Origin of the sequence: Lactobacillus sp. B4015 (assembly GCF_026536055.1) — a bacterium.
Taxonomy (GTDB): domain Bacteria; phylum Bacillota; class Bacilli; order Lactobacillales; family Lactobacillaceae; genus Lactobacillus; species Lactobacillus panisapium.
The window spans coordinates 115,343-230,304 of the sequence record NZ_JAFNOY010000004.1; the positions used below are offsets into that span (position 1 = coordinate 115,343).

The 114,962-nt window shown below is 36.7% G+C and carries 113 protein-coding genes, 1 other RNA gene and 1 pseudogene (1 of these 115 cut by a window edge); 92 read left to right on the plus strand and 23 right to left on the minus strand.

Features of this window, described 5'->3' with window-relative positions; all coding sequences use genetic code 11:
- The 8 genes from recA to J3U71_RS05290 all read left to right on the plus strand — a co-directional run.
- Positions 1-209, plus strand: partial view of a recombinase RecA gene (gene recA / locus J3U71_RS05255; RefSeq protein WP_220269369.1) — the end only. Its footprint begins 904 nt before the window's first position; the window shows 209 of its 1,113 coding nt (coding positions 905-1,113); the start codon falls outside the window, past its left edge; the stop codon is at positions 207-209.
- 132 nt (positions 210-341) lie between these two features.
- Positions 342-1,973, plus strand: a complete 1,632-nt coding sequence (gene rny / locus J3U71_RS05260) for a ribonuclease Y (RefSeq protein WP_103752102.1) — start codon at positions 342-344, stop codon at positions 1,971-1,973.
- A gap of 156 nt (positions 1,974-2,129) precedes the next feature.
- Positions 2,130-3,125 (plus strand): helix-turn-helix transcriptional regulator, encoded by a 996-nt coding sequence (locus tag J3U71_RS05265; RefSeq protein WP_220269370.1) that lies wholly within the window; start codon positions 2,130-2,132, stop codon positions 3,123-3,125.
- A 23-nt stretch (positions 3,126-3,148) separates the two neighbouring features.
- Entirely contained in the window at positions 3,149-4,963 is a 1,815-nt protein-coding gene (locus J3U71_RS05270; RefSeq protein WP_267392860.1) for an FAD-dependent oxidoreductase, read from the plus strand.
- Positions 4,964-4,981: 18 nt separating this feature from the next.
- Positions 4,982-6,778 (plus strand): FAD-dependent oxidoreductase, encoded by a 1,797-nt coding sequence (locus J3U71_RS05275; RefSeq protein WP_267392859.1) that lies wholly within the window; start codon positions 4,982-4,984, stop codon positions 6,776-6,778.
- Positions 6,779-7,082: 304 nt separating this feature from the next.
- On the plus strand, positions 7,083-8,060 hold the full coding sequence (locus tag J3U71_RS05280) for a helix-turn-helix transcriptional regulator (RefSeq protein ID WP_267392858.1): 978 nt from the start codon (positions 7,083-7,085) through the stop codon (positions 8,058-8,060).
- A gap of 53 nt (positions 8,061-8,113) precedes the next feature.
- Positions 8,114-9,913: an FAD-dependent oxidoreductase gene (locus tag J3U71_RS05285; protein WP_267392857.1), complete on the plus strand. Its 1,800-nt coding sequence runs from the start codon at positions 8,114-8,116 to the stop codon at positions 9,911-9,913.
- Between the two features lie 149 nt (positions 9,914-10,062).
- Positions 10,063-11,220, plus strand: coding sequence for a glycosyltransferase family 4 protein (locus J3U71_RS05290; RefSeq protein WP_103752106.1), 1,158 nt, complete (start codon positions 10,063-10,065; stop codon positions 11,218-11,220).
- Positions 11,221-11,232: 12 nt separating this feature from the next.
- Here J3U71_RS05290 and J3U71_RS05295 read toward each other — a convergent pair whose 3' ends face one another.
- Entirely contained in the window at positions 11,233-11,895 is a 663-nt protein-coding gene (locus J3U71_RS05295) for a YigZ family protein (protein ID WP_267392856.1), read from the minus strand.
- 47 nt (positions 11,896-11,942) lie between these two features.
- Between J3U71_RS05295 and J3U71_RS05300 the strand changes: the two genes are divergently transcribed.
- The 17 genes from J3U71_RS05300 to whiA all read left to right on the plus strand — a co-directional run bounded on the left by J3U71_RS05300 (position 11,943) and on the right by whiA (position 32,796).
- Positions 11,943-13,226, plus strand: coding sequence for a helicase-related protein (locus J3U71_RS05300; protein ID WP_267392855.1), 1,284 nt, complete (start codon positions 11,943-11,945; stop codon positions 13,224-13,226).
- Entirely contained in the window at positions 13,223-13,912 is a 690-nt protein-coding gene (locus tag J3U71_RS05305; RefSeq protein ID WP_220269377.1) for a ComF family protein, read from the plus strand. Before J3U71_RS05300 ends, J3U71_RS05305 begins: the two co-directional genes overlap by 4 nt.
- A gap of 83 nt (positions 13,913-13,995) precedes the next feature.
- Positions 13,996-14,544 (plus strand): ribosome hibernation-promoting factor, HPF/YfiA family, encoded by a 549-nt coding sequence (hpf, locus tag J3U71_RS05310; protein WP_103752110.1) that lies wholly within the window; start codon positions 13,996-13,998, stop codon positions 14,542-14,544.
- 129 nt (positions 14,545-14,673) lie between these two features.
- The gene (secA, locus tag J3U71_RS05315) at positions 14,674-17,073 is read left to right on the plus strand and encodes a preprotein translocase subunit SecA (protein ID WP_220269379.1); all 2,400 of its coding nucleotides are present in this window, start codon (positions 14,674-14,676) and stop codon (positions 17,071-17,073) included.
- Between the two features lie 73 nt (positions 17,074-17,146).
- Positions 17,147-18,263, plus strand: a protein-coding gene (gene prfB / locus J3U71_RS05320) for a peptide chain release factor 2 (protein WP_220269380.1) whose coding sequence is annotated in 2 segments (ribosomal slippage) — positions 17,147-17,218 and positions 17,220-18,263 — 1,116 coding nt in all. Because the reading frame shifts where the segments join, the coding sequence is not laid out codon by codon here.
- A gap of 8 nt (positions 18,264-18,271) precedes the next feature.
- Positions 18,272-18,550 carry a hypothetical protein gene (locus J3U71_RS05325; RefSeq protein WP_267392851.1) on the plus strand — a complete coding sequence of 93 codons (279 nt, stop codon included), beginning with the start codon at positions 18,272-18,274 and terminating at the stop codon, positions 18,548-18,550.
- A gap of 17 nt (positions 18,551-18,567) precedes the next feature.
- Entirely contained in the window at positions 18,568-19,539 is a 972-nt protein-coding gene (gene hprK, locus J3U71_RS05330) for an HPr(Ser) kinase/phosphatase (protein WP_103752114.1), read from the plus strand.
- Complete coding sequence (gene lgt, locus J3U71_RS05335; RefSeq protein ID WP_267392848.1) at positions 19,536-20,372, plus strand: prolipoprotein diacylglyceryl transferase; 837 nt, start codon at positions 19,536-19,538, stop codon at positions 20,370-20,372. The genes hprK and lgt overlap by 4 nt, the downstream gene beginning before the upstream one ends.
- Positions 20,373-20,406: 34 nt before the next feature.
- Positions 20,407-21,426, plus strand: coding sequence for an NAD(P)H-dependent glycerol-3-phosphate dehydrogenase (locus J3U71_RS05340; protein WP_267392846.1), 1,020 nt, complete (start codon positions 20,407-20,409; stop codon positions 21,424-21,426).
- A gap of 53 nt (positions 21,427-21,479) precedes the next feature.
- Positions 21,480-22,406, plus strand: coding sequence for a thioredoxin-disulfide reductase (gene trxB, locus J3U71_RS05345; RefSeq protein WP_220269384.1), 927 nt, complete (start codon positions 21,480-21,482; stop codon positions 22,404-22,406).
- 135 nt (positions 22,407-22,541) lie between these two features.
- Positions 22,542-24,266, plus strand: a complete 1,725-nt coding sequence (locus J3U71_RS05350; RefSeq protein ID WP_267392844.1) for a phospho-sugar mutase — start codon at positions 22,542-22,544, stop codon at positions 24,264-24,266.
- Between the two features lie 98 nt (positions 24,267-24,364).
- Positions 24,365-26,407: an excinuclease ABC subunit UvrB gene (gene uvrB / locus J3U71_RS05355; protein ID WP_220269386.1), complete on the plus strand. Its 2,043-nt coding sequence runs from the start codon at positions 24,365-24,367 to the stop codon at positions 26,405-26,407.
- Complete coding sequence (uvrA, locus tag J3U71_RS05360) at positions 26,397-29,249, plus strand: excinuclease ABC subunit UvrA (RefSeq protein ID WP_267392840.1); 2,853 nt, start codon at positions 26,397-26,399, stop codon at positions 29,247-29,249. Before uvrB ends, uvrA begins: the two co-directional genes overlap by 11 nt.
- Positions 29,250-29,299: 50 nt before the next feature.
- Positions 29,300-29,842 (plus strand): HdeD family acid-resistance protein, encoded by a 543-nt coding sequence (locus J3U71_RS05365; RefSeq protein WP_220220971.1) that lies wholly within the window; start codon positions 29,300-29,302, stop codon positions 29,840-29,842.
- 97 nt (positions 29,843-29,939) lie between these two features.
- A complete protein-coding gene (rapZ, locus tag J3U71_RS05370) occupies positions 29,940-30,818 on the plus strand; it encodes an RNase adapter RapZ (RefSeq protein WP_220269388.1) in 879 nt (292 codons plus the stop codon).
- A gap of 4 nt (positions 30,819-30,822) precedes the next feature.
- A complete protein-coding gene (locus J3U71_RS05375) occupies positions 30,823-31,857 on the plus strand; it encodes a gluconeogenesis factor YvcK family protein (RefSeq protein WP_220269389.1) in 1,035 nt (344 codons plus the stop codon).
- A 3-nt stretch (positions 31,858-31,860) separates the two neighbouring features.
- A complete protein-coding gene (gene whiA / locus J3U71_RS05380; protein WP_267392838.1) occupies positions 31,861-32,796 on the plus strand; it encodes a DNA-binding protein WhiA in 936 nt (311 codons plus the stop codon).
- Positions 32,797-32,920: 124 nt separating this feature from the next.
- Here whiA and J3U71_RS05385 read toward each other — a convergent pair whose 3' ends face one another.
- Positions 32,921-33,697 (minus strand): DeoR/GlpR family DNA-binding transcription regulator, encoded by a 777-nt coding sequence (locus J3U71_RS05385; protein WP_220269391.1) that lies wholly within the window; start codon positions 33,695-33,697, stop codon positions 32,921-32,923.
- A gap of 329 nt (positions 33,698-34,026) precedes the next feature.
- On the opposite strand from J3U71_RS05385, the gene J3U71_RS05390 reads away from it, so the two are divergent.
- Genes J3U71_RS05390 through J3U71_RS05410 form a run of 5 tightly spaced genes read left to right on the plus strand, consistent with a single transcriptional unit; the run spans position 34,027 to position 37,425 of the window.
- Complete coding sequence (locus J3U71_RS05390; protein ID WP_220269392.1) at positions 34,027-34,494, plus strand: PTS sugar transporter subunit IIA; 468 nt, start codon at positions 34,027-34,029, stop codon at positions 34,492-34,494.
- Positions 34,495-34,505: 11 nt separating this feature from the next.
- The gene (locus tag J3U71_RS05395) at positions 34,506-34,823 is read left to right on the plus strand and encodes a PTS galactitol transporter subunit IIB (RefSeq protein ID WP_220269393.1); all 318 of its coding nucleotides are present in this window, start codon (positions 34,506-34,508) and stop codon (positions 34,821-34,823) included.
- Between the two features lie 20 nt (positions 34,824-34,843).
- Positions 34,844-36,391 (plus strand): PTS galactitol transporter subunit IIC, encoded by a 1,548-nt coding sequence (locus J3U71_RS05400; RefSeq protein WP_267392837.1) that lies wholly within the window; start codon positions 34,844-34,846, stop codon positions 36,389-36,391.
- Positions 36,392-36,403: 12 nt separating this feature from the next.
- Positions 36,404-36,676 carry a hypothetical protein gene (locus tag J3U71_RS05405; protein ID WP_220269395.1) on the plus strand — a complete coding sequence of 91 codons (273 nt, stop codon included), beginning with the start codon at positions 36,404-36,406 and terminating at the stop codon, positions 36,674-36,676.
- Complete coding sequence (locus J3U71_RS05410; protein WP_220269396.1) at positions 36,673-37,425, plus strand: class II aldolase/adducin family protein; 753 nt, start codon at positions 36,673-36,675, stop codon at positions 37,423-37,425. The genes J3U71_RS05405 and J3U71_RS05410 overlap by 4 nt, the downstream gene beginning before the upstream one ends.
- A 407-nt stretch (positions 37,426-37,832) precedes the next feature.
- Here the strand turns inward: J3U71_RS05410 and clpP are convergent, their stop codons facing one another.
- Positions 37,833-38,417, minus strand: coding sequence for an ATP-dependent Clp endopeptidase proteolytic subunit ClpP (clpP, locus tag J3U71_RS05415; RefSeq protein ID WP_220269397.1), 585 nt, complete (start codon positions 38,415-38,417; stop codon positions 37,833-37,835).
- A gap of 172 nt (positions 38,418-38,589) precedes the next feature.
- Between clpP and J3U71_RS05420 the strand changes: the two genes are divergently transcribed.
- Complete coding sequence (locus J3U71_RS05420; RefSeq protein WP_258562426.1) at positions 38,590-40,356, plus strand: SH3-like domain-containing protein; 1,767 nt, start codon at positions 38,590-38,592, stop codon at positions 40,354-40,356.
- A 27-nt stretch (positions 40,357-40,383) separates the two neighbouring features.
- On the opposite strand, the gene J3U71_RS05425 is transcribed toward J3U71_RS05420, so the two are convergent.
- Positions 40,384-40,836 (minus strand): Fur family transcriptional regulator, encoded by a 453-nt coding sequence (locus tag J3U71_RS05425; protein WP_267392836.1) that lies wholly within the window; start codon positions 40,834-40,836, stop codon positions 40,384-40,386.
- Between the two features lie 246 nt (positions 40,837-41,082).
- Here J3U71_RS05425 and J3U71_RS05430 point away from each other — a divergent pair, with 246 nt between their 5' ends.
- Positions 41,083-42,612 carry an SH3-like domain-containing protein gene (locus tag J3U71_RS05430; protein WP_267392835.1) on the plus strand — a complete coding sequence of 510 codons (1,530 nt, stop codon included), beginning with the start codon at positions 41,083-41,085 and terminating at the stop codon, positions 42,610-42,612.
- 170 nt (positions 42,613-42,782) lie between these two features.
- Here the strand turns inward: J3U71_RS05430 and J3U71_RS05435 are convergent, their stop codons facing one another.
- Positions 42,783-44,219, minus strand: a complete 1,437-nt coding sequence (locus J3U71_RS05435) for an APC family permease (protein ID WP_220269400.1) — start codon at positions 44,217-44,219, stop codon at positions 42,783-42,785.
- A gap of 175 nt (positions 44,220-44,394) precedes the next feature.
- On the opposite strand from J3U71_RS05435, the gene J3U71_RS05440 reads away from it, so the two are divergent.
- The 5 genes from J3U71_RS05440 (at position 44,395) to argF (ending at position 49,456) form a co-directional block, all read left to right on the plus strand.
- A complete protein-coding gene (locus tag J3U71_RS05440) occupies positions 44,395-45,921 on the plus strand; it encodes an SH3-like domain-containing protein (RefSeq protein WP_416381422.1) in 1,527 nt (508 codons plus the stop codon).
- 147 nt (positions 45,922-46,068) lie between these two features.
- On the plus strand, positions 46,069-46,773 hold the full coding sequence (locus tag J3U71_RS05445; RefSeq protein WP_323848335.1) for a lantibiotic protection ABC transporter ATP-binding subunit: 705 nt from the start codon (positions 46,069-46,071) through the stop codon (positions 46,771-46,773).
- Positions 46,766-47,497 (plus strand): hypothetical protein, encoded by a 732-nt coding sequence (locus tag J3U71_RS05450; RefSeq protein ID WP_267392834.1) that lies wholly within the window; start codon positions 46,766-46,768, stop codon positions 47,495-47,497. The genes J3U71_RS05445 and J3U71_RS05450 overlap by 8 nt, the downstream gene beginning before the upstream one ends.
- Entirely contained in the window at positions 47,490-48,230 is a 741-nt protein-coding gene (locus J3U71_RS05455) for a lantibiotic immunity ABC transporter MutG family permease subunit (protein WP_267392833.1), read from the plus strand. The genes J3U71_RS05450 and J3U71_RS05455 overlap by 8 nt, the downstream gene beginning before the upstream one ends.
- Positions 48,231-48,430: 200 nt before the next feature.
- Positions 48,431-49,456, plus strand: coding sequence for an ornithine carbamoyltransferase (gene argF / locus J3U71_RS05460; protein ID WP_267392832.1), 1,026 nt, complete (start codon positions 48,431-48,433; stop codon positions 49,454-49,456).
- A gap of 211 nt (positions 49,457-49,667) precedes the next feature.
- Here argF and J3U71_RS05465 read toward each other — a convergent pair whose 3' ends face one another.
- Positions 49,668-50,423 carry an IclR family transcriptional regulator gene (locus J3U71_RS05465; protein WP_267392831.1) on the minus strand — a complete coding sequence of 252 codons (756 nt, stop codon included), beginning with the start codon at positions 50,421-50,423 and terminating at the stop codon, positions 49,668-49,670.
- Positions 50,424-50,571: 148 nt separating this feature from the next.
- Here J3U71_RS05465 and kduD point away from each other — a divergent pair, with 148 nt between their 5' ends.
- The 11 genes from kduD (at position 50,572) to J3U71_RS05520 (ending at position 60,859) form a co-directional block, all read left to right on the plus strand.
- Positions 50,572-51,399: a 2-dehydro-3-deoxy-D-gluconate 5-dehydrogenase KduD gene (gene kduD / locus J3U71_RS05470; protein WP_267392830.1), complete on the plus strand. Its 828-nt coding sequence runs from the start codon at positions 50,572-50,574 to the stop codon at positions 51,397-51,399.
- Between the two features lie 33 nt (positions 51,400-51,432).
- Positions 51,433-52,770 carry a PTS galactitol transporter subunit IIC gene (locus tag J3U71_RS05475; RefSeq protein ID WP_267392829.1) on the plus strand — a complete coding sequence of 446 codons (1,338 nt, stop codon included), beginning with the start codon at positions 51,433-51,435 and terminating at the stop codon, positions 52,768-52,770.
- 973 nt (positions 52,771-53,743) lie between these two features.
- A complete protein-coding gene (locus tag J3U71_RS05480) occupies positions 53,744-54,775 on the plus strand; it encodes a sugar-binding transcriptional regulator (protein ID WP_267393016.1) in 1,032 nt (343 codons plus the stop codon).
- Positions 54,776-54,827: 52 nt separating this feature from the next.
- Positions 54,828-55,844: a type I glyceraldehyde-3-phosphate dehydrogenase gene (gene gap / locus J3U71_RS05485; RefSeq protein WP_103752134.1), complete on the plus strand. Its 1,017-nt coding sequence runs from the start codon at positions 54,828-54,830 to the stop codon at positions 55,842-55,844.
- Between the two features lie 103 nt (positions 55,845-55,947).
- Complete coding sequence (locus J3U71_RS05490) at positions 55,948-57,159, plus strand: phosphoglycerate kinase (protein ID WP_103752135.1); 1,212 nt, start codon at positions 55,948-55,950, stop codon at positions 57,157-57,159.
- A 24-nt stretch (positions 57,160-57,183) separates the two neighbouring features.
- On the plus strand, positions 57,184-57,939 hold the full coding sequence (gene tpiA, locus J3U71_RS05495) for a triose-phosphate isomerase (RefSeq protein WP_267392828.1): 756 nt from the start codon (positions 57,184-57,186) through the stop codon (positions 57,937-57,939).
- Positions 57,940-58,116: 177 nt separating this feature from the next.
- Complete coding sequence (locus tag J3U71_RS05500) at positions 58,117-58,734, plus strand: hypothetical protein (RefSeq protein WP_267392827.1); 618 nt, start codon at positions 58,117-58,119, stop codon at positions 58,732-58,734.
- A gap of 109 nt (positions 58,735-58,843) precedes the next feature.
- A complete protein-coding gene (locus J3U71_RS05505; RefSeq protein WP_267392826.1) occupies positions 58,844-59,035 on the plus strand; it encodes a hypothetical protein in 192 nt (63 codons plus the stop codon).
- A gap of 35 nt (positions 59,036-59,070) precedes the next feature.
- A complete protein-coding gene (locus J3U71_RS05510; protein WP_267395709.1) occupies positions 59,071-59,409 on the plus strand; it encodes a hypothetical protein in 339 nt (112 codons plus the stop codon).
- 208 nt (positions 59,410-59,617) lie between these two features.
- Positions 59,618-60,229 carry a hypothetical protein gene (locus J3U71_RS05515; RefSeq protein ID WP_267392824.1) on the plus strand — a complete coding sequence of 204 codons (612 nt, stop codon included), beginning with the start codon at positions 59,618-59,620 and terminating at the stop codon, positions 60,227-60,229.
- Between the two features lie 60 nt (positions 60,230-60,289).
- Positions 60,290-60,859: a GDSL-type esterase/lipase family protein gene (locus J3U71_RS05520; RefSeq protein WP_267392823.1), complete on the plus strand. Its 570-nt coding sequence runs from the start codon at positions 60,290-60,292 to the stop codon at positions 60,857-60,859.
- A 26-nt stretch (positions 60,860-60,885) separates the two neighbouring features.
- On the opposite strand, the gene J3U71_RS05525 is transcribed toward J3U71_RS05520, so the two are convergent.
- Together J3U71_RS05525 and J3U71_RS05530 are read right to left on the minus strand one after the other, a co-directional pair.
- Positions 60,886-61,407, minus strand: coding sequence for a hypothetical protein (locus J3U71_RS05525; protein ID WP_164715366.1), 522 nt, complete (start codon positions 61,405-61,407; stop codon positions 60,886-60,888).
- A 10-nt stretch (positions 61,408-61,417) separates the two neighbouring features.
- Positions 61,418-62,293 (minus strand): Cof-type HAD-IIB family hydrolase, encoded by an 876-nt coding sequence (locus J3U71_RS05530; RefSeq protein WP_267392822.1) that lies wholly within the window; start codon positions 62,291-62,293, stop codon positions 61,418-61,420.
- A gap of 204 nt (positions 62,294-62,497) precedes the next feature.
- On the opposite strand from J3U71_RS05530, the gene J3U71_RS05535 reads away from it, so the two are divergent.
- The 3 genes from J3U71_RS05535 to tsaE are packed head-to-tail and all read left to right on the plus strand — an operon-like array spanning position 62,498 to position 64,677.
- Positions 62,498-63,193 carry a uracil-DNA glycosylase gene (locus tag J3U71_RS05535; protein WP_267392821.1) on the plus strand — a complete coding sequence of 232 codons (696 nt, stop codon included), beginning with the start codon at positions 62,498-62,500 and terminating at the stop codon, positions 63,191-63,193.
- A 12-nt stretch (positions 63,194-63,205) separates the two neighbouring features.
- Entirely contained in the window at positions 63,206-64,192 is a 987-nt protein-coding gene (gene pta, locus J3U71_RS05540) for a phosphate acetyltransferase (protein WP_220269423.1), read from the plus strand.
- Between the two features lie 2 nt (positions 64,193-64,194).
- Positions 64,195-64,677 (plus strand): tRNA (adenosine(37)-N6)-threonylcarbamoyltransferase complex ATPase subunit type 1 TsaE, encoded by a 483-nt coding sequence (gene tsaE / locus J3U71_RS05545; protein ID WP_220269424.1) that lies wholly within the window; start codon positions 64,195-64,197, stop codon positions 64,675-64,677.
- 31 nt (positions 64,678-64,708) lie between these two features.
- On the opposite strand, the gene J3U71_RS05550 is transcribed toward tsaE, so the two are convergent.
- Positions 64,709-65,242: a 3'-5' exonuclease gene (locus J3U71_RS05550; protein ID WP_267392820.1), complete on the minus strand. Its 534-nt coding sequence runs from the start codon at positions 65,240-65,242 to the stop codon at positions 64,709-64,711.
- A gap of 99 nt (positions 65,243-65,341) precedes the next feature.
- Here J3U71_RS05550 and murB point away from each other — a divergent pair, with 99 nt between their 5' ends.
- The 11 genes from murB to J3U71_RS05605 all read left to right on the plus strand — a co-directional run bounded on the left by murB (position 65,342) and on the right by J3U71_RS05605 (position 77,689).
- Positions 65,342-66,241 carry a UDP-N-acetylmuramate dehydrogenase gene (gene murB, locus J3U71_RS05555; protein WP_267392819.1) on the plus strand — a complete coding sequence of 300 codons (900 nt, stop codon included), beginning with the start codon at positions 65,342-65,344 and terminating at the stop codon, positions 66,239-66,241.
- Positions 66,242-66,272: 31 nt separating this feature from the next.
- Entirely contained in the window at positions 66,273-67,118 is an 846-nt protein-coding gene (gene cdaA, locus J3U71_RS05560; protein WP_220269426.1) for a diadenylate cyclase CdaA, read from the plus strand.
- Complete coding sequence (locus J3U71_RS05565) at positions 67,115-68,089, plus strand: YbbR-like domain-containing protein (protein WP_220269427.1); 975 nt, start codon at positions 67,115-67,117, stop codon at positions 68,087-68,089. The genes cdaA and J3U71_RS05565 overlap by 4 nt, the downstream gene beginning before the upstream one ends.
- A gap of 31 nt (positions 68,090-68,120) precedes the next feature.
- Positions 68,121-69,473 carry a phosphoglucosamine mutase gene (glmM, locus tag J3U71_RS05570; protein ID WP_267392818.1) on the plus strand — a complete coding sequence of 451 codons (1,353 nt, stop codon included), beginning with the start codon at positions 68,121-68,123 and terminating at the stop codon, positions 69,471-69,473.
- A gap of 202 nt (positions 69,474-69,675) precedes the next feature.
- Complete coding sequence (glmS, locus tag J3U71_RS05575) at positions 69,676-71,487, plus strand: glutamine--fructose-6-phosphate transaminase (isomerizing) (RefSeq protein ID WP_267392817.1); 1,812 nt, start codon at positions 69,676-69,678, stop codon at positions 71,485-71,487.
- Positions 71,488-71,603: 116 nt separating this feature from the next.
- Entirely contained in the window at positions 71,604-72,419 is an 816-nt protein-coding gene (locus tag J3U71_RS05580; RefSeq protein ID WP_267392816.1) for a Cof-type HAD-IIB family hydrolase, read from the plus strand.
- A gap of 24 nt (positions 72,420-72,443) precedes the next feature.
- Positions 72,444-72,881, plus strand: a complete 438-nt coding sequence (locus tag J3U71_RS05585; RefSeq protein WP_220269430.1) for a CopY/TcrY family copper transport repressor — start codon at positions 72,444-72,446, stop codon at positions 72,879-72,881.
- 34 nt (positions 72,882-72,915) lie between these two features.
- Positions 72,916-73,629 (plus strand): hypothetical protein, encoded by a 714-nt coding sequence (locus tag J3U71_RS05590; protein ID WP_220269431.1) that lies wholly within the window; start codon positions 72,916-72,918, stop codon positions 73,627-73,629.
- A gap of 547 nt (positions 73,630-74,176) precedes the next feature.
- Positions 74,177-75,700 (plus strand): glycosyltransferase, encoded by a 1,524-nt coding sequence (locus tag J3U71_RS05595; protein WP_220269432.1) that lies wholly within the window; start codon positions 74,177-74,179, stop codon positions 75,698-75,700.
- 154 nt (positions 75,701-75,854) lie between these two features.
- Positions 75,855-77,252, plus strand: a complete 1,398-nt coding sequence (locus J3U71_RS05600) for a DHA2 family efflux MFS transporter permease subunit (protein ID WP_220269433.1) — start codon at positions 75,855-75,857, stop codon at positions 77,250-77,252.
- Between the two features lie 2 nt (positions 77,253-77,254).
- On the plus strand, positions 77,255-77,689 hold the full coding sequence (locus tag J3U71_RS05605) for a MarR family winged helix-turn-helix transcriptional regulator (protein WP_220269434.1): 435 nt from the start codon (positions 77,255-77,257) through the stop codon (positions 77,687-77,689).
- A 64-nt stretch (positions 77,690-77,753) separates the two neighbouring features.
- Here J3U71_RS05605 and guaB read toward each other — a convergent pair whose 3' ends face one another.
- Entirely contained in the window at positions 77,754-78,899 is a 1,146-nt protein-coding gene (gene guaB, locus J3U71_RS05610; RefSeq protein ID WP_220220998.1) for an IMP dehydrogenase, read from the minus strand.
- A 384-nt stretch (positions 78,900-79,283) separates the two neighbouring features.
- Between guaB and add the strand changes: the two genes are divergently transcribed.
- The 6 genes from add (at position 79,284) to J3U71_RS05640 (ending at position 85,889) form a co-directional block, all read left to right on the plus strand.
- A complete protein-coding gene (gene add, locus J3U71_RS05615; protein ID WP_220269435.1) occupies positions 79,284-80,303 on the plus strand; it encodes an adenosine deaminase in 1,020 nt (339 codons plus the stop codon).
- Positions 80,304-80,567: 264 nt separating this feature from the next.
- Entirely contained in the window at positions 80,568-81,554 is a 987-nt protein-coding gene (locus tag J3U71_RS05620) for an ABC transporter ATP-binding protein (protein ID WP_267392815.1), read from the plus strand.
- Complete coding sequence (locus J3U71_RS05625) at positions 81,548-82,345, plus strand: ABC transporter permease (RefSeq protein ID WP_220269437.1); 798 nt, start codon at positions 81,548-81,550, stop codon at positions 82,343-82,345. The genes J3U71_RS05620 and J3U71_RS05625 overlap by 7 nt, the downstream gene beginning before the upstream one ends.
- A gap of 2 nt (positions 82,346-82,347) precedes the next feature.
- Positions 82,348-83,130, plus strand: coding sequence for an ABC transporter permease (locus J3U71_RS05630; RefSeq protein WP_220269438.1), 783 nt, complete (start codon positions 82,348-82,350; stop codon positions 83,128-83,130).
- A gap of 461 nt (positions 83,131-83,591) precedes the next feature.
- A complete protein-coding gene (locus J3U71_RS05635; protein ID WP_267392814.1) occupies positions 83,592-83,963 on the plus strand; it encodes a cupredoxin domain-containing protein in 372 nt (123 codons plus the stop codon).
- Between the two features lie 21 nt (positions 83,964-83,984).
- Positions 83,985-85,889 carry a copper-translocating P-type ATPase gene (locus J3U71_RS05640; protein WP_267392813.1) on the plus strand — a complete coding sequence of 635 codons (1,905 nt, stop codon included), beginning with the start codon at positions 83,985-83,987 and terminating at the stop codon, positions 85,887-85,889.
- 59 nt (positions 85,890-85,948) lie between these two features.
- Here the strand turns inward: J3U71_RS05640 and J3U71_RS05645 are convergent, their stop codons facing one another.
- The 7 genes from J3U71_RS05645 to J3U71_RS05675 form a co-directional block, all read right to left on the minus strand.
- Positions 85,949-86,668, minus strand: a complete 720-nt coding sequence (locus tag J3U71_RS05645; RefSeq protein WP_258562429.1) for an antibiotic transporter permease — start codon at positions 86,666-86,668, stop codon at positions 85,949-85,951.
- Positions 86,665-87,396: a multidrug ABC transporter permease gene (locus J3U71_RS05650; protein ID WP_220269441.1), complete on the minus strand. Its 732-nt coding sequence runs from the start codon at positions 87,394-87,396 to the stop codon at positions 86,665-86,667. Before J3U71_RS05650 ends, J3U71_RS05645 begins: the two co-directional genes overlap by 4 nt.
- Position 87,397: 1 nt before the next feature.
- Positions 87,398-88,162: an ABC transporter ATP-binding protein gene (locus tag J3U71_RS05655; protein ID WP_267392812.1), complete on the minus strand. Its 765-nt coding sequence runs from the start codon at positions 88,160-88,162 to the stop codon at positions 87,398-87,400.
- Between the two features lie 481 nt (positions 88,163-88,643).
- Positions 88,644-91,418 carry an FtsX-like permease family protein gene (locus tag J3U71_RS05660; protein WP_267392811.1) on the minus strand — a complete coding sequence of 925 codons (2,775 nt, stop codon included), beginning with the start codon at positions 91,416-91,418 and terminating at the stop codon, positions 88,644-88,646.
- A 12-nt stretch (positions 91,419-91,430) separates the two neighbouring features.
- Complete coding sequence (locus tag J3U71_RS05665; protein ID WP_220269444.1) at positions 91,431-92,132, minus strand: ABC transporter ATP-binding protein; 702 nt, start codon at positions 92,130-92,132, stop codon at positions 91,431-91,433.
- Between the two features lie 44 nt (positions 92,133-92,176).
- The gene (locus tag J3U71_RS05670) at positions 92,177-93,001 is read right to left on the minus strand and encodes a Cof-type HAD-IIB family hydrolase (RefSeq protein ID WP_267392810.1); all 825 of its coding nucleotides are present in this window, start codon (positions 92,999-93,001) and stop codon (positions 92,177-92,179) included.
- A 122-nt stretch (positions 93,002-93,123) separates the two neighbouring features.
- The gene (locus J3U71_RS05675) at positions 93,124-94,731 is read right to left on the minus strand and encodes an APC family permease (protein WP_416381425.1); all 1,608 of its coding nucleotides are present in this window, start codon (positions 94,729-94,731) and stop codon (positions 93,124-93,126) included.
- 275 nt (positions 94,732-95,006) lie between these two features.
- Here J3U71_RS05675 and J3U71_RS05680 point away from each other — a divergent pair, with 275 nt between their 5' ends.
- Positions 95,007-95,735 (plus strand): YebC/PmpR family DNA-binding transcriptional regulator, encoded by a 729-nt coding sequence (locus J3U71_RS05680; protein ID WP_220269445.1) that lies wholly within the window; start codon positions 95,007-95,009, stop codon positions 95,733-95,735.
- Between the two features lie 453 nt (positions 95,736-96,188).
- Here the strand turns inward: J3U71_RS05680 and J3U71_RS05685 are convergent, their stop codons facing one another.
- On the minus strand, positions 96,189-96,530 hold the full coding sequence (locus tag J3U71_RS05685) for a helix-turn-helix domain-containing protein (RefSeq protein ID WP_267392808.1): 342 nt from the start codon (positions 96,528-96,530) through the stop codon (positions 96,189-96,191).
- 992 nt (positions 96,531-97,522) lie between these two features.
- On the opposite strand from J3U71_RS05685, the gene comGA reads away from it, so the two are divergent.
- From comGA to ssrA, 10 genes and pseudogenes are all read left to right on the plus strand, one after another.
- Positions 97,523-98,497, plus strand: a complete 975-nt coding sequence (gene comGA, locus J3U71_RS05690) for a competence type IV pilus ATPase ComGA (RefSeq protein ID WP_267392807.1) — start codon at positions 97,523-97,525, stop codon at positions 98,495-98,497.
- On the plus strand, positions 98,475-99,467 hold the full coding sequence (locus J3U71_RS05695; protein WP_267393014.1) for a type II secretion system F family protein: 993 nt from the start codon (positions 98,475-98,477) through the stop codon (positions 99,465-99,467). Before comGA ends, J3U71_RS05695 begins: the two co-directional genes overlap by 23 nt.
- An 11-nt stretch (positions 99,468-99,478) precedes the next feature.
- On the plus strand, positions 99,479-99,817 hold the full coding sequence (comGC, locus tag J3U71_RS05700) for a competence type IV pilus major pilin ComGC (RefSeq protein WP_267392806.1): 339 nt from the start codon (positions 99,479-99,481) through the stop codon (positions 99,815-99,817).
- A complete protein-coding gene (locus J3U71_RS05705; protein ID WP_267392805.1) occupies positions 99,792-100,232 on the plus strand; it encodes a type II secretion system protein in 441 nt (146 codons plus the stop codon). The genes comGC and J3U71_RS05705 overlap by 26 nt, the downstream gene beginning before the upstream one ends.
- The gene (locus J3U71_RS05710) at positions 100,219-100,974 is read left to right on the plus strand and encodes a ComGF family competence protein (RefSeq protein WP_267392804.1); all 756 of its coding nucleotides are present in this window, start codon (positions 100,219-100,221) and stop codon (positions 100,972-100,974) included. The genes J3U71_RS05705 and J3U71_RS05710 overlap by 14 nt, the downstream gene beginning before the upstream one ends.
- Before the next feature lie 192 nt (positions 100,975-101,166).
- Positions 101,167-102,168 (plus strand): class I SAM-dependent methyltransferase, encoded by a 1,002-nt coding sequence (locus J3U71_RS05715; protein ID WP_267392803.1) that lies wholly within the window; start codon positions 101,167-101,169, stop codon positions 102,166-102,168.
- 43 nt (positions 102,169-102,211) lie between these two features.
- Positions 102,212-103,396, plus strand: coding sequence for an acetate/propionate family kinase (locus tag J3U71_RS05720; RefSeq protein WP_267392802.1), 1,185 nt, complete (start codon positions 102,212-102,214; stop codon positions 103,394-103,396).
- A gap of 88 nt (positions 103,397-103,484) precedes the next feature.
- Positions 103,485-103,955 (plus strand): annotated as a pseudogene (locus J3U71_RS05725) (HIT family protein).
- A complete protein-coding gene (locus J3U71_RS05730; protein ID WP_267392801.1) occupies positions 103,948-104,754 on the plus strand; it encodes a Cof-type HAD-IIB family hydrolase in 807 nt (268 codons plus the stop codon). The pseudogene J3U71_RS05725 and the gene J3U71_RS05730 overlap by 8 nt, the downstream one beginning before the upstream one ends.
- Before the next feature lie 74 nt (positions 104,755-104,828).
- Positions 104,829-105,194: a transfer-messenger RNA gene (ssrA, locus tag J3U71_RS05735) on the plus strand.
- An 88-nt stretch (positions 105,195-105,282) separates the two neighbouring features.
- Here ssrA and J3U71_RS05740 read toward each other — a convergent pair.
- From J3U71_RS05740 to J3U71_RS05755, 4 genes are all read right to left on the minus strand, one after another.
- On the minus strand, positions 105,283-106,404 hold the full coding sequence (locus J3U71_RS05740; protein ID WP_267392800.1) for a tyrosine-type recombinase/integrase: 1,122 nt from the start codon (positions 106,402-106,404) through the stop codon (positions 105,283-105,285).
- A gap of 129 nt (positions 106,405-106,533) precedes the next feature.
- The gene (locus J3U71_RS05745; protein WP_267392799.1) at positions 106,534-107,184 is read right to left on the minus strand and encodes a hypothetical protein; all 651 of its coding nucleotides are present in this window, start codon (positions 107,182-107,184) and stop codon (positions 106,534-106,536) included.
- Between the two features lie 312 nt (positions 107,185-107,496).
- Positions 107,497-107,697, minus strand: coding sequence for a hypothetical protein (locus J3U71_RS05750; RefSeq protein ID WP_267392798.1), 201 nt, complete (start codon positions 107,695-107,697; stop codon positions 107,497-107,499).
- Positions 107,698-107,770: 73 nt separating this feature from the next.
- Complete coding sequence (locus J3U71_RS05755) at positions 107,771-108,433, minus strand: LexA family protein (RefSeq protein WP_220269455.1); 663 nt, start codon at positions 108,431-108,433, stop codon at positions 107,771-107,773.
- Between the two features lie 142 nt (positions 108,434-108,575).
- On the opposite strand from J3U71_RS05755, the gene J3U71_RS05760 reads away from it, so the two are divergent.
- From J3U71_RS05760 to J3U71_RS05775, 4 genes are all read left to right on the plus strand, one after another.
- On the plus strand, positions 108,576-108,827 hold the full coding sequence (locus J3U71_RS05760) for a helix-turn-helix transcriptional regulator (RefSeq protein ID WP_267392797.1): 252 nt from the start codon (positions 108,576-108,578) through the stop codon (positions 108,825-108,827).
- 79 nt (positions 108,828-108,906) lie between these two features.
- Positions 108,907-109,170 (plus strand): helix-turn-helix domain-containing protein, encoded by a 264-nt coding sequence (locus tag J3U71_RS05765; protein WP_267392796.1) that lies wholly within the window; start codon positions 108,907-108,909, stop codon positions 109,168-109,170.
- A gap of 13 nt (positions 109,171-109,183) precedes the next feature.
- Positions 109,184-109,519, plus strand: a complete 336-nt coding sequence (locus tag J3U71_RS05770; RefSeq protein ID WP_267392795.1) for a hypothetical protein — start codon at positions 109,184-109,186, stop codon at positions 109,517-109,519.
- Between the two features lie 30 nt (positions 109,520-109,549).
- Positions 109,550-109,783, plus strand: coding sequence for a hypothetical protein (locus J3U71_RS05775; protein ID WP_267392794.1), 234 nt, complete (start codon positions 109,550-109,552; stop codon positions 109,781-109,783).
- Here J3U71_RS05775 and J3U71_RS05780 read toward each other — a convergent pair.
- Entirely contained in the window at positions 109,758-110,138 is a 381-nt protein-coding gene (locus J3U71_RS05780) for a DUF2513 domain-containing protein (protein WP_267392793.1), read from the minus strand. The genes J3U71_RS05775 and J3U71_RS05780 overlap by 26 nt on opposite strands.
- A gap of 62 nt (positions 110,139-110,200) precedes the next feature.
- On the opposite strand from J3U71_RS05780, the gene J3U71_RS05785 reads away from it, so the two are divergent.
- From J3U71_RS05785 to J3U71_RS05825, 9 genes are read left to right on the plus strand one after another with little or no spacing between them, the layout of a single operon-like run.
- Positions 110,201-110,440 (plus strand): hypothetical protein, encoded by a 240-nt coding sequence (locus J3U71_RS05785; RefSeq protein WP_267392792.1) that lies wholly within the window; start codon positions 110,201-110,203, stop codon positions 110,438-110,440.
- 35 nt (positions 110,441-110,475) lie between these two features.
- Positions 110,476-111,375, plus strand: coding sequence for a DUF1351 domain-containing protein (locus J3U71_RS05790; RefSeq protein ID WP_267392791.1), 900 nt, complete (start codon positions 110,476-110,478; stop codon positions 111,373-111,375).
- The gene (locus tag J3U71_RS05795; protein WP_267392790.1) at positions 111,375-112,085 is read left to right on the plus strand and encodes an ERF family protein; all 711 of its coding nucleotides are present in this window, start codon (positions 111,375-111,377) and stop codon (positions 112,083-112,085) included. The genes J3U71_RS05790 and J3U71_RS05795 overlap by 1 nt, the downstream gene beginning before the upstream one ends.
- Before the next feature lie 11 nt (positions 112,086-112,096).
- Positions 112,097-112,933, plus strand: coding sequence for a conserved phage C-terminal domain-containing protein (locus J3U71_RS05800; protein ID WP_267392789.1), 837 nt, complete (start codon positions 112,097-112,099; stop codon positions 112,931-112,933).
- 15 nt (positions 112,934-112,948) lie between these two features.
- Complete coding sequence (locus J3U71_RS05805) at positions 112,949-113,758, plus strand: DnaA ATPase domain-containing protein (RefSeq protein WP_267392788.1); 810 nt, start codon at positions 112,949-112,951, stop codon at positions 113,756-113,758.
- Between the two features lie 2 nt (positions 113,759-113,760).
- Entirely contained in the window at positions 113,761-114,060 is a 300-nt protein-coding gene (locus J3U71_RS05810) for a hypothetical protein (protein WP_267392787.1), read from the plus strand.
- Positions 114,053-114,274 carry a hypothetical protein gene (locus J3U71_RS05815; protein WP_267392786.1) on the plus strand — a complete coding sequence of 74 codons (222 nt, stop codon included), beginning with the start codon at positions 114,053-114,055 and terminating at the stop codon, positions 114,272-114,274. The genes J3U71_RS05810 and J3U71_RS05815 overlap by 8 nt, the downstream gene beginning before the upstream one ends.
- Before the next feature lie 14 nt (positions 114,275-114,288).
- Positions 114,289-114,522: a hypothetical protein gene (locus J3U71_RS05820; RefSeq protein WP_267392785.1), complete on the plus strand. Its 234-nt coding sequence runs from the start codon at positions 114,289-114,291 to the stop codon at positions 114,520-114,522.
- Positions 114,523-114,531: 9 nt separating this feature from the next.
- On the plus strand, positions 114,532-114,753 hold the full coding sequence (locus J3U71_RS05825) for a hypothetical protein (protein WP_267392784.1): 222 nt from the start codon (positions 114,532-114,534) through the stop codon (positions 114,751-114,753).
- The last annotated feature ends 209 nt before the right edge of the window (positions 114,754-114,962 follow it).

Here is a 114,962-nt window from a genome sequence, read left to right on the forward strand (position 1 = left end):
GACGTGAAAACGCCAAGAAATACCTTGAAGACCACCCAGATATTTATGATGAAGTCCAACAAAAGGTACGTCAGGCATATGGCATTGATGAAGAATCTGTTGCTGAACGCGAAGATCCTGAAAAAATCAAAGCTAAGAAAACAAAAGAGACTGAGAGTAAAGAAAAGGAAGCTTCTGATAAAAGAGAAGCAGATAGCAAAAGTAACTAAAGTCGAAGAGATTAACCTTGACCTGTAAAATAGGTCAAGGTTTTTTTCTACTTAATTGACATCACCACCACGGTTCATTATTATTAATACTGTGTGAATAATCTTAAAAAAATAAAAAAGGCGATAGTAATCATGACAAATACAATTTTGATTCCCGTCGCAGTTGCTATTATTTCAATTTTATTGGGAACAGGTATTGGATATGCTATTCGCAAGAATGGCTGGGAAAAAAGAGCGCAAAATGCTCAAAACGATGCCGACCATATATTAACCGAGGCAAAAGCACAAGTAGATGCTGCAAAAGCTGAAGTCAACGCACAAAAGCAAGCAGCAGATGCTTTAAAGCAAAGTGCACAAAACACGAAAAAAGAAAAAATTCTTGAAGCTCAAGAAAAGATTCAAGAATATCGACAAAAAGTTGAGGATGAGTTAAACGTCAAGCGCGATGCGATTGCACGTGATAATAACCGTTTACAGCAAAGAGAAGATACTCTTAATCACAAGAATTCTTTGATGGTAGAAAGGGAGGATGAACTCAAGGAAAAGGAAAAGCAGCTAGCTAAAGAGCAAACTGATCTAGATCAAAAAGTTCAGGAAGCTGATGAACTAGTTGAAAAGAGCCAGCAAAAGCTCTATGAAATTGCTCATTTAGATAAGGAGCAGGGTAAGAAACTGGTGCTGAGTCAATTATCAGATGAGTTAGTCAAAGAACGAGCAGAAATGATTAGAAATAGTAATGAAGAAGTTCAAGCTAAAGCTGATCATTATGCACACAAAGTTATTATTGACGCAATTCAAAGCAGTTCTGCCGATACTGTGGCAGAAACAACGGTATCGGTTGTAGATTTGCCAAATGAAGAAATGAAAGGACGAATTATTGGTCGTGAGGGCCGTAATATTCGCTCCTTTGAGGCACTTACTGGAATCGATTTAATAATTGATGATACACCGAAAGTTGTTACTCTAAGCGGTTTTGATGCAATCAGACGAGAAATTGCCAAACGAGCAATGGAACGTTTGATCAAGGATGGCCGGATTCACCCAGCTCGAATTGAAGAGATGGTTGATAAGGCACGTAAAGAAGTTAATGATGATATTTATGAAGCTGGAGAGAGCGCTTTAATGGAATTAGGAATTCATAAAATGAATCCTGAGCTTGTTAAAATACTTGGTCGGCTAAAATATCGGACTTCTTACGGTCAAAATGTTCTTGGCCATTCGATTGAAGTTGCAAAACTAGCCGGTACAATGGCGGCTGAACTAGGTTTAAATGAGAAATTAGCGGTTCGCGCGGGATTATTACACGATATTGGAAAAGCCATCGATCATGATATTGAAGGGTCACACGTTGAAATTGGTGTAGAATTGACAAGAAAGTATCATGAACCAGATGTTGTTGTTAACGCAATTGCAGCGCATCACGGGGATGTGCCGAAGTTATCGTTTATTGCTGAATTAGTTGTTGCAGCAGATACGATTTCATCGGCTCGTCCAGGTGCTAGGAGTGAAAGTTTAGAAAATTATATTAGAAGATTGACTGAACTGGAAAAGATTGCTAATAGATATGATGGGGTTAAGCAGGCATATGCCATTCAGGCTGGACGTGAAGTTCGGGTAATGGTTGAACCAGAAAAAATTTCTGATGATCGCATCACGGTATTGGCACGTGATATCCGAAATCAAGTTGAAAAAGAGCTTGATTATCCTGGTAATATTAAAATTACAGTTATTCGAGAAAAACGAGTAGTTGCAGTTGCAAAATAAATAAAAGGTTGAACTTTTATAGTTCAACCTTTTTTGTTTGTTCTAAAATAAAACTAAAAGCATAATTGTTGGCGCGTTTAAGCATAAAATTGCACCAAAAAGCATATTTTTAAAAAATGAAAGGGTATACAATACGAATTAGATAGGAGGACAATGATGGATCAAGCAGTCGCTAAAGATCTAAAAGGCTTTTTGCAAGAACTAGGATATCCGTTTGATTCTATTTCAGCTTTGCTAGATTCTGGAAATATGACGCGTTATTTTAATTCAAAGTGGCTAAAAAGTTCACATTCATTTGCCATATTAGATCAAAAAGCAACTGATGAGCAGCTGTTAGCTTGTAGTGATGTAAGCAATATTTACCAATTTGTTCCTCCTTATTTTGCCGCGCTATCTAGTAAAAACGGGTTGCAGGCAATCGAACGGCTTTCATCATACGAGCAATTAATTGGGCCAATTGAGATTGGTACTTTCAAAGAGGGGGAAAAGCTAAGAGTTCATATAAGCTATTTAGATGATTCGCGGAAAAATTCTAGGTTTAGTCTATTGGTGGATCAAATCTCATTGATTAGTTTGCTTAGGACTGGGACCGGTAAGCTAATTAAGCCATTATCAATTGGCAGTAAATTTAATTATGGTAAGAAAATAACTGAATACTTAGGACTTAGTGCCCAAAGCTGCCATGATAATTACTTGGTTTTTAGTAAAAGCGATCTGTTAAAACCATTTTTAACCCAAAATGATATTATGTGGAATTTTATGGAACCAGGATTAAAAAAATATATCAGTGACTTAAAGGTTGATCCACCATTCAAGGCAATAGTGCAGAATACCTTGTTTAAACTAATTGCTGGCGGGAATTTTCAATTAAAAGATGTTGCTAATGCGCTAGGAATATCACCGCGAACTGTTCAGCGATGGTTAAAAAATGAGGGAACAAGTTATAAAGAGCAAGTTAATGAAGTCCAAAAAATTTTGGCACTTAATTTGTTACAGGATGCGACACTAAATACAGCTGAAGTCAGTTTTTTAGTCGGTTTTAACAATGTGACTACTTTTTACAAAGCATTTAAAAGGTGGACAGGGAAAACTGTCCTGAAATACCGACACCAAATGATTATTAATAAAAATAGTATTAATGCCGCTAGCTAATTATGCAAAAAGAGGATAGAAAAATGTTTTTGCAAGATAATGATTCATGGAATGCAGTTTATGATGTAGTTGTAGTTGGTTTTGGTGGTGCTGGGGCAACAGCAGCTCGGTTTGCAGCGGATAACGGGGCCAATGTTCTTTTAGTCGATAGCGCACCTGAAGGACATGAAGGTGGTAATACTCGTTATTGTGGTCAAATTGTTCAGGCAGGATATGATTATGATCAATTGAAAAAGTATTACCAACAATTAACTGCCCCGCTTGATTTGGATGAAAAAGTTTTAGATACCTTTATTAAAGGGATGGTGAATTTACCGGCTTATTTTAAAAAATATTTAGGCGGAAAAGCCTTTAGTGTTCGCAAAAATCCGGGAAATAAGAACGTAGCGCTTTTGGCATATATGATTGCTGAATACCCCGAATTTGAAGGTGCGGAGACAAATGATGATCTCTTAATTCATGACCGAATTTTTGATGCGGCATTGTGGAAGAAACTACGGCAAAATGTACTAGACCGCAGTGATCAGATTTCAGTTTTATATTCAACGCCAGCCAAACACTTAATTCAAAATGAAGCTAAAACAATTATTGGTGTTCAAATTGAAAATAATGGTCATTTGTTCAATGTTAAGGCTAAAAATGGTGTGGTTCTGGCATTAGGCGGCTTTGAAAACAATGACCAGATGATTCAAGATTATTTGGGAGAAACGAAACTTTTGCCATACGGCACTCTATATAACAAGGGCGACGGAATCAAAATGGCTATAGAAGTTGGTGCTGATTTGTGGCACATGAATAATTATGAACCAGGCGGTGCCGTTAATATTGCAGCGCCAAAAGGCGAACGTGCTCATAATATCATGGGCTGGAAAGCTTTGTTTGAGGGTTCACTAATTACGGTTGGTGATGACGGTACCCGCTATATTCCTGAAGATGATCCAACCCGTCATGGTCATCGCTATAACCATGGTTTATGGCGGATTCCCCTTGCTCAAATTCATCCGCATTTAATTTTTGATCAAAAGAAATATGACGAATTTTTGGCTGAAGATTTAGATAATTTCCAGCGCGAAGTTTTAAATAAAGTAGTTAAGTCTGACACAATTGCTGATTTAGCAAACGAAATTGGCGTTAAAGAAGAAACCTTACAAAACACACTTAAAACATATAATTTCTTTGTTGACCAAGGTGTTGATTATCAATGTGGTAGAAAGCCAGAAACGATGGCTAAACTTTCCTTGTCTGGCCCATTTTATTCTTTGAAACAGCAGCACACGATGCTTAATACTCAAGGTGGACCAAGACGAAATGAAAAGGCGGAAGTACTTGATACAGACCAGCAGGTATTACCACATTTGTACGCTGCGGGTGAGCTAGGTCATATTGGCGCTAACCAATATAACGGCGGCGGAGATATTGCCGATTGCTTGATTTTTGGCAAGATTGCCGGTGAAAATGCTGCTAAACCAAAGGAAAACGATACTGTGACTGGGGCAAGCGCGCAAGTAAACGAGCAGGTCGATTCGACATCGTTTCCAGTTCCTCTTGCAGCTGAAAAAGATTATCCAACCAGTAAAAACCAATATATTGGCAAATCAAGTAGCGGAATGGGTAATGAAATAGTTGTCCGGGTAACCGTTGATGAGCAACAAAAACCGGCTAAAATTGAGGTCCTCAAGGAAAGTGAGTCACCTGATTATGGCGGTCAAGCAATTAAGCAGCTTCAAAAACAAATGGTAAAAGATAAGACTGCAAACGTTGATGTTGTATCTGGTGCTACTTCAACAAGTCGGGCATTTAAGGAAGCCGTCAGTGCTGCTTTAAAGCAGGCTAAATAAAATTAAAAGAGGCAAAAAATGGCTAATTTAAAAGACGGAATTTATCATGGCAGCGGTTCTGGCAATCGTGGCGAAGTCAAGGTATCCGTAACTGTAAAAGATAACCAGATTAAGGCAGTTCATGTTGATGATCAAAATGAAACCGAAGGTATTAGCACAGACGCACTTAAAAAGGCTCCGGAATTGATAGTGGCTAAGCAGTCTTACAATATTGATGCCGTAACTGGTGCTACGATTAGCTTTCAGGCTGTCGAAAAAGCTGTCAAGGACGCTTTGCTTAAAGCGGGAGATCCTAGCGGGCTTGATCAGAAGGTTGATTTACGAACAGCTAAAAAAGAAGATAATGAAGATTATCGCTATCTTGATCCAGACAAAATCCACTTTGAAAAAGAAACTGAGGTATTAATAATTGGTGCAGGCGCTGCTGGTCTTGCAGCCGCAATTTCTGCTCGGCAAAAGGGCAAGGCGGTTATTTGCCTTGAGTATGCATCAAGCTACATGTTGTCAGATATGACCTTATCAGGCGGTTATTATAATGCAGGTGGCGGTACAAGCTTGCAAAAGGCCCAAGGAATTACGGATTCAAAGGAAAATTGGAATAATTACTTAAAGGCAGTTGGTCAAGGGTATGAAGATCCCGATATGCGTGAAGTAATCGTTGAACACGGTGCTGAAGATTATGAGTGGTTGGCTAATGATGTCGGAGTTAACTTTCAGGAAGTTCAGCAAATCGGTAATGAAGAAGCAATGAAAAAGTATGCTGTTCCGGCAGCCCGCTCACACTTGACTGTTGAAAAAAGTGGCTACGGTCTTTCCAAACCTTTATTCAAGCGTGCTCAAAAATTAGGTACTGAGTTTATTTTTAATATAACAGCAGAAAGTTTAATTACCAATCAAAGTAACCAAGTTATTGGCGTGCATACCAATAAAGGCAATTACCGCGCTCAAAGCGTGATTGTTGCTACTGCTGGTTTTTCGCGTAATAAGGAAATGCTCAAAAGTTTTGCCCCGGATTTTGCAGTAGGAGAATCATATGGCTCAATTAGGCAAATGGGCGATGGAATTCGAATGGGTGCACAAATAGGTGCCAAGCTAAAAGATATGTGGATGCCGATTGCCAATTCAATTGGAACACAATCTGGTGATAATGTTTGTATTGGACCTTTATGTACTGCTTGGACCAAGCCTTATATTTGGGTTGGTACTGATGCTAAAAGACATTTTCGGGAAGACATGTATTTTGAATTTGCTTCTAAAAAAATTGCCAGTCTGGATCAAGGTTTTGTGTGGTTACTTTTTGATGAGGGAATGGCAAATGAAATGCCGACAGCCTTTTCTGCCCCGGCCGCTTCGCCACATTTGAAACGAGAAGTTGAAGATGGCTATTTTAAAAAGGCAGAAACCATTAAGGCTTTAGCTGAACAAATTGGGTTAGATTCTACCGTTTTGCAGGCAACGATTACTAAGTGGAATAATGATGTTCTTAAAGGGCAAGATACGGAATTTGGTCGTGAAAAAGACCTGACGGCTTTTAAACCACCATATTATGCTGCCAAATTAGCTCCTTCAACTCCAGATATGGCAGGAGGCTTAAGCATCAATCGGAGAGCTGAAGTTTTGGATAATCAAGATAGGCCAATCGCTAATCTATACGCGGCTGGCAGTACTACTGGTGGTTGGCGGGGCATGACTTATCCTGGCTGCGGCATGGGCATTACCAACGCAATTGTTTTTGGTCGTATTGCTGGTGTTAGTGCGGCGAATAATGCAACTAAGAAAGTCGATGCCAGCTCTGGTGCCTCGCAGCACGACTAATAATAAAGAGACTGGGAAAACCTATTCTTTTAAACTATCAGAAAACTTGATCTAGCATGGTGAGAATCCCAAAATTAGGTTAGTTTAATAAATTTCAACAGAGGACTAATTCTTGATATTTAATCTAAGGGTTAGCCCTTTAGTTTGGCTTTAATTTTTTCAGTTAGGGAGAGGGACTTTCACTAGCCACTTTTGCTAATGAATAATTAACTTTTGATGACGCTGTTTGCCATAAAGTGACGCAAAATAACATATTTAAATATAATGAAAGGGTATACAATACAAACCAGGCGGAGGATAAGAGATGGATTTAACGGTATCTCGAAAGTTAAAAAATGTATTACAAAATTTGGGTTATCCATTCAATTCAACTTCAGGGGCATTGAACACTAATATAATTGATAAAAATCTGAATACTAAGTGGACTAAAGATTCGCTTTCTTATGATGTTCTAGATAAGGAAGCAACCGATAAGCAGCTTTTGACTTGCTGTGATGTCAGTATTTTTTATCAATTCGTTCCTCCTTATTTTGCCGCACTTTCTAGTAAAAATGGCTTGCAGGCAATTGATCGGCTTTCGTTATATGAACAGCTTATAGGTCCTATAAAAATGGGTGTTTTTCGGGAAGGTGATAATTTTCGTATTCATATTAGTTATTTAGAAGAATATTGTAAAAATTCGAGGTTTAGTTTATTAGTTGATCAGATATCTCTAATAAGGTTGATAAGAACAGGTACTAATAAAGAAATTAGACCTGTTTCAATCGGGAGTCAGTATTCATATGGAACAGAAATCACAAAATATTTAGGAATAAAGCCGCAAAAGAGTTATGACAATTATTTAGTTTTTAGAAAAAATGATTTGGTGAAACCATTTTCTACTCAGAATGATATTATCTGGGATTTAATAAAGCCCGGTCTCAAGCAACATATTGAAGATCTTGATATTAACCATACTTTTTCTGCTACAGTTCAAAATATCTTATTTAAGTTAATTGCTGGCGGTAATTTTCAGTTAAAAGATGTAGCGGATAAAGTTGGAATTTCATCACGAACAGCCCAACGCTGGCTGAGAAAAGAAGGTACAAGTTTTGAAGAGCAACTAACAACTGTTCGAAAAGTTTTAGCACTCAATCTTCTACAGGATATTACATTAAGTACCGCAGAAGTGAGCTTTTTAGTTGGTTTTAAAGATGTAACTTCATTTTATAAAGCTTTTAAAAAGTGGACTGGAATGACAGCGTTAAATTATCGTCATCAGATGATGCTAAAGAACAAATGATTTAATTTGAAAACTGTATTTCATCAAAAATAAGGAAAGCAGGGGAAAATACAATGGCTAATTTAAAAGACGGTGTGTTTCAAGGCACTGGAACAGGCAATCGTGGATCAATCCAGGTTTCCGTAACGGTAGAAAATAATAAGATTAAAAATGTTAAAATTGACCATCAAAATGAGACAGTTGGTATTAGCACAGCTGCCCTTGAAAAGGCACCTAAATTAATCGTTGAAAATCAATCGTATAACATTGATGCAGTTACCGGTGCAACCATCAGTTTTCAAGCAGTAGAAAAGGCTGTAAAAGATGCTCTGTCTAAAGCTGGGGATGCAACCGGACTAGATAAAAAAGTTGATCTAAGAAAAGTTGCTAAAAAGACTGACAAACAAGATTACCGCTATTTGGATCCGGAAACTTTAAGATTTGAAGAAAAGACAGATGTTTTGATTATTGGTGCTGGAGCCGCGGGATTGTCAGCTGCGATTACGGCTCGGCAAAAGGGTGCAGCGGTAATTTGTCTTGAATATACCTCTAGCTACATGCTGTCTGATGCTACACTTTCTGGTGGCTATTATAATGCTGGCGGCGGAACTAGCTTGCAAAAGGCACAGGGAATAGAAGATACAAAAGAAAACTGGAATGATTATTTAAAAGCTGTTGGCCAAGGGTATGAAGATTCTGACATGCGAGAGACGATCGTAGAACATGGCGCTGAGGATTACGAATGGCTTGTTGAAGATATCGGGGTTCACTTTGAAGAAGTTCAAGAAATAGGTAATGAGGAAGCCATGAAAGCCTATGCCAAGCCAGCTGCAAGGTCACACGTTACAGTAGAAAAAAGTGGTTATGGCATTACGACGCCTTTATTCAATAAAGCTAAAGAATTAGGTACTAAGTTTATTTTTAATATAACCGCCAAAAACCTAATCACTGATAAAAGTAATCATGTTATCGGGGTACATACAAACAAAGGCAACTTCTGTGCTAAAAGCACCATAGTAGCAACAGCCGGTTTCTCACGAAATAAAGAAATGCTTAAAAGCTTTGCCCCGGACTTTGCAGTAGGGGAATCATATGGCTCAATTAGGCAAATGGGCGATGGCATCACCATGGGAGCACAAATTGGAGCTAAATTAAGAGATATGTGGATGCCAATAGCTACTTGGGTTGCAATTAAATCCGGAGATAATGTTAGTATTGGGCCATTGTGCCCATCATGGACAGACCCATATATTTGGGTAGGAACGGATGCTAAACGACATTTAAGTGAAGATACCTATTTTGAATTTGCAGCTAAAAAAATTGCCACTTTAGACCAGAGCTTTGTTTGGATAGTCTTTGACCAGGATATTGTAGACAAAATGCCAACCGCTTTTTCAGCACCAGCGCCATCCCCACATTTAAAACGAGAAATTGAAGATGGGTATATTAAGAAGGCAAGTACTATTGAGAAACTGGCTGAATTGACTAATTTAGATCCGACGACATTAAAAGAAACAATTAATAAATGGAATAATGATGTTGAAAAAGGTGAAGATACTGAATTTGGTCGTAAAGTTGATCTGACAAAACTAAAAACCCCACTTTATGCTGCTAAAATGTCGCCAGCAACTCCAGATATGGCCGGTGGTTTGACTATTAATAAGAAAACAGAAGTTTTGGATAATCAGAATAATTCAATTACTAATCTATACGCTGCTGGCAGTACTACAGGTGGCTGGCGTGGCATGGTTTATCCTGGATGCGGAATTGGCATCTCTAACGCAATTATCTTCGGTAGAATTGCTGGCCAAAGTGCAGCAGAGAATGCACAAATTGCAACAGATACTAGTTCTGGTGCCTCGCAGCACGACTAATAATAAAAGTGGATTCGTCAAGAATCCACTTTTAAGTTAATCATTAATATTTAGTCGGTAAGCTTTTAATCAGCTTTGGTGGGAGTGATTTGTACATTTTTGATCAAGTCTGTATAATTAAAGCAACTAATTTATGAAAGTAGCCGACTATGTATAAAATTATCGTTGAATTATTTTTCTTAGTGATCATTCAAGCAGCAATCACGCCATTTATTCGTAGACTTGCCTTTGTTTTAGGGGCTGTTGATGTTCCTAATAAGCGGCGGGTTAATAAAAAGCCGATGCCCACTCTTGGTGGACTAGGCATTTTTGTTACTTTTAATATCGGGGCGTTTATTTTGCTGCGAGAGCAATTCCCTACACATGAGGCTTTTAGTGTCCTTTTGGGCTCAAGTGTTATTGTGTTGACAGGGATAATTGATGATATTCTCGAACTTAAACCGCGCCAAAAAATGTTTGGTATTTTTATTGGCGCCCTGATTATCTATTTCTTGGCCGGAATTAAGATGAACGTTCTCAATCTCCCGTTTGTAAATAAGCAGATTGATTTAGGCTGGTGGAGTTTACCAATCACGATTTTTTGGATTCTGGCCTTAACGAACGCCGTCGATTTAATTGATGGTCTTGATGGCCTGGCTGATGGCGTATCAATGATTTCGCTTATTACGATGGGGATTGTCGGCTACTTTTTCCTGCATACCAACCAGCTGTATATTCCAATTGGCTGTTTCATGTTAGCTGCCTGTTTGCTGGGCTTTTTGCCGTATAACTTTCATCCTGCCAAGATGTTCTTGGGTGATACTGGGGCACTGTATATTGGTTTTATGATTGCTGTTTTTTCACTTAAAGGGTTAAAAAACGTAACTTTTATCTCAATGCTAGTGCCAGTCACGATTTTAGGTGTACCAATTACTGATACTATTTATGCAATGATTAGGCGTAAACTTAATAATCAACCAGTTTCGCAGGCAGATAAGCACCACTTGCATCACCAACTGATGAAAATGGGGTTAACGCACCGGCAGGCCGTTTTAGCAATCTATGCGATTTCGTTAATTTTTTCATTTATTTCCCTGCTGTTTTTATTGTCACCCGTATGGGGAATGTGGCTACTGATAGCAGGATTAGCTTTAGCACTTGAACTATTCGTTGAGTCAATAGGTTTACTGGGAGAAAAATATAAACCTCTGCTAACATTGATACAAAAAATTATCAGTTCCCGCAGTAAGAAAGATCCAACTGTTGAAGTATGGCATCTGGGGCAGGCTAAACCAGAACAATTAAAGAAGAAAAATAAAAAGGACTAATTTAGTCCTTTTTTAGTGCTCATGATAATGATGGTCGGTAATTTCGATTTCGTTATACCGCTTTTCACCCTTAGTAAAAGTTACTTCGCCCGCAAGTAAGTTGCTTAACTTTTCTTCTAACTCAGCTTGCTCTTGTTCATTAATAAAAAGATGAATTACAACATCTACGCCATAAGTGATTTTTTCAACGTAAATTTGCTCGTTTGTCAAAAAATGATTTACTTCATCAAAGCGATTATAGGCTACATGAAAACTAAGTTCTTGCTGCAATACGCGCTTGACAACGCCGATCGCCTCGGCTCCCTTAGTAACACTGTTAGAGTATGCGCGAATTAATCCACCTGCACCCAGCTTGATGCCACCAAAATAGCGGGTAACTACTACCGTGACATTTTTGAGTTTCATGAGCTGCAATGCTTTTAATTCTGGGACGCCGGCTGTTCCTGATGGCTCACCATTATCACTGGCTTTCACATGATCGTCGTTTAGTCCGATAGTATATGCAAATGTGTTATGAGTTGCATCGTGGTATTTTTTGCTGACCGCCGCAATCACTTTTTCTGCGTCCTCAACTGTTTCAGTGCGGGCTAATGTTGCGATAAAGCGACTTTTCTTAATCACTATTTCATGCCAACCATTTTCTTTGATGGTTAAGTAATTTTCTTCTTTAGTCAAAAAATTTTGCCCCCTTTTTGCGTACTTAATAGCGGAGGAGAAAAATAATGGAAAATTTATCAAATCTCGCTGGCCGCCAATGGATTAGCAGTCACAAGGATTTTAGCATAATTGCGGGATTAACCAAAACCAGTGCAATCAGTGCTGGTCACTGTAACCGTTGTGGAGCAAAAATTTACGCCCATTTGCCTAATAAAAAACGATATTGCCGTGAATGCATTGGAATTGGGCGAATAGTCGAAGGAGATTTTTTAATACATTATCAAAATGAAGTGAGTTTTCCGACAAGAAAAAATGGTGGCTTAACCTGGACTGGTAGATTAACTGGTGCACAAGCAAAAATTGCGCATAACTTAGTAACAAATTTTCGGTCAAAACAGGACACCTTAGTTCATGCAGTTACAGGGGCAGGAAAAACCGAAATGCTTTTTCCGGTAATTGCTGAATGTATTGCGCAGGGAAAGCGCTGCTGTATCGCAACACCACGCATTGATGTTGTCAATGAGCTCTTTCCACGTTTTCAGGCGGCTTTTAGCGAAATTGAGATTGGCAAATATCATGGTCGAGAATTTAAGCAGCCTGGACTGGAGCAATTGACAATTTGTACTACGCATCAACTGCTTAAGTTTTATCATGCTTTTGCTTTATTAGTGATTGATGAGGCAGACTCCTTTCCCTACGTTGAAAATCGCCAGCTTCATTTTGCTGCTAAAAATGCTGTTAAGAACAACGGCGTGCGTGTTTATTTGACGGCAACGCCAACTGCTGACTTGTTAAGTGAAGCAAAAGCCGGCAAGATTGACATATTGCGTTTAAACAGGCGATTTCATGGTGGCCTTTTACCCGTCCCAAGAGAACAGTTATTTTTAAAGCCGTTTTTAGCACATGGCAAAATTCATCCCAAACTGTTAAAAGCAATTATTACTGCGCTTAAAAAGGGCCATCCTTTATTATTATTTGTTCCGCGAATTGACCAGATACCCGATTACATAGCCGCCCTGAAAAAAGTAAAAATAATTAATCAGGTAAAGATGGCGGGCGTCTGGGCCCAAGATAAGAATCGCTTGCGTAAAGTGCAGATGTTTCGAGACGGCGAATTACAACTGCTCGTGACGACAACGATTTTGGAAAGAGGCGTAACGTTTAAACATGTCTGGGTAATTATTGTTCAGGCTGACGATCAAATTTTTACTGCGGCTAGTTTGGTTCAAATCGCAGGTCGAGTTGGTCGGGCGCATGATGATACTACTGGGTTAGTTTTGTTTTGCTATCGCAAATATACCAAAAATATTCGGGAAGCTAAGAACCAAATTGAGGCGATGAATAAATGAGAAGATGTCTGCTTTGTGGGCAAAAGTTTGCCGCCCAGCTTTCTTTGCGTGAGCTTTTCCTATTATCCAAAAAGCCTGAGCAAGTTATTTGCTTTCATTGCCGGAGCAAGTTTGTGCAGCTAAAAAGTTTGCGTTGTCAAATTTGCTCCAAAGAATTAGATTCAGGTCAAATCTGCTCAGATTGCGAAGCCTGGAAGAGAAAATACACAGGAAACTTGCTTAGAAATTATGCCGTTTTTAAGTATAATGATGCCTTTCACGAGTTGATGGTGAATTATAAACGTTATGGCGATTATATTTTAAGAAAGGTCTTACAAGAATTATGTTGGCAGGAATTGGGAAAGCACCGAGCAGATTTTTACGTACCAATTCCGACGGCACCAGAACATATACAACAGCGGCAATTTGATACAATCAGTGCAATTTTTGCCGATTTAGTTCCATTGACAACAGTTTTAGGTAAAAAAAGTGGAGTAAAGGCTCAGGGGGAAAAGACGCGTAAGGAGCGCTTATTGAGTAAACAGAGTTTTTTTGTACTAGAAAATACTAATATTAATTTTAATTTTAAAAAAGTTTTACTTTTAGATGATATTTACACAACTGGCAGGACGCTTTATCATGCTCGAAATGCTCTTTTAACGGCTTTCCCTCAAGCTAAAATAGCAAGCTTTTCGATTTGCAGGTAGAATAATGTTGTTCAGCGCTTTCAAGTTTTGTTATAATGTAAATAAGAAAAGACTGCACGGTGCAGTTGAAAGGAGAATCTCATATGTTAAAGTATAATGTTCGTGGTGAAAATATTGAGGTAACTGATGCTTTAAGAAGTTACGTTGAAAAACGCCTGAAGAAATTAGAAAAGTATTTCGACTTGAATCAAGATATAATCGCCCATGTAAACCTGAAGGTTTATCGTGATCGGACTGCTAAAGTTGAAGTTACTATTCCACTTCCATACTTAGTATTGAGAGCAGAAGAAACAACTGATGATATGTACCGCAGTATCGACTTTGTTTCTGAAAAATTAGAAAGACAAATAAGAAAATATAAGACCCGGGTTAACCGCAAGAGTCGTGAAAAAGGAATTAGTGATTTCTTTGTTGAAAGTTCTGAAGAAGAAACTAAAGATAAAGAAACAAGTGAATTCACGATTGTTCGTAACAAGCAAATTGGTTTGAAACCAATGAGTCCTGAAGAAGCTATTTTACAAATGAACATGCTAGAGCATGATTTCTTCGTATTTCAGGATGCTGAAACAAATGGTACTAGTGTTGTCTATCGCAGAAATGATGGTCGTTACGGCTTAATTGAAACAAAATAAATAACTGCTATTTAAGTGAGGACCTCACATTTAGTGTGAGGTCTTTGTTTTGTTTATTTTTAATTTAGGGTCAATCATGGTAAAATTATCATGTGTTTTTATACTTAAGTACATATAAGGATCGATTAAATGGTAAACATTTTAAAGAAACTATACAATAACGATAAAAGAGAACTAAAAAAATTCGAAAAGATTGCTAATAAGGTAGAAAGTCATGCTGACGAATATGCCGAACTTTCTGATGAAGACTTGCAGGCAAAGACACCTGAATTTCGTGAACGCCTTGAAAAAGGTGAATCATTAGATTCATTAATACCTGAAGCTTTTGCCGTTGCACGTGAAGGAGCAAAACGAGTACTGGGCTTATACCCATTTCACGTTCAAGTTTTAGGTGGAATTGCCTTACACTTTGGTGATATTGCTGAAATGATGACCGGTGAGGGTAAAACTTTAACTGCAACAATGCCCGTTTATTTAAATGCCTTAACTGGTAAAGGTGTCCACGTTGTAACTGTTAATGAATACTTGTCTAGCCGTGATGAAGAAGAAATGGGTCAGTTATATCGCTGGCTTGGTTTAACAGTCGGATTAAACCTCAATGCTATGTCACCTGATGAAAAACGAGAAGCCTATCAATGTGATATTACCTATTCGACTAACTCCGAATTAGGCTTTGATTATTTGCGTGACAATATGGTTGTTTATAAAGAACAAATGGTTCAACGTGAACTTAATTACGCTATTATCGATGAGGTTGATTCGATTTTAATTGATGAGGCCAGAACGCCTTTAATTATTTCTGGTGAAGCTGAACAGGCAAATGGTGATTACATTAGAGCAGACCGATTTGTAAAGACACTTCATGAAGATAAAAGTGATGATGATGTCGAAGATGAAGAAGATCATGGCGATTACAAGATTGATTGGCCGACGAAAACTATTTCTTTGACTAGAACTGGAATTCAAAAAGCTTGTGATCATTTTGGCTTAAGGAACCTTTATGATGTGGAAAACCAAAAATTGGTTCATCATATTGATCAGGCTTTGCGGGCTAATTACATCATGCTTAAAGATATTGATTATGTTGTCCAAGACGGTGAAGTATTGATCGTTGACTCATTTACCGGACGGGTGATGAAGGGACGTCGTTATTCTGATGGACTTCACCAAGCAATTGAAGCAAAAGAAAATGTAAAAATTCAGGAAGAATCAAAGACACAGGCAACAATTACTTACCAGAACCTCTTTAGAATGTATAAAAAGCTTGCCGGAATGACCGGTACCGCTAAGACTGAAGAAGAAGAATTTCGTGAAATCTACAATATGCAGGTAATTACGATTCCAACTAACCGTCCTGTAATCAGAAAGGACCGTTCGGATATTTTATATCCAACTTTATCTTCAAAATTTGCAGCAGTTGTAGATGAAATTAGAGAACGTCATGCAAAAGGCCAACCTGTTTTAGTTGGTACTGTTGCCGTCGAAAGTTCAGAACGTCTAAGTAATCTCTTGGATAAAGAAGGCATTCCACATGCAGTTCTTAATGCCAAAAACCATGCTAAAGAAGCTCAAATTATTATGAATGCCGGACAACGTGGTGCGGTCACAATCGCAACTAACATGGCTGGTCGTGGTACTGATATTAAATTGGGGCCTGGAGTTAAAGAACTGGGTGGACTTGCAGTAATTGGAACTGAAAGACATGAATCGCGAAGAATTGATAATCAATTGCGTGGCCGGTCCGGTCGACAAGGTGATCCGGGTGAAACAAGATTTTACCTGTCACTTGAAGATGATTTGATGAAACGCTTTGGTGGCGAGCGTGTAAAAGATTTCTTGGACCGCTTATCGGATAATGATGATGATAAAGTGATCGAGAGTCGTTTAATTACTCGTCAGGTTGAGTCTGCTCAAAAACGGGTTGAAGGTAATAACTATGATACGCGTAAGCAAACTTTACAATATGACGATGTTATGCGTATTCAGCGTGAGATTATTTATGGTGAACGGATGCAAGTAATCGAAGAGGGAAACTCGCTTAAAGATGTTCTGATTCCAATGATTCGTCGCACGATTAATAGTCAAGTGGACATGTTTACTCAAGGTGACCGTAGTAAGTGGCGCCTAGACTCATTGCGTGACTTTATTAGTTCAAGTATTCTTTCTGAAGAGCAAACAGAGAAAATTGATTTTAAGACAATCACTGTCCCCGAATTAAAAGAAAACTTGTACAATGAAGTCGAAGCTAATTATCAGGAAAAGGCCGATGTTTTGGCAGATCCATCGCAAATGTTGGAATTTGAAAAGGTAGTTATCCTTCGGGTAGTTGATGAACGCTGGACTGATCATATTGACGCAATGGATCAATTACGGCAATCGATTAGTTTGCGTGGATATGGTCAACTTAATCCTCTAGTTGAATATCAAGATTCTGGCTACAATATGTTTGAAGAAATGGTATCCAACATTGAGTTTGATGTAACTCGGTTATTCATGAAAGCTGAAATCAGACAAAATCTTAGTCGTTAACAGGTAAGGTTGAAGAGAAAGCAGCTGCTTTCTCTTTTTTACTTTTTAATTAATTGGGAGAGATTTAAAATAAATGGAAATTAGTGAAATTCAAAACCAATTGGATGAATTAAAAAAGCGGTTAGACCACTTTAGGGGGTCGCTTTGACTTAGATTCGATTGACGAAACAATTGCTGTCAATGAAAGCAAGATGCAGGAGCCTTCTTTTTGGGATGATCAGGACAAGGCGCAGCAGTTAATCAGCGCAACCAACTTATTAAAAGAAAAGCGTGATTCATTTTTAAACTTGCAAGAAAACTATCAAAATGAAATTACCGCCTTGGAATTATTGCGTGAAGAACCTGATTCTGAATTGCAAAAAGAAGTTGAAACTGACTTAGAATCTTTACAAAAAGATTTTCATAATTACGAAATGGATCTTCTTTTGGCAGGAAAATATGATGGTCATAATGCACTGCTTGAAATTCACCCAGGAGCAGGTGGAACAGAAGCAATGGACTGGGGCCAAATGCTATTACGAATGTATCAACGTTATGCGGATAGCAGGGGATTTAAATTTGAAATTAATAACTATGAGCCTGGTGAAGAAGCCGGCCTTAAAAGTGTTAGTGTCAGAATCAGTGGTAAGAATGCCTATGGCTTGCTAAAATCTGAAAACGGGGTTCATCGGCTAGTTCGTATTTCGCCGTTTGATTCTGCTAAGAGAAGACATACGTCTTTTGCATCTGTCGAAGTTATTCCGGAAATTGACGATAGTATTAAAATTGATATTAATCCTAAAGATTTAAGGATTGATGTTTATCGTTCTAGTGGCGCGGGTGGTCAACACATCAATAAAACTTCCAGTGCGGTTCGAATAACACACCTGCCGACCGGATTTGTAACGACTTCGCAAGCTCAGCGTTCACAAATTCAAAACCGTGAGACGGCAATGAATGAACTTCGCGCAAAGTTGTTTCATTTAGAAGAAGAGAAAAAGCGGCAACATAAGCAAGAACTTAAGGGTGACCAAAAGGAGATTGGCTGGGGCTCACAAATTAGATCCTATGTTTTTCATCCTTATAATTTGGTTAAAGATTTACGAACAGGCTATGAAACTTCGGATACAAGTGGTGTAATGGATGGGAAATTGCAACCATTTGTTTATGCATACTTGCAATGGTTGCTTAGTCAAGATAACCCAGAGTAGGTGAAAAAATGAGTTTTTGGGGAATTGTTGGTATTGTCTTAGTGGCAGTGATAATTCTATGCGTGATTTTTGCTTTCTTTCATCTTTTATTTATCCTTTTGCCTGCAATTATAGTTATTGCGGGAATATTTTGGCTGATTAATTATTTTACGAAAAAAGATGATGACCAGCCTCATGGTCCCGACTTTGATAACTGGAATGATTGGTCTGGCAATTCTCAGCAACCAAGTGACCGGCCTAAAAGAAAAAAGGTTCGCAATGCGCATACAAAAGATGTTGATAAATAAGCTAAGAGGAATGCAAAATGGCTAATGCAGTTAAGTTAAAGAATTTAATTCGCGATAATAAAATTGCGTATGTTGTTAAAGGAAGTCAATATATTGATGACCGTGCAATTATGGTTTCTGATATTTATCGGCCAGGACTAGAACTGACGGGATATTTTGATTTTTATCCTAAAGAAAGAATCCAACTTTTGGGCCGAACTGAAATTTCATATGCTGCAAGGCTTGATCATGAAAGTTTAGTTAATGTCTTTAAGCGGCTATGTACTCCCGAGACGCCGTGTTTCTTTATTTCACGTTCTCTTCCAATTCCGAAAGAATTAATTGAAGCAGCTGATAATGCGGGAATTCCCATTTTATCTTCGACGGAATCAACCACTTATGTTTCAAGTGTGTTAACTGAATATTTGCGTGAGCGGTTGGCAGTTAGGGACACAATTCATGGTGTCTTGGTTGAAGTAAAAGGATTAGGCGTTTTACTGACTGGCGATTCAGGTGTTGGAAAGTCCGAAACGGCTTTAGGTTTAATTCACCGCGGGCATCGCCTAATTGCAGATGACCGGGTAGATGTTTATCAAAAGGATGTGGAAACAGTCGTTGGTGAAGCACCCCAAATTTTAAAGCATTTAATGGAAATTCGGGGGATCGGAATTATTGATGTCATGGATTTATTCGGTGTTGGCGCAGTTAAAAATCGTGAAACTATCCAGTTAGTTATCAAGCTCGTTAATTGGGACAATAAGGTCAATTATGATCGTCTTGGCTTTGAAGAAAGCAAACGCGAGATCTGTAATGTTGAGGTACCACAAATTACGATTCCAGTTAAAGTTGGTCGGAATATGGAAGACATAATTGAAATTGCTACTATGAACTTTCGTGCTAAACGGATTGGCTACAATGCAACAACAACTTTTGACAATAATTTAACTGCTTTGATTGCTCAGAATTCAAAAGATAATTCAACCAAAAAAGCAAAGGATGCGGATAAATGATCGGAACAATCAGCCCGATAGCCTTTAACTTGGGCGGTTTAAGTGTAAAATGGTACGGTGTAATCATGGCAGCAGCGATAATTTTAGCTGTTTCGATGGCCATGATAGAAGGAAAAAAACGGCAGATTGAAAGTGACGATTTCTTAGACCTGCTTTTATGGGCCGTTCCACTTGGCTATGTTGGTGCCCGTTTGTATTACGTAATTTTTGAATGGGGTTATTATGCTAAACACCCTGATCAAATTATTGCCATTTGGAATGGTGGTGTTGCAATTTATGGCGGCTTGCTGGCAGGTTTGTTAGTTTTACTAGTTTTTTGCTATAAAAGAATGTTGCCACCTTTCTTAATGCTTGATGTTATTACCCCTGGCGTGATGGCAGCCCAAATTTTAGGTCGCTGGGGTAACTTTTTTAATCAGGAGGCTCATGGTGGTCCAACAACCTTTCATTTCTTGCAAAGCCTGCATTTACCTAGCTTTATTATTGAACAAATGAAAATTGGTGGAGTTTATTATCAGCCTACCTTTTTATACGAATCGTTTTTCAATTTAATTGGGTTAATCTTGATTTTAGCTTTACGACATAGAAAGCATTTGTTCAAGCAGGGTGAAGTTTTTATGCTTTACCTAGGTTGGTACTCAGTTGTGCGCTTTTTTGTTGAAGGGCTAAGGACAGACAGCCTTTACCTGACGGCGGGAATCAGAGTTTCACAATTGCTTAGTTTGATTTTGCTAATCGTGATTGTTGCACTTTTTATTTACCGCCGCAAAGTTGTTAAGCCAAAGTGGTATCTTGATGGTAGTGGATTGAAATTTCCATATTCAAGAGATTAATAAAAATATATTTAAAAGAAAGTCTGGAAGAAAAATGACAAAAATTACAGTTTTAGGTGCTGGTTCATGGGGCACGGTTTTAGGTTCAATGCTAGCTGACAAGGGCAATGATGTAATTCTTTATGGCAACAACGAAGCTGTTAATCAAGAAATTAATGAGCATCATACTAACGAGCACTACATGAAAGACTGGGAGGTCAATGAAACCGTTACTGCTACAGAAGATTTGAATAAAGCCTTAGAAAATGCAGAAGTGATTCTTTTCGTTTTGCCAACGCAAGCGGTTCGAATCGTGGCTAAACAGGCAGGTCAGATTTTAGCTAAAGGGGGACGTAAGCCACTTATCGTAACTGCTACTAAAGGAATTGAACCAGGCTCTAAAAAATTGATTTCGGAAATTCTAACTGAAGAAATATATCCTGAAGATGAAGACCTTATCGTTGCTATTTCAGGTCCAAGCCATGCTGAAAGCGTAGCCCAAAAAGACTTAACGGCAATTTCATGTGCTTCAACAAGTAAGAAAAACGCTGAAAAAGTTCAAGAAATGTTGTCAAATGATTATTTCCGTTTGTACACTAATAGCGATTTGATTGGTGTTGAAGTTGCTGGGGCAGTTAAGAACGTTATTGCAATCGCTGCTGGAATTTTAGTTGGTAAAAAATACGGTGACGATGCTAAAGCAGCTTTAATGACTAGAGGCTTGGCAGAAATTACGCGTTTAGGAGTTAATTATTTTGGTGCTGATCCGATGACTTTTAGTGGGTTATCCGGAATTGGCGACTTGATTGTTACTTGTACATCTGTTAATTCACGTAACTGGCGCTGCGGTAAGCAATTGGGTGAGGGCAAGTCACTTGATTATGTCTTGCAAAATATGGGACAAGTAGTTGAAGGTGCAACGACCGTTAAGGCAGTTCACGAACTTTGTGAAGAAAAACAGATTGATATGCCAATTAGTGAAGCTATTTACCGTGTTTTATATGAAAATTCCAATGTTGATGATGAAATTAAGCAAATGATGGGTAGAAGTCCAAAACAGGAAATTAGACTTTAGTCTATTTCCATTGTAAGATTTACTTACGAAAAATAAGTTTTTAAGGTGGAAATATGACAAAGAAATATGATGTAATTGTTATTGGAGCAGGTCCTGGCGGATTAACAGCAGCTTTATACGCTTCACGGGCTAATTTATCGGTCTTAATTTTAGATCGCGGCCTTTATGGTGGTCAGATGAATAATACTGACGCGATTGATAATTATCCCGGTTTTAGCGAGGTTAAGGGTCCTGAATTAGGCGAAAAAATGTATAATTCGACGATGAAATTTGGCGCTGAATTTGAATACGGTGATGTTCAATCTGTTACTCTTGAAGGCAATGAAAAGATTGTTAAGACAGATACAGCTGAATATTCAACGCAGGCTTTAATTATTGCTACCGGTGCTGATCATCGTCACCTAAACGTTCCCGGGGAAGAGGAATATTCTGGTAAAGGTGTTTCCTATTGTGCCGTTTGTGATGCCGCCTTTTTCAAAAATGAGGACATTGCAGTTATTGGTGGTGGTGATTCCGCGATTGAAGAGGGAATTTATCTTGCCCAGAGCGCAAAATCTGTTACAGTTATTCATCGTAGAGATCAATTGCGTGCACAACCGACTTTGCAGAAACGGGCTTTTGCCAACGATAAAATTCATTTCATTTGGAATGGCATTACGGAATCGATCGATGGTGATGGCAACCGCGTAACTGGTATAACTTATCGTGATAAGATTTCAGGCGAAGAAAAGAAACTAGCTACTCGCGGCGTTTTCATTTACGTTGGCGTTATTCCCCAAACAGCACCATTTAAAGATTTGGGCGTAACTGATCAAAATGGTTGGATTCCAACAGATGAACATATGAGAACCAAGGTTGCCGGCATTTTTGCATTAGGTGATGTTAGGGCAAAAGACTTGCGCCAAATCGCTAATGCTGTTGGTGATGGTAGTGTTGCTGGTCAAGAAGCATACAATTATTTACAGAGCTTAGATGATTAATAATTAAAAAGAAGAATTCAGTTAGTTGGATTCTTTTTTATTTTATGCAGAAAGCATAATTGATAAATGCTAGAATATAAATTATAAAACCGAATTATTAAATCAGATAACTTAAAAAAGAGGTCTATATTTTAAATGAACGCTGAGAAAATTTTTCAAAGCTGGCAAGAGGCTACTAATATGCCTGACTACTTAAAAGAACAATTGGCAGAATTAGGCCAAGATTCAAAGTGGATTGATGATGCTTTTGGTCAAGACATTAATTTTGGAACCGCAGGGATGCGTGGCCGCCTTGAACCTGGAACTAATCGAATTAACCTTTTCACTGTTTCGCGGGTGACGGAAGGTCTTGCTCGCTTAATTGATGAAAATGGCGTGAAGGCCCAAAAAAGAGGCGTTGTGATTTCGTTTGATTCACGCTATCACTCGCGAGAATTTGCAGAGCACGCTGCCCGTATTCTAGGGACTCATGGCATTCATGTTTATCTTTTTGATGATTTGCGCCCCACGCCCGAGCTGTCTTACGCTGTCCGACACCTCAACACGTTTGCCGGAATCAATATAACCGCTTCGCACAACGCCAAGCAATATAACGGTTATAAGGTTTATGGCGAAGATGGTGCTCAAATGGGTCCAGAAGACGCTGATCGGGTTTTCCATTATGCTCAAAGTGTAAAAGATCTTTTTCAAATTAAAGCACAGCAAGTGGAAGTATTGCGCGCCAAGGGCTTGATAGAACTAATTGGGGAAAATATTGATGAAGATTATTTGGCTGAATTAAAGAGGGTCAACGTTAACCGCAAGTTAATTAAGGATAATGCGCCAAAATTATCTATTATCTATACCCCTTTACATGGGACCGGTAAGATGCTTTATGAACGAGCATTTCGGCAAAATGGCTTTACGAATGTTTTTCCAGTTGAAAGCCAATCAATTATTGATCCGGAATTTCCAACTACCAAAAAGCCTAATCCCGAATACCGAGATGTTTTTGATCCTGGAATTAAGTTGGCAAATGAAAAAAAGGCCGATTTGATTATTGCAACTGATCCTGATGCTGATCGAATGGGAGCATGTGTTAGAACCAAAAACGGTGATTTCCAAGTTTTGACGGGGAATCAAATTGCAACATTAATGATCTATTACCTTTTAGTAAATATGAAAGATAATAATCAATTAGCGTCAGACTACGAACTAGTTACTTCAATTGTTTCGAGCAGTATGCCGGGCAAAATTGCGCAAGATTTTGGCATCCGAACTAAGGAAGTTTTAACCGGATTTAAATTTATTGGTGAAGAAATAGACCGCATGAAACGTGAACATGATGGTAGATTCTTAATGGGCTTTGAAGAAAGCTATGGCTATTTATTTAAGCCATTTGCCCGTGATAAGGATGCCATGCAGGGTGCAATAATGTTTGCTGAAGTTGCATCTTATTATGCTTCACGTGATATGACAGTTTTGGATGGCTTAACTGAAATTTGGCAAAAATACGGAACTTCTTTTGAAATTACTCGTGCAATTGAAATGCCAGGAATTGGTGGTCAAAAGAAAATGGCACAATTAATGACCAAACTAAGGCAAGAGCGTCTGACAGAAATAGCTGGAATTAAGGTAAAAAAAATTCAGGACTTTTTAGAACAAAAGGAATTTAGTGCTGGACAGGTAAAAGAGTTAGCTGATCTGCCAAAATCAAATGTTCTTAAATATTATTTGTCAGATCAAACTTGGCTGGCTTTACGTCCTTCAGGAACAGAGCCGGTTATTAAGGCTTATGTGGGTGTAAACAAGCCAACTATTGCTTTAGCAGAAAAAGCAGCAGAAAATTATCAAGCAACATTATCACAGTTATTGAAATAAGACAAAAGACGTGCGAAAGTACGTTCGATGTAGTAAAATAGAATACGCAAAATAAAAGTTGGGCTATTTTGTCCAACTTTTTTACGAGGAGCTTTTCTATGATTAAACGACAAGATAACCGTAAATTTGAACTTGTCTCCAAATTTAAGCCGGCTGGTGATCAAGAGCAGGCGATTGATAAACTGACAAGTGGTTTTAAAAAGGGATATGAAGAACAAATTCTTGAAGGTGCTACTGGTACCGGTAAGACGTTTACAATGGCGAATATAATTGCCAATTTAAATAAACCTACTTTGGTTATTTCACATAATAAGACTTTAGTGGGACAGTTGTATGGCGAATTTAAGGAATTCTTTCCTCATAATGCCGTCGACTATTTTGTTTCATACTACGATTATTACCAACCGGAGGCTTACGTTCCGCAATCTGATACTTATATTGAAAAGGATTCATCAATTAATGATGAAATTGACCAACTGCGCCACCAAGCAACTAGTGATTTGATGGAACGAAACGATGTTATTGTAGTTGCCTCAGTTTCATGTATTTACGGGTTGGGTGATCCTAAAGAGTATTCGGCCAGTGTGATTACGGTGCATGAGGGTGATGACTATGGCAGAAATACTTTGCTGCGTAATTTAGTTAACATTCAATATGATCGTAATGATATTGACTTTCAGCGTGGTCGCTTTCGTGTGCGTGGGGATGTAGTTGAAGTCTTTCCAGCCGGCAATTCTAATCATGCTTACCGAATTGAATTTTTTGGTGATGAAATTGATCGAATTGTCGAAATTGATTCTTTAACTGGTGAAATAATTGGTGAACGCGAAAGTATCTCCTTATTTCCGGCCACGCACTTTATGACTAACGAAGAACAGATGCGTCGGGCTCTCAAAGCAATCTCTAAAGAAATGAAACTCCAAGTAAAAGATTTTGAAGGTAAAGGCAAGCTTTTAGAGGCTGAACGAATTAAGCAGCGGACTACCTTTGATATGGAAATGATGGGAGAAGTTGGTTACACAAGCGGTATTGAAAACTATTCTCGTCATATGGAAGGGCGTAAAGAAGGCGAACCGCCTTATACTCTGCTTGACTTCTTTCCTGATGATTTTCTAATTTTAATTGACGAGTCTCATGCCACTATGCCTGAAATTCGGGCAATGTATAACGGTGACCGTAACCGGAAAAAGACTTTGATTGATTATGGTTTTCGTTTACCATCAGCTTTAGATAACCGGCCCTTAAAAATTGATGAATTTGAAAAGCACGTTAATCAAATCCTCTATGTTTCAGCTACTCCCGGTGATTATGAGCTAGAACGTACTGATCACAAAGTCGAACAAATTATCCGGCCAACGGGCTTGCTTGATCCTAAAATTGAAGTTAAACCGGTTGAAGGTCAAATTGATGATCTTGTAGGCGAAATTAACAAACGGATTGACCGCAATGAACGGGTTTTTGTAACCACTCTAACTAAAAAAATGGCAGAAGATTTGACAGACTACTTAAAGGATCTAGGTATTAAAGTTCAATACCTGCACTCGGATGTTAAAACGCTAGAGCGGATGCAAATATTGCGTGATTTACGGTTAGGTAAATATGATGTATTAATCGGGATAAACTTGCTTCGCGAAGGAATTGATGTGCCAGAGGTGTCTTTGGTGGCAATTCTTGATGCGGACAAGGAAGGCTTTCTTCGGGCATACCGGCCATTGGTTCAGACTATGGGACGTGCATCACGAAATTCAGATGGTGAAGTAATAATGTATGCTGATACTATTACTGATTCCATGCGCGAAGCCATTGATGCTACGCAAAGAAGACGTAAGCTGCAAATTAAGTTTAACCAAGATCACGGTATAACACCTAAGACTATCGTTAAGCCAATTCGTGATGTTATCTCTGCAACTAAGGTGGCTGATGAAGTTAGCGATAGTGACAGCTTTGCTGACTTGAATTTTGATGAACTAACAGCTAAGCAAAAGAAGACTATGATTAAGGATCTGCGCAAGCAGATGCAAGAAGCTGCGAAGAAACTCGACTTCGAGGGAGCGGCAACCTTAAGGGATGCAATCATGGAGCTTGAAAGTTCCACTAGGAAACCAGTTACTAAAAAGGGAAATAAAATAAATGGCAAGTGATAAGATTGTAATTCGCGGGGCACGCGAGCACAATTTAAAAGATATAAATCTATCGATTCCAAAGGATAAAATGGTTGTAATTACTGGCTTGTCGGGTTCAGGTAAGAGTTCACTTGCTTTTGACACCCTCTACGCTGAAGGTCGGCGCCGTTATGTTCAATCATTATCCAGTTATGCTCGCCAATTTTTAGGGCAAATGGATAAACCAGATGTTGATTCAATTGATGGCTTGAATCCAGCTATTTCAATTGATCAGAAAACGACATCGCATAATCCACGTTCCACGGTTGGAACCGTAACTGAAATTAACGATTACTTGCGTCTGTTATGGGCACGTGTTGGTCAACCAATTTGTCCGAATGACGGGACAGTAATTGAACGGCAATCAGTTGAGCAGATGGTTAATCGCATCATGGCTTTGCCAGAACGAACACGAATTCAGCTTTTGGCACCGGTAATCAGATCTAAGCGCGGAGCACATAAGGAAGTGTTCAAACGTGTACAACGAGCTGGTTATGTCCGTGTAATTATTGATGGTGAAATGCATGAAATTGGTGAAGACTTTGACTTGGATAAGAACAAGCGTCACTCAATTGATATTGTGGTTGACCGGTTAATTGTAAAAGAGGGCATTCGCTCACGCCTTTTTGATTCAGTTGAGGCCACTTTGCGCCTATCTGAAGGTTATATGAGCGTTGACATAATCGGAGGAGATACGCTTAACTTTTCTGAATATTATGCTTGTCCAAAATGTGGCTTTACGGTCGGCGAAATGGAACCGCGGTTATTCTCATTCAACGCACCATTTGGTGCCTGCCCAGACTGTGATGGGTTAGGTGTTAAGCGTTCAGTTGATGAAGACCTAGTTGTTCCTGATAAAAGTAAAACGCTGGCTGAGGGAGCAATTGTACCGTGGAAAAACTCCAAATATTATGGGGGCATGCTTGAACAAGCTTGTCAAGGCTTAAAGATTCCAATGGATAAGCCATATAATAAACTCACTAAAAAGCAAAAAGAAATGCTGATGCATGGTTCTAAAAAAGAAATTGCTTTTCATTTATCTGGTGAATTTGGCGTTAAAGATACAAAAGCACCCTTTGAAGGCGTAATGGAAAATGTTGAACGTCGTTATGTCAACCCGATGTCTAAGTTCATGCGTGACATTATGGGAAAATACATGACGGAAATGACTTGTGGAACTTGTCACGGAAAAAGGTTGAACCAGAAGGCCTTAGCCGTAAAAGTAATGGGTAAAGATATCGCTGAGGCGTCGGAACTTTCGATCAATAAAGCACTAGACTTTTTTAACAATATTGAGCTTAATGAGCAAAAAAGCATTATTGCTAAACCAATCCTAAAAGAGGTTCGCGATCGGTTATCATTTTTGAACAGTGTTGGCCTTGATTATCTGACTTTATCAAGATCAGCTAATACTTTATCTGGTGGTGAGGCACAAAGAATTCGTTTGGCAACGCAGATTGGATCGAACTTATCAGGTGTTATGTACGTGCTTGATGAGCCGTCAATTGGTCTGCATCAGCGCGATAATGATCGTCTCATTGCTGCTCTAAAGAGAATGCGTGACCTTGGTAATTCGTTAATTGTTGTCGAACATGATGATGAGACAATGAGGCAAGCCGATTACTTAATTGATATGGGACCAGGAGCAGGGTCATATGGCGGTGAAGTAATGGCTGCCGGTACACCAGAAGAAGTTGAAAAGAATCCTAAATCGCTCACTGGTCAATACCTAGCAGGTAAAAAGTTTGTGCCAGTTCCCCTTAAAAGACGTAAGGGCAATGGTAAGAAGATTACCATTACTGGTGCAGCAGAAAATAATCTGAAAAATCTTAAGGTTGACTTTCCCTTAGGTAAGTTGATTGTTGTTACTGGTGTTTCAGGTTCTGGAAAATCAACTTTAGTCAATATGATTCTTAAACGTGCTCTAGCACAAAAATTAAATCGTAATCAAACTAAGCCGGGAAAATATCGCAGCATTGCTGGTTACAAAAATATTGAAAAAATAATTGATATTGATCAAAGTCCAATTGGACGAACACCTCGTAGTAATCCAGCTACTTATACTAGTGTGTTTGATGATATTAGAGCTTTATTTGCGCAAACAAATGAATCTAAGCTTCGTGGTTATACAAAAGCGAGATTTTCTTTCAACGTTAAGGGCGGTCGCTGTGAGGCATGTCGTGGTGACGGTATTATTAAGATCGAAATGAACTTTTTACCAGATGTTTATGTACCTTGTGAAGTTTGCCACGGCAACCGCTATAACTCCGAAACCTTGGAGGTAACTTACCGGAAAAAGAATATTGCACAAGTTCTCGATATGACAATTAGTGAAGCATGCGACTTTTTCAAAAATATTCCTAAAATTGCGCGGAAATTGCAGACAATAGTTGATGTTGGTTTAGGCTACGTCAAATTAGGGCAATCGGCTACGACTTTATCTGGCGGTGAAGCCCAAAGAATGAAATTAGCTGCTGAACTACAAAAGATTTCAACAGGTAAGAATTTCTATATTTTGGATGAACCAACAACGGGATTACATACAGATGACATTAAGCGTCTTCTTGATGTCATGCAGCGTTTAGTTGGTCAAGGTAACACCGTCTTAATTATTGAACATAATCTTGATGTAATTAAGAATGCTGATTGGTTAATTGATCTAGGCCCAGAAGGTGGCGAAGGCGGTGGCAATATAGTTGCTACAGGTACGCCAGAACAACTGGCAAAAGTTAAGGAAAGCTTTACCGGACAATATCTTGCTCCCGTGCTTAAACGCGATACGGCATTAACTAAGCAGACCGTTAAAAAAGATAATAAATAGTATTTATTCTTATTCAAAAAGTGTAAAATAACGGTCAGGGAGGAAGAAAGATGGATAATTTTTCAAATTACAGGGAAAACCGTGGCTTTAACTGGGCCGCACTAATCTCTGGTATTTTAATGATCATAGCAGGGCTATTTTTAATCCGTCATCCAGGCAAGGCATTACATGCATTTGTATTGTTGTTTGCAATTGTATCGATTGTACAAGGATTTGTTTGGTTGGCATTTTATAGCCGTTTTCGCTATTTTGTTTCATTTAGCTGGCTCTCAATTGTTTCTGGGGTATTGGATATCATTATCGGTGTTCTATTCCTCTATTCATACGATGCTGCTGGACTAACAATTGCATATTTATTTGCATTTTGGTTCCTATTTGATTCAATTTCTGGAATTATTTTTTCGTGGCATTTACGAGATATTTCGGGTTTTTACTTTTGGATTAATATTATTTTGAATATTTTCGGATTATTAATCGCAATTAGTTTAATGTTTAACCCAGCATTGTCAGCTTTAACGTTAATCTGGTTAGTTTCATTATGGCTATTGATTTTCGGAATAGGTGAAGTAATTGCGGCATTTGCCCGTAGATAAAAAAGACAAAGAAAAAGTTCCTAGCGGACTTTTTTTTTGCCCAGAAAAGTTATGAAACACCCGGTATGTTATAATTATATCAATAGGGGGATAGCATATGTCTGTCAATAAAAAGCAATTATTAATCGTTACAGGTATGAGTGGTGCTGGTAAAACGGTGGCTTCGCATGCTCTTGAAGATATGGGCTATTTCGTTGTAGATAATTTACCACCAACGCTTCTTTCCAGTTTTTGGGATTTAATCGTTAATTCAGATGACTTTAAAAAGGTGGCAGTTGTCGTTGATCTTAGAATTAAAAATTTTTACAAGGATTTGTTAAACGAAGTAAACTCACTTGAAGATAATAGTAGCGTTCAAACAAGGATTGTTTTTTTAGATGCTTCAGATAATACCCTTGTTGCCCGCTATAAAGAAACAAGAAGAGTTCCACCACTAGCTCGAAGTGGTAGACTTCTTGATGCAATTATCGAGGAGCGTCGAATATTAACGGGAATAAAAAATCGGGCCAATGATATTATTGACACTTCTAATTTGAAGCCCAAAGAGCTTGAGCAGAAACTTTTTGATGAGTTTAGTGGTAAGGCAAAACAACCATTTTCGATTGAAGTCCTGTCCTTTGGTTTTAAGTATGGTATGCCAATCGATGCGGATATCGTTATGGATGTTCGTTTTTTGCCCAATCCGTTTTATATTCCTGAATTGCGACCGTTTACTGGTTTAGATAAGCGTGTTGCCAAATATGTAATGGAAAAAAGCGAAACAAAAGTCTTTTACAAGAAGTTATTAGATTTACTGGAAACGGCTGTGCCCGGATATATTAAAGAAGGCAAGGGTAAATTAACAATTGCGATTGGTTGTACTGGTGGTCAGCATCGGAGCGTCGCAATTGCCCAGCAGCTTGCTCATGATTTATCCCAAAATTATTCAGTTGATATTACGCACCGCGAAATTAGTCGCTACACTAGAAAAAGGTGAAAAAATGACCTATGAAGATTCTAAAATAATTAGAGTTACTAAAAGCAGAAGACCACAAATCGTTGTTATTGGTGGCGGTACTGGCTTACCAGTAGTTTTAAACGCCTTAAAGGATCAAAATGCGCAGATTACTGCCATCGTTACTGTATCGGATGATGGTGGCTCGTCTGGTTCGATTAGAAACTTTATTAACGTTGTTCCACCTGGCGATATTAGAAATGTCTTAGTTTCATTAAGTGATATTCCTCAGGAAGAAAAAGATATTTTTCAATATCGGTTTGATTCATCAGATTCATTTTTCTCCGGGCACGCGATTGGTAATTTAATTATCGCAGCGTTAAATGAAATGCATGGCAATATTTTTGATGCCGTGCAATCTTTATCACGTATGATGCGAGTGGATGGTCATGTTTTTCCAGCTTCAAATGAACCCCTGACACTAAATGCTGAATTTATTGATGGCACAGTTCAAGCAGGGGAAAAGGAGATAACTAATAAAGATAAACGGATTAAGCGTGTTTGGGTAACAGATACAAATTCTACTTCTGAGCCAGAAGCCGTTTCGCCCGTTTTAGATGCCATAATGCAGGCTGATGCCGTAGTTTTGGGACCGGGAAGTTTGTTTACTTCAATTTTGCCGAACCTAATGATTCCCAATTTAGGTGAGGCTGTTAAGAAGACGCAAGCTGAAGTTATTTATATTTGTAATATTATGACTCAGCTTGGTGAAACAGATCATTTCTCTGATTGTGACCATGTATCTGTAATTAATAATCATCTTGGTGGTCATTATATCAATACAACATTGGTTAATGGGGCCAAGATTGATATGTCAAAATTTGACCCGGATGATTACGATGCTTATATCGAGCCAGTTAAAAATGATTATGCTGGCTTACGGCAACAAGGGTGCCGCGTCATTACCGATGATTTTATTGATCAGCGAAGTGGCCTTGTTTTTCACGATGGGCAAAAAGTGGCTAAAGAAATTATTAATCGGGCGTTTGCGGCAATGTCCCGCAGAAAGAGAACGGATTAGTTAATGGCAAGCTATGCGAGCAAGGTAAAGAAGGAGTTAACGTCGCTACCAATTCATCCTGAGCATGCAAAAGCTGAGTTAGCGGCATTCTTGCGAATGAACGGCGTGTTAAACTTTCATGATCACATATTTAGCCTTGATATTACGACCGAAAACCCGGCAATTGCGCGTCGCATTTTTTCTTTAGTTAAAACCGCATATAAGGTCGAACCATTATTAATAGTTTCACGAAGAATGAAGCTTAAGAAAAACAATCAGTACTTGGTTCGGCTGCAAAATCACGTTAAGGAAATTCTGACAAATTTGGAAATTTTAACTCCCGAGGCAGGATTAATTACCCGTATTCCCAAAAGAATTATTAATTCGCGTGAAGGTGCTATGTCTTATTTGCGAGGTGCTTTTTTGGCCAGTGGCAGCGTTAATAACCCTGAAACAAGTCGTTACCACCTTGAAATATATTCTGCTTATGAGGATCATAATAATGATCTGCTTAAGCTAATGAATCATTATTTTAATCTTAATGCGAAAACAACTAAGCGGCGACGGGGTTATATCGTCTACTTAAAAGAAGCTGAAAAAATTGGTGATTTTTTACATATAACTGGTGCAATCAATGCCATGCTTTCTTTTGAGGATCTCAGAATAATGCGTGATATGCGCAATTCAGTTAATCGATTAGTAAATTGCGATACTGCTAATTTAAAGAAAACAGCTAACGCCGCTGCCAAACAAGTTGAAGACATCGAGCTGATTGATAATAAAATTGGCTTAGGAAACATTCCCGAAAAGTTACAGGGAATAGCACGTCTGCGATTACAGAACCCGGAACTCTCTTTAAAAGAAGTAGCCGAAAAAGTACCGGATGGACCAATTTCGAAGTCGGGTGCTAACCACCGGTTTGCCAAACTGCATGAGATTGCTGAAACATTAAATGAGTAACAAAAAGAGGTAGAGAAATTTTCTCTCCTCCTTTTTGTTTGCTTTAAAAGTGTTTCATAATCCTTTTAAAAATACAGGCTGAAGAAAACCAAAAATAGATTGTGCTATTAAATTGTCATTTTGATTAATTAGCTACAATCAAATCAATTCCATTTTTAGCAATGCTGTTTGAAATATATTTAGGTGGCATTTTGTCAGTAATTATAGTCTGAATATTATCTGAATTAAAATCCGACAGTAGAATATAATCGCTTTTACCAAACTTAGTATGGTCAACCAGTAAGATGGTCCTTTGGGCGCAATTAATTGCTGCCTTTTTCATAAAAGTTTGTTCTTCGTCCTTCATATAAATACCTTTGTTATCAATTGAACTACAAGATAAAAAGGCTAAATTTGGTCGATAATTTTGATTAAGATCGGCTATGGCCTTTGGGCCCAAGATTGCATTTGATCGATATGAAATTTGTCCACCTAAAACGGAAATACCAATATTTCTCAGCTGTGAAACCTCATCAGCAATATTAATATTATTAGTAATAACTTGTAAATTAATTTTTCCGGCAAAATATTTTGGTAAAAAAGTTAAAGTTGAGGAACCATCTAAAAAAATTGCTGAACCATCTGTAATTATATCAGCAGCATACTTGCAAAGCTTGTTTTTGATAATTACATTTTCACTTTTACGAGTGGCATAAGCAATTTCAACGTTTGAATTTTCAAGCAAACTAACATAGCCATGAGTCCAATTAATTGTATTTGTTGCTTGTAAACTAATTAAATCTCGCCGTAGGGTTGATGTACTAATGTCCATTTCATGCTGTAATTTTTTGGTACTTAATTTTTTAGTTGTTGCTAAGATTTCAACTATTTTCTGTAACCGATCTGCTTTTGATAAGTTCAATCTTGTTCCTCCTATTAATTATTGAGCTTCGTGGCTAAATTTATATTACATTAATGTAAATATTTATCGTAAAAAGTAATTAAGATACTTTTTATTTTTAGAAATATTATAACGTTTCGATTCGCTTAATAAGTTTAAATTAGTTTACAGATTTAAACCACTATCTTTTTGTTATGAAGGTAGTACTTTATTTATGAATAAAGTTGAACAAATATTTTTGGATAATATTTATGAAATACTGTTGAATTAATGCTGAAAGCGTTTTATAATTTTAATCAGCCGGCTATAAAAACCAAAAATATTCGAACATTTGAACAAAGGAGGATAAAATGGATAGTTATTCTGATTTATTCGACAAGAAATTAATTTTTTGGAATGTTGAAGCAAAGGACCGAGAAAGTTTATACTTTCAAATTGCTCAAAAACTTAATAATTATGGCATTGTTAAAGATAGCTATTTTAATGCTCTTTCTAAACGAGAGGACGAATTCCCAACAGGACTTAAGACTAATTTTTTACCAATAGCCTTGCCTCATGCCAATCCAGAAAATGTTAATCAAGCATTTATTGCAGTTGTTAAAACTTTAAAAAATATACCGATGAAGCAAATGGGAACTGATGAAGTAATGTCAGTTAAGAATTTTTTCTTTTTGGGAATTACTAGTGAAGAGCAAGATTTACAAGTTAAGCTATTGCAACGATTCATGCAATTAATGAATGATCAAACTTTTGTTAATAGTTTTAAGATGCTTGAAGATCCTAGTGACGTATATCAATTTTTAGTTGAACGATTTTGAGGGAGAGAATTATGTTAAAGATTGTTGTTGCCTGTGGGAGTGGGATTGCCACTAGTGAAACAGTTGTTGGTACAGTAAAGTCATTTTTAGAAGAGCATGCTGTAAAAGGGGTTGAAGTAGAGGCTACAGATTTTAAACAGTTAGCTAGCGTTCTACCAAATTATGATATCTATGTTTGGCTAGCAAAACCAACACCGGAGATTCATGCTATTTGCAAGAAAGAAGGGATACCTGAAGTAAATGGTGTTGATATTTTAACTGGCTCAAAGGGAAGTCAAACTTACCAAGAGTTAGTTAATGCGATGATGAATTTGAAAAGCAAGTCGTAATCAAAGGAGGTGTATTGTAAATGGAAATACTAAAAAACATAGTTAACTACGTTCTTAACTTAGGTGCTGCAGTCTTTGTCCCGTTAATCATGTTTATTATTTCTATGATAGCTAGATTGAAACTTAGTAAAGCAGTTAAAGCTTCTTTGACTTTAGGTGTTGCTTTTAGTGGAATGACTCTGGTTGTTAACTACATGACAGATTCGATTTCACCAGCTGCACAATCTATGTCAAAAATGATGCACTTAAGCCTAAATGCTATTGACCAAGGCTGGCCAGGTGTAGCTGCCATTACTTGGTCGTATAAAACTGCGTTCTTATTTTTTCCACTATTATTATTAATTAACTTTGTCATGCTGACATTTAATTGGACAAAAACATTAAACGTTGATATGTGGAACGTTTGGAATAAAATCTTTACCTATGTTGTTGTATTGTACTTTACTAATAACGCGTTTTACGGCTTCTTGGTAGCTAGTATTCAGATCGTTCTTGAATTAAAAGCTGGAGATATGTGGCAGCGGCACATTGAAGACTTGACAGGGATTCCCGGAGTTACTGTTCCACACTTTGTTACTTTATTTGCGGTTATACTGATGCCACTTAATAAACTTCTTGACTTTATTCCAATAATGAATAGGCCAGCAGATGCTAATGCTATTCAAAAGAAGATTGGTATATTCGCAGATAACTCGGTAATGGGGGCAATCATAGGTGTTCTATTAGGATTTGGAGCTGGTTATTCATTATCTGGCTCATTAAAGCTTGCAATTGAGGCTGCTGCAGCTATGACGATGTTTCCAATGATCTCTAAATTATTCATGGAGGCTCTTAATCCAATTGCAAGTGCAATGAATGATATGATGAAAAAGCATTTTAAAGGACGGAAAGTTTTCATTGGTCTAGATTGGCCAATTCTGGCAGGAAGAAATGAACTCTGGGTTACGGTTATCATTTTAGTTCCAGTAATGCTAATAATGGCAATGGTACTACCAGGAAATACGGTTTTACCGTTTGCAGGAATTATTAATCTATCTTTTGTTGTTGCTGCACTACTTTTAACGGGTGCTAATTTATGGCGGATGCTCACTCTTGGAGTCATTACTACACCAATTTTCCTTTATGGAGCTACTTATTTTGCTCCAGTGATTACTAATTTAGCTAAGTCAACCGGTGCTGTTCATGTAAAAGCAGGACAACAGCTTTCATGGTCTACGTTTGAAGGACCTGACTTTCGTTTGCTTTTTGCTCAGGCATTTAACGGTAAATGGTGGGCAATATTAGGAGCTATTGCTTGGTTAATTATTTTCATTTGGCTTTATAAAGATCAAATGAAAATTGCGCTACCAAGCAAACGTTATGCTTTTAGTCTTAATAATATTGAAAGCAACGAAAGCACTCCTACTTCTTCAGAAAACTTAAATGAAGATAGTAACTGGAATATTGATAGTATTGATGGTGTTGATTTTGCTAATGCTCATAAAAGTAAAATTTCTGTCTATCGAAAACCAGATTTTCAAATAAAAGATATAAATCAAGCTGATTTTAGTAATTATTGTCGAAAGTAAGGTGCATAATTAATGAACAATAAGGCTACTTCCGATAAAAAAATAATAGCCAGAATTGGGTGGTATTTAGCATTATTTGTCAACATACTTTTAACTGTTCAGGCAATACTTACACATAATACTCCAGGATGTATAGCTGTTATTTTGTTTGGAATCTACATTGCAAAATTTGGTGATCCAATTATTTTTGAAAAATATAATAGCAAACGAGAAAAACAATACCAACAGGCATATAAAAAACGTGAACGATATAGAGCTATGAAAGAAAAGAGCAAAGTAGAATGATTGAAAACTATGATATAACTAAGGAACGTCTTCCATTTGAAAATGAGAGAAAAGATGTTGCAGAAGTTGCTAGAGAAATGTTTAATAGAAAAATGACTAATGTGGCTGGGGGAAACATTTCGGTAAAAATTACTCCCGATGAGACTTTTTCATATGATGATCAGACCTACTATTCTGGTCATGACTATCTCCTTATGACACCTACATTTATGTCAGAAGCTTGGTTTTCGAAGTTGAATGCATCACAAGTTTTAGTCGTAGATCTAGCGACTGGTAAGAAATTAGCCGGAGAAGGTCGATTAACACGAGAAATTAATATGCATATTGGAGCATATGAGGCAAATAAGGAAATTAGAGTTGTTTATCATTCACATGCACCAAAAAGCATGTTTTGGGCCACTTTAGGACAAGATATGCCTAATTTAACCGAAATCACGTCCTTCAATGTCCCATTAGGTAAAATTAAATGTTTACCATATCGAGAAGCATGTAGCAAAGAACTTGCAGATTTAGTTCATAACGAATTAGTAAAGTTGGGTAAAGACGCAAAAGAGAACATTTTTTTGTTAAACAGTCACGGGGTTTTGATTACTGAAACAGATTTGCATGCTGCGACAGAAGTTTTAGAAACAGTGGAATGGAACGCAGAAATTGCTTACAAACAAACAATTTTTAAAAAGCTTGGAATTATTGATCACTATCACTCTCGCGGTAAGAACACCGATGGTATGACCGAATTAAATAATTAATAACAGATATTTTTAATAGTTTCGTCGTAAAAGTACTTCTTAATAATTAAATAAAAATATAGTTATTAAAGTACTTTTTATAGCAAGTTATGTAAAAAGTAGTTACATTTATAGCTTAAATGACACTAGGTAAAAGAAAAATATTAGTAAGAATCAAGAAGGCAAGAACATTATTACTAACAATAATGAGCTGTTTTTTCAAGATAATGTATAGCTTAAATGATCTTTTTTAGCTGTCCGATTTAAAGTAACTTGCAGGAACTAATTTAGTTAAAATAAATAATTAGTTTTAACTGTATACTTTGATTAAAAGTGTAAAAGAAAGTAAAACTAAAAAGAAGGTAAATCACCATGTAGTGAGTTACCTTCTTTTGTTAAAGTTTAAACTAGTTTTTAAAACTATTGTACTATTTTTTTTGATTAACCATAATTTCGTCAATTAAACCGTAATCTTTTGCTTCTTGTGCAGTCAGGTAATTATCACGTTCGGTATCCTTTTGGATTTTTTCTAGTGGCTGACCAGTTGTTTCGTGTAAAATCTTATTAATCTTTTCACGACTCTTTAAAATTTCATTGGCTGCAATTTGAATATCGGTTTGCTGACCTTGTGCACCGCCCAAAGGCTGATGAATCAAGACAGTTGAGTTTGGTAAAGCAAAGCGCTTACCTTTAGCTCCACTTGTCAAAAGAATTGATGCCATTGATGCGGCCATACCAATAGCAATAGTTGAAACATCTGATTTGATAAAGTTCATGGTATCCATGATTGCCAAACCAGATGTAATTACACCGCCAGGTGAATTAATGTATAATGAAATGTCCTTCGTATTGTCTTGGGCATCAAGGAATAATAATTGTGCAATAATTGAATTGGCCATATCATCATTAATCTCACCACTAAGCATAATAATTCGATCTTTTAACAAGCGTGAGTATATGTCATAAGCACGCTCGCCACGGGCAGTTTGTTCAATAACTGTAGGTACAAGCATTTTTTTACCTCCTGAATTAAAATTCATATCTATTAGCACTCTAATAAGTACAGTGCTAATTAAATCACTTACATCAAACCCTGTCAATGAAAGTGTATTAATTTTGTATTCTAAGTTACAACATTCTTATTATATAATACGAAGAGTAAACTAAATTTTTGGAGGAATAATTTTGAAGCTTATTAAAAAAATAGCAACAATGACGACAGCATTGATAGTCTGCTTACCAGCAACGACTGGATTGTGTGCAACTCCAGTTGCAGCTGATTCCAGTACTACGCAGCAAACACCAACACAAAACAATTCTAATAAGAATTCTGTCTCTGATACAGTTGACAATAATGAAAATAATGGTGAGAGCGCTGACGATGACGACGGCAATGGTAATAACAATACGGATGCAAAAACGCCGACAAATCCGAAAAATCCTAATGATGGGGATAATGGCGACGAAGACAAAGAAAATAAAAAGAAGCCAAAACAGATTATTACTGGCTATGCCATGATGACCAAAGTTGCCGGTAATAAGAATTATAAAGTTTGGCAAGATGTTAAAAATGGTAGGGTTGTCAAAAAAGTCGCTGACGGCATCAATTTCCAATACAATCACATTCAATCTGACCAATTGATTGAAACAAAGAAATACCGCTACTGGCGAATTTATGTTGACGGTCGTAAGGTCGGCTATGTCAATGAAAATTATTTTGCAAGAAATGAAATTGCTGTCCCTAAAACAGTCAGTTTAGTTCTTAATGATGGCTATGAATTTCCTACAAGAGATGCCATTTCCTATGCAACTAACTATATGGGAACAGTTATTGACAATGATAATGTCAAAGTGTCGCGTGATACCATACCATGTGCTACTCCAAAAACTTATAAAGTAAAATATACATATGGTAAGGCTACTGCTACTGTTAAAGTTACTGTCAGAAAGAGTACTAAAGAGGGAATTGCCGACCCAGACGTAACTAACAGTTTACCAGCTCAACCAGGTACTAATGACCATCAAGCATGGAAAACACACTATGGTTCTTCAGTTAATTATGTTAGTCCAACTGAATATTCTCCGGAAACTGAAAAACACACTTTGACAAGCGGTAATTTAACGCTAAAGACTAAATTCTATCAACCAGTTTTACTCAGTGTTAAAGACCCTAGTGATGATAATATTAACCGTGTAGGTCATATCCCAGAAGGCGTTACTGTGTCAAAGGGATGGGCATATACTAGTTTATTAAGCCATACATATTTAAGGTCAGGCCATATTGTAGGTTATGATTTAAATAAACTAACTAGTCCTTATAACGCTCAATACTTACTTGATATGTCACAAAAGGATTTTAACAATTATGTAAAGCACGTTAAAGTTAGTCCTTATATTCCGATTGGTCACGGTCAAGCTATGGGTTCAAGTGACAAATATATCTACGTCTTGAACAATGATAATACCTTGAAGGAGAGCAGTGATTCTGAAGAATTATTACAAATTCGGAAGAGCGACTTGCAAATTAATAAGATTTGGACCATTAAGACTTGGGTTGGTGACCAAGACAATCCACGTTACTTCCATAACGGTGTTGTGATGAATGATTATGAAATGTATACTGTTTATCACGATGTTAAGAATAATCGCTACGAATATTGGCAATTAACTCGTACTGGTGACAACTGGTATCCAAAATTAGTTGGTAAAACAGATGGTAATTTTGTTAATAACAACTCTCCTGTTCAAGGATTTACCTACGATCCTGAACATAAGAACTTCTATCTTGCCTTTAATGATTTAATCTTTAAGATCGGTCGTGACGGCACATTAAAAGATCATTATTCATTTGATACAGGCCGCGAGATTGAAGGAATTTCGGTTAATAACGGGCAATTATATGTTAATTTAGCTCAAAGAGCTGAATTGTTAGTAAGTATGAAAATCGATTAATTTGAATAAAGTAAAAAGCAAGAACAGTTAGTTCTTGCTTTTATTATTCTTTTTTTGACAATCTGGGCAAATACCAAAAATCTCCAGGTGACTTGCAGATGTAATAAAACCTGTTTGTTTTTCTGCCTCAGCGCGCATTCGATTTTCAACCGTTTCAAAATCTGGATAATAAACATCTGCAATCTTGCCACATTGTTTACAAATGATATGAAAATGGGGCTCGACAAAGTAGTCATAATGAAGAGAATCATCACTATTCTTAATTTCAATCACTATTCCTGCATCGACTAGTTTATTCAAAGTATTATAAACAGTAGCACGGTAAGTAGGTTCGTTACCACTGATTGCCTGAAAAATAGTACTAGCGGTGGGATGATTATGGTGCGACATTAAGTATTGTAAGATTTTTAAACGAGGCTTGGTAACCTTTAAATTATGTTGGCGCAATAAATTTTCTGCTTCTGTTAAATGTTTCGACATGAAGATCATCTCCTCAGACTTTTTACACCTAGTTTAGCATTAAATTACAGAAAAAAGCTGATTCTACATAATCAGTTTAATTATTTTTTAGTTTACTGATAAAAATATTTGAGCTAATTCTAGCTCGTTATCAATATGGCTAGCAATTAAACAGAATTTTTCTGCTAATTTGATTTAATAACTATTGCTTTAGTCATATAAAAGTGCAAAACTATATTTATAGTTTTATAGGAAGGTAAAAAGTAGATGAGAAAAAAATTGAAGCATAATTTACTAATTGCTAGCGCTACAGTTGCAGTTAGCTTATTTTTTTTGGGGAGTAATAATTCAAATATTCAGGCAAGAAGCTACCATCAAGCTGTAACTAAGATTGCAGGAGATGGTAATTTTGCTGTTTATCATCGTGTAACCAAGAATGGTCCAGCAGGTAAGTTTACCTCGACTAAATATTTGAAGCATGGCCAAATTCAGTCAAAGCAGTCGTTAGCGACAAAAAAGGGAACATTTTGGAAAATTATCGTTGATGGTCGTCCGGTAGGCTGGGTAAACCAAAACTTTTTTGCAAGAAATGAAATTTCTGTGGCTAAAAAAATTAGTTTAGTTCAAAATAGTGATTTTTCATTTAAGACCAGGGATGCAATTAATTACGTGACTAATGGTGCTGGTACTGCAGTTAATGTTGGTAAAGTAAATGTATCCAAAGCAAGTGTTAGTTCTGCAACTCCTGGAAAGACTACTATTGAATATCAATATGGCAAGGCTAAGGCTAGTGTAGATGTGACCGTGCGTGATGATAAAAATGAGGGTATCAGTCGAGCAGCTTTAACACCAAAGAACGGTCCAAAAGAAGTAGCAACATGGAAGGGTAGTTCAAAGTCATCTTCTAGAAACTGGAATGCTGCGCATCACTATACTTCAGAAACTAAGGCAAATACTTTTCGTGCAAATGGCTTAACCTTAAAAACCAAGTTGTTCCAACCACGATTTGTCAGCCTAGGATATCATGAAGCCGGAGATCAAATGGGCCAAGTAGGTGTAATACCTGAAGGTATTTCTGTTAACGGCTCTGATTTCACTGTTGCTCTGTTTAAATCCAGTCATGATCAAAATGGTCACTTAGTGACTTACAATTTAAATCGCGTTAATAAGTTTACTGCCCAAAACTTAGCAAATCTAAAATGGTCTACCTTTAAACGCTATGCCTCAAATATCAAAGTTAGCCCATACATCAAATTAGGTCACGGACAGGCTATTGGCTCTTCGACTGATTATATTTATGTTATTGCTAATAATAATACTGCAAGCAATTCTAATGCGTCAGAAGAGATCTTTCAAATTCGTAAATCGGATATGAAGATTAATCAGATTTGGAGTTTTAGAATTTGGAGTGGAGCTTTCCCACGCTATATTCATAATGCTACGTTTGATGGTGATAATACCATGTACTGCTTATTCCATAATGGTGGCAACGGCTATTATGAATACTGGAAAGTAACCAGAAATGGTGATACTTGGACCCCAGAAGAAATAGGAGCCACCAAGGGTAATTTTGTAAGTAATCATTCACCTGTTCAAGGTTTTACTTATGATTCGAACCGTAAGCAATTCTATATCGGGTTTAATGATTATATTTTCAGAGTTGACCAAAACGGTACGTATAAGAAAACCTATCATTTTAACGTTAAACGTGAGATTGAAGGATTATCAGCAGCTGGTAATAAGCTTTATGTAGAATTTGCTCAACGTGGAGAATTAACTGCTGGTCAAATTAAATAAAAGCAAATCTATCTGAGGTAGATTAATTAAAAAAACACAATTCCTACTAACGAGAATTGTGTTTTTTATTTGTTAAAATAGTTTTCACTTAATCTTTTTAAGATGGTGTATTTGTCACGATATTAAAAGACCACCTTAGAAGGCGGCCTTTAACTTGTCTAACTGATAAATTATGCCTTTGCATCTTGGTGATGCTTAATTGATGGCAAGATCATACCAAGCAATAATAAAACAATTGGTGTTGCAATGTTTAAGCCTAAAGTGAATGGATCAGGAGAATACATTCCCATTAAGCAACATGCAATTGTAACAAGTAACCCCCAAAATCCAAGAGTATATGCTAAACCCTGGTGTTTGGTCATTTCATAATTTTGACCGTTATGGAATTTTTTTGCTTGTTTACGTAAAGCAATATAAGCAATGAAAACCCACAGGTAGCGCATTGGCATTACAATCGAGTTTAGCTTAACTAATTGTGCCATGATCGCTTGAGCATTAGGCATAATTGCCTGTAAGACAATTAAACCCCCTGAAAGGCAGACAACCATCCAAATACCATTAATATATGCGCCGTGTTTGTTTATTTTTAGCAGTTTTTTAGGAATGTAATCTTTCGCTTCTTTGCTGCCCAAAAGAATACGTAGCGGGGCATCGATACTAATAACCAATGCTGAAAATTGTCCGATAACATTGCACCAAGCGTAAATATACATGAACAGTCCACCAACACCGTAGTATTCGCCTAGCTTATTGAAAGCCATGTAAGGTCCATTTGAAATGTATTCATTTAAATTGTTGTTTACAACTTTAGGATCAAACATTAAGGCTAAAGCAATTGTTCCTAAAATAGCAGAAATCATTACCATTGCAGCTAAGCCTAACATTGATTTAGGAAAGTTACGTGCGGGATCTTTCAACTTATTGACATAAGGTGAAATCTTTTCAGCTCCTCCAACCGCAAATACTAAAATTGATAAAGAAGTAAAATACTTAACATTAAAGTCTGGTACAAAATTCTTCCAATTCCAGCTAATGGTGTTAAAACCGGCATGTGGGTTAATTATCGGTGCCGCAAACATCATGATAATGAATAAAATAGACATGATGAACATTGAAGAACCAGCAATGGTTGACAATGTTTTAATAACTGGTAAGCCACGACTAGCAACCCAGCAGAAGAAGAGGAAGACAGCTAAAGTGGCAAGTTGAGTAACAGTGGTTGGCAAACTGTCATACCAATTCGTGTTACCAAAGATGCCCCAGGCCATTCCTCTTAATCCACCAGTACCTTTACTGGAAATATATACAACGTGAACAGCCCAAAAAGTCCAACCAGCATAATATGCCCACTTTGCTCCAAGAGTAGCATTAATCCATGAGGAAACTCCACCCTCTGAGTCTTTAAAGACAGAGCCTAGTTCCCCAACCATCAGTGAGTATGGTATGAAGAACAGTAGGAAAATAATAATCCAGCTAAGAATTACTTTTGTACCGTCAAAATAAATGAACCCATTAACAACGTTACCGAAACTCCAAACTATGGAGAAGGCCATCGTTGCCAGTGTGGTCCACATCATTTTCTTAGAATTTTTTTGTGATTTATCCATTAATCTTATTCTCCCTAAAGAAAAATATAATAACCTGATTATTATAACCTACAGCATGCTTAAAAGCTAATCTTTTAAAAAAGATAACTTAGGCAACCCTTTAGTAATTTGCTTTAGCTCGTTAAAAGTGTGAGACTAGTATTAATATATTTTTTTCGGAAAGGTAGAGTAATTGATGAACCAAAAGTTGAAAAGTAGGCTGCTAATTATGACCTTAACTGTCATGATTAGCTTATTTTGTGGGTGTAATTTATCAAAGGTAAGTGCCAAAAGTTATCATAAAGCTGTTACTAAAATTGCAGGAAAAGGCAAGTACCCAGTTTATCATCACATATCTAAAAAAGGTCCGTCGGCTAAATTCACCAACACTAAGTATTTTAAGCATGCCCAAATTCAATCAAAAAAATCAATTACTACCAAAAAGGGAAAGTACTGGAACATTATTGTTGATGGACACCCAGTCGGCTGGGTTAATCAGAAATATTTTGCCAGAAATAAAATTTCTGTTGCCAAAAAGGTAAGTCTAGTGCAGAATCCCTATTTTTCTTTTAATCCTGAAGATGCGATTAATTATGTGACTAATAGTGCTGGAACAGCAATTGATACTAGGAAAGTTTATCTTTCAACTCCGATCATTTATTCTGATAAACCCGGAACTACCACAGTGACTTATCGCTATGGCAAGGCTAAAGCGCAAGCGGACGTAACGGTCCGCTCTGATAAAAATGAAGGAATTGCTAAGGCAAATAAACCGTTAATGCCTGGTCCAAAAGAAGTTAGGACCTGGAAGGGTAGTTCAATTTCCACGTCGAGAAATTGGAACGCCGCTCATAATTTCACCTTTGAGACTCGACCTAATACCTTCAAATCTAAGGGTCTGACCCTTAAGACTAAGATGTTTCAACCTCGCTTTGTTAGTTTGGATTACAATAAAGCAGCTGATCGGATGGGACAAGTTGGTATTATTCCGGAAGGAATAACTGTCCGAGGTTCCAACTTCACTGTTGCCGTTTTTAATTCCAGTAATGACCAATATGGCCACTTAGTTTCGTATAATTTGAAGCATATTAGCAAATATGCTGCCCAGAATTTGCCTGGTCTCAAATGGTCTATTTTTAAAAAATATGCTGCGCATATCAAAGTGAGTCCTTACATAAAATTAGGTCATGGACAAGCAATTGGTTCATCATCTAAATATATCTATGTGATAGCTAATAATAATAAATCAAAAAATTCTATCGAATCAGAAGAGATTTTTCAGATTCGTAAATCAGATATGAAAGTTAGGCAAATTTGGAGTTTCCGAATTTGGAATGGCAAAGCACCACGCTATATTCATAATGCTACTTTTCCTAACGATCATATCATGTACTGTTCATTTCATAATGGTCGCAACAATTGCTATGAATACTGGAAAATGACCCGCAATGGTGATACATGGACTCCAGAAGAAGTAGGAGCCACCAAGGGTAATTTTGTAAGCAATCATTCGCCTGTCCAAGGTTTTACCTATGATAAACGACACGATCAATTTTATCTTGGTTTTAATGACTTGATTTTTAAACTTGCTAGAGATGGAACGTATTTAAAAACTCACCGATTGCATGTTAAAAGAGAAATTGAAGGGTTATCAGTTTCTGGTAATAAACTTTACGTTGAATTTGCTCAGCGAGGAGAATTAACGGCCGGAAAAACTAAATAATTAGATTAAAAGCAGCTTGTAAAAAAGCTGCTTTTTTATTTTAAAGTCATTCTCATAATTAAAATAAAATGATATTATTGTACTAAATTATTATTAATAAATATAGAAAAGTATAAAACTAAATTTAGTGCGAAGAGAGAGCAAATAATGACTAATTTAATTGAAACACATCAACTGGTGAAGAAGTTTAAAGATCAGCAAGTGCTTAATGATATTAATTTGCATGTTCCGGAAAGCAAAGTTTATTGCCTTCTTGGTCCTAATGGAGCTGGAAAAACTACCTTAATGAAAATTTTAACTGGAATGATTTCCGCTACAAGTGGTCATGTCGAATTTGCGGGGCACGAATGGACAAGAGCTGACTTGGCTAACATTGGCTGTTTAATTGAAAATGCTCCTTTATATGGTAATTTGACCGCCCAAGAAAACTTACAAGTAATTTGTCGTTTACGAGGATCTGCAGAAAGTGAAATTCCCAATATCTTGCAAACCATTGGGCTCGCTAACACCGGAAGAAAGTTAGCTAAAAATTTTTCTTTAGGAATGAAAGAGCGTCTAGGAATTGGTCTGGCTCTAGTTGGTAACCCTAAGCTTTTAATTTTAGACGAGCCAACTAATGGTCTTGATCCACTCGGAATTCAACAATTGCGCGAATTGATTGCTAAATTCAAACATAGGAAAATGACAATTATTATCTCTAGTCACATGTTATCTGAAGTAGAACATTTAGCTGATAATATTGGCATTATTGGTGGTGGCAAGCTTCTCCTGGAGCAAGAATATGATCATGAAACTGATTTGGAAAAGCTCTTCAATTCAACTTTGGCAAAGGCTGGTGCTTTGAATGTTTGATGTTCTAGTAAACGAAATTCTTAAAGACAAGCGAACACTAATTAGATCAATCACACTTGTCTTTCCACTTTTGATTATTATTTTCACTATGCTATTTTTCAATTCAACGGGTTATGTGATTGAAAGTACGATTAACCAGTGGAGTTTTTTATATTTTAACTTATATTTAGCCTTGATCATCGGTCTGGTTGATCGTCATGAAAAAGCTAGTACTGAATATAAAACGATTTTAAGTTCCCCAAATAATTTGTTTACGTTTGAATTAAGTAGGATATTGCACGGGGTACTGCTCTCATTGATGGTCAGCATGGTTTTAGCACTAGTTCTTTTTTTAGCTAGCTTCATATTTTCAACTAGAGTTGGTATTGTGTCTTGCTTAATTGCAGTTGGCGGACTTTTCTTGACCACAATCTGGCAAATTCCTCTATATACGTGGTTAAGTAGAATATCAAATCTCTATGTGACAATTGGACTAGCTTTTCTTGGGTCAATAATTAGTATTTCTTGTTTAGGAACATTTACTTGGGGAAAAATCTTGCCTTATAGCTGGTCGGACTTGTTTCCAGTTGCTTTGATAAGATTGCATGTCAATGGAATAGCACTAAAGGCAAGCGAAGTTGCCCCTGATGCTACTTGGACTATTCTTGCTTCAATTGTTTTATTTGTTCTGCTTAGCTTTTTGGCAGCTTACTCCTTTAGAAAGCAGGTGACTAAGAATGCCTAAATCAATTTTTAAAGCTGAAAATATTAAATTGCATCGCAGTATGCTGCTCTATTTACATTTAGCCGCCTTAATTATTTTTCCACTTCTAATAGGTGTTTATTATGGCAGCCGGAAAAATTTAACTACTTCCGCTAACATGGTTGATATGTTTAATACAATTTTGGCCCTTATTTCGCCGTTGGCGATTAGTATTGTAGTTTCTGTGGTTTTTGATCGTGAAGAAAAAGCCGGGAATTTTCAAAATTGGTTAACTCAGCCCATGACCAAGGGCAAAACAATTATGGGACAGCTAATTTTTTATTGGTTGCTGTATGTAATTGAAGTGATCGGCACAAACTTAATTTATTACTTGGTTTTAACTGCTGTCTATCACGTGACCGGAATTTCTTTTCTTAAGCTGTTTTCGCTCAGCATTGTCTTTGCAGTATTAGGATTTTTGCAGTATGAATTTGCAGAACTAGTTTCTTTGAAATGGAACATCGGTGGCAGCTTGATCTTGGGCTTTTTTGGTTCAGTGATTTCAATGCTAGGCGTTACTTCTTTATTTGATTTAGTTTGGCCATTTATTCCCTGGGCTTGGCAAAGTCGCTTAACCGTTTTTTGGCGGCTTAATATCCCGGCTGATTACGTCAAAATGGCGACATTATCTTATCTGGTACCGGTGATCTTAACCGCTATCTTAAGCTGGCTGATTTTCCGCTATTTTAATCATTGGCAGGGCACCAAAAAATAATGGTACATAAACAGGAAAAAACACTAATTTATCAGATTTCTGAGCCAAAGTAAATCTTTGTTAATTTGTAGATGATAAGAAACATTAAAAAAGCTTATAGTAGTTAAATTTTTAGGTAAATTTTCAATTTATTAACCTATTTTCAGTATATTTCCGGTATTATTAGATTTAGTCACAAAAAATTCAAAAAGGAGATATTTATGACTAAAAGAGATTGCATCGAAACTTTGGCATTTTCAAAAGAAGAAATGCAATACATAACTGATTTAGGTTTAAAGATTAAGGCGGCAATTGCTAATGGTTATTATCCGCCTTTACTTAAAGGAAAAAGTTTGGGGATGATTTTTGACCAATCATCTACCAGAACTCGTTGTTCGGCTGAAGCGGCAATGACTGAATTAGGCGGACATGCGCTATATTTAGCACCAGGTCAAATACAGCTTGGTGAGAATGGACACAAAAACTTAGAAGACACGAGTCGTGTTTTAGGAGACTTGCTTGATATTATTGGTGTGCGCATCAGTAGTCAGGAGGCAATAAAAAGCATTGCTTTGAGTTCAAGAGCACCCGTAGTTAGCTTTATGAGTGACGATGATCATCCAACTCAAGCTCTTGGTGATCTCATGACTATTGAAGAGAATATGCCGGCTGGCAAGAACATTGAAGATGTTAAGCTGGTGTTTGTTGGTGATACAACACAAATTACTCTATCTGCTTTGTCATTGTGTGCTCAAATGGGAATGAACTTTGCTCAGTATGCACCAAAAGAAAAGCAGATTTCGACTGCTATTTTAAACCAGGCGAAAAAAATTGCTGTCAAAAGTGGAGCTACAATCGAATTATCAGATCAAGATGACATACTGCAAGGTGCAGACTTTGTTTATACTGATGTCTGGTATGGCTCGTATGAAGACGAATTGACCAAGGAAGAATATCTGAAAATCTTCTATCCTAAATATCAAATTAACGAAAAACTGTTGGCAAAAACTCATAATACTAATGTTAAATTTATGCATTGCTTGCCAGCTAACCGTGAAGAGGAAGTCTCAACTGCTGTGCTTGAAGGTAAGCATTCGATTGCTTGGGAACAATCTGCAAATAAAAAAGCGATAATGCGAGCAATCTTTGCTTATTTATTAAAACCGAACATGAAACAAACATCAATTTCATTAATTAAACACTATGATGATGAATTAAACTGTTTATTTGAAAAAAGATCCTCATAAGAAGAATAATTGATTCAAGATAAATCAAAAAATAGATAAATTTAAAATAAAAATTAAAGAAGAATATGGAATAGTTTCTCATATTTATTGCCGTTTTTATCACTTTTCATTAGATAAAATTAAAAAGGATTTCTTTCATAAGTTAGTGAACTCTGGGAGTATGTGGCTCAAAGAGTCACATATGAATGAAAGTAATCCTTTTTTTGAAGTTTTATACAGCTGCTTCGATTTTACGTTGGGTATCTAAACCTTCTTTTATCCACAAATTTAGCTTTGAATCATTGACTCTATATATTGGAGCACTAATACTATATGCTCCAAGAACATCACTATTTTTCTTGATTGTAAATCCAATACAGCAAATCCCATCCTGATTTTCGCCAATATCAAGGCTATATCCTCTTTTTTTAGTTTTTACAAGTTCATTTAAAATGTCATCCCGATTAGTAATAGTTTTTTCTGTCAGCTTTATAAGAGCCGTTCTATCTAAATAATCTTCAATTTTTTCCCTCGGGAAACAAGCTAAAATCGCTTTACCCATAGCTGAAGAGTACATGCTCATATGACCACCTAACTGCAGGTCTAAGCGGATTGTATTTGTACTTTGAGCACGATCAAGCAAGGCGATACTATTATTTTCCAAAATGCCAAGATTCACTGCTTCAGTTGTTTTATCTCGCAAGTTATTAATAAAAGGCATGGCTATCCTGTCTAAGTTAAAACTAGTTTTTGCTTTTTGAGCATACGTAAGAAAAGTCAGACCTAAGTAATACTGCTTGGGATTTCCGACACATCTAATAAAGTCACAATATTCCAGAGTGGTTAATATTTTTAAAACAGTTGGTTTAGTAATCGAAACATGATTACTTATTTCTTTTAAGGTGGGAGGAGTTTCGCATTTGGAAATAAAATCTAAAATTTCCTTGGCTTTCAATAAAACTCCACCATATAAACTTTTTTGTTGCATTTTTTGTTCCTTCTAAAATCATAATCCAATAAATAATATGTGAAAGCCCTTGCATTAAATCTAAGAAATAATACAATATTATTATAAATAAGAAACAATATTTCTTATTTAGAAATTAAACAAGTAGAATTATTGGAGGACAACTATTATGATAGAAATTCATGAATCTGAAAAAGAAATTCGTCAACATGAGGATGAGTTGAAAAACAATTTTGATATGAATAAATTTAGCCTTGCAGGAAAAGTGGCAATTATCACCGGAGGTAACACTGGTCTTGGTCAAGGGTATGCTATTGCTATGGCAAAGGCTGGTGCTGATATTTTTATTCCAACATTTGGTGAAAAGGAGTGGGCTAACACTCGAGAAATTATCGAAAGTGTTGGGCAAAAAGTTGAATTTATGAATTGTGACCTCACGGCTAAAGGAGTTCCTCACAAGGTGATTGATGAGGCCATTAATAAAATGGGTCATATAGATATTTTAGTGAACAATGCTGGAATGATCAAACGTAATCCTTTGCTTAAATCCAAAAACGAAGATTGGGACAAAGTTATTGCAATCAACTTAAGTGCAGTTTACCACATGTCTCTTGAAGCTTCTAAAGTTTTTGCAAAACAAAAGGCGGGAAGAATAATCAATATAGGATCGATGCTGTCTTATCAAGGTGGAAAGTTTATTCCTTCCTACACTGCTTCAAAGCATGGTGTAGCCGGATTAACAAAAGCGTTTGCTTCAGAAATGGGCGCATTTAATGTAACAGTTAATGCTATTGCTCCAGGTTATATTAAAACAGAAAATACAGCTCCAATTCGTGCTCAAAAAGATCGTAATGATGAAATTTTGGGCAGGATTCCCATGGGCCATTGGGCAGAGCCATATGAATTAATGGGTCCTGCTGTATTTTTAGCGAGTGATGCAGCAGCTTATGTAAATGGTGCCATTTTACCAGTAGATGGCGGTTATTTAGTGCGTTAAGTTTTCTATAGTTAGGGTTTGGAGGAGATTATTTTGGCTGTTGTCAATTACATTATGTCTTTGGGAGCAAGTGTAATGATGCCAATAATTTTTCTTATTCTAGGTATTTGTATCGGAATGGGATTTGGTAAATCACTTGTTTCTGGTTTGAAAGTTGGAGTCGGTTTTGTGGGCTTAAGTGTTATTACGCAACTTCTTTCTGACAATATTGGTCCAGCTGTTAATGCGATGGTAAAAACTTACCATTTACATTTATATACTTTGGATATAGGTTGGCCAGCTGCTTCACAAGTCGCTTTTGCGACATCAGTTGGTGCAATTATTATTCCGTTAGGATTGTTAGTAAATATTATTTGCTTAATAATTGGTACTACTAAAACGCTGAATATTGATCTTTGGAATTACTGGCATTTCGCTTTTATTGGTTCAATAGTATATTTTGCAACTGATAGCTTTTGGTGGGGTTTGTTTGCCGCCTGTGTGACAATTATTGTTACCCTAATAGGAGCAGATAGATCACAAAAGAAGGTGCAAGAGTTTTATGGCAAAGATTTAAATGGTATTTCGCTTCCTCAGGCTTTTTGTGTTAGTTTCATCCCTTATGCAATAGTCGTTAACTGGATAGTTGATCGCATACCTGGGCTTAACAAGGTTGACATCGATGCTGATAAAATGAAAGAAAAATTTGGTGTCCTTGGTGACCCAATAGTTTTGGGAGTCATTGTTGGAATAGTTATCGGTATTTTGGCTAAATATCCCTTTGCGAAAATTTTGCAGTTGGGCGTTATTTTAGCAGCGGTCATGGTTTTGATTCCTAGAATAACAAATTTGTTTATTGAAGGTCTATCGCCTATTGCTAATCGTACACAGGAAATTGTAAAACAACGTTTTAAAGGTAAAGAATTTAATATAGGGATGACTCCAGCTTTGGTTATCGGTCACCCGGTAACCTTAGTAACCAGTCTATTATTGATTCCGATTATATTATTTTTATCCGTTGTAATTCCTGGCAATCAATTTCTGCCTCTTGCCAGTTTATCTGGTCTAATCTACATTTTTCCTTTAGTACTGCCGTATACTCACGGAAATGAATTAAAAACTTTGTTGGTTGGTATTTTGAGTTTGGTATTAGGTGTGCTTTCAGCAACAACATTAGCAGGTATTTTTACGAAGGCTGTAAAAATAGTGCAAGCAAGTCTTATACCTGCTGGAACTTCTTCAGTCGCAAGTATTGATTTTGCTGCTAGTCCTTTAGCTTGGATAGTTTATGAGGGTACAGTTAATCTACCGATTATCGGTGGGGTTCTGCTAGGATTTATTGTAATTACACTAATGATTTGGAATAGAAGACAAATAAAGAAAGGTCTGTAAAGTGACAGCCTCTTTTAAGTTTTAATGCTTATAATAATTAAGGAAAACTTGTAGATTAAAAACTTAGTTAAAGTCACTCTAAAAAGAATTTTTTAAAGATTGTGGAATTTTAAAAATAGTCTTAAAGGCTAGATATTAGTTTTAATATCCAGCCTTTTACTTTTAGCTCCCTAAACTTTATTGTTTTATCTATCTTGCTGATTTAAAAATGTAAGCTTTTATATCAATTGTTTATAGTAACATTAATAGCCTTATAGAACTCTAAAAAATTATTTACTATTGCGTAATTAAGAAGTAACTATAATCACTTAATTTTGAGAGTTGTGTTTTAAATATTCTGCTTAAATTATCGTCAGAATTTATTAAGATTGCAATCAACGCTAACCATTTATTTTTATCACTATAAAAACCGCTACTCAGAAATAGTAGCAGTTTCTTATTGAGATTATTTTTATGGGCCCCCTGAGAGTCGAACTCAGATTTTAAGAACCGGAATCTTACGTGCGATCCATTACACTAAGGGCCCGGATAAATACATCAAGTAGTATACCAAAAAAATTGCCAAAGTTAAAACTTTTTTGCTAAAAAAAAGCATTTTAAGGAAGATGACGCAATTTACGGTCACAAATATAAAAGATTCAAGGTGATGAGATACGTGAATAACAAAGTATTAAAACAATTTTTATAAAGCTTTTTAGTTAAAAACTAGTATGCTATCAGCAGTAATCGGGCAGACTCGAAAGTAATGAGACAGTAACCTCAAAAATTAAGTATTTAATGTCGACAATTGTGGGCATTAATTGCTTTTATTTTCCTTGAATTATTCAAAAAGGGTTGTTATACTATAGATGTCGATTGAGAAATGGGAGATCTTAATATCGTAAGTCTACGTTTCTCTTATATTTTTAGACAATCTGGGACGAAAAATGACAAATATTGGGTCATGTTTGTCCCAGAAGAAGGAGAGAAGTCGATGTACGCGGAAATTCCTGTGCTAGAAGCTCTCGTTCCTGACATCTTAAAAGTTTTTCGGCAAAGGTATCTTGTCCTTGAGCAAATTTCTCTTCATGCACCTGTTGGACGCAGAAGTGTTGCTCGGTCATTGGGACTTTCTGAAAGAAATGTGCGAACCGAAACAGAGTATCTTCGTGAGCTTGGTTTAATTGAGATCAAGAGTTTTGGCATGTTTATGACAGAAAAGGGCAAAAAGATGTTGCAAGAAGCAGCACCACTGGTTGATCGCTTGTTTAATGCTCGTGAGACTGAAGTCGATTTAGCACGTAAACTTGGGATTGAACGAACGATTATTGTTCCTGGTGATAGTGATTTGCAAGAGCTAGTCTTTGAAAAGATGGGAGAAGAACTAAATTCTGCTCTGGATCTTTTATTGCCGCTCGGGCATTCGATTATTACTGTACTAGGTGGAGCTGCACTTGCAAAGTCAGCTAGAAATTTGTCTAAAAGTTTAGGTAAAAATCGGCAATTGGAATTTGTACCAGGTCGGGGAGCCTTAGGCGAAAATGTTGCTATTCAAAGTAATACAATCGTCCAGGAAATGGCCGCTGAGACTGGTGGTAACTATAAAACTTTATATTTACCTGAACAGGTTTCAACAGAAGCTTATAAGTCTCTGATTCGTGAATCAACTGTTGCTGACGTGCTTGAAGATATTTCTAAGACTGATGTCGTAATTCACGGAATAGGGCTAGCTCATGATATGGCACGTAGACGAGGATATGATTCAATTCGTTTATCCGAGTTGCGTGAAAAAAAGGTCGTCACCGAATGTTTTGGGTGTTTCTTCGATGGCGATGGAAAGATTGTTGACCGCGTGCACCAGGTTGGCTTGCAGTTCGAGAATCTAAATAAAATACCTCACATATTTGCCTTTGCTTGTGGTAGCCGGAAGGCAAAAGCAATCAAAGCTTATATGCCTAATGCTCCTCATCAAACCTGGTTAATTACTGATGAGGGAGCCTCAAATAAGATTTTAAAGGAGAAATAATTCTCATTTAAAATAAATAGATGTTTATAGTTCTTAAGGAGGACTTTAGAATATGACAGTTAAAATTGGTATTAACGGCTTTGGCCGTATCGGTCGTTTAGCATTCCGTCGGATCATGGATTTAGGCGAAAAGTCAAAGGATATCGAAGTTGTTGCTATTAACGACTTGACTACCCCAGCACTTTTGGCACACTTGTTGAAGTATGACTCAACTCATGGTACTTTTGACCACGAAGTTTCAGCTACTGACGACTCAATTGTTGTTGATGGTAAGAAATACCGCGTATACGCAGAACCACAAGCTCAAAACATTCCTTGGGTTAAGAACGATGGCGTTGACTTTGTTCTTGAATGTACTGGTTTCTACACTAGCAAGGCTAAGTCACAAGCTCACCTTGACGCTGGTGCAAAGAGAGTCTTAATTTCAGCACCTGCTGGTAATGACTTGAAGACTATTGTTTACTCAGTAAACGATGACACTTTGGACGCAAGCGACAAGATCGTTTCTGCTGGTTCATGTACTACTAACTCATTGGCACCAATGGTTGATGCTTTACAAAAAGAATTTGGCATCAAGGTAGCTACTATGACTACTATCCACGCTTACACTTCAACTCAAATGCTTTTGGATGGACCTGTTCGTGGTGGTAACATGCGTGCTGCTCGTGCTGCTGCAGTTAACATTATTCCTCACTCAACTGGTGCTGCTAAGGCTATTGGTCTTGTTGTTCCAGAATTGAACGGTAAAGTTAACGGTCACGCACAACGTGTTCCAGTTACTGATGGTTCATTGACTGAATTAGTTTCAATTCTTGACAAGAAGGTTACTGCTGATGAAGTTAACTCAGCATTGAAGAAGTACGAAAGCCCATCATTTGCATACAACGATGACGAAATCGTTTCAAGCGATGTTGTTGGTATGACTGCTGGTTCAATCTTTGACCCAACTCAAACTATGGTAACCACTGCTGGTGACAATCAATTAGTTAAGACTGTTGCTTGGTACGACAATGAATACTCATTCACTTGCCAAATGGTTCGTACTTTGTTGAAATTTGCTACTCTTTAATCGCTAAATTTGATTACTGTTAAGTAGTAAAGAGAAGGCGGAGGGAAATTCTTCCTTCCGCCTTTTTTTCAAGAGAAAATAATTAAGTTATCGGAGGATAAAGATGGCTAAATTAATCGTTTCAGACCTTGATGTTAAAGATAAAAAGGTTTTAGTTCGTGTTGACTTTAATGTCCCAATTAAAGATGGTGTAATTGGTGATGACAACCGGATCGTTGCTGCACTTCCTACTATTAAGTACATTATTGAAAATGGTGGTAAAGCCATTTTGCTTAGTCACTTAGGTCGGGTAAAATCAGACGCAGATAAAAAAGAATTGACTTTAAAGCCTGTTGCTGATCGCTTAAGCGAATTGTTGAACAAGCCTGTAACTTTTGTTGCCGAAAATGAAGGCAAAGAAGTTGAAGACACTATTAACAACATGCAAGACGGCGATGTTGTTGTCCTTGAAAACACTCGTTTCCAAGATATTGACAATGATTTTGGTAAGCGTGAAAGTAAGAATGATCCTAAATTAGGTGAATACTGGGCTTCACTTGGCGATATGTATGTCAATGATGCTTTTGGTACTGCTCACAGAAGTCACGCTTCTAATGTTGGTATTGCTGAAGCAATGAAAAAGGATGGTAAGCCTGCAGCAGCTGGGTTCTTGATGGAAAAAGAAATCAAATTCTTAGGCGATGCCGTTGCTAATCCAGTTCACCCATTCGTTACCATTTTGGGTGGTGCCAAAGTTTCAGACAAAATTGACGTTATTACCAACTTGATTCCTAAATCAGATCACATCTTAATCGGTGGTGGTATGGCTTATACTTTCCTTGCTGCACAAGGTCACGAAATTGGTAAGTCATTATTTGAACCTGACAAGGTTGACTTAGCTAAGAAGCTCCTTAAAGAAGCAGATGGCAAGATTGTTTTACCAGTTGATAACCTAGCTGCAACCGAATTCTCAAATGATGCTGCACGCAAGGTTGTTGGTGATGATATTCCTGAAAACATGATGGGTCTTGATATTGGTCCTAAGACTGTTGAAAAATTCAAGGATATCTTAAAAGACGCTAAGACTGTTGTATGGAACGGCCCAATGGGTGCTTTTGAAATGTCCAACTTTGCTGAAGGTACGTTAGAAGTAGGTAAGGCTTTAGCTGATCTTACTGATGCTACTACTATCATTGGTGGTGGTGACTCAACTGCTGCTGCTAAGCAATTAGGTATTGCTCCTAAGATTACCCACATCTCAACTGGTGGTGGTGCTTCTCTTCAATACCTTGAAGGTAAGGAATTACCAGGTATTGCCTGCATCTCAGATAAATAAGCTATAGGAAAGGACGTCGATTAAATGCGTACACCAATTATCGCTGGTAACTGGAAATTAAATATGAACCCAGAGCAAACAGCAGAATTTGTTGCTGCTATTAAGGATAAGTTGCCAGAATCAAGCAAAGTAGAATCATTAATTTGTGCTCCAGCTGTTGACTTAGATGCTTTGAAAAAAGCTGCGGCTGGTTCAGAATTAAGTGTTGGTGCTGAAAATGCCTACTTTGAAGATGAAGGTGCCTTCACTGGTGAAACTTCACCTAAAGTTCTTAATGAAATGGGAATTAACTACTGCATTATTGGTCACTCAGAGCGTCGTGGTTACTTCCATGAAACTGATGAAGACATTAATAAAAAAGCTAAGGCTTTATTTGCTAACAATGTTACCCCAATCGTTTGCTGTGGTGAATCACTCGAAACTCGTGAAGCTAACAAGCAAGAAGAATGGGTAGTTGGTCAAATTAAGGCAGACTTGGAAGGTCTTACTGCTGACCAAGTCGCTAACTTAGTAATTGCTTATGAGCCAATTTGGGCTATCGGTACTGGTAAAACTGCTAGTTCAGACCAAGCTGAAGAAATGTGCAAGACTATCCGTGATACGGTTAAAGACTTGTACAATGAAGAGACAGCTGAAAATGTTCGTATTCAATACGGTGGTTCAGTAAATCCAGGCAACGTTAAGGAATTAATGGCTAAACCAAACATCGATGGTGGTTTAGTTGGTGGTGCATCACTTAAGCCTGACTCATACTTAGCTTTAGTAAACTACCAAGACTAATTTTAACTGTATCAAAGAAAAAGCTTCTGCCATGAGCAGAAGCTTTTTTTGTATGTAAGAATGGAGTAATTCGTTCGGTCAATCGTTTTTAAAATAGTTTAGAGTTTCATTGCCTTAACTATCTTTATAAGATTATAATGATAATCAACATAATAAAAAATAAGGAGGCTTTTAATAATGAAGTTGCGTAAAATAATTACCGTGCTGCTAGCGACAGTTACATTGACTACAGTCAGTGGATTGCTAACTAGTCAACCGGAAATGGTGCAAGCCAAGCAAACAAAAATTAAGATTAAGAAAACAAAAAATGGCTTTACAGCTAATTTTAATTTTCCTCAATCTTGGCGTGGCAAGTGGTATAGCTATACTAATCAGAAATTGAAAAGTATGGAAATTCATTCCGAGGGTTTAAATACGCCGTGGACTGGCGAATATGTGAAACTTGTTACACCAACAAAGGTTAAAGGAACTAATAAGTATATCTGGCAAATGGGTCATAAATGGAACCAAAAACATTATCCGGTTATCAAAAAAGTTTCGCGCGTTTCTACTAAAACACTTAATAAGCAAAAATTGATTATCATGAGTCCAATTGACGAAAAATCTTTAAAGATGGGCTACGCTTTTGCCTTAGAAACTAGGCAATTAGATGGAACTAACCAGGAAATTATGTTTGAGGCAAACCCAATAACTGGTCAAATTTATGAACAATTCTTTAGGTCTCCAGAATTAGCCCAAAAATATAGTGGGTATCGTTTTAATGACTTAAACTATCTTTCTTATGAAGTAAACTAGAATAAACAAAGTAGAACTATGATTAAAAAAGCAAATTTAGACTTAAAATTGCTTTTTTTGCTAACATAGTATTAGTGGATTATTTAGTTTTACATAAAGGAGAGTTAAATTGAAAAAATTAAAATATTTATATGCTCTAATGGGAGTGTTTACTATCGGTCTTTTTGCCTACAAGGCTTTTAATAATGAAATTTTACCTCCTACGCAGATAGTACAAGCGCAACATGTTAAAGGAGACTTAGGCAAATTTACTGTTCCCAAGAGAATGCGGGAACTTGGTATGGTAAATATTTTGATATAGGTGGAATTAAGTCAAAAACGCTTAATAAATTGAAAGTGTCAGCTCATAAAATTGGTGGAACAGTTTTACATAAACAAACTGCTAATTTTAATGGGACCAGGATTCCAAAAAAAGCGCAAAATTGGGCAAGAGTATATTACCCAGTCACTTATAAAAAAGATCACGGTATTAAGTATGTTGGCATGTATCCTTGGGTTAGCCCAGCATCTTCTGGAACACATCTCGGTTTGTACCATTATAAGGGTCATAAAGTTTTAATTGAGAGAACAACGTCTTCTTCTAGAATAACCAATGTTTACTGGAAATCTAAGCGTTTAGCCAAAAGATTTGGTGGGCATAAGCCAAAAGAACTTAAGCGATACGCAGAGGATTAAACGTCGATTAGTTAGCAACCTTTTATTTTATAATAGTAGTCTTATTTAGCTTTGGGTTGATATTTGAGAATAAATCCTTTTACTCATATTCAAAACTGACCATTTTAATGAACATATAGATAAATAAAACTAATTTGCTTAAAGGTACACTTTTAGCAATTAACTGGTATAATAATAAATTATCTTAGGTTCTCAGGAGGCCGACAATATGAAAAGTAAAAAGATTATTACACTGCTTGCAGCCGCAACTGTTACTCTGACTGCTGCTACTGGTGTAGCCGCAACTCAAGCAGAGCAAACCCAAGCAGCTAGTGTTAAGAAAAGTAAATATGGCTTTAAAAGGTCATTTACTTTCCCCACATCTTGGCGCGGCAAATGGTACAGCACCAATAATTTGACTCCAAGTCCAATGAACATTCAAAAGACTTCTTTTGATACACCATGGACAAACGAACATGTGAAAGCTGTCAAAGTTGGTAAGGTTAAGGGTACTAGCAAATATCCTTGGCAAATGACCAAAGCTTGGAAATTAAAGAATGCTGGTGTATTTGCAAAATATACTCGGGTAACTACTAAGAAAATGAACGGCGAAAAGTGGATTGTTTTGAGTCCAGTCGATCAAAAGTCTACTAAAAAGGGTTATGCATTTACTGTAAAAACTGAGTTAATTGATGGCAAAAAAGAACCTGTATTGTTCCAATCACATCCGCAAGAAGGAAAGGTTACTAACCAATTCTTTACTTCTGAAGAATTAGCTAAGAAGTATGCGACATATGAGTTTAAGGACATGACTTACAGCAAAGTAAATCCTCGTCAATAATATTGTGACTGCAACTACTATCATGTAGTTGCAGTTTTTTGTTTAATTTTGGAGAAAACAGTGAAATTACTTTTATCAGGCGATAGTATCATAGCGCGAAAAGAAGGTTTAACTGAACCCCATATTAACTATAATTTAAAAAAGCTGCTTTCAAATCTTCAGGTTATTAATACCGCTGTTGCGGGAATTAACTCAGTAAAATTTTATGACTTGATTTCCGAGTTGGCTTTAAAAAGAGAACATTGCGATAAAGTAGCGATCTTATTGGGTACAAATGATTTAGCTGCCAATAAACAGGTACCAATTGATCAATTTAAGCAAAAGATGGCATCAATCGCTTCTAGCCTTATTCAAGTTTACTCACCAAAAGATATTATTTTTATTTCGCCGCCAGCCATTGATGAACTAAAGCAGAAATACCGCACAAATTATTTAGTGGCACTTTACACTGCAGCGATTGAAGAAGTTACTAGAGATTACCATCTGCAATTTATTAATTTGTACCAAGCAATGATTTCTAGTAAAGAAATTAAAATACTTTGTCGTGGCTTACTTGATGATGGCTTACATTTTGGCAATGCAGGCTATACCTTACTAGCTAATTTGCTTTTTGAGCAACTAACTAAATAATAAAAAGCACCCCCACCGAGGATGCTTTAATTAAATTTTACATTATATTTTTGGCCGATTGGCGGAAACGTTGGAAGCCGCAAGGGAGTGGTATGCCATTGGGTAAACAAAGTGGCACATAACAAAATGAAGGGAACATCTTCTGGTCGTAGAATATTGCAGGTAAGAACTACGCCAATTTTTTGGACATCCGTTTTTACAGTCGCTACTTTTTTGATTCCTGATAAAAACTTGTAACTCCCGTTTTTAATACTTCCGCTAACGAGGTAATTTAGCCGAGTGACATAAAACAGGTTTGTAACTTTACTATTGAGACGTTTAACCTTTACTAAAGAATGGTTAACAACGTCGATGGTATAAGAAGAAATAATCCCATTTCCGTCAGTATAAAGACGTCCAATTTCTGTCCCATGAGTATTTTTTAGATAGAGGGTATGATTGGGATTATCAAGATTACCCTGAATAATATACTGAATTTTACCTTGCTCATTGGCTACGGGAATTTGACCATACTCCTGTTTTTGATTTAGTTCCAATAAATAGCGCATTCCAGCACCTCTATTCTTTAGCGTTATTGCTAATAAACTTCTTTAAAATATAAGCTACTCCATTTTCATTATTAGTTTTAGTTTTAACTTGTGCAATTTTTTTGATTGCGTAGACGGCATTTCCCATTGCCACACCGGTACCTGCATCCCTAATCATGCTTTCATCATTAAGGTTATCGCCAATTGCCGCAATTTCATTTTGCTTGATTCCCTTTTTTTGTGCGTAGTCCAATAATGCCGGTCCTTTTTGGGCCTTGATATCGTTGATTTCGATGTTAGCAGAAGAGCTGGAAGTAACAGCAACATTGCCAAGTGCCGTGATTTCTTTTTTGACGTCAACAAACGCTTCTGGTCCATGACCGTCAAAAGCAATAATTTTCATAACTTCAAAATGGGGATCATTTAAAAGTCTGGTAAAACTATTAACATGCTTCATACTAAACATTGCATTACTGCCAGCGGAGGTTGCCACAGCCTTTTTAAACGTCAGTCCCGGATTAAGGGCAATTAGTGATCGAGCTAAGTTAACAACTCGCTGACTTATATCTAGCGAATAAATTAGGTCTTCGGTTACTAACTCATGGTAAATATGATGTTTTTGCAAGATGTTGACAACTTGCTCCGCTTTATCATTTGGTAATGCGTGTTTAACTTGCAACTGATTATTGGCATCATAAACCAAAGCACCATTGATGTTGATGAATCCTGTTTTAAGGCCATAATTTTCGATTACTTTACGTGACTGTTGTGGTGAACGACCAGTTGCAACTAAGAATTCAATGCCATTTTTTTGAGCTTCCCGAATTGACTTAATATTTTCATTAGATACTATTAAATCACTGTTAAACAAGGTACCGTCCAGATCGCATGCTACTAATTTAATCAAGATAAAATAAGCTCCTCCTCCCGAAAATCGGTATTTTTTACTTCTCTATCATATTAACATAATAAGGGGAGAAAACTTTTCACATTTTTAAATAAAATCTAATTAAATAGAAGATAAAGAACCGTTTAAATGTCGAAAATTCTGCACAAACATTATTAATTTCATGATACCATAAGGGCTAGTGAAAGAGAGGCTATTGCTAGAATGAAAAAATTTATTGGTAATGACTGGGACGAAGTATTGGCTCCTATATTTGACAGTAACGAATATCATGAATTACATGAATTCTTAAAAACAGAGTACAAAACTAAGCGGATATTCCCAGATATGTATCATATTTTTACTGCTTTTAAGTTAACCCCTTTTGCTAAAACAAAAGTAGTCATTTTAGGTCAGGATCCCTATCACAATCCTGGTCAGGCAACAGGAATGAGCTTTGCTGTAATGCCTGGAGTAAAATTGCCACCGTCATTACAAAATATTTATAAAGAACTATATGATGATGTCGGCTGTGTGCCGGTTCAACATGGTTACTTGAAAAAATGGGCAGATCAAGGAGTGCTCCTTTTGAACGCAGTTTTAACAGTTCCTTATGGTCATGCTAATGGTCATCAAGGTAAAGGCTGGGAAAAAGTAACGGATGCTGCTATCAAGGCTTTGAGCGCTCGGGGAGAAGTAGTTTTCATTCTTTGGGGAAGATATGCTCAAAATAAAATTGCATTAATTGACCTTGACCGTAATTTTGTGATTAAATCAGCTCACCCCAGTCCATTTTCGGCAGATCGTGGCTTTTTTGGCTCACGGCCATTTTCTCGGTGTAACGAGGCCCTGCGGAAGTTTGGGAAAACCCCAATTGACTGGCAATTACCGCAACAAGTAACACAATCAGATTTAGTATAGGTGAGATAATAAATGAGTATTTTTGAACTATTAAAAAGTAAAGTAAAGAACGCGGGTAAAAAGTACCGCATTGTTTTCGCAGAAGGAAATGATGAAAGAGTATTAGCCGCTGCCGCTGCATTGCAGCAAGATAATGTTTTAGAGCCAATTTTATTAGGCGACACAGCTGAAATTGAAAATGTTGCTAACCAAAATAAAATTTCATTGGCCCAAATACAAGTGGTGAACCCCGAAAAATTTCATGCGCTAGATGAAATGATTGCAGCTTTCATTTCGGCTCGGGATAAAGAAATAACTAAGGAAGAAGTCCGTGAAGCGTTAAAAGATCCTAATTACTTTGGTACAATGCTAGTTAAAATGGGCAAGGCTGATGGTATGGTTTCTGGGGCCGCTCATTCAACCGCGGAAACCGTTCGTCCCGCTCTGCAATTAATCCATACTGCAGCCGGGATGAGTCGTGTTTCTGGTAGTTTCATCATGGAACGTGGGGAAGAAAAATATCTTTTTGCTGATTGCGCAATTAATATTGCACCAGATGCTAAAACGCTGGCAGAAATAGCCTATCAATCAGTTCAAACAGCTAAATTAGCAGATATTGAACCACGTGTAGCCTTTTTGAGTTTTTCAACTAAGGGTTCTGCCAAAGGTGAGATGGTTACCAAAGTAGCTGAAGCTGCTTCGCTATTCCAAAAACAGTACCCAGATATTCCTGCTGATGGCGAGTTGCAATTTGATGCTGCATTTGATCCCGCAGTGGCAGCTAAAAAAGCTCCAGACTCTGAGATTAAGGGGAGAGCTAATATTTTTATTTTCCCAGAACTACAGTCTGGTAATATAGCATATAAAATTACGCAGCGTTTGGGGAATTTTACGGCTATTGGGCCCATTCTGCAGGGAATTGCACAGCCGGTTAATGATTTATCACGGGGTGCAAGCAGTGATGATATTTATCATATGGCTGTTTTAACCGCTGCTCAAGCGCTATTAAAGGATAAATAGTAATGAAAATAAATATCAATTCTTCCACGGAAATGAAACAACTTGGTGCTGCGATTGCAAGTACCGCTAAAGCACATGATTTACTGCTGCTAAATGGTGATTTAGGAGCTGGCAAAACCACTTTGACGCAAGGTATTGGCGAGGCTTTGGGGGTTAGGCGCCCTGTTAAAAGTCCTACTTTTACCATCGTTCGTGAATATGAAGAAGCTAAGTTGCCAATTTATCATATGGACTTTTATCGTTTAGAAAATGATGATTTATCATCAATTGATTTAAGCAGCTATTTACAGCAGCCGGGACTAGTGGTAATCGAGTGGCCTGAAGTTGTTAAAGCCGATCTGCCTGATCAATATTTACAAATTGTAATTCGCCGGGTTGATGATAGTTGGGATTCGACTAAAAGAACGGTTGAATTCCGCCCACAGGGAAAGCGAAATGAAGATTGGGTAGCCGAAATTGCGAATAAAATAAAAAACAGGACTTAACCATTTTAGTCCTGTTTTTAGTATGATTATATTAAACTTGATAAACCAAATTTTTAATTGCTTCATCCCCAAACTGCTCATTTTGCGCAATTAAAATGCCAGCACATGCTTCGCTGTCACTAAGTGCATTGTGGTGATGCCATAATTCGACATCTAAAACATCAGAAACAGTATCTAATTTATGGTTAGGCAGATCTGGTTCAAACAGTTTGCTGGTCTGCAACGTGTCAATGACAAAGTAATGCGGTTCCTGAATATCGTAACGACCTAAACTTTGACGCATAACATTAGTATCAAAGCGGGCGTTATGCGCACAAACGAGCATACCAGGTTGATAAAGCCGTTTAATGTGGGGCCAAACTTCAGCCATAGTAGGGGCATCTTTAACGTCATCGGCTGTAATATCGTGTACTTCAATATTACGGGCATCAAATGGCATTTGGGGATTAATAACAGTATAAAAACGGTCAACAATTTTATTATTCCGCACCATCACCAATGCTAATGAACAAGCACTTTCTGGGTGACGGTTAGCGGTCTCAAAGTCCATTGCGATAAAATTCATTTTTTCTCCTTTAAAACTTAATTTTAGTATAACATAGGATGAAGCAACTAAATGAATGCGGTAAAATAGTAAAAAGATAGGATAAAGGGAGCTATAACTTTGAAGTTATTTGATTTAGTAAAAGATGGAATAGAAATAAAAAAACAGGTTCCGCTTAGCAAGTATACATTTACTAAAACTGGTGGGCCAGCAGAATATTTAGCTTTTCCGCAAAATCAAGCCGAACTAGAAAAATTAGTGGAAACCGCTAATTCTAACCAAATTCCCTTAACCGTGATCGGTAATGCTTCCAACTTAATTATTCGTGATGGTGGAATTGCGGGTTTGGTAATTATTTTAACCAAAATGAATAAGATTACCATTAGCGGTAGCTGTGTTGAGGCGCAAGCGGGTGCCCGGATTATTGATACGGCGTTTTTTGCTGCTAAGCATGGTCTCAGCGGCTTGGAATTTGCTGCGGGTATTCCTGGAAGTGTTGGTGGAGCAGTTTTTATGAATGCGGGCGCATATGGCGGCGAGACAGCTGAGGTTATTCAAACAGTTAAGGTCTTGACGCCAACTGGTGAATTTAAGGAATATTCGAATAAGGAGATGCAATTTTCATATCGTCATTCTCTTGTTCAAGAAAATAATGATGTGGTAGTTAGTGCAACTTTTAGCTTGCATCCCGGTCAAAAAAATATCATTTTGGCTGAAATGAATTACTTAAATGCGTTGCGCCAATATAAACAGCCACTTGAATATCCTTCATGTGGCAGTGTTTTTAAGCGTCCCGCAGGCCATTATGTTGGGCCAATGATTATTCAAGCTGGTTTGCAGGGAAAACAGGTTGGTGGTGCTCAGAACTCGACTAAGCATGCCGGCTTTATTGTCAATAAAGGTGGTGCTACTGCAACAGATTATCTTGACTTAATTGCGTTAATCCAAGCCAAAATTAAAGAACAGTTTGGGCTGGATTTGCAGACGGAAGTTCGCATAATTGGTAAACCAATTGATTAAAAAATATTTTAGATATTAGAAAGGAGTATTTATGCATTTTAATGTTTCCAATATTTTTACTTGGAGCAACTTATCGACTATTCTTGATGTTTTAATCATCTGGTTTTTAGTCTACCACCTCGTTATTTTAATTAGGGGTACTAAGGCCGTTCAACTGGCAAAGGGAATTGTCTTAATCTTCATTGTCCGGATCATTGCCGGTGTTCTTCAGCTCCATACCACTACTTGGTTAATTGATCAGATTGTATCTTGGTCGGTAGTGGGAATTATCGTGATTTTTCAGCCTGAAATTAGGCGTGGACTTGAGCATTTAGGACGGCTGCCAATTTTTGGAGGTCGCGAGGAGAGTGAACGTGACGAATCGATTAGGTTTATCAATGAGCTAGATAAAGCGATTCAGTACATGTCCAAAAGAAGAATTGGTGCCCTGATTACAATCCAGCAGGAAACAGGTCTTGATGATTATATTGAGACAGGAATTAAATTAGATGCGCGGGTAACTGGCGAATTGCTAATAAACATTTTTATTCCTAATACTCCTTTACACGATGGTGCTGTTATTATTAACCAAGACCATGAAATTGCGGTTGCCGCTGCTTACTTGCCGCTGTCCGACAACAGTATGATCCCCAAGCGACTCGGAACAAGGCACCGCGCCGCTGTGGGTATTTCGGAAGTTACGGATGCGATTACGATCGTTGTATCTGAGGAAACAGGTGGAGTAACTATTACTCGAAATGGTCGTTTCCTTCTTGATATGACTCGTGACGAATATATGAAATATTTAACTGCTGAACTAGTACCTAAGAAAAATGAGAATGCTAAATGGTACCAAAAGATTATGCGTAAAATTTGGAAGTGGGGTGCTGACCGATGAAAGAATTTTGGCGTAAATCGTGGTTTATTCGTCTTGTTTCCTTACTAATAGCGATTTTATTGGTTATTTACGTTAATGATACTCAAGGCGGTTTCTTAACTCAGGGCCAAACTAGTCGTACCAGGCAAACAGCTAATAAAACACAGACAATTAGTGTGCCCCTACAAGTCTCTGTGGACACGGATAAATACTACGTAGTGGGTTACCCAGAAAAAGTCAATATTACATTGGAAGGTTCAACCGCGCTTGTGACTTCGACAATTAATACGCAAAATTTTCGCGCTTATATTGATTTAACAAGTAAAAGCATTGGCACCCACGATGTTAAAGTTCATGTTAATGGTATCAGCCGGCAAATTTCTTATTCAATTAATCCCAAGACGGTCCATGTCAATATTCAAAGACGAAAATCGACTACCATGCCTATACAAATAGAGTATAATAAGAGTGCTGTTGCCCATGGTTATACATTAGGGCATTCTAGCGTATATCCTCAGCAAGTTGAAGTTACTGGTGCGCGAAGCGAAGTTGAGCAGATTGACCAAATTATTGCTAAAGTTGTATTACCAAATGAAATTACTCACACTTATGAGCGGCAAGTAAGTTTGGTAGCGCAAGATCGAAAAGGTAGGCAGCTTAATGTCGTGATTGAGCCAGCTACTGCCAAGGTAACTATTCCAATCTCTGTTGCTAAGAAAAATGTCAAAGTTAAGTTGCAGCCAAAGCATGAACGAAATAACAAAATTTATTCACTAACTGCTAAAAATGACTATGTTACTATTTATGGTGCGGAAAAGGACTTAGCAAAGATTAAAAGTCTACAAGTACCAATTGATCTTAGTAATGTTGCTGCTTCAACGACAAAAACAGTTTCATTGGCCATACCGCATGGGGTAGTTAAGGCCAATCCTGCTCAAATTAGTATTGATATTAAAGTGGAAAATTCCGATGCTAAGGGCAGTAAAAATTAAATTGAAGATAAATAAAGAGAGGTAATTTTTAATGTTAAAATATTTTGGCACCGATGGTGTTAGAGGTGTAGCAAACCAAGACTTGTCCCCTGAATTAGCGTTTAAATTAGGACGCGATGGTGGTTATATATTAACTAAAAATAAAGCTAAAGATGAGCAAGCCAAAGTTTTAGTTTCGCGGGATACCAGAATATCTGGGCAAATGCTTGAATATGCGCTGATTTCGGGTTTGTTATCGGTTGGAATTGAAGTACTTGAAGTCGGTGTGATTACCACTCCCGGACTATCTTACTTAGTGCGTGCGCAGGGAGCCGATGCCGGTGTGCAAATTTCCGCATCCCATAATCCAGTTGAGGACAATGGAATTAAGTTCTTTGGTAGTGATGGCCTGAAGTTGTCTGATGAAATGGAAGGCGAAATTGAAAAATTAATTGATGCTAAAGAAGACAAACTCCCTCGACCATCAGCCGAAGGCTTAGGCTCGTTAACTGATTTTCATGAGGGTAGCGCTAAGTACCTTCAGTTCATTGAAAACACTATCCCAGAGGATCTTGATGGCATTAAAGTGGTCATCGATGGCGCAAATGGTGCTGCCAGCAATTTGATCTCACGCCTTTTTGCAGATTGCGGTGTTGACTTTACCACAATCGCCACACATCCCAACGGCTTAAATATCAACGATCAAGTTGGCGCAACGCATACCGAGAAGTTGCAAGAAGAAGTTGTTAAGCAAGGGGCACAACTCGGCTTAGCCTTTGACGGGGATGCTGATCGCTGCATTGCTGTTGATGAAAATGGTAATGAAGTCGATGGTGATCACATTATGTACGTTCTTGGCACCTGCATGCAAGATGGTGGTCGCCTGAAAAAGGATACTATCGTAACCACGGTCATGAGTAACTTAGGTTTCACTAAAGCCCTTGAGCGCAGAGGAATTAAGAATGTGCGGACACAAGTTGGTGATCGTTACGTTTCAGAAGAAATGCGTGCTAACGGCTATAATCTCGGTGGTGAGCAGTCTGGTCATGTCATTATGAGTGATTATCATAATACCGGGGATGGCATGCTAACTGGACTACACTTGATGTTAGTTATGAAGAAAACAGGTAAGAGTCTTAGTGAATTATTGGCTGATTTTAAAGATTATCCTCAATGTTTAGTCAATGTACCAGTTAAGAATAAGCAGGATTGGAAGAAACACCAACCAATTCTTGATGTCATTAAAGAAGTAGAAAAAGACATGAATGGTGATGGTCGCGTCTTAGTACGTCCATCTGGTACGCAATCACTACTGCGGGTAATGGCAGAAGGACCTACCCAAGAAGAAACTGATGCCTATGTTAAACGGATTACAGATGTTGTTGAGCAAGAGATGGGTGCTTAAACGATAAAATAAAATAAATTATCAAAGCAGGAAATTTTTTCCTGCTTTTTTGTGTTCTATCAAGGTTATTTTTAGTGTGTATATACCAATTATAATTTTTTAGCTTGACCAATTATCAAACTAGTAATATTATTCCTTACATAAAGCTAAATTTACTACTAGCCCAAATAAACATTTTTGGGCTATACCAAAGGAGAAAAATATGTGCGGAATTGTTGGAATTGTTGGAAAATCTGCTAGAGAAATTGTTTTAAATGGTTTGTCTAAGCTAGAATATCGTGGTTATGATTCAGCGGGGATTTACTTAAATGATCAGAAAGGCAATGAGTACATTACCAAAACTGTTGGCCGTATTCAAAATCTAAAAGATCAAATGACGCCTGATGAACAAGGATTAGTTGGTATCGGTCATACTCGCTGGGCAACCCATGGTAAGCCAACAGAAAATAATGCTCATCCGCAATATGATGAAACTAATCGTTTTTACCTAGTGCACAACGGTGTGATTGAAAATTATCAAGAAATAAAAAACAACTATTTGTCAGATGTAAATTTTGTTTCCGATACTGATACAGAAGTTATTGTTCAATTGATTAGTAAAATTGCGCGAACAGAAAATGTGGATGCTTTCACTGCCTTAAAAAAAGCTTTAACTAAAGTGAAGGGCTCATATGCTCTTTTACTAGTTGATAATACTAAGCCGCATCATATTTATATCGCAAAAAATAAGTCACCATTAATGCTAGGAATTGGTGCTGGTTTTAATATCATTGCTTCCGATGCGCTATCAGTATTAGATCAAACTAAAACATTTGCTGATTTACATGATGGGCAAGTTGGTGATATTACAAAAAACGGCTATGTGATAGAAAATCTTGCAGGTGAGCCTGCCGTTTTGCAACCATATACCTTAAAAATTGATCCAAATGCGACTTCTAAGGGAACCTATGATTTTTATATGTTAAAGGAAATTTGTGAGCAGCCCGGAGTTTTACGTCACCTAGAACAATTTTATTTAGATCAAAACGGCGAACCTCAAATTAAAGCAAAAATTATTGATATGCTGGCAGCTGCTGATCGGTTATATATTTTTGCTGCAGGGACCAGCTATCATGCGGGTCTGGTTGGTAAAGTGCTTTTTGAAAAGTTTGCAGGTGTACCCACCGAAGTTGGTTTTGCTTCTGAAGCCGGCTACCATTTTCCAATGATGTCAAAGCATCCCCTGTTTATTTTTCTATCACAATCGGGTGAAACTGCTGATTCTAGAGTAGTTTTACAGGAGGCAATTAAGAGAAATATTCCAAGTTTAACTTTAACCAATGTTCCTAATTCAACTCTTGCTCGTGAAGCAACTGCCTCACTTTCGTTAGAAGCAGGGCCGGAGATTGCGGTTGCATCTACCAAAGCCTACACTGCTCAGATTGCTTTAGAAGCTATTTTAGCTAAAGCATTAGGAGAAAATATTGGCAATGAAAATGCGTGTGCTTTTGATTTAAAAACTGCTTTTGCCCTAGCTGCTGAAGGAGCAGAGCAAGTAATTTCTAGTAAGGAAAAAATTGAGCAATTAGCTCAAAAGATTTTGCTTCCCTCCCGTAATGCGTTTTATATTGGCCGCGGAATCGATTATCCGCTTGCCCTTGAAGCGGCGCTTAAACTAAAGGAAGTATCATACATTCAAACCGAAGGATTTGCAGCCGCTGAATTGAAGCACGGGACAATTTCACTAATTGAAAAAGGAACACCCGTAATTGCCCTGATTAATGATTCATTAACAGCTGATTTAATGCGAGGTAACATACAAGAAGTAATTGCGCGCGGAGCAAGTGTAATTACGATTGCAAGCAAAAAATTAGCAGATAAAGATGACGATATTGTTCTCCCAGAGATAAATTATTATTTAACCCCACTGGTAAGTGTTGTGGTCGCACAGCTATTTGCCTATTATGCTTCCAAAGATAAGGGGCTTGATGTTGATAAACCACGGAATTTAGCCAAAAGCGTAACGGTTGAATAAGTTTTAAAACTCCTTGATCCAATCTGAAAAAGAGTGAATATTGAAAAAAGTCGTAAGTAATTACGACTTTTTGTATAATAGAGATGATAATATTCAGATTGTGGGAGGAAAAAACTTTGTCAATTAAATTAATTGCGGTCGATTTAGATGGTACCTTGCTTTCTAGCAATAATAGTATTTTGCCAGAAACACAAAAAACTTTAAAGCAGGCCATAGACTTAGGTATTCAAGTAGTTCTTGCCACTGGTCGCCCATTGTCAGGCGTAATGAAGTTCAATCGGGAGTTGGGGCTAGCCGGGGAAAAACAATATAATATTGTCTTTAACGGCGCAGTTATTCAAAACTTAGCTGGTAAAGTGCTGATGAGTCAAGAGATGAATTATCATGATTTCACCAATATGCGCCGTTTACAGCGACTTGCCCATGTTAACCTGCATTTTGAAACTCCAGAATGTTTTTGGACCTGTGACCGAGAATTGGGCGTTAACTTATCAGTCAATGCTGCAAGGACAAAAAATGTTATTAAAGTACGAAAAGCGGAAGAGCTTCCTCAAGATTTTACTTTTAATAAAGTGGGCTTTAGCGAAACAGATGAGGTCGAAGAAATAGAAAAACTCTGGAATAATATTCCAGAGTGGACATTTGCTAAATATGATGTTGTGCGTAGCTTTTCTTCTAATATTGAAATTAATATTAAAGATGCTTCAAAAGGAAATGCACTAATCAATCTCGCAGACAGGTTAAAAATTGCTCCTAGTCAGGTCATGGTATTTGGTGATCAAGGAAATGATATTTCAATGTTTTTGAATCCGAGTTTTAAAAAAGTGGCAATGGGAAATGCAATTGAAATGATCAAAGATAATGCAGATTATATAACCGAGGACAATGATCATGACGGAATTGCGAAAGCATTAAAAAAGTTTGTTTTGTAGTAGAATAAAACTAGGTTGACTATTATGGTAAAGAAAAACAAAGAACATAATATTTCTGAAGCCGAGTGGGAAGTCATGAGAATAGTGTGGACTCTCGGCGAAATTCATACTGGTGAGGTAATCGAGCAACTTCAGTCTAAGAAAAATTGGTCTGAATCTACCATTAAAACATTAATGGGACGCTTGGTAAAAAAAGGTCTGTTGCAGACTCGAAAAGATGGTCGCCGATATGTTTATTCTGCCACGGTTACGCAAATTCAGATGATGATTCAGGTCACAAAAGAAATGATGAATCATATGTGTGACATGCATAAAGGGCAGGTCTTGATTGAAATATTAAAAGACATGCCTTTGTCTGAAAGTGATATTGCTACAATTGAAACAGAACTTGCACACAAAAAACTGCATGCACCAGCCAAAATTGCTTGCAACTGCTTAGCTTCGGGTCAACACGATTGCTAGAACATTAGTTAATCTACCTAAGGAGGTAAGTCTAATGAGAAGGTTTGCTAGTATAATTTTGCGGTTAGTATTTATAGTATTTATTGGTGCTGCGGGCTTTTTGTTATTTGAAAGTCCGGCCACGATCAATGTTCAAAACGTTCCGAAAGTTGCGCGCTCCGTAATAAAGAAGAACGTCGATAAAAGTGGTGATGCCAATTTAAAGGGAACATTAAAGTTAGCTAAAGACTTTGGTGTTGAAAATAAGGTGCTTGAGCAATTGCCTTCAAAGTATCATCGGGATTTATCCTATGTTGACTTGTATAATCTTAGCGTTAGTTATCAAGAAAATGGTGAGTTAACTGCCAAAAATTTAAAGCTACCTGAGAAAAACGAGGTTCAAAAAGCTGTTAATTATCTGATACTCCAGCGTGTTAATAAGGGATTATCGGATAATTCTAAGCAGGTCAATAACTCAATCAACATTTTTCACTACTTCTTATTTGGAGCAATTTTGATTTTAGCTCTTGCAGCATTGTTAGTATTATTTGGCCAATCTTGGGCCTCAATTGCTTTATTAATTGCTGCAGTTTGCTCTTTTGGTGCCTTGCAATATTACCTAAATCAATTAGTCCAATATCTACAAAGCGAATTAGATCCAGGAATTTCTTTAATCACTTCCTCAATGTTATGGTTAGGTTTAGCAATTAGTGTTGTCGTTGCTATTATCTGGCCACTAGGCTTAAAGTTGACCAAGAAAAAGGATTAGAAATTTATAGCATTTTGTTGTTAACCCCATAATTAGCATAACTAATTATGGGGTATTTTTAATGGTCAGCAAAATTATCTAAACAGATTAAAGCTGAAATATGACGGTCTCCCCAAATATGGCCAGAGGTTTTATGAATTAGGTTGTCTTGATGCTATTAACTATACTAATCAACCGATAACCCATTGATTATTATATTACTCAAGTAGAATTGCCTAGTAATTAGGCAATAAAGAATTGTAGTAGTACAATTTTATGAAATAATAAGCAAAATACTAGTACAAAAAAGGTAAATTTACGATAATTAAGGAGTTAGTTTTAAATAAATAAAATTTTATAGAATATAAAGGTTGGCTTTCAACCAAAATAAATTACATAGTTATAATTTCTTCGTTAACTTAGTTAAAGTAAGTCCTTATAAAATCTTTTAGACGTCAACATTTACGATTTATATTATAAATAACATAAATTGCATTTAATAACATTATTCAATTGTGATAAAATATAAAATATAGTTTGAATGATTGAAATAACGAGGGATTAATAAATGTATTATTTTTTAAATAACAGATTAGACTCCAATAGTTCTGGCATTGAACATGCTGAAGTTAAAAGGCTAAAATTATTTAAGCAAAAGGGTGTAAAAGCTAAACTTGCAATGCGTGATTATAATCGTTTTGCTCATCGAAATTTACCGCTATATGGTTTAAACGATGACGATTATGTCAATATGTACGACTTTTTTGCTGGAACGGTTAATTATCCGCAACAAAAGATGACAATTGATGAGCTACCAATTCCCGAATCTGATCAGATTAAAAAGGTTGATAATGGCTATGAAGTATACGATGGTAATCGCAAAACAATGTTAATTACTTTGTTTAGTGATAATAATCTTGATAGTATTACTTATTTTAATGCTGATGATCATAAGACAAAAATGGATTTTTATGACACTAGAGGATTTAAAAGCTTTACGCAAATTTTTAATACTTCAAACGATAACCTTATTTATGAATCATTTTATCGACCTGATAATACAGTTTATTATGAAGTTTCATATGAGCAAAAACCAAAGTGGCTTGCAGCAACTAATATTCAACTAACGGATAAAAAAGGTATACAGTATTCGCTGATGAATATAGGACAAGCTTTTACTATTATGCTTGACGAGCTAAATGAACAAGATGGCGGCCAATCTACTTTTATCTCAGATCGTAGTAATATCACCAATTTACCTATGATAAACATGAAAACACCGGCACGTAAAATTGAGCATTTTCATAGTATTCATTATGGTGATTACAGAGACCCCAACTCATTTTTATCATATGGCTCAATTGCCAATACAGAGCAGTTAAGTAAAACTGACTTAATTATCACGCCCGGACAGCGCCAGGCAGATGACATGAAAAAACGGTTGCGGACCCAAGTACCGATTGTTGCGATTCCTGTCGGTATTGTATCCAATGAGCAGCTTGCCAAGCCGCATATTCCTATGAGTCAGAGAATTCCCGGTAAAATTGTTATTTTAGCAAGGTTATTTGTTGAAAAACGCATAGGTGATTCTATTAATGCATTTGCGCAAGTTTATCAGAAAAATAAAGACTTAACATTAGATATTTACGGGTACCCAGATGGTTCAGATAATTGTAAAGAAGAAAAGAAATTGAAAAAGCTAGTTAAGGATCTTGGCTTAGAAAATTGTATCCATTTTTGGGGTTACGCAAATGATGTTGATACTATTTATGACCATGCTCAGCTTATGTTGCTTTCTTCACTTTATGAAGGTGCGTCTCTAGTTACGATGGAAGCTCAATCGCATGGCGTTCCGGTAATTTCTTATGACATTAATTATGGTCCATCTGATTTAATTAATAATAATGTTAGTGGTGTTCTCGTACCAAACGGAAATGTTGATGTTTTTGCAGATGAAATTGCAAAATACTTCTCAGATTCTAATTTACGTGAACGAATGAGTGAGGCTGCTTATGAAAATTCTAAGCGCTTTTCAGGTGATGAAGTTTGGAAATACTGGAAAAAATATGTAATTGATACGGATAAGGCCTAAAAAGATTTATTTTTAACTAATAGTTGCATATCTTTAACCATCTTTTAAAGATGGTTTTTTTATTTTTTAAATTATTATTAATTGCATTTCAAAATTATTTACGTTAGTATGGTTAATTAGTTAGCTTGCTAACTAAAATTTTGGGAGGAATTACATGCAAAGAAAATTAGATGCAAAATTAATTTGTTCAATTTTTGCGGCAGGACTGATGTCTTTTTCAGGAGTCCTGATAGAAACGGCGGGGAATGTTACTTTTCCTGTCTTAATGAATGAATTTCACGTTAATATGGCGATGGTTCAATGGATGACAACGGGTTACTTGCTTGTAGCCTCGATTATCATGCCATTATCTGCCTATTTGAAACGAAATTTCAGTTCACGTACGCTGTTTATTACTGCTTCGGCAGTCTTTATTGCAGGATTGCTTATTGATGTTGTGGCTAGAAACTTTTCCTTCTTAGTAATTGGACGAATTGTTCAAGGGGCTGGAGCCGGGATTGCGATTCCATTGATGTTTAACATTATTTTGGAAAGAACACCGTTGGATAAAATCGGTTTGCTGATGGGAATCGGAACAATGATCACTGCTGTAGCACCGGCTTTAGGACCAACTTTTGGTGGCTTAGTTGTAAACACAATGGGATGGCGTTTTATTTACATTTTCATCATTCCAGTAATGATTATTTCTTTGGTTATGGGACTTGCTTCTATCACTAAGGAAAGTAAGAAAATTAAACATTCTAAGTTAGATTTTGCGGGCTTTTTAAGTATTACCGTAACTTTCATTGGCTTGATTTTAGCCTTCAGTAATTTAGCAACAGTTTTACAAAAACCATTAACGTTTGCTATTCCACTAATTATTGGCATTATCGGATTGATCATTTTTATTAGGCATTCGCTAAAAGTGGCAAATCCGCTAATTAATATTCGGGTGTTTAAGAAAATTAAGTTTACTCAGGGTCTGGGCGCTTATTTTATTTTTCAAATTAACACGTTAGGTTTATCTTTTATTTTGCCTAACTATGTTCAAATTGTTAATCGTTCGACAGCGATGATTGCTGGGTTGCTACTCTTAACTGGTGGTATTATTGGAGCAATTGCATCGCCTGTTGGTGGTCGGTTACTTGATAATTATGGTCCACGTAAGCCAATTATGACTGGTGCGATGTTTGAATTAATTGGGGGATTGCTTTTCTGTCTTTTTGCAGCCAACTTTACTTCAATTGAAATTATCATCTTTTATACCATTACAATGCTTGGTACGGGCTTAATCATGGGTAACACGATGACCGCATCACTTAATGTTTTAAGTGAAAAAGAAAATACCGACGGTAATGGTTTATTCAACATGGCACAACAGTTTGCTGGGGCAGTGGGAACTGCAATTGTTTCCGCAATCATGCAATTTGTTCAACAGATGAGTGGCAAGAATACTGCGGCCGGTAAATTAGTTGATGCCTCACAAGTTGGTTTAATCTTTTTGCTTGTTTTAGTGGTAGTTGGTGTATACTTGCTGTATAAAGCTACTAAACCTGTTAAAGCAAAGGAATAAAAATGGAAAGACTCGGATTAGCCTTACAACGTGTCCAGAATACTTTTAACCGTAATGTCGATCATTTTGCAAGAAGCTTAGGACTAACGGGAACGCAGATGTTAATTATCGAATATTTAACTTCTTTTTCCACTAAGCAACCAATCTATCAAAAAGATATTGAGCACGAATTTAATATTAGAAAATCAACTGCTACTAATATCTTGCATTTGATGGAACAAAAGAACTTGATCAGCAAAGAGGTTAATAGTCAGGATACTCGCTATAAGGTAATTCGGTTAACAGTAAAAGCAGTTAAACTAGAAAAAGAAATAACAAATTACTTTATCGCCTCAGAACAAGAAACTGAAAAGATTTTGGGGTCAGATACTAAAAAGAAATTGCTGGCAAATTTAGCCAAACTAGATTCTGCTTTATCAGATAATAAAAAGCACTAGCTAATCCATTATGGATAAGCAGCTAGTGCTTTTTTAGTTGATAATTACCGGTCTAATCAACCTATTATCTTTCGTAATTTGGCGCCTTTTTTGTGATTTGAACATCGTGCGGGTGTGATTCACGTAAACCCGCATTGGTAATCCTCACAAACTGAGCATTTTCACGTAAGTCAGCAATTGTTGCAGCACCAACATAACCCATTCCGGAACGTAATCCGCCAATAATTTGGAAAACAATATCAGAAACATCGCCCTTGTAAGGTACTCGTGCTTCAACGCCTTCGGGAACTAGCTTATTTGCTTCGTTAACACCACCCTGGAAATAACGATCTGAAGAACCATGTGCCTGTGCCATTGCGCCAACTGAACCCATGCCACGGTATGTTTTGAATTTTTGTCCTTCACTCTCAAAAATTTCACCCGGAGCTTCTGTTGTACCAGAAAGCATGCTACCTAGCATAACTGCGTTGCCACCAGCCCCAAGAGCTTTAACAATATCGCCTGAATATTGCATACCTCCATCGGCAATAATTGGTTTATGGTACTCCTGGGCAGCAGTAGCTGCATCATAAATAGCGGTAATTTGTGGTACGCCAACACCGGCAACAACCCGAGTAGTACAAATTGAACCTGGACCAATCCCAACTTTGACGACATCAACGCCAGCATCAAAAAGTGCCCTAGCTGCGTCACCGGTGGCAATGTTGCCAGCAATTAAAGTGACATTAGGAAAATGGGTGCGAATTTCTTTAATTTTGCGCAAAACGCCTGCAGAATGGCCGTGTGCCGTATCGATTACAATTGCATCAGCACCTTTTTCTAGCAGGGCTTCAGCGCGTTCAAAGGTATCACTGGTTACGCCAATTGCTGCGGCAACAAGAAGCCGATTCTGGTCATCAACGGCTGCTTTGGCAATGTTGCTTGGAACAACGACATTTTTAACGTTAGCAACTTCACCCGCTTGGGCACTAATTGACATATTTTTATGAATAACACCAAGGCCACCTTGTAAAGCAATTGCAATTGCCATTGCGCCTTCTGTAACTGTATCCATTCCGGCACTTATTAGCGGAATCTTTAATTTAAGGTTAGGGGCTAATTCGGTTTGCAAATCTACCTCATTTGGAAGTACGTGACTTTCTGCTGGAATTAATAAAACATCATCAAATGTCAGTCCTTCTTTAATAAATTTCGTTGTCCAATTTGACATAGTCGCACTCCTTATCTTTATGCATAATGAATTTAAATTGTCTCCACTTTACTAATGATTTTCGTAACGGTCAAGCCAAAATTTAACTTATCATTAGTTAAGTTTCAAACATGAAGCAGTTATAATTATGAATAAAAAGCGAATAAATCAAGCATTCAATTTTTTATTGTAAACATTTTTAAAAATGCTATTATTAAATAAAGTACTAAATTAATAGATATAGCGTCCTTGATATTTACTCTTGGCTTGTTATAATGTTCGTGTTATCTTCAAGCCGAGGGCTAAAAGCTACAGCTCTTCAACTAACCAATCAATTTTATCAGAAAGTGATTGTGTTAAAAAGATAATTGTGGTCATTGGAAATAATAAAGGAGAACGCAAACAATGGAAAAACTGACTCGTGAATTTGTCGCTGGGTTGCCTAAAGCAGAATTGCATGTTCATATCGAAGGAACTCTTGAACCTGAATTAGAATTTGCTTGTGCAAAGAGAAATCATATTGACATTGGTGCAAAATCCCCGGCCGATGTTGACCACAGTTATGGTTATGGTCTTACAGAATTTTTAAAAGCCTATTACAATGGGATGAAGGTTTTGCGGACAAAGCAAGATTTTTATGATGTTACATGGGCATTTTTACAAAAAATGGCGCAAAATAATGTTAAGCATTTAGAATTATTTTTTGATCCACAGGCACATACCAGCAGAGGAATAGCCTTTGAAACAGTAATAGAAGGGATACACGAAGCAATTGTAGATGGCCGCGCGTTAGGCGTAGACACCCAGCTAATAATGTGCTTTCTCCGTGAATTTTCTAAGGAATCCGCTCGTCAAACCTTAGAAGCGGCAAGGCCTTATCATGAGAAGGGCTGGATAATCGGCGTTGGTCTTGATTCAGCTGAACATCACAATCCACCGTTGAAATTCATGTTAATTTTTGCAGAAGCCAAAAAGCAGGGTTACTATTTAACAATGCATTGTGATCCAAAGCAAGTTGACTCTGTGGAACACATTAAGCAAGCGCTGGAAATTATTGAAGTTGATCGGCTTGACCACGGGATGAATATTATTGAAAATCCAGATTTAATGGCTTATCTTGTTGAAGAAAAAATTGGTATAACCGCCTGCCCAATTGCATATTATTACACACGTCAGGATATGGAAGAAAAAGCAATCACTACACTTTTTAAACAGGGTGCACTAATTAGCCTGAATTCTGATGATCCTTCATATAAAGGTGGTAATTACATTAACGATGTTTACTATCAATTTGCGCAAAAAGTTGGTTGGGGCAGAGAAGAACTGATTCAGATTGCGAAAAATTCTTTTACCACCTCGTGGATTAGTGATAATGCCAAAAAGGCTTATTTGCAGCAAATCGATGATTACGTAGCAAAAAACTAGTTAAAAAGTACTATTTTGTGTAAGGAAGTAGTACTTTTTTATTTTCCACAACACAAATCAAATTTTCTATTAAATAAAATTGAGCATTATGTTAGATTAATGGTAAACTGTGATCACCGCTTAGGGGCAATAAGCCGGTTTTTGCGGTTAAGATAAATTGAAAAGTTAAGATTTTTAACAGGGCATTTTTACAGGTAAATTAATTGGTAAAATTGCTTTTTTGTGCTTTTCAAAGGTATTTGAGTTTAAGAAAGAATATTTTTAATGGACAAGCAAGTGATTGAAGTACATAACCTCACGAAACAATATTCAATTACAAAAAGGGGCGATGGTCTAAAAGCAGCTATTAAAAATATTATCCGACCAACTAAAAAAACAGTTAAGGCTGTTAATCAACTTAACTTTTCGGTTACAGAAGGTGAGACAGTTGGTTTTATTGGTCAAAATGGCGCGGGAAAAACAACAACTATCAAAATGCTAACGGGCACATTATTTCCGACATCAGGCTATTGCAAGGTTAATGGCTTTGATCCAGTTAGAAGAAGTAACGCTTTTAAAAAATCGATTTCAGTTGTGATGGGAAATCGGTCACAACTGTTTCCAGATCTGACTCCGCGTGATTATCTTAAATTATTGCAGACCATGTATGAAATAGATGACCAAGAATTTGAACAGAACGTGAATACTCTGGCAGAAACTTTAAATATTACTCATCTACTGGATACTCAGACGAGAAAATTATCCCTAGGCGAAAGAATGAAAGTCGAGTTCTTAGCGGGTGTAGTAACTAAGCCTAAAGTTTTGTTTTTAGACGAACCAACGATTGGATTGGACGTTTTGGCAAAGCGAGATTTGCGCAAATTCTTGGTAAAGTTAAATAAAAAAGAAAAACTAACCATTTTTCTAACGTCTCACGATATGGAAGATATTGCTGCTATTTGTGATCAACTAATAATTGTTAATCAAGGAGAAATTATTTGGAACGGCAGAAAAAAGAATCTGTTAGAACAGTTTGGTCAAAATAAGTACATCAGCTTTAATAAGGCCGAAACATTTGCACCAGAAAAGATAAAGACGCAAATAATTGATCAGGATGACTTAACAATTACGCTCAAAGTCCCGAACAACCGCGTGGATGAAGAACTTGCTGCGTTAGCACGTGCTAAACAGGGATCAAATTTTCAAATTCATGATTTAAAACTAGAAGATATTATTCTTGAAATTTTCGCCCGGGGGAAAAAGTCATGTTAAAAAGCTATCTTGCAATTATTGCTGTTTCTCTAAAAAAGATTTTTGCCAATAAAAGTAGTGTCGTTATTCTCTTAATGCAAGCCATTGTTCCCAGCATTGTAATGTTCTATTTATGGTCAATTATTATCAAGCCTGGTCAAACGATTGGTGGTTTCACCCGGAATCAGTTAGTTATCTATTATATTGGTGTAAATTTTATTAATTCGTTTGTTTGGTATGCCATTGACTGGGAGTTAAATGATGATATTCATTCGGGAGAACTGTCAAATATCATTCATCGACCTATTCAACTTCATTGTTATTACTTTGCTAAAATGCTAGGAGACAGGTTAGCAAATCTGCTTTTGTTATTACCAATCCTGGTAGTTGGCTTTTGCTATCTATTTGTTAAAAAGCTAGTTCAAGTTTCGCTTTTAACGTTAGCTAATTTTGCAGTTAGCCTCATATTAGCAGCTATTCTTTGGTTCTTATTTTCTTACATTGTTGGTAGTACAGCTTATTGGTTTGATAATCTGTTTTTTGTTTTAATCGTTAAAGAAATTGTTGTCAATTTATTGTCAGGTTTTTATTTCCCTTTAGAAATGTTACCTAGCCCGATGTTTAAGATTATTAGTTGCTTACCGTTTAAATATTTTAGTTCATTTCCAATTGATACGCTTGTTAAAACATTGCCTACAAAGTTTTGGCTTGTAAATACAGCGATTGAATTGTTTTGGATTTGTTTACTATATCTAATACTGGTGTTGGTTAATAGGAGAGGGCTTCAGAGATATTCTGATGTACTAGGATAAAAATGAAAAATAAGCTTAAATTAATAAGGAATCTAAGCAAGGTTGCCTTACTTGAAAGTATCAGTTTTAGACTTGATACATTGTTTGGAATGATATCATCAATCCTATGGTTAGGAATTCCGATTGCTCTTTTCAAAGTCATTTATTTGAACGTTGACACAATTGGCGGCTGGACATTTAATGAATGTCTTTTGCTGGTTGGGGTATATACGATGCTTGATGGCTTTTTAATGGCCTTTTTGGTTAAATCAATGCCGTTACTGGAGAAGGATATTCGGGAAGGTACACTTGATTCGGTTTTATTAAAACCAATTAACACTAAGTTATTCTATTTTTTTAGATCAATTGAATTTACGCAGTTTATTAATGCGGTTTTGGGTTTAATCATTGTTGTAATAGCTTGTCAAGGTAAGGCGATAACTTGGCAGCAATTCGCTTTATTTGTTTTTTCATGTCTGTTCGGCTGTATATTGTATTATTCACTCTGGTATCTTTGGACAATCTCTGCCTTTTGGTTCCCGACTAATTTTGGTCGCACCGATTTGTTTTTAAGTATGATCCAAATGAGTAGGTATCCAGCGACAATTTATCGCGGTATTGGTAATTTGGTTTTCAACTTTTTATTACCGTTTGGTTTAATTGCTTGTCCAGCCACTATCGTTCTTCTTAACGCAAAAAAGTGGTCAGTTGTACTTATCCAGTTCGCTGTCGCTATTGTATTTCTCTTTTGTGATACTTATGTTTGGAACTTAGGACTGAAAAAGTATGATGGTGCAGGAAGATAGCCAAAATCACCTTTTAGTTGACTAAAAAAGCAGGTTAAAAAGTCAATTCAAAATACTTGCATGATAAAAAAGATGCTAATAAAATCTTTTTTGCGGTTTTAATTTTATGACGTCTAGGATGGGATAGAAAATGAAAAACTAAGGTATTGTACGCTGCTAAGTAAAGCATTAATTGCTACAATCCTGATAAGTTGATAATAACGATTTTGCTTGAAGATAAAAACTCGTTGGGTAAAATAATTTTTTTACACGCGGGTCGAAATTTTCCAGTTTGGAGGACTGGCTAAAATCGAGTAGACAAAATAAAAAAATCGCAAAGCCTATTGGTTTCAGTGCCAATGGGCATTTTTTATTTCTTCAAATCTTTTATGTTTACATTTGTAAATTTTAGCTTTATAATTACTACAGTTTACAAATGTAGACATTAAAAATGAAAATAAAACTCGATAGGAGAAATAATTATGGCTAAAATAATTGTATTAATTTTAGGTCTTTTCTTAATACTATTCATCATATGGTGGTTTTTTGGCAAGCAAAATGTTAAGGCTGAGACGGCAGAACTTGGCACCGATAAGCAAAGTATTAATATTGAGGTAAAGGGTGGTTACTCGCCAGAAAAAATAGTTCTAAAAAAGGGCGTGCCAGCCACGTTAAACTTTAAGCGACTTGATTCATCAAGCTGCCTTGATCACGTCATTTTTTCTGATTTCGGTATTAATCAAGAATTACCTAAGGGAAAAGTTGAACAAGTTAAAATTGATACGAGCAAACCAGGCGAATACGAATGGGAATGTAGCATGAACATGTTTCATGGCAAAGTGATCGTTAAATAAAAAGATAAGGAAACTACCAAGATGAAAATTACAACACGCTTCTGGATCTCATTAATTTTTTCCTTACCGATGCTGTTAGAAATGATTTTGCATCCATTTACCGGGTGGATGCTACCGGGCGGTTCATGGACAATGCTGGTATTTACGACAATAATCATGTTGATTTCAGCAGGTCCTTTTGTGAGTAGTGCATGGGCTGCCTTTAAAAAGCACCATTCTAATATGGATACTTTGGTAGCGCTGGGGACATTAACCACTTATCTTTACAGTATTTATGCTATGTTTACTCACCGGCCAGTTTTCTTTGAAACAGCTGCTTTTGTAATTACTTTCGTTCTTTTAGGCCAAGTACTTGAAGAAAAAATGCGCAGTAATGCTTCTAGTGCTATGAGCAAATTAGTTAAATTGGGAGCAAAAAATGCCTTGGTAAAGCGTGACGATCATTTCGTGAAGGTTCCAATTGATCAGGTTAAACAAGGAGACTTAATTCAAGTTCAACCAGGACAAAAAATTCCGGTAGATGGCAAAATAGTTTCCGGTAACTCGGCTGTTGATGAATCTATGGTAACTGGTGAAAGTTTACCTGCCCACAAAAAAGTGGGCGATAAAGTAATCGGAGCAACAATCAATCAAAATGGGTCATTTGTTTTTACCGCGGAGAAGGTCGGTAGTGACACTATGTTGGCCCAAATTATAGCGATTGTTAAGCAAGCCCAAAATAGTCATGCCCCAATTCAAAAATTGACTGACAAGGTAGCTAATATCTTTGTTCCCACAGTTTTGATAATTGCTATCGCGACCTTTCTTGTCTGGTATGTTCTAATCGGCAAGGATGTGGCTACAGCCCTTAATTTTGCCGTTGCAGTAATGGTAATCGCTTGTCCTTGCGCTTTGGGTTTAGCCACGCCAACAGCCTTAATGGTTGGTACAGGTCGTGGAGCGAAGATGGGCATTTTAATTAAAAATGGTGAAATTCTCGAAGCTGCCAATAATCTTGATACTGTTGTTTTTGACAAAACTGGCACAATAACTAGGGGCAAACCGGTGGTAACCGATATTGTCGGCAATAAAGAAGAAGTCCTGCAGATAGCTGCCAGTTTAGAAAAAATGTCAGAGCATCCCTTGGCACCCGCTATTTTAGCTGCTGCCAAAGCTGGCAAAATTGCTACTAGTCCAGTAACTAATTTTATGGCAATTGAAGGTAGTGGAATTAGTGGTCAAATTAACGGTCGAGCAGCCTTTGTCGGAAAGCCTGCTTCTAAAGACGTGACAGTCGCTTCACCGCTGAAAGCCAAGATTACCACTTTACAAGAAGAAGCTAAAACGGTTGTTCTAGTGGCTATTGAAAAACAGGCAATTGGTTTAATTGCGATTCAAGATGTACCAAAAGAAAATGCGGCGCGAGCAATTAGCGATTTAGTTAAATTGGGTCTAGAGCCGGTGATGTTAACTGGCGATAATAAACCTGTTGCTCAGGCAATTGCCCAGCAAGTCGGTATTAACAAGGTCATTGCAGAAGTTTTACCAATCGATAAGGCAGCCGCAATAAAAAAATTGCAGCAACATCACAAAGTCGCATTTGTTGGTGATGGTATTAATGATGCACCAGCCCTAACCCAAGCTAATGTTGGAATTGCCATGGGTTCTGGAACTGATGTGGCGATTGAAGCAGGTGGAATTGTTTTGATAAAAAATGATTTAGAAGACGTTGTTCGTGCACTAAAGTTGAGTAAGAAAACCTTTAGCCGCATCAAGCTCAATTTATTCTGGGCTTTTATCTACAATGTCCTTGGAATTCCAGTTGCTGCCGGGCTATTTGCTGGTGCTGGCTTAACTCTTAGCCCTGAATTTGCCGGTATGGCAATGGCCTTCAGTTCATTATCAGTAGTAATCAGCTCTGTTTTATTAGGGAAAAGCAAAATTTAAGCAAAACAAAAAGGCAGTCATTATTGACTGTCTTTTTATGTCGGTAAAACTGTGTGAGCTTAGAAGCGGTGTTTTCCTTTGGTTAAAACGGGCCTAATTTGAATGACGTAAGCAATCAAACCAACCAACAGCCAAATTAGAGTAATTATGATGCTGGCTATTAGGTTTGCAGAACCTGTTTTGATAAAAGTGACTGGACTGGCGAATGGAAAAATTAGTGCGATTGACTTTAACCACGTCGGATAGGCAGTAATCACAACCAAAATACCGGCTACCAGTTGAATAATTGCGCTAAAGAAATTGGCCAAAAAGTAGGGATCATTCATTTGCCATGATATTGCCCAAGCTGTGAAACCAAAGATAATCCCGGTTAGGCAAAGTAATGGCAGCAAGATGACAACACGTAAAATGAGATAAAGGGGAGCACCAAAACAAAGCGCTAAAACCAAATTGATAATTGCTAAAATGGTCCCGACAATTGCCGAAGTGATGCATTTACTCATCCAATACCGAAAACTGAATGGCTTTTTAGCAATCATCTCAAAGTCGATGCGCAAGCTGGCATCTTCAACTAATAGGTTGTTCATCGTTTGCATTGTTAAAGTGGTAGTATCAATTGCAATCGATGCAGCAACAATCGACCAATTAAAACTGTTGGCATATTGCATATCAATTAATACCAATAATGCCATATTGATTAATGGATTGAGTACAAAATAAATTATTTTTGTACGCCAATTGTTTAAGAAAGGCAAAGCCGAAAATTGTGTGGCAATCATATGATCTTCAACGCTCCTTTCTTGCGCACTAAATAATTAATCTTTTTAACTGTAATAGCAATTAAAAATAACCAGAAGATTAGGCTAAAAATGTAGGCTGCCCAATTAAATACGATGTTTCTTGTTAGTGCGGAGATTGGTGCTGTAATCGGAATAAACCACTGTGCGATATTCGTTAAAGGTTTTAAAACAGCTTCATTGCCAAATAATCCGGCTACTAACAAAATCGGAGTGCCGATTAAAGTTTCATAAAGCATTGAATTAGGCGAAAGGGTTAAAAAGGCGGCAATCAAAATGCCCATGATAGTGCAACCCAGCCATAATAAAAGAATCAGCAAAATAAAACTGCCAGTTATTGGTCCCGTTGCTACTCCTAAGATTTTAGCCAGTACAAAGGCAAGGGGAAATGAGAAGAGCCCATAACTAGAAGCAGGGAGCAAAAGCGTGATTAGAGAAAGACGTTCATCATACTTGCTATTTAGCAAATAAGGTAAAGTTCCCTTATATTTTTCAAAACTAATGCAGCCGGCAACAGTCGTACAGGAAGTCCAGGTACCAAAGATTCCGCTTTGACGCCATAAAAGTGGATTGTTTAAATCGTGACTTGCGTATGCGATGGTATATTGTATTAAAAAAATTGAACAGGTTGACGTAATTACTAGCCAAACGAAATATTGATCAGATAAATAATCGCGCAAGTGAAAGAGAAATAGTCGAATAAAACGCATTTTATTTTCTCCTCAGCTTGGGTGCTAAAGCCATGTAGGCATCTTCTAAATTGTCTAAGGACTTTTGCGTAGTCGAGTTTGCCAAATTAACCACTCCACTAACCGTTCCAGCATAGAAAATTTTTCCGGCACCTAAAATAATGACTTTGTCGGCTAATTTTTCAACTTCTGTCATTGTATGACTTGTTAGCAAAATACTAATTCCGGTGTTCGCCAAGTTTTTGATCGTTTGCTGGATAGTATGTGCTATTTCAACATCAAGTCCACTAGTTGGTTCATCAAGTAATAATAAACTCGGGTTACCCAGGAGTGCGCGGGCAATATGCAGGCGCTGAACCATTCCCTTAGAGAATTCACCGATTTTTTTATTAGCAACGTTACTTAACTCGACAGTAGCTAACACACGGTTAACTTCATCATTTTGCTTGCGAAAGGGAACCTTAGCCAAATCAGCAAAAAACTTTAAGTTCTGTTTGGCAGTTGCATTACGGTAAAAACCCATTTCACCACCAAAGGAAACACCGATACTTGGCCTTTTACTGGTAGTTGTGATATCTTGGCCCTTCAGGATAACTTTGCCAGATGTTGGAATTAAGTAACCACCAATGATTGAAACAGTGGTAGTTTTTCCAGCACCATTGGGCCCTAACAGTGAAAGAATCTCACCTTGATTAATTGCAAAAGAAATATCATCTAAGGCCTTAAATTTTTGATTATGGTCTTGATAAGTTTCTTTTAAATGTTTAACGGTTAAAATTTTATTCAAATTTATTCTCCAAAATTAATTGTAAATTCTTTATCGCTAAATAAGGAAGGAGCGATAATCTAAGTTTTTTACAGGTTAATTTGAAGATCTGTGATGTTTAACATTAAATCTATTATTTGGATTATATCATACTTTTATCATTTTTACTTTTTTAATTAATAAAAAATGGACATTAGGAGATTAATTAGGTCGCTTGCGTATTTACGAACAGTTAAAGAAGTTGAGCAAAAAACGACGGGTTAATTATGATTCAAAGTGGGTGAATTTTTTTATGCTAGAAATAATCAATATTTGCTGCAATTGGAAAGGCTAGTTAAAAGTTGCAAATTTGTGAGTTTGAGGTAGAAGTAACGGGCCCAGCAGTCGCTAAAATTAAGCAGCGGGCAAAAGCTGACTTGAAAGTTAATCTAAAAAATACCCGCTTCCAGTAAAATCGTGGAGTCGGGTATTAAATTATTAAATTTACTAGATAATATTTAGTTTAATCAACTGATTTTAACGCTTCCAACATATCCAAATTTTTCAATTTGCTATTCACGATGAAGCCAAGAATAATTGTAATAATTCCGATTACTCCTAGTGGCCACATAAAGCTTGAGGCAGATAGAGCAGGATTAAACATCACGTTATCGGGCGGTACTACGTAAAGAATATATTGGTAAAGCAAGTCGCCGCCAAGGTAGCCAACTAGAATACCAATAATAGTTAATAAAATTGTTTCGCGGTAAATGTACATCGTTACTTCGTTGTCATAAAAGCCCAATACCTTTACCGTTGACAGTTCACGAATTCGTTCAGCGATATTAATATTAGTTAAATTATAAAGGATCACGATGGCAAGAAGACCTGCAACAATAATAAGGACTACCATAATCATGTTTAGCGACTGCACAACCACATCTAATTCCTGACTCACCGCCGTATTTTGAACTACCCCAGCAACACCATTTAACTTCATAAATTCGGCTGCCACTTTTCTGGTATTTTTACGGGATGTATTTTTCAAGTTAACTAGGTAAGCGGTCGTTTTGTAATTGCGGTTAAAGACTTTTTGGTACTGCTTTTGATTCATGAAAACGAAATGTCCCATATACATTTCCGTAATACCAGCAATCTTCATTGACCGGCGTTGATTGTTTTCATCAGTTAAAGTGATATGGTCACCTTTTTGAACGTGCAACAGACTTGCTAAGCGCTCCGAAATTACAACACCATTATTTGTTAATGGAATTGTTTGTCGATTGCGCCGGTTATTTAAGTGAACATATTGATTAAGTACATCACTGTGTTTGGGCACGATCAGAGTAATATCTTGTGTATCACCAGACTTACCGGCCGTTTTGGACATTGACTCATAATAAACTGGAGTAGCCGATTTAATATTTGGCTCTTTAAGCTTAGTTGTTAATTTCTGTTGCTGGGTATCTGATAGTGGCTTCTTTTTGGCTACAATCATGTTGTAATGGATTAAATCAGAAAATTGGCGATTGTTCATATTGCTAATTGAATTCTTGACCGCGAATCCAGCAAATAGGAGTGTACCAGCACCGCAGACGCCAAAAATAGTCATTAACATTCGCTTCTTGTATCTGAATATATTACGTGCAGTTACCTTGTGAGTGAAACTGAGATGATTCCAGATAAAGGGAATCTTTTCCAGTAGAATTTTAGAGCCTGCTGCTGGGGGTTTAGGTAAAAGCAAGGAGGCAGGCTTTTCACGAAATTCGTTTTTAGCGGTCAAATAAGCCGGTAAAACTGAACTTATCCAAGATAAAATCAGGGCAACCAAACTAATTTGCCAGTGAAAATGTTCTTCAATCGGTGGAAGAGTCAGCGACTTATAATAAGCGTGATACACAATCTGCGGCATTAACGTGTGTCCCAGATAAATGCCAATAATTGTTCCAATTGTCCCTGACAAGAAGCCATAGAAAACAAACTTATTAATAATGACATAATCATCGTAGCCGAGGGCCTTTAAAGTTCCGGAATTAATTCTTTCTTCATCAATAAACCGGTTCATTGTGGTAAAGGTAACAAGAGCCGCAACAAAATAAAGGAAAATCGGGAACACCTTAGCTAAGTCTTCGACGACACGAGCAACAGTGGTATAAACTAAGTTGCCTTCTCCTCCGGGAACTTCTCGGCGGTTATAAACGCTATAGCTTGGAAGTGCTAATTTTTTAATTTGCTTTTTAGCTTTTGTTAGTTTTTGTTGGCCAGAAGTTATTTCAGTTGTAGCTTGTGCGGCTTTTTTGGCTAGTGCCTGTTTTTGCCTTTGTAGTACTTGGGCCTGGGCAGTTAATTTAGCCTGTGCTCCCTTAAGCTGCATTTGGTCCTGTGGTGTGGTAGCTTGTGCGGCTTTTCTTGCTAATAGCTCTTTTTGCGCAGTTAGTTGTTTTTCAGCAGTAATTAATTGCTGCCGCGCCGTATAGATTTTTGTTTTAGCTTGCGCTAATTTCTTTTCTTCTGGTCGTAATTTCTTGAATGCCGCTGCAGTGATCCGATCCTTGCGGTTTTGGGCACCATTTTTAAGTACTTTTTGCAGCTCTTTTTTATGAACACTGATTTTATTATTATAAGTTTTTCCAAAAGAATCGAGTCCACGTAAATCATGGTATCTTAAATTAGCTACGGTATAAACGGTGTGGTCAAAAGCTTGCGGCATTACTACGGCATAACCTTTTAGCTCACCAGTTCCGCTATTGCTTTGACCTAGATTAACGTTTGACAGAATTTGACTAGAACGGACGAAACCGACAACTTTAAAACTTTTGCGCTTTAAGAGGGTAGTGCCAAGAATATTTTTCTTTTCAGTAAAACTAACTTTTTGCCCCAGATGGTAGCGCTTATCGTAATGCGCAGCTAAAGCCACCTCATTTTGCTTATTAGGCAGTCGACCTTGACGCACTTCATATTTACCAACACTTTTGGGTTTGGAAAAAACGCGAAAACTTTCTTGCGTATTTTTTAAAACCGTATCGGTCATGTAACCAAATTCTGCTGTTTCTAAACCCTTGGCTTTTTTGATCTTGGCGGTATCATCATGGTCAAAGCCATAATTGCAGATAACAGTCAGATCGGCAGTATTGAGCTGCTTAGCGTAATGATTACCGGTATCGCGCATGTCGGGTCCAGTGACAATTAAGCCGACCAAAGCAAAAGCCCCAATCATCATTAGGCCCATGATTGACAGAAATTGCCCTTTGGTATGTTTAATTGACTCCCAAAAATCTTTCCAAATTATTTTTGTCATTGTTAGCCTTCTTTACCATTTAACGTTAGCAATGTCTTCGGGATGAGCGTTTTGATCAATCTTAGTAACTTGACCGTCATGAAAGTGAATTACCCGATCAGCAATCGGTGCCAAAGCACTATTGTGGGTAACTATGACAACTGTGGCACCTTTTTTACGACTCATATTGGCGATAATTTGCAGCACACTTTTACCAGTCTGGTAATCAAGAGCGCCAGTTGGTTCATCGCAAAGCAAAATCTTAGGATTTTTGGCCACGGCACGTGCAATCGCTACTCTTTGTTGCTCACCACCCGACAGTTCAGCCGGAAAGTTGTTAATCCGGTTTTTAAGTCCGACATCTTCCAGTGTTTTTACAGGGTCAAGAGCATCACTGACGATTTCAGATGCCAGTTCCACATTTTCTTTGGCAGTCAGGTTTTGGATTAAGTTATAAAACTGAAAGACAAAGCCAATATCATTACGGCGATAAGTGGTTAATTCACGCTTATTGTAATTAGCGATATTTTTGCCATCAATTATGACATCACCAGAGGTATTGGTATCCATTCCGCCAAGAATATTTAGAATGGTAGATTTTCCAGCACCTGAAGCACCTAGGATAATTGCTAATTCGCCTTTTTCCACTGTAAAACTAACATTATTGTTAGCTAAAATTTCCGTATCACCTGTTTGGTAACGTTTGAAATTGTTTTTAACTTCGATGTAGCTCATGAAGAATTATTCCTCTTACTTTAAAAAATATTTCTTAGTTCATTTTAGTACTGTTTTCCATCTAAGTAGTTTTCAAGCACTTGCAAAACCCCCATTTCGTTATTAGAAGGAGCTTCATATTTAGCAATTTGTTTCAACCGCTCATCGCCGTTTTTCATTGCGTAACTGTAGCCAGCAAGTTCAATCATTTCTTTGTCATTCATGCCGTCACCAAAAGCAATAAGCTCTTCCGGTTTAACATTGAAGTAACGCAAAAAGTACTTGATTCCTTGCCCCTTATTGACACCAGCTGGCATCACGTCGATATTATCAAAGCCACTTGTTGTACAATGAATTCGTTCGGGATTACTGGCATTAAATTTACGCTCAAGTTCATTAGCGAGTTCAGAGGAACAGCTTAGCGTTAATTTAGTAAGGCTATCACTTGTTGGAATATCGACTAAGTTATTGACTTCCACTGAGTCAGGGTAAAAGAAGTGCATTAAGCTCTTGAATTTAGCTGGCGCTCTTTTATTCATGTAAGCTCGATCCAAACCGCTAGCTGCTATTTTTACTTCTGGATAATTGTCCTGAATAAAGTTGATTAACTTAATGCCAGTTTTATATGTAAAAACATGGCGGGCAATAATTTGATTATCTTGGGTTAAAATTGAGCCGTTGTCAGCAACGATATCGATCCGATTAAGAAATTCAAAAAAGTCTTGGCGCAAACGGGAAAGCGGCCGACCGCTTGAAACGATAAAGTGAACGTGTTGGGCACGCAATCTGGTCAGTACTTTTTCAAACCGCTGATGATCGAATTGCTTGTCATCATTTTCAAAAGTACCGTCCATATCAACTGCAACTGCTTTAAAAGGGATAGATGTCATTTTACTCTCCTCATTACTAATTTATTAAGTATATTATATAGTAGAAAAGGCCATTACCTCGTTAAAAAATTAGCTTTTACACGAAAAAAGATTCATTGCAGACGCAATGAATCTTTTCTATTTTAATTATTAATTTTAACTGGCTTTCTTCTACCAACAAGCCAACAAAATAGAATAGCAACAATCGTCTCAATGATGATCAAGACAATATTCATACCTAATTTGATTTGACCTAAGCTGACGCTAGCACCACCGAACAGGCTATTTTTCTCACCAAGATAAAGATCAAAAATAATCGAACCAATGATTAAAATGAACATTATCAGCCACTGATTGCGGCTAAAGGCAATGCCATATTCTTCTTCTCTGCGTCTGATACTTGGCAAAATTACTCCAAGACCAATTAAAACAACAATGGCAACAATATTAATGATTAATTCATACCACCAATAGCCACTGAATTGTTTAACGTCTTGCGGTGCAATACCGAGAATTGTTGCAACTGCGGTTACAATTAGCAAGAATAGTCCAGCTAAGTAACCAACCTTGTCATTTTTTAAGAAGACATAATCAGACGGGAACTTCTTGGAATTTTTCCGAATCTGCATAAATGAGAAGAAAATCCAGCAGGTGACACCCGGTGAAATAATGCCATTGAGGTTTAGTAACCAGTTGAAAATATCATTCATATCTGGCAAAAAGATACCTAGTAGCATGATGAAGGCTGATAGAGCAACCGTTAATACGTAGCCATTAATAGGCAAGCCATTTTTATCTTTTTTCTGTAAAAAGCGGGGCATATATTTGTCACCAGTGTCAGAAATAAGCATTCTGGTCATGGCATCAAGTAAAACGGCTAATAAAGCGGCGTTATAAAATACGGAAGTCCAAGCCCAGATGTAGAGTAAGGTCTTGCCCATTCCATATTGATGTCCAACCATATCAAAGACATAGTAGGCACCATTCATTTTTAAGTCATTTGGAATATGATAGCTGTTAAAGTAGATACCAAGAGCAAATGATCCAAAAACGGTTAAGAAGATGGTCATAAGAGCTAGGGCAACCATAGCTTTAGGAAAATCTGATTTTGGTTTCTTCATTTTTGTAACGTATGGTGCAACTAACTCACAGCCGTTTAAGGCGTAAATCAGCATGGCAATAGTTGTCCAATAATGCATATCAAATTTTGGAATTAAGGTTTTCCAAGTAAATGGTTGAGTAGCCATGTGGCCGCCGGATTTTGCTAGCCCTAAGAATGCCAAAAAGACAAACATTAAGGTCATGATTAACATTAATCCACCACCAATCGTGGACAATACTTCCATTGAACGCGAGAAGTAATGCTCGATAATAATGAAAATAATGAACATGGCAAAAGTCATGAGAGCAAACTTAGTATTAGAAATCTGATTTTGAAACTTCTCTGAGCCAGTTATTGCCCACCCGATGTCAACAATAATTTCATTAGCTGAATCGACCGCATAAGGAATCGAAGCTGCCCAGTATGTCCAAGCAGTAAAGTAACCTAAGAATTCGCCATTAGTGCCCCGGACCCACGAAGAAAGTCCGCCACCTTCATGGTTAAAGACCGAACCAAGTTGGCCAACCATTAATGAGTATGGAATAACATAGAATAGACACATGATAATCCAGGAAGTGACAACAGGCATTCCCTGGTTTTGGAAATTATACATGATATCATCGAGGCCAATAACCGTACAAAAGGCCATCAAGGTCAGTACGGGCCACGAGATAAATTTCTGATTAGAATTTATTTCCTCCACAAAAGTTCTCTCCTTTAAATTAAACTAACGTTTCCATTTTACTAATTAAAAGTGAGAATGACTAGGGTAAATCACGAAATTATTGCAGGCTATCCTTGAAAAATGCGTAATTATATAAATTAAAGAAAAAATTTCCTTAACTAGTTGCTAGTATTGAATTTTCCGTGTCTGTGCGGTAAGATTATATCGTTAATAATTTACCAAAAGAAAGAAGGATTCTTATGTCAGGACATTCAAAATGGCACAATATTCAAGGCCGCAAGAATGCGCAAGACGCAAAGAGAGGTAAAATTTTCCAAAAATTATCTCGTGAAATATATATGGCTGCAAAGAATGGTGGTCCTGATCCCTCTGGGAATCCTAACTTGCGAATGGTGATGGACAAGGCTCGGGCCAACAACATGCCTAAGACAAATATTGATCGGGCTATTAAGAAGGCTGAAGGAAATTCAGACGAGCATTATGACGAGATTACCTATGAAGGTTATGCTCCTGGTGGTATTGCTGTTTTTGTTGAGGCTTTGACCGATAACAAGAACCGGACGGCTTCAGCTGTTCGAGTAGCTTTTACTCGTAATGGTGGTTCACTTGGTGCTACTGGATCAGTTGCCTATATGTTTGATCGCAAAGGTTACATTGTTATTGATCGGACAACAACAGATGCTGATGAAGATCAGATGTTGTTAGACGTAATGGACGCCGGTGGTGATGATTTGCAAACCAGTGACGATGCCTTTGAAATTTACACTGATCCAAAGCAATTCGCTCAAGTTCGTGATGCACTGGAAAAGGCTGGTTACAAGCTTGCTAATGCTGAACTTACAATGATTCCAGAGAACACGACGCCAGTTCCAGAAGAAAAGAAGGATCAATTTGCTAACTTAGTTGACGCACTTGAAGACGATGATGATGTTCAAAATGTTTACACTGCAGCAGCTGATGAAGATTAGTATTATGTTGATTTTAAAACAAAAAAATATTTAAATTAACCCTTTAGATTAGTTTGAAACTTTTCTAAAGGGTTTTTATTTTAGCTGATTTTTCAACGTGTAGTGCAAATTAATGCTGAATAACGAATATTTTTTACTAAAAATAGATATATTTTACGTGATTTTTAGAATATAACTTAAAATAAATACTAAATTAATGGTTTTACAGCCAAAAATCACGTACTGTTAATTTTCATCATAAAGTTATTGATTTGATCCATAGGATAAGTTAATTATTTATAGTACGGAACCGGATGTTGCTGCATTAGCAATTTAAATTTAACTGGTTTTGGTAACAAATTATTTGAGAAAAGCTAGTTGAGCAATTTTTGTCTTTTGCTTGACATGATAAATTTCTTATATGAAGTATAAAGCTAGGACAGATTACTATAAAAAGCATTATTAGCAAATTAGTCACTCAGATGAATTTGTCCTAATTCGTTTTTGATTTTCGTGAATGTCTTCTTCCATGAGAAATTCTAACATCTTTATGTACTTATCAGGAATAGGACGACCTTGATAAAATAAGGGTATGGAAGTGTCAGCAAGATCTATACCAACACTATTGTTTTGTCCAAGTAAAAAATCTGTCGAAACGTGAAGAACTTTTGCTACTTTGGTTAAAGATTTAAGGGAAGGTCTGATCACTTTCCAACGATAAATACTGTTTTCACCTATGTGAGCTTTTTTTGCTACTTCCTTGACTGACATTCCGTGACTTTTTGCAGTTTTATATATTCTCGTATAGACATTCATGGTAATTTTCCTCTAAAAAGTATCACAAACGATTATTTTTTGGCCTGAACACTATCAAACATGGTATTATAATATAGCCATCTTTAAAATAAATTATGCAAAGACTTTTTAAATTGTTATAGTGTGTAGTAATTTTACTACAGGTAGCCGTTATTTGAACTTGACTACTTTTTTGCTATACATAAATAGTATCACTTGTGATAGTAAAATAAACAGTAAATTTACTAAATTAAGTATAAAACGGCTATAAAAGTTAACACCTAATATGCTAATAATACAAATTTTAAAAGTGGTATTTTTTATTTTTAATTATTATATAAATTAATATTTATAAATCAATTGTTCAACTTTAAATACCTTAAAGTTTAAAGAATAGTAAGCATATTTTTAGGAACTGAGTTTTATAGGTATGGTCTTCTTTAAAGTTCTCAATAAAATAAATTAGCAATGCTTCTAGTCTAAGAAATGTAATTGTTGTGTACTTATGGTCTAATTAAAAGTAGCATTACTTTTTCAATAAGTGGCTAAACTTTGAACTATGTACTAATTGTTCTTTATTTCCGCTTAACGATTTGCGAATGGAAAGGAGTGTGATGCCTTTGGGGTTAAGTGCAATAAATACTAATTGGATCGAGGCGAAAGAACTAATAAATTCGTTTAAGTTTGCTAAAAGAACGACTTTTCGACAAAGACAGTAGATCTCTTATGAGAACAGATGGGTGAGAGGAAAACATACAAAAAATTATTCTTTTCTAGAGATTTTATTAATTACATAATATTCTATACAAATCTATACAAATACAAACATTATCTTTTAGAGTGAGAGACTGTTTTCCACCCCTTCTAAGCGAGCTTGATTGGGGCGATTGGTATTTAAGCGCAAAAAGGGCAGCATGCAAATGCTGCTCTTTTTGTTTGCTAAAAATTTTTTTTAAAAAATAAAATCATTTTTTTGCGTAACTAATACTGGTGACAAAAATAAGGGGGTATTTATGCGAGTTAAAGAAACGGTTAATTCACTGATTGAACAAGCGATTCAAAAGCATACAAGTGATATTTTCTTTTTAATTCAGAATCAAGAACTGATTATCAGCTTGCGCACAATAGCTGGTATTAAACGGCAAAGATCATTTTCTGTAAATGAAGGAAGGGAAGTAATTAATTTTTTGAAGTTTGCGGCACAAATGGACATTGCTGAACATCGCCGGCCGCAAGTTGGAGCGCTTGAATATCAATTTAACCACGAAAAATATTATTTACGTTTATCAAGTATCGGTGACTATAACGATAATGAATCACTTGTTATCAGGATAATTTATCGAATTGGTGCAAGTAAGTTTTTTTACAGTAAACAGCTGCAGCGTTTAGAAAAATTGACGCAAAAAAGAGGGCTTATTCTAACAAGCGGTCCCACTGGTTCGGGAAAAACAACTACGATGTACAAATTGGCTAAGCGCATGAGCAAGAGCCAAATGGTGATGACAATTGAAGATCCAGTGGAAATCCAGGAAAAGTCATTTTTACAAACACAGGTTAATTTTGAGGCTGGCATCACATACACTAAACTTCTTGAAGCTGCAATGCGCCATCGCCCAGATATTTTAATTATTGGTGAAATACGAAACAGCGCGACTGCACGGCTGGCAGTTGATGCTGCTTTAAGTGGCCATTTGGTTTTCGCCACTGTGCATGCAAAAAGTACACTGCAGACACTATCAAGGTTAGAAAGCCTTCATGTTAATGCTAATGAGTTAAGTAATTGTCTTACCGCAATTTGCTATCAACGGTTATTACCGACTGTAAATGGTTCGTCCTGCTTAATGGATATTGCAGCAGAAGACGATCTAACAAATGCACTTAGTCAGAGTATCCGTTCAGATTTTATTAACTGGCCCAGTAACTTAACTAAATTATGTGAGGGAGGACAGATCAGTGCGCAGGTATATGAACGGTTTAAAAAAGGATAAACTGACTAATCAAGAGCGGCTTAATTTTTTAGATTATTTACAAAATAGTTTAGCAAATGGTTTTTCGCTCAGTGTTAGCTTGGAATTAATGCCAATTTTATGGCCCAAGCGAAAAGATTTGCTCGTTCAATTAAATAAAAATATTCAATCTGGTACCAGTTTGAACAGTTTAATGCTGACATTAGGTTTTTCAAAAACAACTGCAACACAAGTTGCATTGGCGCTGAGGCAAGGCAATTTAGTTGAATGTTTATCGCAACTGGCAACTCTAAACCGGTTAAAAAATGACCAAATTAAAAAACTAAAAGCAGAAATGTCTTATCCATTTGTTTTAGCGCTAATGATGATCTTTTTATTGTTTTTTATGCAAACCTTTGTTTCAAATCAATTTGCTGATACTAATGAGCATACAGGCGATATCATGTTACTCATTTTATTATTTTTGAGTCTGTTATTTTTATATTATTTGGTTAAGATAATGAACCTACTAAGATTGCAGGACTACCATTCTTTAAATAAATTAGCTCATTTTCCTGTTATCGGAAACTTGATTAGTTTATATGTTAAATATTTGTTGATATACGATATCGGAATGCTGCTTGCGAGTGGTTTTTCATTACAGAAAATGTGTGAATATGCCGCAATTCAAGAAAAAGGTTCATTACAACAATTTATCGGTGAAAAAATTAGAAAACAATTATTGGCTGGAAAGAATTTAGCGGAGATTATCAAGCATGAGTATTTTTTGCCGAATGAATTACTGCTTTTAGTTAAAGCGGGCTCCAAAAAAGAAGATCTCAGTAAAAGATGTTTGCTATTAGGTCGGACACTTTTTACTGACTTGACCAATAGAATTACTAAGCTGATTGTTAATGTCCAGCCGGTTTGTTTTATTTTAATAGGACTATGCATTATTGGGATGTATCTTAAGTTGCTGCTACCAATGTATGCAATGATGCAAAGCATCTAGAAGAAGGAAAAATGAACAAGAATTTAATTACGAAAAATATTAAAAAGAAAAAAGCAAAAGGATTTACCTTAATTGAAATGGTTATCGTTGTAGCAATTATTGTTATGCTCCTAGTGATAATTGCACCGAACTTAGCTAAGCAAAAACAAAGTGCCAATGAAAAAACAAATGATGCTTTTAAAACCACATTACAGACACAGGCCAACTTATATGAGGATGATAAAGATCGTGACGGTAAGGAGATTAACTTTAAAAATATGTTTGATGATGGCTATTTAACTAAAAAGCAGCTTGAAAAGGCTAAAGGTTATACGGTTGTAGACGGTGTTATTCAAAAAGCCACAGAATAAAGCAAAAAAATCAGGCTTTACTCTTATTGAGATGATGATTATTTTAACCATTTCAATTAGTTTGGTGATGCTTGGAACAATTTACCTTAAAAAATATAATGAAAAGTTAATTTTGGATAATACTGCTAGAGAAGTTAAAAGCTCAATTGAGCAGGCTGCAAGAATATCAACTATTGAGCATGAGCCAACCATAATCAGTTTTTATCCAGAATCGAAATACTTATCTATTAAAAGAAGTCATGATTACCGCAAGATTAAAATCAACTCTCAAATCGAGATATATAATCTAGCCAACTTTAAAATATCCGCCAAAGGTTCAATGGCACCGCATACGGTCGTCATTACTAATCATCATGAAACAAGACGAATTCGATTACAAATGATGTGGGGACGTGCAATAAATGGTAAAGACTAAGCTAACAGGATTTTTAATAGCAGAAAGCATGGTAGCATTGCTGATAACTATTTCTGGGGTTGTGATTATGGCGCTAATCGTCGGTCAAAGTCGTGCCTTGGAGCAAAAAATGGAAGAAAAAACTGATCGTGTATACGCCTGGCATGTCATGAAAAAATGCGATCTAGCTCAAATTACAGTTCATAATCACGTTTATCAATTAGTAGGTAATAAAAAAGTTTATGACACAGAAGATAAAAAACTTATCAGATCACGAAATAATGGTTTTTTAATAGCAGAAGCCATCTATTCAGTTATGGTGACACTTTTAATTGTAGTAACTCTGCAAGGGTTAATAAAAACAATTACTGTGTCTAATCACTTGCAGCATCATACCGATGATATTGTCTTCAGTTATGTTCAATTTAATCAGTTTTTAGCAGATGAAGATGTTAAGACGGTCTTCGCATTTCCAGAGGCGTCGAATTCACGGCAAGCCGCTGTTGAAAAAGTTACTAAAGACGGCGAATCAAATATTTATCTTTTGACGCATTACAAAAATATGATTCGCGTCACTACCCCCGAGGGCGGGCACATGCCACTTCTTTTAAATATTAAAAGAGCCTTTTTTGTCACTAAAAATCGGCAAATTAAAATAACGATAACTGAAGAAGATGGTCGTAAGTCAGAAATTTATTTTAAGCTTGATCCTATTCCGAAAAAGAAGGAAAAAAATGCTAATAAAAAGATTCACCAAGTTTAAAGCAAGTGCATTACTTAGTAGTGTGTTAGTTTTAAGTACTTGTTTAATTTTTGTCCAATTTTACCAGTTGATTTTTCGTGATTGCATGCAAAATAATTTATTACTAATCCAATACCTACTAAATAATTGATTTGCTTGCTTGAATTGCCTTCTTTCTATTAAAATGTTTAATGAAATAGAAGGGGACACGAGATGAACAATATAGAAGAACTGTTTAATAAATTTTTAGATTGTATTAATTGCTTGCAAGAGGCATTGAATGTCTCTTTTGGTGAAGCTCTAACAGAAACATTTGATAATTTGGAAAACAACCAGATCAAGGTTGAATTAGGAGCACCTGATAAGGAAACTGTGGCTAAATTAAGTAAAAAATACGCTGATCTGCATTATGATGAGTTGACTCAACAAGTTAAAGTTCAGCTGTTTACGTATTTAACACTTAAGGCGATTAATGAAGATGGACTAGATCCTAATCAAATGCCAACACCACCAATTATCGCAACAATTATTGCAATGTTTATGCAAAAACTTTTGCCAGATAAAAAACAGGTAATTGTGGATCCGGCTATTGGATCAGGCAATTTATTATTTTCAATAATTAACCAACTAAAAAGAGCTAATCATTCACGGAGCAATTTTCAATTATTTGGAATTGATAATGATGAAGAAATGCTCAATTTTGCGGATATCAGTGCACATTTGAATAAGATTGATGTTGTGTTATTCTGTCAGGATGCTCTCACACCTTGGCTTTTTGCCAAGCCAGATATTGTTGTAAGCGATATTCCAATTGGCTACTATCCAGACGATGACAATGCTGCAAATTTTGCTACTAAAGCTGAAAAAGGCCATTCATTTGCTCACTTCTTATTTATTGAACAAATTATTAAAAGTTTGCGGCCAGATGGCTATGCTTTTTTGGTTGTACCGCAAGCAATACTTTCTGGTAAAGGTGGAAGTGACTTTATGCCTTGGTTGTCGGAGAAAGTATATCTCCGGGCAATAATTGAGCTACCCGATAATCTCTTTCAAAATAAGTTTAACCAAAAGTCAGTGTTAGTATTTCAAAACCACGGCGAGCAAGCAAAAAATTGTGAAGTATTTCTCACAAAGTTGGACTCTTTTAAAAACGAAGAAGACCTAATCAAGCTTAATGTTAAACTAAATGAGTGGTATACTAAAAATATTCATTAATTTGTGAAAAAGTCTAAATTATGTGTATGGAGGAATATCATTTATGAAAAAAGTTTTAGCAATTAACTCAGGCAGCTCTTCTTTTAAATATAAATTGTTTGCAATCCCAGAAGAAAAAGTGTTAGCAGAAGGAATTGCCGATCGAGTTGGAATTGATGACTCTTCTTTTGAAATTAAATTGGCAAACGGCGAAAAGCATACGCAAGAAATTGCTATTCCAGATCAAGAAACTGCTGTTAATCTGCTATTAAAGGCTTTAAAAGACTACCATGTAGTTGACGATTTAAGCGAAATTGTCGGCGTAGGTCATCGAATAGTTGCAGGGGGAGAAGATTTTACTGATTCTGCCATCATTGATCAAGCAAAATTGCAAAAGATTTATGATTTAAAAGAATATGCACCGTTACATAATCCGGCTGAAGGTAAGGGAATTGAAGCTTTCATGAAATTACTACCTGATGTACCGGAAGTTGGTGTCTTCGATACTTCTTTCCATCAAACTTTAGACCCAGAGCATTACATTTATTCAATTCCTTACGAATACTATGAAAAATATGGTATTCGTAAGTATGGTGCTCATGGTACTTCAGTTCGTTATATTGTTGGTCGTGCCGGTCAAATGCTAAAAAAAGATGTCGAAGACTTAAAATTAATTGTTTGCCATCTTGGCTCTGGTGCGTCGGTAACGGCTGTAAAAAATGGTAAATCATATGATACTTCAATGGGCTTTACTCCGTTAGCTGGAATCACCATGGGTACTCGCTCAGGCGATGTTGATCCGTCTGTTTTACAATACATTATGAATAAAGATCATCTTGATATTAATGAAATGATTGATATCTTAAATGATAAATCAGGCTTATTAGGAATTTCAGGAATTTCTTCTGATATGCGCGATCTTGAAAACAATTCTGCACAAAGAGCAGCACTTGCGCGTAAAATTTTTGTTAACCGGGTAAGACAATATGTTGGATCATATATCGTTGAACTTAAAGGTGTTGACGCAATTATTTTCACTGCCGGAGTTGGCGAGCATGATGCTGGTATTCGGGAAGAAGTAATGAAATCATTTGAATTTATGGGCTTAGAACCTGATTATGAGGCTAATAAGTCTAATGGCGAAAAATTTATTTCAAAACCAGACTCGAAAATTAAAGCACTTGTTATTCCAACTGATGAGGAATTGATGATTGAACGCGATGTCGTTCGTTTGGCACATTTAAATTAAACTTCGGAAAAACCGTTAAGAAAAAATCTTAGCGGTTTTTTTGTATAATTTTTGTTATGATAAATAAATAGGTTAAAGGGGAGAGAATATGAGGGATTGGCGTGATGACAGAATTGGTTCTGCAATAAATGGTACTAATCCAATGGTAATGGCGGAACTAACTGGAAGTTTTGTAGCTTTTGGAGATACACAGTTTTTACCAGGTTATTGCGTTATATTACCTAAAAGAAAAGTACCTTCTTTGAATGATTTAGAAATTAATGAAAGAACATCATTTTTGTGTGATATGAGTTTGGTAGGGGATATCCTATTAAAAGTATGCTGATGTCAAAGGGTTAACTATGATATTTTAGGAAATACTGATAATTTTTTGCATGCACATGTATTCCCACGATACTTAACAGAAAATTCTAAAAGGTTGGCAAAGCCTGTTTGGTTGTATGATTCGAGTTTTTGGACTGATTCAAAATATCAGTATGATGCAAATAAACATGGAAAAATAAGACAGGCTATAACTGAAGAACTAAAGAAAATAACGCAAGGAGAAATAATTGATTAAATTAGTAGCAATTGATGTTGATGATACTTTATTAAATAGTAACGGAAAGTTATTAGAATCAACAATCACCACTATTAAAAAAGCAGTAAGCCAACAAGTAAAAGTGGTTTTGTGCTCAGGACGGCCTTTGGCGGGAGTTAAGCACTTTTTACATGAATTAGATATTGTAACTGATGACCAATATGTGATTACTTTTAATGGTGCTGTGATTGAGTCGGTTACAGGTAAATTAATAAAAAAAGCAGGGCTAGATTTTGCCACTTATCAGAAAATTGATCAATATTCATATGATCACAATGTTTCATACAATATTGTGGATGCTGATAGCAATATTATTACCAGTAACTTGGATGTCAATTGGATTACGGTGGTTCAGGCATGGGAAAATAGTGCTGGGGTCTTGGTAAGAAAGCCAGCAGAATTGACTAAAGATCACCAGATTATTAAAGCTGTTTTTGGTGATGAAAAAGAAAAATTAGACCAGATTGAGGATGATGTCATTAAAGAATTTGGTCAAAATAACTATGTAGTTCGAGCACATCCTTATTTTTTAGAAGTTATGCATCAAAATGTTAATAAGGGCGCAGCTTTAGAGTTCTTGGCCGAAAAACTAGGAATTAAGACTAGCGAGATTTTGGCTATTGGTGACGAGCAAAACGATATTCCGATGTTTAATGTTGCCGGAAGCGCAGTAGTAATGAGTAATGGATCCGATGCTGCCAAAAAACACGCCGATTATGTTACATCAACCAATGATGATGATGGTATTAAGCAGGCGTTTGACAAATTTGTTTTTTAAAAAAGTAAAATTGCTGATAACAGCTGCCAGTAGTAATGCAATCAACTTTATGCTATAATAATGTCGTCTTAAACGGGGATGTTTTGGGATTCGACAGGCGTAGATTCGCATTGACTGCGGTTCGTAGGTCACGTCTACGTAAAAACGTCACAGTTTTATAACTGCAAATAAAGAAAATTCTTACGCATTAGCTGCTTAATTTAAGCGCATGTGTTGCTTGTTACCGAATTACTCACGTTTGGTTTCAAGTATCAACTTAGTGAGTTACGTTTAACTACCTCATCTGAATAGTTAAAAAGAGTCATTACAGGTTAGCTAGTCCATTCTAGCCCTGTTATATGGCGTTTTGGGCTAGTGAAGTTCAAATAATATAACTATAATCGTAGATGTCAGTGACGGGATGCGTTTGGACAGGGGTTCAATTCCCCTCATCTCCACTTTAATACTAATAAAGCCCTGCAATCATAGGATTGTGGGGCTTTATTTTATTGCTTGCACGGCAAACGCACGGCATAGGCGAATAAAAAACTAAATATCTAATTGTTGTATCGAACTGATGGCGTCTTCTCTGTTTTTCTCATTAATGTGAGTATAAATATCAAGGGTCATTTTGATATCTTCATGACCAAGTAACATTTGAACAGTTTTGGGTTTTATGCTAGTTTCACTAATCAATAGAGTGGCAAATGTATGTCTAAAACCGTGTATCGTAATTTTTCTTAAATCAGGATTGTTTTTGTATATGCGGGCTAGCCATGTTGCCGGTTTACTAATAGGGTAATATGTTCCTTTATAAGTATGAAATAGTTTATTAGACAATATTTTTTGCGATTGTTTGTAGTCAATTAAAGCATTTCTTAAACTATTTGATATCGGTAAAGTTCTTTTGGACATCTTGCTTTTAGGTGGTTGAATGATTGTATGATTGTTTAATCCTAAAGCTAATGTTCTGTTAACGTGCAATAAATTTTTGTTGAAATCAATGTCTTGCCAAGTAAGTGCTAAAGCTTCAGATTTTCTAAGCCCAGTAGAAGATAGTATTTTGAAATAAGTATAAGCTCTTATATTATATTTTTTAGCTGCTTCAAGAAACTCAGTTAATTCTTTACGCGAATAAACATTGTGTTCAACATCTCGTCTTGGGCGGGATGTTTTTTTAGGAATAATAATCTTTCTTACGGGATTATCATTGACATAGCCTAACCGCATGGCATACTCAAACAGTGAACTTAGTAAATTAATGATATCCCGATACTTAACAATCTCTTTTGCTTTTTGATCTGCAAATTTTTGAACGGTTTTAGACTGGATTTTATCCATATACTGATTGCCAAAAATAGGATTAATATGATTTTTGAACCACTGATAGTTTTTATTTGCGGTAGATTCTTTGACCTGGCCTTTGTAATTGTTAAACCATATTTTATACATTTCGCTAGTTTTTATTTGTTTCGGCTTGCTATAACCTTGAGTACCATTAGCCCTTAATTTATCGTAGGTGGTTTTAGCATCGTTGTAATTAGTAAATCCTTGCCTAGTTATATTGACTCGCTTACCATTCTCATCCAAACCTAAATATAGGTGGAATTTAAACCGTCGTTCACCACTTTTGCTCTTATATTCTTTAATGTGATTATCTCTTTTTGGCATAGCTTAACTCCCTTAATATTGTTATAATAGGAGCAGACAAAGGGCCTTAGCCTTAGTCTGCTTTATTAGCTCTTAAGAAATCTGTTTGCATGCGGGTTCTTAGGAGCTTTTTTGTACGTTCACTGTACTTTATTTTCTAAATTTTTTTCCACAATTTAAACATATCATATCTACTTTTTTGGTTTTTTTACCAGCAAAGCCAGCCAGTGAACCTATTCCCCCAGCTAATGCAGTTCCAGCAATAGCTTTCCCAAAAGAGAAACCTTTTTTGTGTTGCCCAATAACTTGAACGTTTTTGGAAAAACAACGTGGGCAGTGGATTCCTCCGAAATAACTGAGTGCTGAAATAGCGTTTTTAGCTTTTTCGGCGGTTATTTTGTCCTTTTCATCGAATTCATTTGAGTTGCTTTGATGTACTTTATTATTTATAGGCTTGCCTTTGATCATATTTTTATTACTATCTGTATGAATATTGTTATTAAGCAATATTTGATCAGTATTTTTATCTGCTGCACACCAGCCATGGCTAAGCAGATATTCTATTCGAATTTTATTGTATCTTAAGCAAATTGCAACATTGGTAAGTAAAAAGAAAAGACCATACCAACCAGCTGGTAATAAGCAAAACAAAAAGTTTAATAGAAGACACGTCCCAAATGTAATCCAGTCTTTTCTAAAAAGCAGATAAAGACAATTAAAGAGTAAGGCTGGCCATGCAAAGCCAACTTTTTCATTTTGTAATTTGCCATTATTCAAATTCTTCAATGTAACCTCTTTCATAATTTATTCTCCTTCGAATTAATTTACCTTATTTCACATCGAAATCTATTAGAAAATTTGACACGTTCAATAGATACCATATAAACAATTTCACAGACCAAAAAAAATATAGCCACAATAAATCCAACTGTACTCCTAGCATCACTTGTTTTATTTTCTATGGCGTGAGGTGCACCAACCGCACATGACTAAAATAAAAGTAGCTAGAAACATTTTAAAATGCCAATAACTAATTTTTAGTGATTACAAATCTCAATTTTATATTCTTCGTAGATTTCACGTCAGCGGTGTGGTGGAGAAATGATTAATTATTTAAATTTGTACCCCATGATCACCATTTGCAATATGACCAATCACGTGCCCAATTTTGAATGGTAATTCTTTTTGATTTTTCCAATTCATGTTAATTATGATTGTTTTATTGTCACAATCTGCTTTACATGGTACATTAGGGTCATTTTTCTCTAAAAGACATTTTATGCCCTGACTCATTGCTTTATCTAACATAAACATAATTAAATCGTTCTTATTAAAATTTTTAACCATACTTTTCTCTTTAATCTCTTCTCTTACATTTTATTTAATTTTATAGTTCACCATCAAAATGAATAGCTTTTCCTATAATTTTTACATCTTCTTCACCATCTAAAAAGATAGGTTCATATTTTGTATTAATTGGATAAAGAACAATATGTCCTTTACTTAGCTCTTTAAATCGCTTCAGGGTTGCTTCTCCGTTAATCATAACTGCAGCAATCTCATCAGTTTCAACGCTCGGTTGTTGAAGAACGGTTACAATTGCGCCGTTTGGAATTAATGGTTCCATGGAATCGCCCTTACAACGTAATCCGAACATTTTTCCAGCAGGTACATGCTTAAGATTTACATAATGATAACCTTCAATATTTTGCTCGGCAGTAATTGGTGTACCACAAGCTATTTCACCCACAATGGGAATACGAATAGAGTTTAATTGTGAATGATCAATATCTATAATATTAGATGGTAAAGTTAAATCATATCTGGGATCAATATCACTTTTGCTAATATTAAGTGCGTCAGCAATTTTTTCTAGGGTTCCGGCATTGGGAGTTGACCTTTGCGCAAAATATCCGGATAAAGTTGATTTGGGAATTCCAGTTTTGGCAGAAAGTTCTGCCTGTGTCATTCCATGCGTAAACTTTCGTAAATTTTCTGCAATTGTCTGTCTAGCTATTTTTTCTGGGTCTGATAATTTATTTCGTGGCATTTCTTTTTCCACCTTTCTTACTATATATTATATGGCTTTATTTAATTTGTAAACGAGTTTTTTAGTATTTCCTCGTATTATTCATTGACAAACGAATAAACTCGTTATAATATTTAGATAGACTAAGAAAGGAGGACAAGGAATGGATAATGAAAATATCAAGTTGACTTTGGAAGCAGCAAGAGTAAATGCAGGATATAAGCAAGCCGAAGCGGCAAAGAAGCTTGGTATTACACAAACAACTTTGTCAGGCTGGGAAAAGAACAGTACTAAGCTATCGTATTTAGACGCTATTAATATTGGCAAGATTTATGGTATTTCGCCAGATGCTCTTTTTTTTGGCAACAGAAACGAGTTTATTCGTTTAAAAAGAAAAAAACAAGCGGTTCAATAGAAATTTAGAAATTTGTTTTTACAAGTTCATCAATCATTCTGATTGGACAATTAGAATTTATTTAAGAAAGTTGTGATAAATGATGGAGGTAAAAGTACCTGTAGTTATCCCAAAAAAGGACTTAGTCGACGCTGTTCGAGAAGTTCTAGCAGAAAGGGGAATATCATTCCAGGAGGAAAACGAATGGATGAATGCTACTGACGCAATGAAATACTTAGGAGTTTCAAAGCGTAAATTTTATGAGTGGCTAAAAAAGGGGCTAATCCCTTACAGCATGATCGATGGTGTCAGGAGGTATTCAAAGCTCGAACTAACTAAGACGATGAAGAAAAACCAATTTTAGAAAGGAGCCAGAAATGTCAAAAATAGTAAGTGAAATAACGATTAAGGTAAATAATGCTAAGGAGCTACAAGAGCTTAATTTGAACATCAAAAAAGCCATTCAACTGAACGAAGAATTGAAAGGCGTTTTAAGGGATATTCAAAAAACTAAGTTAGCCATTACGACTGAAGCCAGTCAACCTAGCAATTCTAAATCAACTGAAGATGAAAGCAACGTTAGTGATAAAGAAAATTGTATAGCTGACAGCATTATCTATCAGTTGAATAAATACGGCTTGGATTACATTAATTGGGGAAATATTGCAAATAAAATTGAGCAACAACTTAGTCCTTATGAGCCCTTGGCTTAATTCATTTATTAATATTAAGAGGAAAAAATAATGCAAAGAACAGAAAAGCCAATTAACTACATCTACTTTTTCTTTGATGAAGAAGGCTATCGAGTTCCATTATTAACCGGAACGGCTATAGGGAGCTGCTTTGATTCTGAAATCCATCCTAACTCTGAATTAAAAAAACTGATTTTGGAACACTTGCCCGAAAATCAGCATTTAAAAGAAATATTTATATGGGTAGATGGTACGGATTTTAAGATAGGCCGAGTTGATGTTTAGCAATTGCACTAGCAACTGAAACAATAGTTTCGAAAGTTACTTTCGAACCAATTTTCTTTATTTTAGATTTTGTTTCTGACCAAATATTTTGACTACGTATTGAGCTTAAATACTCGTTACCTTGCCAAGTTAAATTGCCGGGGGAAACTATTTTATAGTGATTGCCTATTAGTATGGGTGAATCAGAAATAAGATTTCCTTCATACATTCTGGCTAATGAAAATGCCAATTCGTCATAAGTTTTATTTTTAGTTTTTGCAAAGTCTAATAATTCTATGACCGTTGGTCCGCTCACATTTTTGCTTTCAGCATAGTCTATTAATATTTCACGAACAAAATCGTAGTTTAGTTCCATATTTTACTCCTTTCACATTTTAAATTATCTCACAATGTGATTAGAGAGAGTAGATAAGAAAGGTGAATAATGAAAATTTTAGAAAGGGTAATGTTCAAATGGATACGTGTATTAAACGCCTGCTTCGACTTTGGGAGCAAAGGCGTAACAAAAAAAGGCGCCAAAAGCGCATTGCTAATATTGTTACTAATAGTAACTGTATTGGTACTACTGCTCGTTTGTTTAATAGCGAGTGGCCCCGAGCAGTTACCAGGGACTTAATGGCGAACAAAAAAGCCCGCGGCAACGGACTTTTCGACTAAAAATTAAAAATAACTATATAGGAGAATTATAGCACATGGAAAAGAAAATGATAACTCTGGATGGTCAAAATTATGGAATTGCATTCACGACAGCCAAAATTGACTTCCCAGAATACGCAGACTTAAAAAGTAATGTTAATAGATTAAGTGAAGAGTACAGCCAATTCAAGGTTACGCCTGAAAACATGAAAGAGGCTAAGCTTACACGTGCTAAACTCAACAAGCTTAAGAAGGCTCTTAATGACCGTAAGATTAGTATTGTTAAGTCTATAGATGAGCCTGTCAACAACTTTAAGTCCCAGATTAAGGGACTTACTAAAGAGATTGACAAGACCTCTACCAATATTGGTGCGCAAATCAAAAATTATGAAGATCATGCCAAAGAAATGCGTGAGCAATTGATCATGTCGGACGTTGCTAAGCGATGCCAAGCTGCTGGCGTTGAAGCTAACAAGATTGAAGTTAATCCTAAATGGTTCAACAAAACGGCCTCATACGCTGTATTCGAAAAGGAAGTACAAACACAGATTGATGTGTTACTCAGAGAAAAAGAAGAACTTGCCGAAAATATGAAAGTTGTAACTGCAAGAGCTAAGGAGCTGGGACTGCCACATGAACATTGGGTTCAAATGCTCATGATGGAAAATACTAAGCTAAGTGATGTATTGGCTCAGATGAGTAGTTACGCTGAAGACATCAAAGCTGAGGCAGAACGTAATGAAAAGGCCAAAAAAGAGCAACAGGAAAAGCTGGTTAATCAAAATGGTAAGGCTATTGATAAGACAACCGGTGAGATTGTAGACAGCTTTCAAACTGCTTTCTTAATCACTGACAAGGGCAAGTTTAAACTCACTGCAACTAGTCATCAATTCAAGCAACTATCGAAGTTCATTAAAACAGCTGGTATTAAATGTGAGCAGGTGAGGGATGCGTAATGACTGAGAGTAATAAGCAAGGCATTAGCAAGCCTAAAGACTATATTCCTTTAGCTGAAAAGATTGCTAAAGCCAATAAAGATATTGGCGCCATCGCCAAAGACGGTAATAACAACTTTCAACGTTATTCTTTTCAATCTGAAGCAGCTATTAAAGCTGCAGTGCAACGTGTAATTTCTGATAACAAGTTTGCAATTGTTCCGAGCTTTGAAATAGTTGACCGTGAACAGCAAAAAACTGCTAAAGGTGGTGTTAACAACTTTGTCTACGTTTTGGGAACATTTACTATTACGGATGGCATTGAAACAATGGTTGGATCAATGCCTGGAGCAGGCTCTGATACTGGAGAGAAAGCAGTGCAAAAAGCTTGCACAAGTGCGCAGAAGTATTTTTACAAACAGCTATTCAATATTACGGACAAAGATGAAGACCCAGATGCACAAGACAGCAACCCCGATGGTGGATATAGAGCTACTGGACAGAGCAGAGCAAGCAATTCCGCACAACAGCGTAATCAAGCTAAGTCACATGCTAAATCCGCAAATATTAAGGATTACAAAGTTAATTACAACGGTCAACTAGTACCAATGTATTTGGTAGTTAAACATGCATCTGAGGGTAACCAAAAGGCAAAAAATTTTGCTAATAGCTTAAAGGGCAAAGATTTAGAAGTGTTTACAAAACTGGCTAAAGATGGAGTTGTTTCCTAGGAGGGCCAATTATGACTAAAACTTTTAATGGATCAAAAGCGTTTCTCATGATACCAATTAGTGCGGCTAGAGATGAGCAGCTTTTAAAGCAGCCAAAATCAATTTTGCTATTAGGAGAAATCATTTCAATGCTTAACGTTACAGGAGAGTTCTATATGAGCAATTCAACGCTGGCTGACAAATTAAAATGTTCCAAAAAATCCATTAGCAACTATTTAAGCTTGCTAGAAGATATGAATTTGATCAACAGACAAATTTATAAGAAGGAAAACGGAGAGATAGATTACAGAAAAATCACTGCGGGGGAAGAGCTTGCAAGTACGTTTGCAAAAAGCTGGAACACTAATTCAAGTAATGCACCTAGGGAAACTGATTTCCATACCCATGGAAACAGGCTGCCAGACCCTAGGGAAACAGGTTGCCAGACCCTAGGGAAACAGGTTGCTACAAAAGAAGAACAATATAAGAAGAACAATATAAGAAGAAGTATATATAGTTCAGTTGATGATGAAGACGAAGAGCCACTCTACAAAAAGGTCATTAATTATCTCAATGAGAAGTTGGGTACTAAGTACAAGCCTAGCTCTGCTATTAACAAGAGGTTAATTGATGCTCGAGCTAAAGAAGGCTATTCACTAGATGATTTCAAGCAGGTTATTGATAACAAGTGTGCAACTTGGGCTCACGATCCCAAGATGAGTAAGTACCTAAGACCGCAGACGTTGTTTGGTACTAAGTTTGAGAGTTATTTAAACGAAAAGGTTCGTAATGTTCCACCGCAAAGAGATTTCAGTGTTCTTAAAGATGACACCATTGAGAATATTCCCGATGAAGATCTACCGTTTTAAGCACAAGGAGGAGTCATGAAAGAGATTAACAGCAACACCATGAAGTTAATTGAGCATCGATTGCATCGAACAAGCGAGACCTGCCCTAGACATCCTGAGTATCATCTGGTCTATTTGGACGGGTTTGACAAAATTAAGCCATTCTGCGAAGCGTGCGTTCTTGACAAAAACAAAGTTCAAGAAAAGCGGATGATTAATCAGGTCAAAGAGCAAGATACCAAAGGCTACTTACGGAGGCAGTCACTGGTGGATAGAAACGAAGTGTTTAATTACACGTTTGACACGTTTAAAACGCAGGGCGAACAGTCGCTTGAGGCAGTTGCCAAACAACAAGCTAGAAAGATTGCTGGTGCTTATTTCAAATACCCACACAAGAAGGGTAATAGCTTGCTCTACGGAAATGCTGGAGCGGGTAAGACACATCTAGCCATGGCAATGTTAAACGCCGTGAACGACAATTCTGAGCCAATGGTGAGGTGTCTATTTATTAGTGTTAACAAGCTGATAAGAGAGATGAAAAATTGGTTCAACGACAAAACGGGCGTATGGTCACCGAAACACGTTACAGACGTGGTTAAGAAAGCCAATGTAGTTGTTCTAGACGATCTGGGCGCTGAAAGTGCCAATAACATGGCTACGAGTTTCGTACAAGATACCATATTCGATATTTACGAAAGCAATCAACGCATCATCACAACAACTAATCTAAGCATGGACGAGCTATACAGCACCTACCATTCAAGATTAGTCAGCAGAATGCAGGAGGGCGACCGAAGCCGAGTAATAGATTTTACGAAAATTGAAGATAAGAGAACGAGGATTTAACAATGAAAATCAATGTAGGAAAGGCAAAGCCAGTAGTACAGGCAAGACCGGGTGACATAGCATATTTTGATGATGATTATTGGTTAATTGGTAGTTGGGACGGCGGCGGTGTTGATAAAAATAAGAATTTTTACTTCACATCATTGACAAAGTCGAATAGCACGAACGAGAACATGCGAAATGTTTGGATAAACAAGCCTGATTTAACATCATATTTAGAAGATGAGAAAGCAGTAATCTATGACGGCAGTAAGTCGAAATTAGATTTAGTCATCAAAGAGCCTGTAACTAATCATGATTAAGCACATTGAGACAGTAACCGACTGGGATGCTATTTATACCAAGCAATTAAAAGAGCGCGCAAAAGCACGTTATGAATACGACATACTGCAAGGTCACGGCATTGGAGCCTACGACCGTTCGCAAGAAAAGAAACTAAATAAGCTACATCAGTTCTTTGTCGACTTTGAAAAGAAGTACAGCAGCAAAAAGACACCAGTTAGATTTATTGGATAAGGGGAAGATTAAATATGCCTAATTTAAATGACAAAGAGGATAAGCCAGAAGTTAGCCAAGATAAGTGCCCTTACTGTGCAGGAGGGGAAGTAACATTAACTTCATTTGAGTCACAAGCAATTGAAGATAGTTATATTACACTTCTATTTGACCCAGAGGATAAGACATTAGATGTTAGAGATGATGCTAGTCATGTCGAGGGTTGTGTTGATATTGCTAACTGCCCAATGTGTGGCAGAGAGTTATGAGGTGCAGTAATGAGTGTGACAGCTAAACGAGGTAAATGGTTGGTTGAGATGTTTGAAAATTCAAATCATAAGTTAGAGCCTCGTTTTACTAGTAATAAAGACGCTGCATTTGAGTTTAGTAATTTAAATGCAGCAATTGAAAAGGTTAAAAAATTAACTGACTACAGTTTTGATGAGAGGGCATTTTATGAAGATGGAAAGCTAGTTGAGGAGAAACAAAATGGAAAATAACAGATCATGTCCTAATTACAATAGAATTTTCGACAAACGTAAACAGTGCAAATCTATTGAAGAATATCGAAATTTACTAACAGAGATAGCAATAAGATCTGTAGAAGATAGAATGTGGAAAAATGATGATAATTAAAGATGGAAAAGAAGAAACAGTCATGTGTACTAACTGCTATAAAGAGCTAGGCGGAAACGATCCAATTTTTATT

Excerpts from the sequence above, each read along its gene's own strand:
- rny (WP_103752102.1), top strand. The coding sequence starts at position 342 with ATGACAAATACAATTTTGATTCCCGTCGCAGTTGCTATTATTTCAATT.
- J3U71_RS05265 (WP_220269370.1), top strand. The coding sequence starts at position 2,130 with ATGGATCAAGCAGTCGCTAAAGATCTAAAAGGCTTTTTGCAAGAACTA.
- J3U71_RS05270 (WP_267392860.1), top strand. The coding sequence starts at position 3,149 with ATGTTTTTGCAAGATAATGATTCATGGAATGCAGTTTATGATGTAGTT.
- J3U71_RS05275 (WP_267392859.1), top strand. The coding sequence starts at position 4,982 with ATGGCTAATTTAAAAGACGGAATTTATCATGGCAGCGGTTCTGGCAAT.
- J3U71_RS05280 (WP_267392858.1), top strand. The coding sequence starts at position 7,083 with ATGGATTTAACGGTATCTCGAAAGTTAAAAAATGTATTACAAAATTTG.
- J3U71_RS05285 (WP_267392857.1), top strand. The coding sequence starts at position 8,114 with ATGGCTAATTTAAAAGACGGTGTGTTTCAAGGCACTGGAACAGGCAAT.
- J3U71_RS05290 (WP_103752106.1), top strand. The coding sequence starts at position 10,063 with ATGTATAAAATTATCGTTGAATTATTTTTCTTAGTGATCATTCAAGCA.
- J3U71_RS05300 (WP_267392855.1), top strand. The coding sequence starts at position 11,943 with ATGGAAAATTTATCAAATCTCGCTGGCCGCCAATGGATTAGCAGTCAC.
- J3U71_RS05305 (WP_220269377.1), top strand. The coding sequence starts at position 13,223 with ATGAGAAGATGTCTGCTTTGTGGGCAAAAGTTTGCCGCCCAGCTTTCT.
- hpf (WP_103752110.1), top strand. The coding sequence starts at position 13,996 with ATGTTAAAGTATAATGTTCGTGGTGAAAATATTGAGGTAACTGATGCT.
- secA (WP_220269379.1), top strand. The coding sequence starts at position 14,674 with ATGGTAAACATTTTAAAGAAACTATACAATAACGATAAAAGAGAACTA.
- J3U71_RS05325 (WP_267392851.1), top strand. The coding sequence starts at position 18,272 with ATGAGTTTTTGGGGAATTGTTGGTATTGTCTTAGTGGCAGTGATAATT.
- hprK (WP_103752114.1), top strand. The coding sequence starts at position 18,568 with ATGGCTAATGCAGTTAAGTTAAAGAATTTAATTCGCGATAATAAAATT.
- lgt (WP_267392848.1), top strand. The coding sequence starts at position 19,536 with ATGATCGGAACAATCAGCCCGATAGCCTTTAACTTGGGCGGTTTAAGT.
- J3U71_RS05340 (WP_267392846.1), top strand. The coding sequence starts at position 20,407 with ATGACAAAAATTACAGTTTTAGGTGCTGGTTCATGGGGCACGGTTTTA.
- trxB (WP_220269384.1), top strand. The coding sequence starts at position 21,480 with ATGACAAAGAAATATGATGTAATTGTTATTGGAGCAGGTCCTGGCGGA.
- J3U71_RS05350 (WP_267392844.1), top strand. The coding sequence starts at position 22,542 with ATGAACGCTGAGAAAATTTTTCAAAGCTGGCAAGAGGCTACTAATATG.
- uvrB (WP_220269386.1), top strand. The coding sequence starts at position 24,365 with ATGATTAAACGACAAGATAACCGTAAATTTGAACTTGTCTCCAAATTT.
- uvrA (WP_267392840.1), top strand. The coding sequence starts at position 26,397 with ATGGCAAGTGATAAGATTGTAATTCGCGGGGCACGCGAGCACAATTTA.
- J3U71_RS05365 (WP_220220971.1), top strand. The coding sequence starts at position 29,300 with ATGGATAATTTTTCAAATTACAGGGAAAACCGTGGCTTTAACTGGGCC.
- rapZ (WP_220269388.1), top strand. The coding sequence starts at position 29,940 with ATGTCTGTCAATAAAAAGCAATTATTAATCGTTACAGGTATGAGTGGT.
- J3U71_RS05375 (WP_220269389.1), top strand. The coding sequence starts at position 30,823 with ATGACCTATGAAGATTCTAAAATAATTAGAGTTACTAAAAGCAGAAGA.
- whiA (WP_267392838.1), top strand. The coding sequence starts at position 31,861 with ATGGCAAGCTATGCGAGCAAGGTAAAGAAGGAGTTAACGTCGCTACCA.
- J3U71_RS05390 (WP_220269392.1), top strand. The coding sequence starts at position 34,027 with ATGGATAGTTATTCTGATTTATTCGACAAGAAATTAATTTTTTGGAAT.
- J3U71_RS05395 (WP_220269393.1), top strand. The coding sequence starts at position 34,506 with ATGTTAAAGATTGTTGTTGCCTGTGGGAGTGGGATTGCCACTAGTGAA.
- J3U71_RS05400 (WP_267392837.1), top strand. The coding sequence starts at position 34,844 with ATGGAAATACTAAAAAACATAGTTAACTACGTTCTTAACTTAGGTGCT.
- J3U71_RS05405 (WP_220269395.1), top strand. The coding sequence starts at position 36,404 with ATGAACAATAAGGCTACTTCCGATAAAAAAATAATAGCCAGAATTGGG.
- J3U71_RS05410 (WP_220269396.1), top strand. The coding sequence starts at position 36,673 with ATGATTGAAAACTATGATATAACTAAGGAACGTCTTCCATTTGAAAAT.
- clpP (WP_220269397.1), bottom strand. The coding sequence starts at position 38,417 with ATGCTTGTACCTACAGTTATTGAACAAACTGCCCGTGGCGAGCGTGCT.
- J3U71_RS05425 (WP_267392836.1), bottom strand. The coding sequence starts at position 40,836 with ATGTCGAAACATTTAACAGAAGCAGAAAATTTATTGCGCCAACATAAT.
- J3U71_RS05430 (WP_267392835.1), top strand. The coding sequence starts at position 41,083 with ATGAGAAAAAAATTGAAGCATAATTTACTAATTGCTAGCGCTACAGTT.
- J3U71_RS05435 (WP_220269400.1), bottom strand. The coding sequence starts at position 44,219 with ATGGATAAATCACAAAAAAATTCTAAGAAAATGATGTGGACCACACTG.
- J3U71_RS05440 (WP_416381422.1), top strand. The coding sequence starts at position 44,395 with ATGAACCAAAAGTTGAAAAGTAGGCTGCTAATTATGACCTTAACTGTC.
- J3U71_RS05445 (WP_323848335.1), top strand. The coding sequence starts at position 46,069 with ATGACTAATTTAATTGAAACACATCAACTGGTGAAGAAGTTTAAAGAT.
- J3U71_RS05450 (WP_267392834.1), top strand. The coding sequence starts at position 46,766 with ATGTTTGATGTTCTAGTAAACGAAATTCTTAAAGACAAGCGAACACTA.
- J3U71_RS05455 (WP_267392833.1), top strand. The coding sequence starts at position 47,490 with ATGCCTAAATCAATTTTTAAAGCTGAAAATATTAAATTGCATCGCAGT.
- argF (WP_267392832.1), top strand. The coding sequence starts at position 48,431 with ATGACTAAAAGAGATTGCATCGAAACTTTGGCATTTTCAAAAGAAGAA.
- J3U71_RS05465 (WP_267392831.1), bottom strand. The coding sequence starts at position 50,423 with ATGCAACAAAAAAGTTTATATGGTGGAGTTTTATTGAAAGCCAAGGAA.
- kduD (WP_267392830.1), top strand. The coding sequence starts at position 50,572 with ATGATAGAAATTCATGAATCTGAAAAAGAAATTCGTCAACATGAGGAT.
- J3U71_RS05480 (WP_267393016.1), top strand. The coding sequence starts at position 53,744 with ATGTACGCGGAAATTCCTGTGCTAGAAGCTCTCGTTCCTGACATCTTA.
- gap (WP_103752134.1), top strand. The coding sequence starts at position 54,828 with ATGACAGTTAAAATTGGTATTAACGGCTTTGGCCGTATCGGTCGTTTA.
- J3U71_RS05490 (WP_103752135.1), top strand. The coding sequence starts at position 55,948 with ATGGCTAAATTAATCGTTTCAGACCTTGATGTTAAAGATAAAAAGGTT.
- tpiA (WP_267392828.1), top strand. The coding sequence starts at position 57,184 with ATGCGTACACCAATTATCGCTGGTAACTGGAAATTAAATATGAACCCA.
- J3U71_RS05500 (WP_267392827.1), top strand. The coding sequence starts at position 58,117 with ATGAAGTTGCGTAAAATAATTACCGTGCTGCTAGCGACAGTTACATTG.
- J3U71_RS05515 (WP_267392824.1), top strand. The coding sequence starts at position 59,618 with ATGAAAAGTAAAAAGATTATTACACTGCTTGCAGCCGCAACTGTTACT.
- J3U71_RS05525 (WP_164715366.1), bottom strand. The coding sequence starts at position 61,407 with ATGCGCTATTTATTGGAACTAAATCAAAAACAGGAGTATGGTCAAATT.
- J3U71_RS05535 (WP_267392821.1), top strand. The coding sequence starts at position 62,498 with ATGAAAAAATTTATTGGTAATGACTGGGACGAAGTATTGGCTCCTATA.
- pta (WP_220269423.1), top strand. The coding sequence starts at position 63,206 with ATGAGTATTTTTGAACTATTAAAAAGTAAAGTAAAGAACGCGGGTAAA.
- tsaE (WP_220269424.1), top strand. The coding sequence starts at position 64,195 with ATGAAAATAAATATCAATTCTTCCACGGAAATGAAACAACTTGGTGCT.
- J3U71_RS05550 (WP_267392820.1), bottom strand. The coding sequence starts at position 65,242 with ATGAATTTTATCGCAATGGACTTTGAGACCGCTAACCGTCACCCAGAA.
- cdaA (WP_220269426.1), top strand. The coding sequence starts at position 66,273 with ATGCATTTTAATGTTTCCAATATTTTTACTTGGAGCAACTTATCGACT.
- J3U71_RS05565 (WP_220269427.1), top strand. The coding sequence starts at position 67,115 with ATGAAAGAATTTTGGCGTAAATCGTGGTTTATTCGTCTTGTTTCCTTA.
- glmM (WP_267392818.1), top strand. The coding sequence starts at position 68,121 with ATGTTAAAATATTTTGGCACCGATGGTGTTAGAGGTGTAGCAAACCAA.
- glmS (WP_267392817.1), top strand. The coding sequence starts at position 69,676 with ATGTGCGGAATTGTTGGAATTGTTGGAAAATCTGCTAGAGAAATTGTT.
- J3U71_RS05585 (WP_220269430.1), top strand. The coding sequence starts at position 72,444 with ATGGTAAAGAAAAACAAAGAACATAATATTTCTGAAGCCGAGTGGGAA.
- J3U71_RS05590 (WP_220269431.1), top strand. The coding sequence starts at position 72,916 with ATGAGAAGGTTTGCTAGTATAATTTTGCGGTTAGTATTTATAGTATTT.
- J3U71_RS05595 (WP_220269432.1), top strand. The coding sequence starts at position 74,177 with ATGTATTATTTTTTAAATAACAGATTAGACTCCAATAGTTCTGGCATT.
- J3U71_RS05600 (WP_220269433.1), top strand. The coding sequence starts at position 75,855 with ATGCAAAGAAAATTAGATGCAAAATTAATTTGTTCAATTTTTGCGGCA.
- J3U71_RS05605 (WP_220269434.1), top strand. The coding sequence starts at position 77,255 with ATGGAAAGACTCGGATTAGCCTTACAACGTGTCCAGAATACTTTTAAC.
- guaB (WP_220220998.1), bottom strand. The coding sequence starts at position 78,899 with ATGTCAAATTGGACAACGAAATTTATTAAAGAAGGACTGACATTTGAT.
- add (WP_220269435.1), top strand. The coding sequence starts at position 79,284 with ATGGAAAAACTGACTCGTGAATTTGTCGCTGGGTTGCCTAAAGCAGAA.
- J3U71_RS05620 (WP_267392815.1), top strand. The coding sequence starts at position 80,568 with ATGGACAAGCAAGTGATTGAAGTACATAACCTCACGAAACAATATTCA.
- J3U71_RS05625 (WP_220269437.1), top strand. The coding sequence starts at position 81,548 with ATGTTAAAAAGCTATCTTGCAATTATTGCTGTTTCTCTAAAAAAGATT.
- J3U71_RS05630 (WP_220269438.1), top strand. The coding sequence starts at position 82,348 with ATGAAAAATAAGCTTAAATTAATAAGGAATCTAAGCAAGGTTGCCTTA.
- J3U71_RS05635 (WP_267392814.1), top strand. The coding sequence starts at position 83,592 with ATGGCTAAAATAATTGTATTAATTTTAGGTCTTTTCTTAATACTATTC.
- J3U71_RS05640 (WP_267392813.1), top strand. The coding sequence starts at position 83,985 with ATGAAAATTACAACACGCTTCTGGATCTCATTAATTTTTTCCTTACCG.
- J3U71_RS05645 (WP_258562429.1), bottom strand. The coding sequence starts at position 86,668 with ATGATTGCCACACAATTTTCGGCTTTGCCTTTCTTAAACAATTGGCGT.
- J3U71_RS05650 (WP_220269441.1), bottom strand. The coding sequence starts at position 87,396 with ATGCGTTTTATTCGACTATTTCTCTTTCACTTGCGCGATTATTTATCT.
- J3U71_RS05660 (WP_267392811.1), bottom strand. The coding sequence starts at position 91,418 with ATGACAAAAATAATTTGGAAAGATTTTTGGGAGTCAATTAAACATACC.
- J3U71_RS05665 (WP_220269444.1), bottom strand. The coding sequence starts at position 92,132 with ATGAGCTACATCGAAGTTAAAAACAATTTCAAACGTTACCAAACAGGT.
- J3U71_RS05670 (WP_267392810.1), bottom strand. The coding sequence starts at position 93,001 with ATGACATCTATCCCTTTTAAAGCAGTTGCAGTTGATATGGACGGTACT.
- J3U71_RS05675 (WP_416381425.1), bottom strand. The coding sequence starts at position 94,731 with ATGGCCTTTTGTACGGTTATTGGCCTCGATGATATCATGTATAATTTC.
- J3U71_RS05680 (WP_220269445.1), top strand. The coding sequence starts at position 95,007 with ATGTCAGGACATTCAAAATGGCACAATATTCAAGGCCGCAAGAATGCG.
- J3U71_RS05685 (WP_267392808.1), bottom strand. The coding sequence starts at position 96,530 with ATGAATGTCTATACGAGAATATATAAAACTGCAAAAAGTCACGGAATG.
- comGA (WP_267392807.1), top strand. The coding sequence starts at position 97,523 with ATGCGAGTTAAAGAAACGGTTAATTCACTGATTGAACAAGCGATTCAA.
- J3U71_RS05695 (WP_267393014.1), top strand. The coding sequence starts at position 98,475 with ATGAACGGTTTAAAAAAGGATAAACTGACTAATCAAGAGCGGCTTAAT.
- comGC (WP_267392806.1), top strand. The coding sequence starts at position 99,479 with ATGAACAAGAATTTAATTACGAAAAATATTAAAAAGAAAAAAGCAAAA.
- J3U71_RS05710 (WP_267392804.1), top strand. The coding sequence starts at position 100,219 with ATGGTAAAGACTAAGCTAACAGGATTTTTAATAGCAGAAAGCATGGTA.
- J3U71_RS05715 (WP_267392803.1), top strand. The coding sequence starts at position 101,167 with ATGAACAATATAGAAGAACTGTTTAATAAATTTTTAGATTGTATTAAT.
- J3U71_RS05720 (WP_267392802.1), top strand. The coding sequence starts at position 102,212 with ATGAAAAAAGTTTTAGCAATTAACTCAGGCAGCTCTTCTTTTAAATAT.
- J3U71_RS05740 (WP_267392800.1), bottom strand. The coding sequence starts at position 106,404 with ATGCCAAAAAGAGATAATCACATTAAAGAATATAAGAGCAAAAGTGGT.
- J3U71_RS05745 (WP_267392799.1), bottom strand. The coding sequence starts at position 107,184 with ATGAAAGAGGTTACATTGAAGAATTTGAATAATGGCAAATTACAAAAT.
- J3U71_RS05750 (WP_267392798.1), bottom strand. The coding sequence starts at position 107,697 with ATGTTTATGTTAGATAAAGCAATGAGTCAGGGCATAAAATGTCTTTTA.
- J3U71_RS05755 (WP_220269455.1), bottom strand. The coding sequence starts at position 108,433 with ATGCCACGAAATAAATTATCAGACCCAGAAAAAATAGCTAGACAGACA.
- J3U71_RS05760 (WP_267392797.1), top strand. The coding sequence starts at position 108,576 with ATGGATAATGAAAATATCAAGTTGACTTTGGAAGCAGCAAGAGTAAAT.
- J3U71_RS05765 (WP_267392796.1), top strand. The coding sequence starts at position 108,907 with ATGATGGAGGTAAAAGTACCTGTAGTTATCCCAAAAAAGGACTTAGTC.
- J3U71_RS05770 (WP_267392795.1), top strand. The coding sequence starts at position 109,184 with ATGTCAAAAATAGTAAGTGAAATAACGATTAAGGTAAATAATGCTAAG.
- J3U71_RS05775 (WP_267392794.1), top strand. The coding sequence starts at position 109,550 with ATGCAAAGAACAGAAAAGCCAATTAACTACATCTACTTTTTCTTTGAT.
- J3U71_RS05780 (WP_267392793.1), bottom strand. The coding sequence starts at position 110,138 with ATGGAACTAAACTACGATTTTGTTCGTGAAATATTAATAGACTATGCT.
- J3U71_RS05790 (WP_267392791.1), top strand. The coding sequence starts at position 110,476 with ATGGAAAAGAAAATGATAACTCTGGATGGTCAAAATTATGGAATTGCA.
- J3U71_RS05795 (WP_267392790.1), top strand. The coding sequence starts at position 111,375 with ATGACTGAGAGTAATAAGCAAGGCATTAGCAAGCCTAAAGACTATATT.
- J3U71_RS05800 (WP_267392789.1), top strand. The coding sequence starts at position 112,097 with ATGACTAAAACTTTTAATGGATCAAAAGCGTTTCTCATGATACCAATT.
- J3U71_RS05805 (WP_267392788.1), top strand. The coding sequence starts at position 112,949 with ATGAAAGAGATTAACAGCAACACCATGAAGTTAATTGAGCATCGATTG.
- J3U71_RS05810 (WP_267392787.1), top strand. The coding sequence starts at position 113,761 with ATGAAAATCAATGTAGGAAAGGCAAAGCCAGTAGTACAGGCAAGACCG.
- J3U71_RS05815 (WP_267392786.1), top strand. The coding sequence starts at position 114,053 with ATGATTAAGCACATTGAGACAGTAACCGACTGGGATGCTATTTATACC.
- J3U71_RS05820 (WP_267392785.1), top strand. The coding sequence starts at position 114,289 with ATGCCTAATTTAAATGACAAAGAGGATAAGCCAGAAGTTAGCCAAGAT.
- J3U71_RS05825 (WP_267392784.1), top strand. The coding sequence starts at position 114,532 with ATGAGTGTGACAGCTAAACGAGGTAAATGGTTGGTTGAGATGTTTGAA.